This window comes from Magnetospirillum sp. XM-1 (assembly GCF_001511835.1).
In the GTDB taxonomy this organism is placed as follows: Bacteria; Pseudomonadota; Alphaproteobacteria; order Rhodospirillales; family Magnetospirillaceae; genus Phaeospirillum.
The window spans coordinates 4,637,501-4,752,581 of record NZ_LN997848.1 but is presented as its reverse complement, the minus strand read 5'-3'; the positions used below and the strand labels follow the sequence as shown (position 1 = coordinate 4,752,581).

Annotated in this window: 99 protein-coding genes, 4 tRNA genes and 1 pseudogene (2 of these 104 cut by a window edge); 55 read left to right on the top strand and 49 right to left on the bottom strand. The window is 63.6% G+C overall.

Features of this window, described 5'->3' with window-relative positions; translation table 11 throughout:
* Both XM1_RS21675 and XM1_RS21670 read left to right on the top strand, forming a co-directional pair.
* A protein-coding gene (locus XM1_RS21675; RefSeq protein ID WP_068437139.1) for a hypothetical protein crosses the window boundary here: on the top strand, positions 1-910 show its 3' portion. Its footprint begins 188 nt before the window's first position; the window shows 910 of its 1,098 coding nt (coding positions 189-1,098); the start codon falls outside the window, past its left edge; the stop codon is at positions 908-910.
* On the top strand, positions 910-1,659 hold the full coding sequence (locus XM1_RS21670) for a tetratricopeptide repeat protein (protein WP_082700756.1): 750 nt from the start codon (positions 910-912) through the stop codon (positions 1,657-1,659). Before XM1_RS21675 ends, XM1_RS21670 begins: the two co-directional genes overlap by 1 nt.
* A 116-nt stretch (positions 1,660-1,775) precedes the next feature.
* Here the strand turns inward: XM1_RS21670 and XM1_RS21665 are convergent.
* Both XM1_RS21665 and XM1_RS21660 read right to left on the bottom strand, forming a co-directional pair.
* A tRNA-His gene (locus XM1_RS21665) sits at positions 1,776-1,852 on the bottom strand.
* Positions 1,853-1,895: 43 nt separating this feature from the next.
* A complete protein-coding gene (locus XM1_RS21660; RefSeq protein WP_068437138.1) occupies positions 1,896-3,065 on the bottom strand; it encodes an aminotransferase in 1,170 nt (389 codons plus the stop codon).
* Positions 3,066-3,302: 237 nt separating this feature from the next.
* Between XM1_RS21660 and XM1_RS21655 the strand changes: the two genes are divergently transcribed.
* Both XM1_RS21655 and glnA read left to right on the top strand, forming a co-directional pair.
* The gene (locus XM1_RS21655) at positions 3,303-3,641 is read left to right on the top strand and encodes a P-II family nitrogen regulator (RefSeq protein WP_008616616.1); all 339 of its coding nucleotides are present in this window, start codon (positions 3,303-3,305) and stop codon (positions 3,639-3,641) included.
* An 80-nt stretch (positions 3,642-3,721) separates the two neighbouring features.
* Positions 3,722-5,134 carry a type I glutamate--ammonia ligase gene (glnA, locus tag XM1_RS21650; RefSeq protein ID WP_068437136.1) on the top strand — a complete coding sequence of 471 codons (1,413 nt, stop codon included), beginning with the start codon at positions 3,722-3,724 and terminating at the stop codon, positions 5,132-5,134.
* A 101-nt stretch (positions 5,135-5,235) separates the two neighbouring features.
* Here the strand turns inward: glnA and XM1_RS21645 are convergent, their stop codons facing one another.
* From XM1_RS21645 to XM1_RS21635, 3 genes are read right to left on the bottom strand one after another with little or no spacing between them, the layout of a single operon-like run.
* Positions 5,236-6,177 carry a DmsC/YnfH family molybdoenzyme membrane anchor subunit gene (locus tag XM1_RS21645; RefSeq protein ID WP_068437135.1) on the bottom strand — a complete coding sequence of 314 codons (942 nt, stop codon included), beginning with the start codon at positions 6,175-6,177 and terminating at the stop codon, positions 5,236-5,238.
* Between the two features lie 16 nt (positions 6,178-6,193).
* Positions 6,194-6,931: a 4Fe-4S dicluster domain-containing protein gene (locus XM1_RS21640; RefSeq protein ID WP_068437133.1), complete on the bottom strand. Its 738-nt coding sequence runs from the start codon at positions 6,929-6,931 to the stop codon at positions 6,194-6,196.
* Between the two features lies 1 nt (position 6,932).
* Positions 6,933-9,827 carry a molybdopterin oxidoreductase family protein gene (locus XM1_RS21635; RefSeq protein WP_068437131.1) on the bottom strand — a complete coding sequence of 965 codons (2,895 nt, stop codon included), beginning with the start codon at positions 9,825-9,827 and terminating at the stop codon, positions 6,933-6,935.
* 185 nt (positions 9,828-10,012) lie between these two features.
* On the opposite strand from XM1_RS21635, the gene XM1_RS21630 reads away from it, so the two are divergent.
* The gene (locus XM1_RS21630; RefSeq protein WP_068437128.1) at positions 10,013-11,131 is read left to right on the top strand and encodes a radical SAM protein; all 1,119 of its coding nucleotides are present in this window, start codon (positions 10,013-10,015) and stop codon (positions 11,129-11,131) included.
* Positions 11,112-11,615: an OmpA family protein gene (locus tag XM1_RS21625; protein ID WP_068437127.1), complete on the top strand. Its 504-nt coding sequence runs from the start codon at positions 11,112-11,114 to the stop codon at positions 11,613-11,615. The genes XM1_RS21630 and XM1_RS21625 overlap by 20 nt, the downstream gene beginning before the upstream one ends.
* Here the strand turns inward: XM1_RS21625 and XM1_RS21620 are convergent.
* From XM1_RS21620 to XM1_RS21590, 7 genes are all read right to left on the bottom strand, one after another.
* On the bottom strand, positions 11,609-12,085 hold the full coding sequence (locus tag XM1_RS21620) for a hypothetical protein (protein WP_068437125.1): 477 nt from the start codon (positions 12,083-12,085) through the stop codon (positions 11,609-11,611). The genes XM1_RS21625 and XM1_RS21620 overlap by 7 nt on opposite strands.
* A gap of 2 nt (positions 12,086-12,087) precedes the next feature.
* Positions 12,088-14,298 carry a methyl-accepting chemotaxis protein gene (locus tag XM1_RS21615; protein WP_231920619.1) on the bottom strand — a complete coding sequence of 737 codons (2,211 nt, stop codon included), beginning with the start codon at positions 14,296-14,298 and terminating at the stop codon, positions 12,088-12,090.
* 202 nt (positions 14,299-14,500) lie between these two features.
* Positions 14,501-14,576, bottom strand: a tRNA-Ile gene (locus XM1_RS21610).
* Positions 14,577-14,667: 91 nt separating this feature from the next.
* Entirely contained in the window at positions 14,668-15,225 is a 558-nt protein-coding gene (locus XM1_RS21605; RefSeq protein ID WP_068437123.1) for a transglutaminase-like domain-containing protein, read from the bottom strand.
* A 169-nt stretch (positions 15,226-15,394) separates the two neighbouring features.
* Positions 15,395-17,443 (bottom strand): RNA polymerase sigma factor RpoD, encoded by a 2,049-nt coding sequence (gene rpoD / locus XM1_RS21600; protein WP_068437121.1) that lies wholly within the window; start codon positions 17,441-17,443, stop codon positions 15,395-15,397.
* Between the two features lie 78 nt (positions 17,444-17,521).
* Positions 17,522-19,396, bottom strand: coding sequence for a DNA primase (gene dnaG / locus XM1_RS21595; RefSeq protein ID WP_068437119.1), 1,875 nt, complete (start codon positions 19,394-19,396; stop codon positions 17,522-17,524).
* Between the two features lie 57 nt (positions 19,397-19,453).
* Positions 19,454-19,912, bottom strand: coding sequence for a GatB/YqeY domain-containing protein (locus XM1_RS21590; protein ID WP_068437117.1), 459 nt, complete (start codon positions 19,910-19,912; stop codon positions 19,454-19,456).
* Positions 19,913-20,317: 405 nt separating this feature from the next.
* Between XM1_RS21590 and carA the strand changes: the two genes are divergently transcribed.
* From carA to XM1_RS21560, 6 genes are all read left to right on the top strand, one after another.
* Positions 20,318-21,466: a glutamine-hydrolyzing carbamoyl-phosphate synthase small subunit gene (gene carA / locus XM1_RS21585; RefSeq protein ID WP_068437116.1), complete on the top strand. Its 1,149-nt coding sequence runs from the start codon at positions 20,318-20,320 to the stop codon at positions 21,464-21,466.
* 58 nt (positions 21,467-21,524) lie between these two features.
* The gene (gene carB, locus XM1_RS21580) at positions 21,525-24,782 is read left to right on the top strand and encodes a carbamoyl-phosphate synthase large subunit (protein ID WP_068437114.1); all 3,258 of its coding nucleotides are present in this window, start codon (positions 21,525-21,527) and stop codon (positions 24,780-24,782) included.
* A gap of 17 nt (positions 24,783-24,799) precedes the next feature.
* Positions 24,800-25,273 (top strand): transcription elongation factor GreA, encoded by a 474-nt coding sequence (gene greA, locus XM1_RS21575; RefSeq protein ID WP_068437112.1) that lies wholly within the window; start codon positions 24,800-24,802, stop codon positions 25,271-25,273.
* A gap of 79 nt (positions 25,274-25,352) precedes the next feature.
* Positions 25,353-26,261, top strand: coding sequence for a Dyp-type peroxidase (locus XM1_RS21570; protein ID WP_068437110.1), 909 nt, complete (start codon positions 25,353-25,355; stop codon positions 26,259-26,261).
* Positions 26,262-26,274: 13 nt separating this feature from the next.
* On the top strand, positions 26,275-27,294 hold the full coding sequence (locus XM1_RS21565) for a PHB depolymerase family esterase (RefSeq protein WP_068437108.1): 1,020 nt from the start codon (positions 26,275-26,277) through the stop codon (positions 27,292-27,294).
* 75 nt (positions 27,295-27,369) lie between these two features.
* A complete protein-coding gene (locus tag XM1_RS21560; RefSeq protein WP_068437106.1) occupies positions 27,370-28,713 on the top strand; it encodes a hypothetical protein in 1,344 nt (447 codons plus the stop codon).
* A gap of 11 nt (positions 28,714-28,724) precedes the next feature.
* Here XM1_RS21560 and XM1_RS21555 read toward each other — a convergent pair whose 3' ends face one another.
* Entirely contained in the window at positions 28,725-30,395 is a 1,671-nt protein-coding gene (locus tag XM1_RS21555; protein ID WP_172821959.1) for a cache domain-containing protein, read from the bottom strand.
* A 187-nt stretch (positions 30,396-30,582) separates the two neighbouring features.
* On the opposite strand from XM1_RS21555, the gene XM1_RS21550 reads away from it, so the two are divergent.
* A complete protein-coding gene (locus XM1_RS21550; protein WP_068437102.1) occupies positions 30,583-32,763 on the top strand; it encodes a tetratricopeptide repeat protein in 2,181 nt (726 codons plus the stop codon).
* A 58-nt stretch (positions 32,764-32,821) separates the two neighbouring features.
* Here the strand turns inward: XM1_RS21550 and XM1_RS21545 are convergent, their stop codons facing one another.
* Positions 32,822-33,928 carry a CaiB/BaiF CoA-transferase family protein gene (locus tag XM1_RS21545; RefSeq protein ID WP_068437100.1) on the bottom strand — a complete coding sequence of 369 codons (1,107 nt, stop codon included), beginning with the start codon at positions 33,926-33,928 and terminating at the stop codon, positions 32,822-32,824.
* Positions 33,929-34,023: 95 nt separating this feature from the next.
* Complete coding sequence (locus tag XM1_RS21540; RefSeq protein ID WP_068437098.1) at positions 34,024-34,806, bottom strand: enoyl-CoA hydratase-related protein; 783 nt, start codon at positions 34,804-34,806, stop codon at positions 34,024-34,026.
* A 189-nt stretch (positions 34,807-34,995) separates the two neighbouring features.
* Here XM1_RS21540 and XM1_RS21535 point away from each other — a divergent pair, with 189 nt between their 5' ends.
* Both XM1_RS21535 and XM1_RS21530 read left to right on the top strand, forming a co-directional pair.
* On the top strand, positions 34,996-37,023 hold the full coding sequence (locus XM1_RS21535) for an elongation factor G (RefSeq protein WP_068437097.1): 2,028 nt from the start codon (positions 34,996-34,998) through the stop codon (positions 37,021-37,023).
* Between the two features lie 66 nt (positions 37,024-37,089).
* Positions 37,090-37,365: a hypothetical protein gene (locus XM1_RS21530; RefSeq protein ID WP_068437095.1), complete on the top strand. Its 276-nt coding sequence runs from the start codon at positions 37,090-37,092 to the stop codon at positions 37,363-37,365.
* A gap of 150 nt (positions 37,366-37,515) precedes the next feature.
* Here XM1_RS21530 and pseI read toward each other — a convergent pair whose 3' ends face one another.
* Both pseI and pseG read right to left on the bottom strand, forming a co-directional pair.
* On the bottom strand, positions 37,516-38,562 hold the full coding sequence (gene pseI, locus XM1_RS21525; RefSeq protein ID WP_068437093.1) for a pseudaminic acid synthase: 1,047 nt from the start codon (positions 38,560-38,562) through the stop codon (positions 37,516-37,518).
* Positions 38,559-39,548 (bottom strand): UDP-2,4-diacetamido-2,4,6-trideoxy-beta-L-altropyranose hydrolase, encoded by a 990-nt coding sequence (gene pseG / locus XM1_RS21520; protein WP_082700660.1) that lies wholly within the window; start codon positions 39,546-39,548, stop codon positions 38,559-38,561. Before pseG ends, pseI begins: the two co-directional genes overlap by 4 nt.
* A gap of 145 nt (positions 39,549-39,693) precedes the next feature.
* Between pseG and pseB the strand changes: the two genes are divergently transcribed.
* Genes pseB through XM1_RS21505 form a run of 3 tightly spaced genes read left to right on the top strand, consistent with a single transcriptional unit; the run spans position 39,694 to position 42,652 of the window.
* On the top strand, positions 39,694-40,722 hold the full coding sequence (gene pseB / locus XM1_RS21515; RefSeq protein WP_068437092.1) for a UDP-N-acetylglucosamine 4,6-dehydratase (inverting): 1,029 nt from the start codon (positions 39,694-39,696) through the stop codon (positions 40,720-40,722).
* Complete coding sequence (gene pseC, locus XM1_RS21510; RefSeq protein ID WP_068437090.1) at positions 40,719-41,915, top strand: UDP-4-amino-4,6-dideoxy-N-acetyl-beta-L-altrosamine transaminase; 1,197 nt, start codon at positions 40,719-40,721, stop codon at positions 41,913-41,915. The genes pseB and pseC overlap by 4 nt, the downstream gene beginning before the upstream one ends.
* A complete protein-coding gene (locus tag XM1_RS21505) occupies positions 41,912-42,652 on the top strand; it encodes a cytidylyltransferase domain-containing protein (protein ID WP_068437088.1) in 741 nt (246 codons plus the stop codon). Before pseC ends, XM1_RS21505 begins: the two co-directional genes overlap by 4 nt.
* A 4-nt stretch (positions 42,653-42,656) precedes the next feature.
* Here the strand turns inward: XM1_RS21505 and XM1_RS21500 are convergent, their stop codons facing one another.
* Both XM1_RS21500 and XM1_RS21495 read right to left on the bottom strand, forming a co-directional pair.
* A complete protein-coding gene (locus XM1_RS21500; RefSeq protein WP_068437086.1) occupies positions 42,657-43,424 on the bottom strand; it encodes an alpha/beta hydrolase in 768 nt (255 codons plus the stop codon).
* A 91-nt stretch (positions 43,425-43,515) separates the two neighbouring features.
* On the bottom strand, positions 43,516-45,798 hold the full coding sequence (locus tag XM1_RS21495; RefSeq protein WP_068438171.1) for an NADP-dependent malic enzyme: 2,283 nt from the start codon (positions 45,796-45,798) through the stop codon (positions 43,516-43,518).
* Between the two features lie 406 nt (positions 45,799-46,204).
* Between XM1_RS21495 and XM1_RS21490 the strand changes: the two genes are divergently transcribed.
* From XM1_RS21490 to XM1_RS21485, 3 genes are all read left to right on the top strand, one after another.
* Positions 46,205-47,428, top strand: coding sequence for a site-specific integrase (locus XM1_RS21490; RefSeq protein WP_068437084.1), 1,224 nt, complete (start codon positions 46,205-46,207; stop codon positions 47,426-47,428).
* 21 nt (positions 47,429-47,449) lie between these two features.
* Positions 47,450-47,947, top strand: coding sequence for a hypothetical protein (locus XM1_RS24375; RefSeq protein ID WP_156428831.1), 498 nt, complete (start codon positions 47,450-47,452; stop codon positions 47,945-47,947).
* A 158-nt stretch (positions 47,948-48,105) separates the two neighbouring features.
* Positions 48,106-48,816 (top strand): response regulator transcription factor, encoded by a 711-nt coding sequence (locus tag XM1_RS21485; protein ID WP_172821958.1) that lies wholly within the window; start codon positions 48,106-48,108, stop codon positions 48,814-48,816.
* Here XM1_RS21485 and XM1_RS21480 read toward each other — a convergent pair.
* Together XM1_RS21480 and XM1_RS21475 are read right to left on the bottom strand one after the other, a co-directional pair.
* On the bottom strand, positions 48,768-52,019 hold the full coding sequence (locus tag XM1_RS21480; RefSeq protein WP_082700658.1) for a PAS domain S-box protein: 3,252 nt from the start codon (positions 52,017-52,019) through the stop codon (positions 48,768-48,770). The two genes, XM1_RS21485 and XM1_RS21480, sit on opposite strands and share 49 nt — an antisense overlap.
* A 3-nt stretch (positions 52,020-52,022) precedes the next feature.
* Positions 52,023-52,994 (bottom strand): HD-GYP domain-containing protein, encoded by a 972-nt coding sequence (locus XM1_RS21475; protein WP_068437078.1) that lies wholly within the window; start codon positions 52,992-52,994, stop codon positions 52,023-52,025.
* A 155-nt stretch (positions 52,995-53,149) separates the two neighbouring features.
* On the opposite strand from XM1_RS21475, the gene XM1_RS21470 reads away from it, so the two are divergent.
* Together XM1_RS21470 and XM1_RS21465 are read left to right on the top strand one after the other, a co-directional pair.
* Positions 53,150-55,585: a bacteriohemerythrin gene (locus XM1_RS21470; protein ID WP_068437076.1), complete on the top strand. Its 2,436-nt coding sequence runs from the start codon at positions 53,150-53,152 to the stop codon at positions 55,583-55,585.
* Positions 55,586-55,664: 79 nt separating this feature from the next.
* Positions 55,665-55,910, top strand: coding sequence for an STAS domain-containing protein (locus XM1_RS21465; protein WP_231920618.1), 246 nt, complete (start codon positions 55,665-55,667; stop codon positions 55,908-55,910).
* Positions 55,911-55,994: 84 nt separating this feature from the next.
* On the opposite strand, the pseudogene XM1_RS23695 reads toward XM1_RS21465, so the two are convergent.
* Positions 55,995-56,246: pseudogene (locus XM1_RS23695) on the bottom strand (transposase); the annotation flags it as partial.
* A gap of 30 nt (positions 56,247-56,276) precedes the next feature.
* Between XM1_RS23695 and XM1_RS21460 the strand changes: the two are divergent.
* Positions 56,277-56,696 carry a bacteriohemerythrin gene (locus XM1_RS21460; protein ID WP_068437072.1) on the top strand — a complete coding sequence of 140 codons (420 nt, stop codon included), beginning with the start codon at positions 56,277-56,279 and terminating at the stop codon, positions 56,694-56,696.
* A gap of 142 nt (positions 56,697-56,838) precedes the next feature.
* Here XM1_RS21460 and XM1_RS21455 read toward each other — a convergent pair whose 3' ends face one another.
* Positions 56,839-57,240, bottom strand: coding sequence for a hypothetical protein (locus tag XM1_RS21455; RefSeq protein ID WP_156428830.1), 402 nt, complete (start codon positions 57,238-57,240; stop codon positions 56,839-56,841).
* A 38-nt stretch (positions 57,241-57,278) separates the two neighbouring features.
* Here XM1_RS21455 and XM1_RS21450 point away from each other — a divergent pair, with 38 nt between their 5' ends.
* Positions 57,279-57,506 carry a hypothetical protein gene (locus XM1_RS21450; protein WP_068437068.1) on the top strand — a complete coding sequence of 76 codons (228 nt, stop codon included), beginning with the start codon at positions 57,279-57,281 and terminating at the stop codon, positions 57,504-57,506.
* Positions 57,507-57,837: 331 nt separating this feature from the next.
* Complete coding sequence (locus XM1_RS21445; RefSeq protein ID WP_068437067.1) at positions 57,838-58,584, top strand: hypothetical protein; 747 nt, start codon at positions 57,838-57,840, stop codon at positions 58,582-58,584.
* A 155-nt stretch (positions 58,585-58,739) separates the two neighbouring features.
* On the opposite strand, the gene XM1_RS24370 is transcribed toward XM1_RS21445, so the two are convergent.
* Positions 58,740-58,916 (bottom strand): hypothetical protein, encoded by a 177-nt coding sequence (locus XM1_RS24370; protein ID WP_156428829.1) that lies wholly within the window; start codon positions 58,914-58,916, stop codon positions 58,740-58,742.
* 372 nt (positions 58,917-59,288) lie between these two features.
* Here XM1_RS24370 and XM1_RS21435 point away from each other — a divergent pair, with 372 nt between their 5' ends.
* The 8 genes from XM1_RS21435 (at position 59,289) to XM1_RS21415 (ending at position 70,111) form a co-directional block, all read left to right on the top strand.
* Positions 59,289-59,876 carry a recombinase family protein gene (locus XM1_RS21435; RefSeq protein WP_068437062.1) on the top strand — a complete coding sequence of 196 codons (588 nt, stop codon included), beginning with the start codon at positions 59,289-59,291 and terminating at the stop codon, positions 59,874-59,876.
* Positions 59,877-60,513: 637 nt separating this feature from the next.
* Positions 60,514-62,196 (top strand): methyl-accepting chemotaxis protein, encoded by a 1,683-nt coding sequence (locus XM1_RS23690; protein ID WP_082700655.1) that lies wholly within the window; start codon positions 60,514-60,516, stop codon positions 62,194-62,196.
* A gap of 316 nt (positions 62,197-62,512) precedes the next feature.
* Positions 62,513-65,941 carry an ATP-binding protein gene (locus tag XM1_RS21425; RefSeq protein ID WP_172821956.1) on the top strand — a complete coding sequence of 1,143 codons (3,429 nt, stop codon included), beginning with the start codon at positions 62,513-62,515 and terminating at the stop codon, positions 65,939-65,941.
* A gap of 5 nt (positions 65,942-65,946) precedes the next feature.
* A complete protein-coding gene (locus XM1_RS23685) occupies positions 65,947-67,098 on the top strand; it encodes an ATP-binding protein (protein ID WP_082700653.1) in 1,152 nt (383 codons plus the stop codon).
* A 10-nt stretch (positions 67,099-67,108) separates the two neighbouring features.
* The gene (locus XM1_RS21420; protein WP_172821944.1) at positions 67,109-67,504 is read left to right on the top strand and encodes a response regulator; all 396 of its coding nucleotides are present in this window, start codon (positions 67,109-67,111) and stop codon (positions 67,502-67,504) included.
* Positions 67,505-68,476: 972 nt separating this feature from the next.
* Positions 68,477-68,806 carry a hypothetical protein gene (locus XM1_RS24365; protein ID WP_156428827.1) on the top strand — a complete coding sequence of 110 codons (330 nt, stop codon included), beginning with the start codon at positions 68,477-68,479 and terminating at the stop codon, positions 68,804-68,806.
* A gap of 9 nt (positions 68,807-68,815) precedes the next feature.
* Complete coding sequence (locus XM1_RS24360) at positions 68,816-69,646, top strand: hypothetical protein (protein WP_156428826.1); 831 nt, start codon at positions 68,816-68,818, stop codon at positions 69,644-69,646.
* Positions 69,647-69,682: 36 nt separating this feature from the next.
* A complete protein-coding gene (locus tag XM1_RS21415; RefSeq protein ID WP_068437058.1) occupies positions 69,683-70,111 on the top strand; it encodes a MucR family transcriptional regulator in 429 nt (142 codons plus the stop codon).
* Positions 70,112-70,221: 110 nt separating this feature from the next.
* On the opposite strand, the gene XM1_RS24355 is transcribed toward XM1_RS21415, so the two are convergent.
* On the bottom strand, positions 70,222-70,842 hold the full coding sequence (locus XM1_RS24355) for a hypothetical protein (protein WP_156428825.1): 621 nt from the start codon (positions 70,840-70,842) through the stop codon (positions 70,222-70,224).
* Positions 70,843-71,485: 643 nt separating this feature from the next.
* Here XM1_RS24355 and XM1_RS21410 point away from each other — a divergent pair.
* Together XM1_RS21410 and XM1_RS25330 are read left to right on the top strand one after the other, a co-directional pair.
* Entirely contained in the window at positions 71,486-71,719 is a 234-nt protein-coding gene (locus XM1_RS21410; RefSeq protein WP_068437056.1) for a hypothetical protein, read from the top strand.
* Positions 71,720-71,964: 245 nt separating this feature from the next.
* A complete protein-coding gene (locus XM1_RS25330) occupies positions 71,965-72,147 on the top strand; it encodes a helix-turn-helix domain-containing protein (protein ID WP_082700652.1) in 183 nt (60 codons plus the stop codon).
* A 144-nt stretch (positions 72,148-72,291) separates the two neighbouring features.
* On the opposite strand, the gene XM1_RS21405 is transcribed toward XM1_RS25330, so the two are convergent.
* Positions 72,292-72,378 (bottom strand) — tRNA-Leu (locus XM1_RS21405).
* 93 nt (positions 72,379-72,471) lie between these two features.
* Here XM1_RS21405 and lipB point away from each other — a divergent pair.
* Both lipB and XM1_RS21395 read left to right on the top strand, forming a co-directional pair.
* Entirely contained in the window at positions 72,472-73,134 is a 663-nt protein-coding gene (lipB, locus tag XM1_RS21400) for a lipoyl(octanoyl) transferase LipB (RefSeq protein ID WP_068438168.1), read from the top strand.
* A 102-nt stretch (positions 73,135-73,236) separates the two neighbouring features.
* Positions 73,237-73,428 carry a cytochrome c gene (locus XM1_RS21395; protein WP_068437054.1) on the top strand — a complete coding sequence of 64 codons (192 nt, stop codon included), beginning with the start codon at positions 73,237-73,239 and terminating at the stop codon, positions 73,426-73,428.
* Between the two features lie 3 nt (positions 73,429-73,431).
* On the opposite strand, the gene XM1_RS21390 is transcribed toward XM1_RS21395, so the two are convergent.
* Both XM1_RS21390 and XM1_RS21385 read right to left on the bottom strand, forming a co-directional pair.
* On the bottom strand, positions 73,432-74,916 hold the full coding sequence (locus tag XM1_RS21390; protein ID WP_068437052.1) for a CoA transferase: 1,485 nt from the start codon (positions 74,914-74,916) through the stop codon (positions 73,432-73,434).
* Positions 74,917-75,131: 215 nt separating this feature from the next.
* On the bottom strand, positions 75,132-75,689 hold the full coding sequence (locus tag XM1_RS21385; RefSeq protein ID WP_231920617.1) for a hypothetical protein: 558 nt from the start codon (positions 75,687-75,689) through the stop codon (positions 75,132-75,134).
* Between the two features lie 154 nt (positions 75,690-75,843).
* Between XM1_RS21385 and XM1_RS21380 the strand changes: the two genes are divergently transcribed.
* The 6 genes from XM1_RS21380 to XM1_RS21355 all read left to right on the top strand — a co-directional run bounded on the left by XM1_RS21380 (position 75,844) and on the right by XM1_RS21355 (position 84,642).
* Entirely contained in the window at positions 75,844-78,126 is a 2,283-nt protein-coding gene (locus tag XM1_RS21380; RefSeq protein WP_068437050.1) for an ATP-dependent helicase, read from the top strand.
* 19 nt (positions 78,127-78,145) lie between these two features.
* Positions 78,146-79,045, top strand: a complete 900-nt coding sequence (locus XM1_RS21375) for a 50S ribosomal protein L11 methyltransferase (protein ID WP_068437047.1) — start codon at positions 78,146-78,148, stop codon at positions 79,043-79,045.
* Between the two features lie 106 nt (positions 79,046-79,151).
* Positions 79,152-81,158: a methyl-accepting chemotaxis protein gene (locus tag XM1_RS21370; RefSeq protein WP_068437045.1), complete on the top strand. Its 2,007-nt coding sequence runs from the start codon at positions 79,152-79,154 to the stop codon at positions 81,156-81,158.
* Positions 81,159-81,301: 143 nt separating this feature from the next.
* On the top strand, positions 81,302-83,341 hold the full coding sequence (locus tag XM1_RS21365) for a bifunctional diguanylate cyclase/phosphodiesterase (protein ID WP_068437043.1): 2,040 nt from the start codon (positions 81,302-81,304) through the stop codon (positions 83,339-83,341).
* A gap of 80 nt (positions 83,342-83,421) precedes the next feature.
* Positions 83,422-83,913 carry a prolyl-tRNA synthetase associated domain-containing protein gene (locus tag XM1_RS21360; RefSeq protein ID WP_068438161.1) on the top strand — a complete coding sequence of 164 codons (492 nt, stop codon included), beginning with the start codon at positions 83,422-83,424 and terminating at the stop codon, positions 83,911-83,913.
* 78 nt (positions 83,914-83,991) lie between these two features.
* Positions 83,992-84,642 (top strand): phospholipid-binding protein MlaC, encoded by a 651-nt coding sequence (locus XM1_RS21355; RefSeq protein ID WP_231920616.1) that lies wholly within the window; start codon positions 83,992-83,994, stop codon positions 84,640-84,642.
* A 12-nt stretch (positions 84,643-84,654) separates the two neighbouring features.
* On the opposite strand, the gene XM1_RS21350 is transcribed toward XM1_RS21355, so the two are convergent.
* Complete coding sequence (locus tag XM1_RS21350) at positions 84,655-84,897, bottom strand: hypothetical protein (protein WP_068437039.1); 243 nt, start codon at positions 84,895-84,897, stop codon at positions 84,655-84,657.
* A 50-nt stretch (positions 84,898-84,947) separates the two neighbouring features.
* Positions 84,948-85,436 carry a hypothetical protein gene (locus XM1_RS21345; protein WP_068437037.1) on the bottom strand — a complete coding sequence of 163 codons (489 nt, stop codon included), beginning with the start codon at positions 85,434-85,436 and terminating at the stop codon, positions 84,948-84,950.
* Positions 85,437-85,572: 136 nt separating this feature from the next.
* Between XM1_RS21345 and guaA the strand changes: the two genes are divergently transcribed.
* On the top strand, positions 85,573-87,129 hold the full coding sequence (gene guaA / locus XM1_RS21340) for a glutamine-hydrolyzing GMP synthase (RefSeq protein WP_068437036.1): 1,557 nt from the start codon (positions 85,573-85,575) through the stop codon (positions 87,127-87,129).
* A 33-nt stretch (positions 87,130-87,162) separates the two neighbouring features.
* Here guaA and XM1_RS21335 read toward each other — a convergent pair whose 3' ends face one another.
* On the bottom strand, positions 87,163-88,101 hold the full coding sequence (locus XM1_RS21335) for a ChaN family lipoprotein (RefSeq protein WP_231920615.1): 939 nt from the start codon (positions 88,099-88,101) through the stop codon (positions 87,163-87,165).
* A 98-nt stretch (positions 88,102-88,199) separates the two neighbouring features.
* Between XM1_RS21335 and XM1_RS21330 the strand changes: the two genes are divergently transcribed.
* The 3 genes from XM1_RS21330 to XM1_RS21320 are packed head-to-tail and all read left to right on the top strand — an operon-like array spanning position 88,200 to position 91,571.
* The gene (locus XM1_RS21330; protein ID WP_068437032.1) at positions 88,200-89,138 is read left to right on the top strand and encodes a TAXI family TRAP transporter solute-binding subunit; all 939 of its coding nucleotides are present in this window, start codon (positions 88,200-88,202) and stop codon (positions 89,136-89,138) included.
* Between the two features lie 22 nt (positions 89,139-89,160).
* On the top strand, positions 89,161-91,218 hold the full coding sequence (locus XM1_RS21325; protein WP_082700650.1) for a TRAP transporter permease: 2,058 nt from the start codon (positions 89,161-89,163) through the stop codon (positions 91,216-91,218).
* Entirely contained in the window at positions 91,215-91,571 is a 357-nt protein-coding gene (locus XM1_RS21320) for a DUF1850 domain-containing protein (protein ID WP_082700649.1), read from the top strand. The genes XM1_RS21325 and XM1_RS21320 overlap by 4 nt, the downstream gene beginning before the upstream one ends.
* Before the next feature lie 18 nt (positions 91,572-91,589).
* On the opposite strand, the gene XM1_RS21315 is transcribed toward XM1_RS21320, so the two are convergent.
* The 3 genes from XM1_RS21315 to XM1_RS21305 form a co-directional block, all read right to left on the bottom strand.
* Positions 91,590-92,873: a TRAP transporter large permease gene (locus XM1_RS21315; RefSeq protein ID WP_068437031.1), complete on the bottom strand. Its 1,284-nt coding sequence runs from the start codon at positions 92,871-92,873 to the stop codon at positions 91,590-91,592.
* Entirely contained in the window at positions 92,870-93,571 is a 702-nt protein-coding gene (locus tag XM1_RS21310) for a TRAP transporter small permease (RefSeq protein ID WP_068437029.1), read from the bottom strand. The genes XM1_RS21315 and XM1_RS21310 overlap by 4 nt, the downstream gene beginning before the upstream one ends.
* Positions 93,572-93,649: 78 nt before the next feature.
* Positions 93,650-94,663, bottom strand: coding sequence for a TRAP transporter substrate-binding protein (locus XM1_RS21305; RefSeq protein WP_068437027.1), 1,014 nt, complete (start codon positions 94,661-94,663; stop codon positions 93,650-93,652).
* Positions 94,664-94,765: 102 nt separating this feature from the next.
* Here XM1_RS21305 and XM1_RS21300 point away from each other — a divergent pair, with 102 nt between their 5' ends.
* The 5 genes from XM1_RS21300 to XM1_RS21280 all read left to right on the top strand — a co-directional run bounded on the left by XM1_RS21300 (position 94,766) and on the right by XM1_RS21280 (position 99,175).
* Positions 94,766-96,721, top strand: a complete 1,956-nt coding sequence (locus XM1_RS21300; protein ID WP_068437026.1) for a sensor histidine kinase — start codon at positions 94,766-94,768, stop codon at positions 96,719-96,721.
* Positions 96,718-97,320, top strand: a complete 603-nt coding sequence (locus XM1_RS21295; protein ID WP_068437024.1) for a response regulator transcription factor — start codon at positions 96,718-96,720, stop codon at positions 97,318-97,320. Before XM1_RS21300 ends, XM1_RS21295 begins: the two co-directional genes overlap by 4 nt.
* A gap of 101 nt (positions 97,321-97,421) precedes the next feature.
* The gene (locus XM1_RS21290) at positions 97,422-98,078 is read left to right on the top strand and encodes a response regulator transcription factor (protein ID WP_068437021.1); all 657 of its coding nucleotides are present in this window, start codon (positions 97,422-97,424) and stop codon (positions 98,076-98,078) included.
* A gap of 518 nt (positions 98,079-98,596) precedes the next feature.
* Positions 98,597-99,055, top strand: coding sequence for a DUF192 domain-containing protein (locus XM1_RS21285; RefSeq protein WP_172821955.1), 459 nt, complete (start codon positions 98,597-98,599; stop codon positions 99,053-99,055).
* A gap of 43 nt (positions 99,056-99,098) precedes the next feature.
* Positions 99,099-99,175: transfer RNA gene (locus XM1_RS21280), tRNA-Pro, on the top strand.
* 106 nt (positions 99,176-99,281) lie between these two features.
* Here the strand turns inward: XM1_RS21280 and XM1_RS21275 are convergent.
* The 13 genes from XM1_RS21275 to XM1_RS21220 all read right to left on the bottom strand — a co-directional run bounded on the left by XM1_RS21275 (position 99,282) and on the right by XM1_RS21220 (position 109,181).
* Positions 99,282-100,379, bottom strand: coding sequence for a tyrosine-type recombinase/integrase (locus XM1_RS21275; RefSeq protein ID WP_082700648.1), 1,098 nt, complete (start codon positions 100,377-100,379; stop codon positions 99,282-99,284).
* A complete protein-coding gene (locus XM1_RS24730) occupies positions 100,376-100,618 on the bottom strand; it encodes an AlpA family transcriptional regulator (protein WP_068437019.1) in 243 nt (80 codons plus the stop codon). Before XM1_RS24730 ends, XM1_RS21275 begins: the two co-directional genes overlap by 4 nt.
* Positions 100,619-100,946: 328 nt before the next feature.
* Positions 100,947-102,200 carry a phosphoadenosine phosphosulfate reductase family protein gene (locus XM1_RS21265; protein WP_197603095.1) on the bottom strand — a complete coding sequence of 418 codons (1,254 nt, stop codon included), beginning with the start codon at positions 102,198-102,200 and terminating at the stop codon, positions 100,947-100,949.
* Positions 102,190-102,675 (bottom strand): ASCH domain-containing protein, encoded by a 486-nt coding sequence (locus tag XM1_RS21260; RefSeq protein WP_068437016.1) that lies wholly within the window; start codon positions 102,673-102,675, stop codon positions 102,190-102,192. The genes XM1_RS21265 and XM1_RS21260 overlap by 11 nt, the downstream gene beginning before the upstream one ends.
* A gap of 17 nt (positions 102,676-102,692) precedes the next feature.
* Positions 102,693-102,911: a hypothetical protein gene (locus XM1_RS24615; protein WP_172821954.1), complete on the bottom strand. Its 219-nt coding sequence runs from the start codon at positions 102,909-102,911 to the stop codon at positions 102,693-102,695.
* A gap of 13 nt (positions 102,912-102,924) precedes the next feature.
* Positions 102,925-103,122, bottom strand: a complete 198-nt coding sequence (locus XM1_RS21255) for a Lar family restriction alleviation protein (RefSeq protein ID WP_068437014.1) — start codon at positions 103,120-103,122, stop codon at positions 102,925-102,927.
* Between the two features lie 162 nt (positions 103,123-103,284).
* Entirely contained in the window at positions 103,285-104,412 is a 1,128-nt protein-coding gene (locus XM1_RS21250; RefSeq protein ID WP_068437012.1) for an RNA-directed DNA polymerase, read from the bottom strand.
* Between the two features lie 284 nt (positions 104,413-104,696).
* A complete protein-coding gene (locus XM1_RS21245) occupies positions 104,697-105,050 on the bottom strand; it encodes a four helix bundle protein (RefSeq protein WP_068437010.1) in 354 nt (117 codons plus the stop codon).
* 59 nt (positions 105,051-105,109) lie between these two features.
* Positions 105,110-105,655 carry a DUF1566 domain-containing protein gene (locus tag XM1_RS21240; protein WP_172821953.1) on the bottom strand — a complete coding sequence of 182 codons (546 nt, stop codon included), beginning with the start codon at positions 105,653-105,655 and terminating at the stop codon, positions 105,110-105,112.
* Positions 105,656-105,712: 57 nt separating this feature from the next.
* Positions 105,713-106,264, bottom strand: coding sequence for a DUF1566 domain-containing protein (locus tag XM1_RS21235; RefSeq protein ID WP_068437007.1), 552 nt, complete (start codon positions 106,262-106,264; stop codon positions 105,713-105,715).
* The gene (locus XM1_RS21230) at positions 106,257-108,425 is read right to left on the bottom strand and encodes a DNA cytosine methyltransferase (protein ID WP_082700645.1); all 2,169 of its coding nucleotides are present in this window, start codon (positions 108,423-108,425) and stop codon (positions 106,257-106,259) included. The genes XM1_RS21235 and XM1_RS21230 overlap by 8 nt, the downstream gene beginning before the upstream one ends.
* The gene (locus XM1_RS21225) at positions 108,422-108,937 is read right to left on the bottom strand and encodes a VVA0879 family protein (protein WP_068437005.1); all 516 of its coding nucleotides are present in this window, start codon (positions 108,935-108,937) and stop codon (positions 108,422-108,424) included. The genes XM1_RS21230 and XM1_RS21225 overlap by 4 nt, the downstream gene beginning before the upstream one ends.
* A gap of 1 nt (position 108,938) precedes the next feature.
* On the bottom strand, positions 108,939-109,181 hold the full coding sequence (locus XM1_RS21220) for a TraR/DksA C4-type zinc finger protein (protein ID WP_172821952.1): 243 nt from the start codon (positions 109,179-109,181) through the stop codon (positions 108,939-108,941).
* Here XM1_RS21220 and XM1_RS24345 point away from each other — a divergent pair.
* Positions 109,174-110,685, top strand: coding sequence for a hypothetical protein (locus XM1_RS24345; protein WP_068437001.1), 1,512 nt, complete (start codon positions 109,174-109,176; stop codon positions 110,683-110,685). The two genes, XM1_RS21220 and XM1_RS24345, sit on opposite strands and share 8 nt — an antisense overlap.
* A gap of 893 nt (positions 110,686-111,578) precedes the next feature.
* On the opposite strand, the gene XM1_RS21210 is transcribed toward XM1_RS24345, so the two are convergent.
* Complete coding sequence (locus XM1_RS21210; protein WP_068436999.1) at positions 111,579-112,733, bottom strand: hypothetical protein; 1,155 nt, start codon at positions 112,731-112,733, stop codon at positions 111,579-111,581.
* A 223-nt stretch (positions 112,734-112,956) separates the two neighbouring features.
* Between XM1_RS21210 and XM1_RS21205 the strand changes: the two genes are divergently transcribed.
* The gene (locus XM1_RS21205) at positions 112,957-113,694 is read left to right on the top strand and encodes a proteasome-type protease (RefSeq protein WP_068436998.1); all 738 of its coding nucleotides are present in this window, start codon (positions 112,957-112,959) and stop codon (positions 113,692-113,694) included.
* Positions 113,695-113,816: 122 nt separating this feature from the next.
* Here the strand turns inward: XM1_RS21205 and XM1_RS21200 are convergent, their stop codons facing one another.
* A protein-coding gene (locus XM1_RS21200) for a peptidoglycan DD-metalloendopeptidase family protein (RefSeq protein ID WP_068436996.1) crosses the window boundary here: on the bottom strand, positions 113,817-115,081 show its 3' portion. It continues 124 nt past the right edge of the window; only the last 1,265 of its 1,389 coding nucleotides appear in the window; the start codon falls outside the window, past its right edge; the stop codon is at positions 113,817-113,819.

Genomic DNA, 115,081 nt, shown 5'->3' with positions numbered 1-115,081 from the left:
GGGGGCCTGGATGGAGGCGTCCGGGGTGGGCGGTCTGTGCTTCGGAACCTCGCTGGCCGACCATCTGCCCCTTGCCCTGGCCCGTGCCGCGAGGGAGCGGGGGATGCCGGTGCTGTGCGTGCTGGACAACTGGATGAATTACCGCGCCCGTCTGGGCATGGATGGCGGCGCGGCGCTGATTCCCGATATTTACGCCGTCATGGACGACAAGGCGCATAACGAGGCCCTGGCCGAGGGCGTGCCGGCCGGCTGCCTGCGGGTGACCGGCCATCCTGGCCTTGCCGGACTGGCCGCGGATGCCGCCGCCGCCGCCGATAGCGGCTGGCGGCGGCAACTGCGCGGCCGTCTGGGCCTTGGCCTCGAGGGCAAGGGACTGGTCGCCTTCATCGGCGAGCCGGTTTCCAAGGATCAGGGCACCGGGCCCGAATCCGCCAGCTGGCGCGGCTATACCGAACGCGACGTCCTGCGGTTGCTGTGCCGGGAATTGCAGCCTTGGGCCGGTCGCCTGGAGGTGGCCATCGTTCCCCACCCGCGCGACGACGTGGTGGAGTTGACGGATTTGTGGCAAACCAGCCGGGGCGCCCTGGGGGGCGGTCTGGTCGAAGGCGTCTCGGGACGCCAGGTGATGCTGGCCGCCGACCGGGTGGCGGGCATGGCCTCGATCCTTCTCTACGAGGCGTGGCTGGTGGGCAAGCCGGCCATCAGCCTGCAGCCCGGACTGGTCCGTTCCGACCTGGGGGGCGCCGTCCGCCGGCCCGGCATCGCCGTGGTGAGCGAAGGCGGACAGGCCGGGGCGGCCATCGCCGCGTGGCTGGCGGAGGAACCGCGAGACATGCGGCCGGATTGCCTGCTGCACGGCGCGGCGCCGGCGCGGCTGGCGGAAGTGATGCGAAACCTGATGGGGACATGATGGCGAAGTCTGATCGGATCGAAGAAGCGCTGGCCAAGGCCCGGCAGGGCGACCTGTCCAAGGCCCGCACCGTCTCCCGCGAGTTGGGCAAGGTGCCGCCCGGCCATCCCGGCCTGATGGAACTGGCCGTTGCCGCCCATGGCATGGGCGACCTGCTCCTGGCGCTGAAATTCCTCGACCGCGCGGCGGTGTCGGGCTCCATCGACGCTCTGTACGGGCGGGGCGTGCTGCTGGGGGCGCTCGACCGGCTGGACGAGGCGCGGGCCGCGTTGCGCAAATGCCTGGAGCGGGCCCCGGACCATGAGGCCGCGCTCACCAATCTGGGGGGGCTGGAACAGATGGCCGGCGACCCGGAGGCGGCGGAGCGCTGCTATCGCGAGGTTCTGAGGCTTTCCCCCGATGCCGCCCTGGCGCTGCACAATCTGGCCGGGCTGTGCCTGGCCCAGGGGCGGCAGGAGGAGGCCGAGGAATTCGCCCGCCGTGCCCATGGCTTGCGGCCCGGCCCGGACACCGCCCTGCGCCTCGCCGCTATCCTGGGCGAGACCGGCCGTCATGCCGAGGCGGCCGACATGCTGCGGCCGGTGATCGATTCCTATCCCGGCGACGGCCGGCTGTGGCGGGCGGCGGGCCATGCCGCCAACACGCTGGGGCGCAAGTCGGAGGCCCTGGCGGCATTCCGGAACGCCCAGGGACTCGATCCCGAGGATTACGAGGCCAGCCGCATGGTGGCGATCCTCAGCGAGGGGTGATGAGGGGTGATGTCTATCCGGGGCAACGCCCCGGATCTTCCCTTGCCGTTCAGGCACGCGGCCGGACGCAGGCAAAAGCCGGCGGCTGCGGAACGGAACGAAATCAAAGGGGGGAATGGGGCGAGTGATCGGAATCGAACCGACGACATCCAGTACCACAAACTGGCGCTCTAACCAACTGAGCTACACCCGCCACCGGGGGAGGCCGCATGTTTAGCCAAATCCGGGGGCGCCCGTCAAGGGCCTATCCTCGCAAAAAACCGTTCCAGCCGCATTACCGCCTCGTCGATGGCGCCTTCCGTCTTGGCGAAGCAGAAGCGGGCGAAGTGGTTGACGTCGCCGCCCTGGTAGAAGGCGCTGACCGGAATGGCCGTCACGCCGGCCTGTTCGGTGATGTGGCGGCAAAATTCCCCATCGTCGCCGGCAAAGCCCAGGGGGCGGAAATCGGCGGTGATGAAATAGCTGCCCCCGGTGGCCATCACCTGGAAGCCGACCCGCTCCAGACCGGCGGTGAGGCGGTCGCGGCGCTCGGCCAGCATGGCGGCCAGCCCGTCATAGTACGAATCCTCCTTGCCCAGGCCCCAGGCCACGGCGGCCTGCAGGTTGGGCGGCGTGGTGAAGGTCAGGTATTGGTGGGCCTTGGCCACCGGGCCCAGGACGTGCGGTTCGGCGATGACCCAGCCCACCTTCCAGCCCGTCAGCGAGAAGATCTTGCCCGCCGAGCCGATCTTCAGGCAGCGGCTCCGCATGCCCGGCAGGGTCATCAGCGGCACGTGCCGGCGGCCGTCATAGACCAGATGCTCGTAGACCTCGTCGCAGACGCAATAGGCGTCGAAGCGCTCTAAGAGGCCGGCGACGAACTCCAACTCGTCCTGCCCCCACACCTTGCCGGCCGGATTCATCGGCGTGTTGAGCAGCATCAGCTTGGTCCTGGGCGAGAAGGCGGCGGCCAGCGCCTCTCTCGGCAGATCCCAATGGGGCGGCTCGACGCGGACCAGCTTAGGCGTGCCGCCCGCCCGGCGGATGATGGGCAGATAGGAATCGTAAAGCGGCTCGATGAGGACCACCTCGTCGCCCGGCTCGATCAGGCCGAACAGGCAGGCGGCCAGGGCCTCGGTGGCGCCGGACGTCACCATCACCTCGGCCATGGGGTCCAGCTCCAGGCCGTAGAACCGCCGGTCATGGGCGGCGACGGCGGTTCGCAGGTCGGGGGTTCCCATCATGGAGGGATACTGGTTGGGCCCCGCCGTTACCGCCTCGGCCGCCTTGGCGATTACGTCGGCGGGTTCGAGGCCTTCGGGGAAGCCCTGGCCCAGGTTGACGGCGCCATGGGCCTGGGCCAGGCGCGACATGGTCTCGAAGATGGTGGTGCCGAACGACGACAGAATGGAGTTGGCGGGCTTCAACGGGGCTGCTCCGGCAAGGAATCTGGACGCTTAAGCCTAGCCTGGAAGGCGGGTCCGGGTGAAGGGGAAGCGAATTGCCCGAGAAATAGGCGCAAATGCCTGAAAATAGGGCATCTTTGTCTGGAGATTCCTGGAATTCGGGCGCTTTTCCGGGTGGCCGAAGTGGCACGATGCGTGCTAAATGAGTCGCGCGTTTTGACGCGGGTTCGCAACGCCAATCCGAAAGACGGCGGGTTCATGAAGAAGATCGAAGCCATCATCAAGCCCTTCAAGCTCGACGAGGTGAAGGAAGCCCTTCACGAGGTCGGCCTCCAGGGCCTTACCGTGACCGAGGCCAAGGGTTTCGGCCGGCAGAAGGGGCATACCGAGCTCTATCGCGGCGCCGAGTACGTGGTGGATTTCCTGCCTAAGGTCAAGATCGAGCTGGTCATCGAGGACAACCTGGTGGAGCGCGCCGTCGAGGCCATCCAGCAGGCCGCCCATACGGGCCGCATCGGTGACGGCAAGATCTTCATCTCCACGGTGGAAGAGGCCATCCGCATCCGCACCGGCGAGCGCGGCAGCGACGCCATCTGAGTTTTCATCCCTCCCGCGGCTCTTGGTAGGGCGGCGGGGCGGGAACGCGTGTTCAACTCTCAACTCTCAGGAATGTGACCATGTCCGACGACATCAAGAAGGTCCTCGAACTGATCAAGGAAAACGACGTGAAGTACGTCGATTTCCGCTTCACCGACCCGCGCGGCAAGTGGCAGCACACCGCCCAGCATGTGTGCACCGTTGACGCCGACATGCTGAACGAAGGCATCATGTTCGACGGCTCGTCGATCGCCGGCTGGAAGAGCATCAACGAGTCCGACATGATCCTGAAGCCCGACGCCTCGTCGGCCGTCATGGATCCCTTCGCCGCCCAGTCGCAGCTGATCATCAACTGCGACATCGTCGAGCCCGCCACCGGCCAGCTCTATGACCGCGACCCGCGCTCCATCGCCAAGCGCGCCGAGGCTTATGTGAAGTCCTCGGGCGTGGGCGACGCCACCTATTTCGGCCCCGAGGCCGAGTTCTTCGTGTTCGACGACGTCAAGTACGAACTCGGCATGAACAAGGGCTACTACGAGCTGCGCTCGGAAGACGGCGTCGAGGCCCAGGGCCGCGACTTCGCCGAGGGCAACCTGGGCCACCGCCCGGGCGTCAAGGGCGGCTACTTCCCGGTTCCGCCGGTGGACGGCCACGTCGACATGCGCGCCGAGATGCTGACCGTGATGGGTGAGATGGGCCTGCCCATCGAGAAGCACCACCACGAAGTGGCCTCGTCGCAGCACGAGCTGGGCATCAAGTTCGGCGGCCTGGTCGAGGCTGCGGACTGGATCCAGATCTACAAGTACGTGGTCCACAACGTCGCCGCCTCCTACGGCAAGACCGCGACCTTCATGCCGAAGCCGATCTATGGCGACAACGGCTCGGGCATGCACGTCCACCAGTCCATCTGGAAGGCCGGCAAGCCCCTGTTCGCCGGTTCGGGCTATGCCGACCTGTCGGATACCGCTCTGTACTACATCGGCGGCATCATCAAGCACGCCAAGGCCATCAACGCCTTCACCAACCCGCTGACCAACAGCTACAAGCGCCTGATCCCCGGCTTCGAAGCCCCGGTTCTGCTGGCCTACTCGGCCCGCAACCGTTCGGCCTCCTGCCGCATCCCCTACTCGGCCTCGCCGAAGGGCAAGCGCGTGGAAGTTCGTTTCCCCGACCCCGGCGCGAACCCCTACCTGGCCTTCTCGGCCATGCTGATGGCCGGCCTGGACGGTATCGCCAACAAGATCCACCCCGGCGATCCCATGGACAAGAACCTGTACGACCTGCCGCCCGAGGAGCTGTCCCAGGTTCCGACCGTGTGCGGCTCGCTGCGTGAGGCCCTCGAGGCCCTGCGTGCCAACAACGACTTCCTGTGCAAGGGCGACGTGTTCTCGAAGGAATTCATCGAGAGCTACATCGAGCTCAAGTACGAGGAAGTGTATCGTTTCGAGCACACCCCGCACCCGGTCGAATTCCAGATGTACTACTCGGTCTAAGTCCCGAGTTTTCATCCGGTTCGATGAAGAAGCCCCCGCCAGGAAACTGGCGGGGGTTTTTCGTTCGGGGAAGCGCGGTGTTCGTCGGTGCGCGGCTCAGCTCAGCCCTTGGCCTGGTAGTACAGGCTTTGGACGTGGGTTCCGGCCGCGAAGAACGCCCAGCGTTCGGCCAGCAGGCCCACATACTGGCAGAGGAAGGCCAGCACCGGCTGGCCCGCCAGCAGCAGCGCCGCCGGCACCACGAAGGCGGCGGCCAGGAAGAATACGGACACGCCCTTCACCGTCTCGGCCCCGCCGGGGGCGGCGAACTCGATGGTGTTGAACGAGCTGCCCATGAAGCCCTGGGTCACCTGACGGATCTGGGAGTGATGGATGCCGATGGCGCTTTTCATGGTGGAAAGCGGCTCGGCCGTGGCGTTCAGCCACAGCTGGAAGGCCCGCGCCGCCAGGGCCAGCAGGGTCAGCCACAGGGCGGACGCCCCCATGAAGCCGGCCAGCGCATTGCCGCCGAGCTGGGCGTAGGCGGCGGCCAGGGTGAAGCCCGAGGCCAGGCCCATCAGCAGGTAGTTGACCACAGTCCAGCCTGAGGCCCACTGGCGGATGAAGCGCACGCAGGCATAGATCATGCCGGTGCAGACGAACAGGGCCAGCGAGGCCAGGGTGGCGAGCAGCCCCAGCACCAGGGGCAGGTCCAGGGCCGCGCCATTGCCCAGCCGGGCCAGCACCGGCGCCCAGCCGAAGGCGTTGACCACGGCGTAGAGGAAAGCCAGCCCCGCGACAACGGGGATGAGGATCACTTCCCGGGACAGCCACGAGGTGCGCCAGCGCGTCGCCGCCCGCCAGCCCCGCTGGGGATTGGCCAGATGGAACACCGAGGCCACCAGTCCCAGGCACAGCAGCGCCAGCGCCACGGCGCCGCCCAGGGCGTAGAAACCGCCGCTTTCGCCCCCGGCATAGATCTGTCCGATGGTCAGCGCGATCAGCAGGCCTTGGGCCGCGCCGATCAGGGTGGTGAGGAAGATCACTGAGAATGCGGGCTTCATGATGTGCTCCTCCCCCTTACCAGCTGGAAACGCCGTCGATGGTGGGCGTGGTGAAGGCGGGACGGGGCTTCTCGCCCTCGGCCTTCAGCGGGTTGTCGACGCGCACCAGTTCATCCGGATGAAGGGTGGTGGTGGTCTTGCGCCGGGGCAGGTAGTGGTTGGCAGGCCGGGTGCCCCATTCCGGCATCAGCTGGAAGCCGCCATTGTCGCGGATGGCCTGGGCCGCCTCGGAATTGGGGTCGTTGACGTCGCCGAAGATGCGGGCACCCGCCGGGCAGGCCAGAACGCAGGCGGGCTTTCTGCGCGCCTCCTCGATGGTCTGGTCGTAGATGCGGTCGACGCACAGCGTGCACTTCTTCATGACGCCCTGGACGGGGTCGAACTCACGCGCGCCGTAGGGGCACGACCACGAGCAGTACTTGCAGCCGATGCACTTGTCGTAATCCACCAGGACGATGCCGTCCTCTTCGCGCTTATAGGACGCCCCGGTGGGGCAGACCGGCACGCAGGGCGGCTCCTCGCAATGGAGGCAGGATTTGGGGAAGTGGATGGTCTCGGTATTGGGGAAGGTGCCGCATTCATAGGTCTGGACGCGGTTGAAGAACACCCCCGTCGGATCGGCGCCGTAGGGGTTCTGGTCGGTCAGCGGACCAGCCCAGCCCGAGGTGTTCCATTCCTTGCACGACGTCACGCAGGCATGGCAGCCGACGCAGACGTTGAGGTCGATGACCAGGGCGAGTTGCTTCTTGCTCATGTCACTTCCTCCCGGCCAGGAAGGCGCGGACCTTCGACTTGAAGTCGATGGTCTGGCCGGGCAGCGGTCGCATGGGCTTGAACTGGGGCCAGCTTTCCCCTTCCTCGCCCGGCTTGCACTTGGTGACGCGGACCTTGAGGTCGTACCACGCCGCCTGACCGGTGACCGGATCGGAATTGGAGACGTGGCTGTCGCCCACCATGCGGGGCAGCTCCTCGGAAATCAGGTGATTGAGCAGGAAGCCCTTTTTCGACTCGTCGGCGTCGGGGTCAAGTCCCCAGGCGCCCGAGGCCTTGCCGATGGCGTTCCAGGTCCACACCGTGCCCGGTTCCACCGCCTCGGTGAAGCGGGCCTGGCACTTGATCTTGCCCCACGGGCTTTCCACCCACACCCAGTCGGCATCGCCGAAATTGCCCAGCGCGCCCACCTTGGGGTGCATGAACAAGACGTTGCTGGTGTGGATCTGGCGCAGCCAGGCGTTCTGGGAATCCCAGGAATGGTACATGGCCATGGGCCGCTGGGTCAGCGCCGACAGCGGGAAGGAATGCCCGTCCGAGCACCGCCATTCCAGGGGCGTGTAGTAGAAGGGCAGGGGATCGAAGAAGGTCTTCACCCGGTCGCGCAGGCGGTCGGGGGGCTGCTTGCCCTTCCACTTGCCCTCGGCGGCGAGGCGGAACTTCTGCAGCACCTCGGAATAGAGGTGCGGCATGATCGGGTCGGTAAAGCGCACCAGACGGTGGCGGTAGGCCCAGTCCAGGTAGCCCTTGTTCCAGTTGCGCATGTATTGGAAGCTGGGCGGCAGTTCGTAATGGAAGTGGTTGTTGTTGCGCGCGTACTGGTCCCACTGGTTGGGATTGGGTTCGCCCACCAGGAACTTCTCGCCCGCTCTTCCGCGCCAGCCCGACAGAAAGCCGATGCCGGACCCCGGTTCGGTCTCGAAATTGACGATGAAGTCGGGATAGTCGCGGAACTTGCGGCTTCCGTCCTTGTTGGTGAAGGCCGGCAGCTTGAGGCGCGTCGCCAACTCGATGATCACTTCCTGGAACGGCTTGCTGTCCCCCATGGGCGGCAGAATCGGCACGCGCACCGAATCGACGGGGCCGTCGAATTCCGAGATGGGCCGGTCCAGGATGCTCATCACGTCGTGGCGTTCGAGATAGGTGGTGTCGGGCAGCACCAGATCGGCGAAGGCCACCGTCTCGGACTGGAAGGCGTCGCACACCACCAGGAAGGGGATCTTGTAGTTCCCCTGTTCGTCCTTGTCGGTGAGCATCTCCCTCACCCCGGACGTGTTCATGGTGGAGTTCCAGGCCATGTTGGCCATGAACAGCAGCAGCGTGTCGATGGGGTAGGGATCGCCCTTCCAGGCATTGGTGATGGCGTTGTGCATCATGCCGTGGACGGACAGCGGGTATTCCCAGGAAAAGCCCTTGTCCAGGCGGATGGGCTCGCCGTTCGCATCCACCGACAGGTCGTCGGGGTCGGCGGGCCAGCCCAAGGGCGTGCCCACCAGCGCCTCGCCGGCCTTGACCGCCTGCGGGCCCTTGGGCGGCTTGGGGCAGGGCGGGATGGGACGCGGGAAGGGGGCGCGGTGCCGGAACCCGCCCGGCCGGTCGATGGTGCCCAACAGCGTCATCAGGATGGCCAGGGCGCGGGTGGTGTGAAAGCCGTTGGAATGGGCCGCAAGGCCGCGCATGGCGTGGAAGGCCACCGGGTTGCCGGTGATCTTGTCGTGCTCGGTGCCCCAGCAATCGGTCCAGGCGATGGGCAGCTCGATGGTCTGGTCGCGCGCCGTGACGCCCATCTCGTGGGCCAGGCGGCGGATGGTGGCGGCGGGAATGCCGGTGATGCCCTCGGCCCATTCCGGGGTGTAGTCCTTCACCCGCTCCTTGAGAAGCTGCAGCGAGGGCTTGACCGGGGTGCCGTCGTCGAGGGCGTAGGAGCCGAACAGGCGGCCCTCGGTCCCCTTGGTGCGGGCGATGACCGGCTTGTTGGACTCGCGGTCCCACCACATCTTGTCGGGCGTCTCGAAGGTGTCGGGCCGCACCGGCACGCTGCCCTCGCGCACAAACAGGCCGAAGGAATCGCTGTCGGCGTTCTGGTTCACCAGTTCGGCGGCGTTGGTGTAGCGGATCAGGAAGTCGCGGTCGAAAAGGCCCAGCTCCATGATCTCACGCACCAGGGCCAGCAGCAGGGCGCCGTCGGTGCCGGGGCGGATGGGCACCCACTCGTCGGCGATGGCGGCATAGCCGGTGCGTACCGGATTGATGGCGATGAAGCGCCCGCCGCCGCGCTTGAAGGCGGCGAGGTCGCGCTTCATGGGATTGGAGTGGTGGTCCTCGGCGGTGCCGATCATCACGAACAGCTTGGCCCGCTCGAGATCGGGGCCGCCGAATTCCCAGAAGCTGCCGCCGATGGTGTAGATCATGCCGGCCGCCATGTTGACCGAGCAGAAGCCGCCATGGGCGGCGTAATTGGGAGTGCCGAACTTGGCGGCGAACAGGCCGGTCAGGGCCTGCATCTGGTCGCGCCCCGTGAACAGCGCGAACTTCTTCGGGTCGGTGGCCCGCAGATGGCCCAGGCGCTCGGCCAGCGTCGAGAAGGCCTCTTCCCAGCTGATGGGCTCGAAGGCGCCTTCGCCCCGCTCGGCGCCGTCCTTGCGCTTCAATGGCTTGGTCAGGCGGGCGGGCGAGTACTGCTTCATGATGCCCGAGGCACCCTTGGCGCACATGATGCCCTTGTTCAAGGGATGGTCGGGGTTGCCCTCGATGTAACGGACCTCGCCGTCGCGCAGGTGCACGCGGATGCCGCAGCGGCAGGCGCACATGTAGCACGTGGTGGTCTTCACTTCCGATCGTCCGAGATCGGAATCCGGAATGGATGCGGGATCCCTCATGCCGGCTTGCTCCCCCCTGGCATTATTTTAGCCCTCGTTTCGGGGCTGCTTTTAGAGCACTCTACTTTAGAGCGCTCTAATAAGGCAATCGCGAAAGACCCCAATTCCGCAAGGTCATTGCACCCTACCGAAGGGTGAAATTTCATGCTTGAATATGTGCGGGAAAAGCCGGTTTCGAGAGTGGGATGGATCGCCAGGACGCCGTGGCCGATACGCTGGAGCGCTTTATCGCCGCCAAGGACAGGCTGGCCGACCAGCATCCGCTGCGCTACCTGTTCTGGGAATCGACGCTGCGCTGCAATCTCGCCTGCCGCCATTGTGGCAGCGACTGCCTGCGCGACAATTCCACCCGCCACCGGGAATTGCCGCCCGAAACCGTCAAGCGGGAACTGGCCGCCATCGCCCGGGCCTTCGACCCTCACGCCATCACCTTCGCCATCATCGGCGGCGAGCCCCTGATCCGCAGCGACATCGAGGAGGTGGGGGCGTTTGCCGCCCATCTCGGCTTCGCCTGGGGGATCACCACCAACGGCATGCTGCTGGACGCCGCTCGGCTGGCCTCGCTCAAGGCGGCGGGGCTTTCCACTATTTCGGTCAGCCTGGACGGGCTGGAAGCGGACCATGATTCGCTGCGCCAGTTCAGGGGTGCCTTCCGCAAGGTGTCGGGCGCGCTGGAACGGCTGGTGGCCGATCCCTTCTACACCGCCTTCGACGTCATCTGCTGTGTCAGTTCGCTGAACATCGACCGGCTGGAGCTCTTCGTCGACCACCTCGCCGCGCTCGGCGTGCCGCAGGTGCGTTTCACCCCGGTGTTCTCGCGCGGGCGGGCGGGGCGGGGATCGGGGCTGATGCTGTCGGGGCCGCAATACCGGCAATTGCTGGCCTTTGTCGCCGGGGCCCGCCAGCGGCGGAGCGACATCGCGGTCACGCTGAGCGAGGAAGGCTATTGGGGCCCCAACTGGGAATGCCGGGTGCGCGAAGGCATGCATTATTGCGGTTCGGGCACGGTGATCGCCTCGATCCTGCATGACGGCGGCGTCACCGGCTGTCCCGCCGTGTCGCGCCGCTTTTCCGAGGGCAGTATCCGCGAGACCCCGTTCCTGGATCTGTGGCAAGGCGGGTTCGGACGTTTCCGCCGGGGCCGCCGCCACATGGCGCCCGCCGCCTGCGGGTCCTGCGACCACTGGGACCTGTGCGAGGGCGGCGGCTTTCATCTGTTCGACCCCGAGGATTCCCGGGCCCTCCATTGCGGCCTGGAGAAGATCGGCGAAATGGGAGGGTGTGATGACCGACAGCCGACGTGACTTCCTGCTGCGCTTTGCCGCCACCGCCCTGGCCGCCGCCGGGGCGGGATGCGATTCTCCGGTCGAGGCGCTGGACGAGCCCCTGGCCCGGCGCGAGCAGCCGCTGGCCGTCTACGGCCCGCCGGCCCGCCGGGACCGCCGGACTTCGCTGCTCGAGATCGAGGTCAATTTCACGGATGGTGGCCTGGACCTCGACGCCCAGGCCAGGACGATCCTGGACGGGGTGGCGGAGACGTTGAAGCGCGACCCGGAGCAGCCGGTCATCCTGGAGGGCCACGCCGACCAGCGGGGCAGCCGGGAATACAACCTGGCAGTGGGCGACCGCCGCGCCCAGGTGGTCCGCCAGTACCTGATCGAGCGGGGGATTCACCAAAACCGCATCACCGCCATTTCCTTCGGCCAGGAGCGGCCCAAGGATGCCGGCCGCACCAAGGCGGCCATGGCCGCCAACCGGCGGGTGGTGATCCGGCTCGAGCCCTATTGAGCGGAGGAACGATAGCTCCACCAGCCGTCCCGGAGATCCGGCGGCGCCGATCCGGTCAGGGCCGTCCACAGGGTGGCCAGGGTGGTGCCCGGGGGAAAGAGGCAGCGTCCGGCCTGGCGGTTGCCGAGTTGAACGGCCGCGCCGGTCAGGCAATGGCGCTGGGCGGCGGGGGCGTCGGCCGGGCCGCAGGCGGTGACGCCGCCGGAAATCCAGGCCTGTTCCCCGCTGTCCCGGTCGGCCAGGGTCAGGCGCAAGGCGGGCATGCCGGCGCAGGAAAAGCAGATTCCCCATTCCCGCAATTCCAGCCGCCGAGTCCCCGTGGCGGCGGCAAGGTCGAGGGCGTTGACGCTGGAGGGATCGGCGGTCAGCAACGCCTCTTCTCCCGACCGGCAGGCGAGCTCGCTTCCGGCCGCCGCCGCCGAGGACAGGCCCCCGGCCAGGATCGCGGCGAAAAGGGCGAGACGCCGCACGGCTAGACCGCGTAGCCCAGGCGCAAGGCTCCCCAGTGGCGCCCCCGGATCATGATGGGCGACGACACGTCGATCATCAGCACGCTCTTGTCGCCCATCTGGCGGCGATAGGTCTGGACCAGCGACGGCTTGGCGGTGTTGCGGGCGGCGGCCAGGCCGGTGGGGTCGGTGAACATGCGGCGGTTGCGGCAATTGGCGTCGTTCCACACCGGGTCCTTGCCCTGGGGCTGGGAGAACTTGGCGTTGTGGGTGGGAAGATAGCCGTTGCGGTCCACGCCGACGCAGAACACCGCCTTGGGGAACTGGGTCAGGGCCTTTTCCTGGATATCGGGGAACAGGCGGTCGGCCAGCTCGGTGAAGCGGGTGGTCACCTGCTGCGGCGCGGTGCCGGAGATGGGCTGATAGGTCTCGTCGAACAGCTGGTAGTACTCGATCTCGCCCTTGCGCACCGCCTCTTCCAGGCGCTGGGCCATCATGGCGGCGCCGTCGCGCACGTAATCGGCGTAGACCAAATCGTCGGAATGGGAGTACTGCTCCTCGTCCTTGATGGCGGCCAGGAAGGAATCCACCTCGTGGTGGAGCGAATCGGCCTTGGCCGCCAGTTGCCGGGCGGATTCGAGCACGTCGGTGGCGATCTGGCCGCTGGACGAGGTGGCGGCGCTCACCGACTGGATGGAATCGGTGACGGTCAGCGCGCCGACGGCGGCCTGTTGGACGTTGCGGGCGATTTCCTGGGTGGCGGCGTCCTGCTGGTCCACCGCCTGGGCGATCTCGGCGGCGATGGCGTCGATCTCGGTGATGGTGCCGCTGATATGGGCGATGGCTTCCACCGCCGAATTGGTGCGGGCCTGGACCACGGCGATCTGGCTGGCGATCTCGTCGGTGGCCTTGGCGGTCTGGCTGGCCAGGGTCTTGACCTCGCCCGCCACGACGGCGAAGCCCTTGCCCGCCTCGCCGGCGCGGGCCGCCTCGATGGTGGCGTTCAAGGCCAGGAGGTTGGTCTGGGCGGCGATGTCGTTGATCAGGGTCACCACCTCGCCGATGCGGCCGGCAGCCTCGGCCAGGCCGCGCACGATGTCGTTGGCCTCCTCGGATTCCTGGGCGGCGGTGCGCGCCATGGAGCTGGAATGGCTGACCCGGCGGCCGATCTCCTTGATGGAGGCCGACAGCTCCTCGGCCCCGGCCGCCACCGAATTGACGTTGTCCGAGGCCTGGGCGGCGGCGCTGGACACCGCTTCGGACTGATGCTTCACCGTCTCGGAGGTGTTGGCCATCTCGCCGGCGGTCTTTTGCATGTGGCCGCTGGCGGCGACCACCGCCTCCAGGGTGCCGGTGACGCTGGCCTCGAAGCGGGCGGCGTGCTGTTCCAGCGAGATGCGCCGCTGCTCCTTGGCCTCCTGGTCGGCCCGCTGGGCCTGCTCCAGTTCTTGGGCGCGGCGCTTGTTGGCCTTGAACACCTCGACGGCGGCGGCCATCTCGGCGATCTCGTCGCCGCGGTCGAGGAAGGGGACGGGCACGTCCAGGTCGTCGCCGGCCAGCCGGCCCATCACGTGGGTGATCTCGGCCACCGGGCCGGCGATCATGCGGCCCATGGCGAAGGTGGCCAGCGCCCCGACCAGCAGGAAGATGCCCAGCACCAGGGCGTAATCCATCTCGGTGGCGGCGGCCAGCGCCAGGGTGTCGCGATAGTCCTCGGCGGCGCGGGCGGCGGTCTTGTCGCTTAGGCCCTGCAACTCGGCGCGCAGGCCGTCATACTCGATCTCGGTGGCGCCCATCATGGACAGCGCGGTGATGTGGTCGCTGTCGTACATGCCCAGCACGTCGCCGGCCGCCAGGACGTAGTCCTTGACCCGCTTGGCCATGGTCGGATCCGCCGACATGGCCTTGAGCAGGGCGTTGGCCTTTTCGTTGAAGTCCTTGACGTCGGCGTTCAGCTGCTTGTCCAGCTGGACGATCTTGTCCTTGTCCTCCTTGGCCGCCTTCCATCCCAGGATGCGGTAGAGGTTGGATTCGATGGTGGCCGCCATGCCGTCCAGCTCGGCGGCGGCGCGGCTGTTGGCGAACGAGGTGTTGACCATGCTGTCCATGGCCGCGTTCTGCCGCGCCATGGCGAAGTGGAAGACCACTCCCAGAACCAGCATGGATGTGATCAGGATGGCCGGGGCGACGAACACCTTGATGAGAATCCGGGTGTTGGCGATCATCGCAAGCATACGTGTCCCTCCCAGGGCAATGACTGTGTTGCCCCTTCTCTTATGGAAGGCCACGTTCTGACGCGTTCGGGCAACCAGGATGATTTACGGCGAGCCTACATCTTTCACCCGATCATCGCCATAGCGCCGAACGGCGATCGGGCGCGGATGCCCCGTGCCCGGTGAGCCGGGCGGTCGTACAAGGGTTTCATGATGAAAGGATTGGTGGGCCCGGCAGGACTCGAACCTGCAACCAGACCGTTATGAGCGGCCGGCTCTAACCATTGAGCTACAGGCCCCACCGGGGGCGACCATAGCCGAGGCGTGGATGAATGCAAGAGGGGAGACGATGGAGCGTCGTCTCCCCTCTGCAGTTCTTACGCGTATCGCCTAGTCGATTTCGCCCGGGAAATTTTTCCAGCTCACCTCGGCCGGGCTGAAATTGCGCAGCGACAGGGCGGACAGGAAGGTCTGGTATTCGTCCAGGGAGTCGTAGGGGCCATGGACGCCGCGCATCTGCTTCCATTCCGATGACGGGCCGTAATCCATGACGTAGATCTTGCCGTCCACATGGAAGCCGGCGACCCAATGGTGGGTGCTGCCGCTGCCGTTGCGGATGAAGACGTAGCCGGCCTTGTAGTCGGGATTGATGCGATTGAGCGATGTGATGGCGAAACCGGCGGCGTCGGTGCAATAGCCGCTCCTGATCTCGAAGGTCTTGGCCGGCTCTCGGGTCCGAAGCGCAGCGGCGCCGCCCTGGCCGCGCTGTTTGAGCATCTGGCTGAGGCGGGAGTGGTCGAAGGTGTAGTAGGTGTTCAGCCAGTCCGCCACCTCGCGGTAGGACTTCCAGGACTGGACGGCGGAATCATAGGCGCTGGCCTGCGCCCAGGCATTCGAACCGGCAAACGCGGTCAGGACCATGGCCAGGACAAGGAGGAGTCTGTTCATGCCGAATTCCCCAAATTGGCGGCGGTCCCGGTGACGGCACCGCGTTGAACGTCGATGGGATTTACGGTAGCGAGAATCCGGATTGAGAGGAAGGTTATTTGGAATGACTAAAAGTAACGGGGAGGCGCCAGAGCGTCTCCCCGTTCGTCGTCGCGATAAAATCGGTGGTCTAGGTATCCAGGAACGAGCGCAGCTTGCGCGAGCGCGACGGGTGCTTGAGCTTCCTGAGCGCCTTGGCCTCGATCTGACGGATGCGTTCGCGCGTCACGCTGAACTGCTGGCCGACTTCCTCCAGGGTGTGGTCGGTGTTCATGCCGATGCCGAAACGCATGCGCAGCACGCGCTCCTCGCGCGGCGTGAGCGAGGCCAGGACGCGGGTGGTGGTCTCGCGCAGGTTGGCCTGGATGGCGGCGTCCAGCGGCAGGACGGCGTTCTTGTCCTCGATGAAGTCGCCGAGATGGCTGTCTTCCTCGTCGCCGATGGGGGTCTCGAGGCTGATGGGCTCCTTGGCGATCTTCAGGACCTTGCGGACCTTCTCCAGCGGCATGGACAGCTTTTCCGCCAGCTCTTCCGGGGTCGGCTCGCGGCCGATCTCGTGCAGCATCTGGCGGCTCGTGCGGACCAGCTTGTTGATGGTCTCGATCATGTGGACCGGGATGCGGATGGTGCGGGCCTGGTCGGCGATGGAGCGCGTGATGGCCTGCCGGATCCACCAGGTGGCATAGGTGGAGAACTTGTAGCCGCGCCGGTACTCGAACTTGTCCACCGCCTTCATCAGGCCGATGTTGCCCTCCTGGATCAGGTCCAGGAACTGCAGGCCGCGGTTGGTGTACTTCTTGGCGATGGAGATCACCAGGCGCAGGTTGGCCTCGATCATCTCCTTCTTGGCCTTGCTGGCCTCGCGCTCGCCCCTCTGCACCGTCTGGACGATGCGGCGGTATTCGCTGATGGGCAGGCCGGCCTCGGTGGAGATGTCGGCAATGGTGGCGCGGATGTCGGCGGCTTCCTTGCCGTGACGGGTGGCGAAGTCCTTCCACTGCTTGGAGCGCTGGGTGACCTGCTCGATCCAGTTGGGGTCCAGCTCCGAGCCGTAATAGGCGTCGAGGAAGTCCTGGCGCTTGACGCGGCAGCTTTCGGCCAGGCGCAGCAGGCGGCCTTCCTGCATCATCAGGCGGCGGTTCAGGCCGTTCAACTGCTCGACCAGCTGCTCGATGCGGGCATTGTTGAGGTGGATGCCGTCCATCAGGCGGACCAGTTCCGCCTTCAGCTTGTCGTACTTCTTCTCCATGGCGGCGGTGACCGCCTCGCCCTTGTTGAGGGCGGCCAGGCGCTGGTCCTGGACCTTCTCCAGCTTGTGGTGGGTGGCGGCGATGACCTCGAAGGTCTCGAGCACGATGGGCAGCAACTCGGTTTCCATGGCGGCCAGCGAGATGGAGTTCTCCTCGCCTTCCTCGGCCTCGCCCTCGGCCTCGCCTTCGCCCTCACCCTCGGTTTCGCCCTCGGCGCCCTCTTCCTTCTCCTCGCTGCCGGCCTCGCCCTTGGCCTCGGCCGGAGCTTCGGCCTTGCCTTCGGCGGGCTCCTCGACGGGGGCGGCCTCGGCGGCGGCCTCCATCTCCACCTCGGCCAGTTCGTCGGCCTCGGGGTCGGCGCCGTAGGTGGCGTCCAGGTCGATGATGTCGCGCAGAAGCATCTTGCCCTCGACCAGGGCGTCATGCCACTCGACCACGGCGCGCAGCGTCAGCGGGCTTTCGCAGATGCCGCCGATCATCATCTCGCGGCCGGCCTCGATGCGCTTGGCGATGGCGATCTCGCCCTCGCGGCTCAACAGCTCGACCGAGCCCATCTCGCGCAGGTACATGCGGACCGGGTCGTCGGTGCGGCCCAGGTCTTCCTCGTCGACGTTGCCGGCGCCGGAATAGCCCTCGGTCTCGGTGGTCTCTTCCTCGGCGGCCTCGGCGGCGTTGTCCTCGCCTTCCTCGCTTTCCACCACGTTGATGCCCAGCTCGGACAGCATGGCCATGGTGTCTTCGATCTGCTCGGACGACACCTCGTCGGGGGGCATGGCGGCGTTCAGCTCGTCATAGGTGACGTAGCCGCGCTCCTTGCCCTTGGCCACCATCTTCTTGACGGCGACGCCCAGGGTGTCGAGCAGCGGGCCATCCATCGCCTCGTCCTGGTTCTCGGAAACTTCGGCCGTATTCGTCGATTTGGTCGCCATGAAAAATGCTGCTCCTCAAGGGTCCGACCCCGAGCCGGGCCGGCTTCTCCGGTCCCGCCCCACATTCCATTAAAATCGTCAACCGTTCCCGGACGCTTCGTCGTCCAGGACGCTGGCCGTCTGCTGCTGCTTCTTCACCGCCTCGAAGCGGCTCCACGACGCTGCCGTGGGGCCTTGGGCGAGTTCGGCGTTGGCTTCGCTCACGTCGGCCAGCAGGTCCTTCCTGGTATAAAGATTGTAGACGTGTTCCCAGTGATGCCGGGCTTCCTCGGCGGAAAGGTCGCTGCGCAGGGCGCGAATCCGCCTTTCGCTGGCGTCGAGCAGGAAGTCCAGAATCTCGGAATATCCGTCCGTCCTCAAATGGGTGACGAGACCGTCCGCGTCAAGGTCGCGGGCAGCCCCGAGGTGCTTTAGAATCCCGCGTCGAAGATTGTCAAGGGTCTTGTCCGCGAAAGTGGTCTCGCCCAGCCTTTCGCCGATGGAATCCATCAGGCGGGGATGGTCGAGAACCAGGGCCAGCATCATCCATTCCTGGGCGCTGGAATTGGGCCGGGGCGGACGCGGGCGGCCCACGCCGGGCAGCAATCCGTCGGGGCCTTTCAGCGGCGCCAGGGGATCGGGGCGGAAGCGGCCGAAGCCCTTGCCCCCCATCCGGCCGCCGGCGGAATTGTTCCATTGGCGCGGCGGCGGGCGGAACGAGTCCTTCACCTTCTGGCGGAAGGTGGCCAGGTACTGATAGCGCACCGTTTCGTCGGCGATGGAAAAGGCCTTGTCCGACAATTCCTTTTCCAGCAGGGCGCGGCGTTCGGGCGTGTCCAGCGGCCGGTCCTCGGTGGCGATGCGCCAGGCCACCTCGACCATGGGTTGGGCGGCGTCCAGCACGGCGGACATGGCGGCCGGGCCCCTGGCCTTGATCAGGGAATCCGGGTCCTCGGGCGAGGGCAGGGTGGCGAAGCGCAAGCTGTGGCCGGGCTTGAGGATGGGAAAGGCCCGCTCCAAGGCGCGCGCCATGGCCCGCTGCCCGGCCTTGTCGCCGTCCAGGCACAGGATGGGCTCTGGCGCCAGGCGCCACAGCTCCTCGACCTGGGCTTCGGTCACCGCCGTGCCCAGCGGGGCTACTGCATAGGCGAAACCCGCCTGATGCAGCGCGATGACGTCCATGTAGCCCTCGACCACCACCACCCGGTTCAACTCGCGGGCCTGTTCGCGGGCATGGGCCAGGCCGTAGAGGGTCTGGCCCTTGTGGAACAGCGGCGTGTCGGGGGAGTTGAGGTATTTGGGCTGGCCGTCGCCCAAGGTTCGGGCGCCGAAGCCGATCACCCGGCCGCGCCTGTCGGTGATGGGAAACATCACCCGGCCACGGAAATAGTCGAATGAGGCGCCGCCATTGTCGGGCTTCTTCAACAGCCCCGCCTCGATCAGCAGGCTTTCCGGGCATTCCTTGCTCATCAGCGCGCTTTTCAGCGCCTCGCGGGAATCGGGGGCGAAGCCTAGGCGGAAGCGGGCGATGGTGTCGTCGGACAGACCCCGGTTCTTGAGATAGGCGAAGCCTTCGCGCCCCGATGGCCCGCGCAGGTGCTTCTCGAAGAACGACGCGGCGGATTCCAGGGCGTCATGCAGCGAGGCGCGCCGCGCCTCCTTGACCCGTTCCTCCGGCGTGGCCTTGGGCACTTCGATTCCGGCTTCGGCGGCCAGCTTCTCCACCGCCTCGGTGAAGGACAGGTGCCCGGCCCGCATCTCGAAGCCGATGGCGTCGCCGTGGGCGCCGCAGCCGAAGCAGTGGAAGAAGCCCTTGTCCTCGTTGACGGTGAACGACGGGGTCTTCTCGTTGTGGAAGGGGCACAGGCCCTGGTGCTCGCGCCCCTTGCGCACCAGCTTGACCCGCCGGGCCACCACCGAGGTGACCGGGACGCGGGCGCGCAGCTCGTCGAGAAATTGGGGAGGGAAAGCCATGCCGGGGTCTTTCCGTTCACGTCACGCGTTGGATATGGTGACGCCGCGGGGGCTGCGTCAGCCCCCCAGTTCCTTCTTCACCACCGCGCCGGCCTTGGCGAAGTCCATGGTGCCGGAATGCTTGGCCTTCAGTTCGGCCATGACCTTGCCCATGTCCTTGATCCCGCCGGCGCCGCAGGCCGCGATGGCGGCCTTGACCGCCTCGGTGATCGCCGCCTCGTCCATCTGACGCGGCAGGAACTTCTCGATGATGGTGATTTCCTCGGCTTCCTGCTTCGCCAGCTCGGGACGGCCGCCCTGCTCGTACATGGAGATGCTCTCGCGGCGCTGCTTGATCATGGACTGCAGCATCTGCTGGATCTCGCCGTCGGGGATGCCGTCGGTCACGCCCTTGGGCCGCGCCGCGATGTCGCGGTCCTTCAGCGCCGCCAGGATCAGGCGGACCGTGGAGACCGTACGGGCATCCTTGCCCAGCATCGCGGCCTTGAGCGCGTCATTCAACTGCTGGCGCAGCATGGCAACCCCTCGTTTGGGAAAGCGCACAGGCTACTCCAAATCCCCACGGAAAGGAAGCTTATCCATGGGGCGTCATGACCTTGAAAAAGAAGGGTTTTTTTTGGCCTGTCGCAAGGCTTGACTCTGCCCGCGCCCGTCATTATAAGGCGCGGAATTTACCTGATGCCGACTGGGCCTCGACGAGGACCCCGCAGCCCCGAAGGTCTTGCCCGTATGCGAGATGCTCCGGCGGCCTTCTGCGGCCCAAAATCGGCGAGGGGAGCCTTGGGCTCTCTATGATAATGTACCTGCGGCCGGAGCCCTTCCGGCCCGCGAACGCGACAAAGGACCGACATGCCGAACCAACACGGGACCGCACCGAAGCCCAGCAGCCAGGTGCCGACCTTTGATGCGCCCAGCTTCGACATGCCGAGACCCCCGGGCGCGACCGGGGCCCTGGTCCTGGCCGACGGCACCGTGCTGTGGGGCAAGGGGATCGGCGCCGCCGGCTCCAACGTGGGCGAGGTGGTGTTCACCACCGGCATGACCGGTTATCAGGAGACGCTCACCGATCCGTCCTTCGCCGGCCAGGTCATCACCTTCACCTTCCCCCATGTGGGCAATGTGGGCACCAATGCCGAGGACCTGGAGACCACCACTCCGGCGGCCCGCGGCCTGATCCTGCGCGCCGACATCACCGATCCCGCCAACTGGCGCTCGGCCAAGCACCTGGATTCCTGGCTGAAGGCCAGCAACATCACCGGCATCTGCGGCATCGACACCCGCGCGCTGACCCGGCGCATCCGCGAGAAGGGCGCGCCCAACGGCGTCATCGTCAACGCCCCCGACGGCAATTTCGATCTGCCCGCCCTGTGGGCCAAGGCCAATGACTGGCCGGGCCTGGAAGGCATGGACCTGGCTAAGGACGTCACCTGCGCCCAGACCTATTCCTGGGACGAGACCGAGTGGTCCTTGCGCGGCGGCTACGGCAAGCAGGACAAGCCCCGCTTCCACGTGGTGGCCATCGATTTCGGCGCCAAGCGCAACATCCTGCGCTGCCTCGCCAATACCGGCTGCAAGGTCACCGTGCTGTCCGCCGAGGCCACCGCCGAGCAGGTTCTGGCCTTGAACCCCGACGGCGTGTTCCTGTCCAACGGCCCCGGCGACCCGGCGGCGACGGGCAAGTACGCCGTGCCCATGATCCAGGGCGTGATCAAGGCGGGCAAGCCGCTGTTCGGCATCTGCCTCGGCCATCAGATGCTGGGTCTGGCGCTGGGCGCCAAGACCTTCAAGATGGACACCGGGCATCGCGGCGCCAACCATCCGGTCAAGGACCTGGAGACCGGCAAGGTGGAGATCACCAGCCAGAACCACGGCTTCGTGGTGGACGAGAAGTCCCTGCCCGCCGGCGTCAAGGTCACCCACCGCTCGCTGTTCGACGGTTCGGTGGAAGGGCTCAAAGTGGAGGGCAAGCCGGTGTTCTCGGTGCAGTACCACCCCGAGGCCAGCCCCGGTCCCCAGGACGCCCATTACCTGTTCGAGCGCTTCGTGGGCTTGATGGAGAAGCGGGGCTAACAGCCCCGTTTTTCTCAAGGTCCCGCATCAAAGATTATTTCAGAAAAGAAACCCCGCCATGCCCAAACGTACAGATATCAAATCGATCCTCATCATCGGTGCCGGTCCGATCGTCATCGGACAGGCCTGCGAGTTCGACTATTCCGGCGTGCAGGCGTGCAAGGCGCTGAAGGACGAGGGCTACCGGGTCATCCTGGTCAACTCCAACCCGGCGACCATCATGACCGATCCCGGTCTGGCCGACGCCACCTATATCGAGCCCATCACGCCCGAGATCGTCGCCAAGATCATCGAGAAGGAGCGGCCCGACGCCCTGCTGCCCACCATGGGCGGCCAGACGGCGCTGAACACCGCCATGAAGCTGGCGGATATGGGCATCCTCGAGAAGTTCGGCGTCGAGATGATCGCCGCCAAGCGCGACGTGATCGCCAAGGCCGAAGACCGGCTGCTGTTCCGCGACGCCATGGACAAGATCGGCCTGGAAAGCCCGAAGTCGCGCATGGTCAAGACCCTGCAGGAGGCGCGCGACGCGCTGGACTTCGTCGGCCTGCCCGCCATCATCCGTCCCAGCTTCACCCTGGCCGGCACCGGCGGCGGCATCGCCTACAACGTGGCGGAGTACGAGCACATCGTCTCGGGCGGCCTGGCGGCTTCGCCGGTGCACGAGGTCCTGGTCGAGGAATCGGTCCTCGGCTGGAAGGAATACGAGATGGAGGTTGTCCGCGACAAGAAGGACAACTGCATCATCATCTGCTCCATCGAGAACGTCGATCCCATGGGCGTGCATACGGGCGACTCCATCACCGTCGCTCCGGCCCTGACGCTCACCGACAAGGAATACCAGATCATGCGCAACGCCAGCCTGGCGGTGCTGCGCGAGATCGGGGTGGATACCGGCGGCTCCAACGTGCAGTTCGCGGTCAACCCCAAGGACGGCCGCATGACCGTCATCGAGATGAACCCGCGCGTGTCGCGCTCCTCGGCGCTGGCGTCCAAGGCTACCGGCTTCCCCATCGCCAAGGTGGCGGCCAAGCTGGCGGTGGGCTACACGCTCGACGAACTGACCAACGACATCACCGGCTGCACGCCCGCGTCGTTCGAGCCGACCATCGATTACGTGGTCACCAAGATTCCGCGCTTCACCTTCGAGAAGTTCCCCGGCGCCGATCCCAACCTCACCACCTCCATGAAGTCGGTGGGCGAGGCCATGGCCATCGGCCGCACCTTCCAGGAGAGCTTGCAGAAGGGCCTCAGGTCCATGGAAACCGGCCTGACCGGCCTGGACGAGGTGGAGATCCCCGGTGCGGGCGCCTGCGACATGAAGGACGCGGTGAAGTCCGCCCTGGCCCAGCCGCGTCATGACCGCCTGCTGGTCATCGGCCAGGCCTTCCGCTTAGGCCTGACCATCGACGAGGTCCACGCCGCCTGCTTCTACGACAAGTGGTTCCTGGCCCAGTTGAAGGGCATCGTCGACGCCGAGGCCGAGGTGAAGGCCAAGGGTCTGCCCATCGACGCGCCCGGCCTGCTGCGCCTGAAGAAGATGGGCTTCTCGGACCAGCGCCTCTCCAAGCTGTCGGGCAAGACCCCGACCGAGACCGCGTTCCGCCGCGAGGTGCTGAACGTCAAGCCGGTGTTCAAGCGCATCGACACCTGCGCCGCCGAGTTCCCGTCTTCGACCGCCTACATGTACTCGTGCTACGAGGGCGACGGGGTCAACGCGCCCGATTGCGAGGCGGCGCCGTCCGACCGCCACAAGGTGATCATCCTGGGCGGCGGTCCCAACCGCATCGGCCAGGGCATCGAGTTCGACTATTGCTGCGTCCATGCCGCCTACGCCCTCGACGAGGCCGGCAAGGAGACCATCATGGTCAACTGCAACCCGGAAACCGTGTCCACCGATTACGACACCTCGGACCGCCTCTATTTCGAGCCGCTGACCGCCGAGACGGTGATCGACCTGGTCCGCAAGGAGCAGTCCAACGGCAAGGTTCTGGGCTGCATCGTCCAGTTCGGCGGCCAGACGCCCCTGAAGCTGGCCCATGCGCTGGAGCAGGCCGGCATCCCAATTCTCGGCACCAGCCCGGATTCCATCGATCTGGCCGAGGACCGCGAGCGCTTCCAGAAGCTGCTCCACGACCTGGGCCTGAAGCAGCCGGCCAACGGCACGGCGCGCTCGCTGGACGAGGCCATCAAGGTGGCCGAGAAGATCGGCTATCCCGTGGTGATCCGTCCCAGCTTCGTGCTGGGCGGCCGCGCCATGCAGATCGTCTACGACCACGAGGCTCTCGAGCGCTACATGCACGAGGCGGTCAAGGTCTCGGGCGACGATCCGGTGCTGATCGACTACTACCTCAAGGACGCCATCGAGGTGGACGTGGACGCCCTGTGCGACGGCAGCCAGGTCTACGTCGCCGGCATCATGCAGCACATCGAGGAAGCGGGCATCCATTCGGGCGATTCCGCCTGCTCGCTGCCGCCCTATTCCCTGGACAAGGCCACCATCGCCGAACTGGAGCGCCAGACGGCGGCCCTGGCCAAGGCCTTGAACGTGGTTGGCCTGATGAACTGCCAGTACGCCATCAAGGACGGCACCATCTACATCCTGGAGGTCAATCCGCGCGCTTCCCGCACGGTGCCCTTCGTCGCCAAGGCCACTGGCGTGCCCATCGCCAAGATCGCGGCCCGCGTCATGGCCGGCGAGACCCTGGCCTCGTTCGGCCTGACCACCCGTCCCGAGCTGAAGCACGTGGCGGTGAAGGAAGCGGTGTTCCCCTTCGCCCGCTTCCCCGGCGTCGACATCCTGCTGGGCCCGGAAATGAAGTCCACCGGCGAGGTGATGGGCATCGATTCCGACTTCGCCCGGGCCTTCGCCAAGAGCCAGCTGGGCGCCGGCACCAACCTGCCGACCGAGGGCGGGGCCTTCATCTCGGTGCGCGACGGCGACAAGCCGGCCATGGTCGAGATCGCCCGGCGCCTGCTGGAGATGGGCTTCAAGGTGATGGCCACCGACGGCACCGCCTTCTACCTGAAGGATCGGGGCGTCACCGGCGTCACCATCGTCAACAAGGTGCTGGAAGGCCGCCCCCACTGCGTCGACGCCATGATGAACGGCCAGGTGCAGCTGGTGGTCAACACCACCGAGGGCAGCCAGGCGGTGAAGGACAGCTTCTCCATCCGCCGCACCGCTCTGACCAACAACATTCCCCACTACACCACGGTGGCCGGGGCGCGCGCCGCCGTCGAGGCCATCGAGGCCATGCGTTGCGGCACGCTTGATGTAGCGCCGCTGCAATCGTACTTTAAGGGGTCGTTCTAGGGGCGTAGGGGCGTTTGATGGAAAAAATCCCGATGACTCCGGCTGGCCTGGCCCAGCTGGAGGAAGAGCTGAGGACCCTGAAATCGGTGGAGCGTCCGGCGGTGATCCGGGCCATCGCCGAGGCGCGCGAGCACGGTGACCTGTCGGAAAACGCTGAATACCACGCGGCGCGCGAGCGCCAGAGCTTCATCGAGGGCCGGGTCTCCGAGCTGGAGGACATCATCTCCCGCGCCCAGGTGATCGACATCGCCAGCATGAGCGGCGATCAGGTGCGCTTCGGCGCCACGGTCACCCTGGCCGACGAGGATTCCGACGACGAGGTGGTCTACACCATCGTCGGCGCGCACGAGGCCGACATCAAGTCCGGCCGCATGAGTGTGCATTCGCCGCTGGCCCGCGCCCTGATCGGCAAGCATCTGGGCGACACCGTCGAGGTCACCGCGCCGGGCGGCTCGAAGTCGTACGAGATCGTCGACGTCCGCTTCGGCTGACGGCGAGAGATGTCCCCCATTCCCTCTTCCGCAAGCGGGAGAGGGGGCGCGGTCACGTCGAGACCAAAGAGGTTCCATCATGACTAAGCCCCAATCGGCCATCTGCGCGGAAGGTGGGGATTTCGGCCTGTTCATCACCCTGGTGCTGGCCGATGGCGACACCTGCGCCGTGCGCCGCGTGCTGGCCGCCCTGCCCGACATGACCGAGGCCGTGGCCGAGCAGGCGGGCGAGCCCGCTTTGGTCAGTTCCGTGGGCATCGGCGCCGCCTGCTGGCCCCGGCTTACGGGCCGGGACGCGCCCGACGGGCTGGTGCCCTTCGCGCCTTTGGCCGAGGGCGGCCGCAAGGCGCCGGCCACGCCCGCCGACCTGTTCCTGCACATCCATTCGCCGCGCCACGACGCCAACCTGATGCTGGCCCGCCGGGTGATGGGGGCGCTGGGCGCCCATGTGCGGCTGGCCGAGGAGGTGATGGGCTTTCGCCACATGGGCAAGCGCGACCTGACCGGCTTCGTCGACGGCACCGAGAATCCGGAAGGCGACGAGCGGGCCGAGGTGGCGCTGGTGGCCGACGGTCCCTTCGCCGGCGGCAGCTTCGTCTCGTTGCAGCGCTACGTTCACGACCTCGTCCGCTGGGAGGCGCTGTCCACCCCCGACCAGGAGGCCGCCATCGGCCGCACCAAGGAAGGCGACGAGGAACTGGACGACGCGGTGAAGCCGCCCTTCGCCCACATCGCCCGCGTGGTGATCGAGGAGGACGGCGAGGAGTTGGAAGTGCTGCGCCATTCCATGCCCTACGGTACCACGTCGGAGAACGGCCTGTACTTCGTCGCCTACTGCGCCGATCCTGCGCCGTTCCGCAAGATGCTGGAGCGCATGGTGCTGTCGGCCGGCGACGGTTTGCACGACCGTCTGCTGGACTTCACCCGGGCGGTGACCGGCGCTTCCTTCTTCGCGCCGTCTGCCGACTTCCTGGAATCCCTCGCCTGAGGAGTATCGGAGCATGATGTCCCGTCTGGGCGCCCTTCTGGCGGCCCTGGTCCTGTGGGCCGCCCCCGCCGCCGCCACCGAGTTCCAGCCGGTTTCCGGCCTGTTCGCCGGCGGTGGCCAATTGTGGTGGTGGAACTTGGCAGTCAAGGCCTATGTCCCCGACGCGGCGCGGGGCAAGCCGGGGCCGGTGGTCCTGCTGCTGCACGGCTGCAAGCAGGAGGGAATCCCCTTCGCCACCGACAGCGGCTGGCGCGATCTGGCCGAGAAGAAGGGGTTCGCCCTGCTGGTGGCCGAGTTCGCCGATTCCGTCTCCGGCGCGCCGGGCAACAACTGCCTGTGGTGGTTCGACGAGAACGAGCGTCTGCCCACCGAAAAGAATATCACCGGCCGTTTGCGCCAGGAGATCCTGGCGGCCCGCGAGGCCTTCGGCATCAAGGGCGGCGACAATTTCGTGGTCGGCCTGTCGGCGGGCGGCGCCATGGCCCAGGTTCTGCTGGCCGCACTGCCCGACGAATTCGCCGCCGGAGCCTCCATGGGCGGCGTGCCGGTGGGCTGCGCGCGCATCGGCAACGTCACCGGCGGTTCCTATTTCGCCACGCCCGAGGTGCGGCGCGCCTTCGGCTGCATGGAAGGCCCGGCCGAGGTTAGACCCGAGCACTGGGCCGGCGAGATCGCCCGTCTGCATGGCGCGCGGCACAAATGGCCTCGCCTCGCCATCTGGCACGGCGACGCCGACAAGACGGTGGCCTGCGTCAACGCGGTGGAGAGCGCCGCGCAATGGGCCGGGCTGCATGGCGCGGAATTGCCGCCCTTCACCACCTGCGAGCAGGCCCCCATCAACCCCCTGGTGGCTGGCCCCACCTGGACGGCGCCCGGCGGGGCGGGCGGACCGGCGGTGGAATTGTGGCTGCTGCGGGGCTTCGGCCATGCGGCGCCGGTGGCGCCCGCGTCGGGCTGCGGCCGCGAGGGCGTCTATGTGAGCGACGCGGGCAAGTGCGCCGCCGCCGAGATCGCCGGCTTCTTCGGCCTGTGATCCACATGACGCAAGTCAAGCCGCCGGGCGGGCGTCTGGGCTAGTCTGCCCGCCGTGATTGCCTGGGGAGAGGTCATGAAGCGCACGGTTCCGCTGGTCCTGCTGCTGTTGTCGTCCACGTCGGCCCTGGCGGCCGACGGGGCAATGGAGGCCCGCAACTGGGTCGCCCGCCGCCTGGCGGCCGAAAGCCACGTGCAGGTGGAGGTGTCGGGGGTCGACGCCAAGGACGCGGCCTGCCGCGTCTCCGGCACGGTGCGCAAGAGCTTCTCCGGCAAGGCCCGGGTGGGCGAGGCGCTGTCCTTCCGTCTGCCTTGCGGGCCCGAAGCCTTCTGGCCGGCCGACAAGCTGAAATCGGCCAAGGTGGCGGAAGCCTTCGTCAAGCCCGGCTTGGACGGCCTCGAGGCCGCCGATGATGGCCAGGGCCTGCGCCTTCTGGCCGCCGTGACCGACGCCCCCCAATCGGTGGACGATCCCGCCTTGGTGCGCGAGATGACCGATTCCATCGCCCGCTACCGCATCGACGCCGAGGTCAAGCGGCGCGATCCGGCCGCCGCCCTGGCCCTGGCGCGGGTGGCCGATCCGGTGCTGCGGGCGCGTTTTCTCGCCCATGCCGCCGGTCTGATGGCCGCGCGGCGCCTGCCCGAGGCCGAGGCGGCCGCCGACGAGGCCGTTGCCGCGGTCAAGGCGCTGCCCGATGCCGAAGCCCGTCTGGACTCCGGACTGGTGGCGCTGGAATCGCTGGCCATGGGGCAGGCAAGGAAGGGGGCGCTGGCCCTGGCCGCCCTGCTGGAACCCCAGGTGGACGCGCTGACCGTGCCCTCGAAGCGCGACGCCGCCACCCTGGTGCTGTACGGCGCCCGCGTGCGCTCGGACGATCCGGCCGCCGGCTTCGTCTCGCTGTCCAAGGTGACCGACCCGGCGACGCGCCGCGACCGTCTCGCCAACATGCCCTTCGCGCAAAAGGATTTCAGCCCGGTCAACCCGGACTCGCTGGGCTGGATGGACCGGCTGCTGGCCGGGGCCCAGGCCCTGCCCGACGGCGAATTCCGCACCGAGGCGATGACCCAGCTGTGCCGCACCGTCCAGCGCGCGGCCATGGAAATGACCAAGATGCCCGACCTGCTGGCCAAGGCCGCCGCCATGGCCGAATTAGCGGCCAAGCGGCGTCATGCGCCATCGGCGCAGTTGCTGGCCCTGATCCGCGAGGCCGAGGGGGGCGCGGCGGCCCGCGCCGAGGCGGCCCGCTGGCACGCGGTGTCGGCAACAGGCTTCGACGGCACCATGACATCCAGGTCCGAGGCGCTGAAGACGCTGGGCACCTTCTCGGCGGCCGAACGCGCCGCCGCCGCCCGCCTGCTTCAGCCCACGGCCGGTGGCGATGTCTCGCCGTCCCGCCTGGTGGAACTGGCGGCGAAATAGCCGAAGGGTCTCTATTCCGCCGGCAGCATGACGTGAAGGCGGCTTTCGCCGTCGCCGGTGGTTTCCGCCCACAGGCGGCCGCCATGCATCTGGGCGATCTTGCGGCACAGCGCCAGACTCAGCGTCGGACCGCGCCCCCCGTCGCCTGAACTGCCGGCGCCCAGCAGCGGGAACGAGGTTTCGCCTTCGCCGAAATCGGCATCGGTATTGTCGGCGCTGACGACCAGATGCCACATGTCCGCCTCCCGCGTCGCGCTGACCGCGATGGTCTGGCGCCGCTCGGGACGGCGCCGCTCCAGGATGGCGGAAACCATGTGGTGGAACAGGCCGGCCAGATGCTGGCGGTCGCCCATGATCTCGGGCAGGGGGCCCGACGTGATGGCGGCGCCGGTGGACTCCAGGCGGGGGGCGAGCAATTCGACGGTCTCGGCCAGAAGGCGCGGCAGCGAGACCGGCTGATGGGGCCGACACTGCTCCACCCCCAGATAGCGCTGCAAGGCGTCCAGCTGCGCCTTCATGCGTTCGGTTCCCGAGCGGATGAAGCCCAGGTATTCCTCCAGCCCCCCGGTCTCGCCCGCGCCGGCCTTGCGGACCAGCAATTGGGCGTAGGACAGGATGGTGCGCAGCGGTTCCTGCAGGTGGTGGGCGGAGATTTCCGCCATGTGGCGCAATTCCTCGTTGGCCAGTTCCAGGTCGGAGGTGCGCCGGGCGAGCAGGCGCTCGAAGCGCTCGCGCTCCACCAATTGCCGGTGCAGCGCCCAGGTGATGGCGGCGGTGGCCAGGATCAGCGGCAGCGCGATGACTGCCAGGGTGGTGGCGTAGGACCTCCACTCCGCCATGGTATCGTCGTAGAGGGTCGAGACGGAGACCACGGCCGGATAGTCCGCCAGACGCCGGTAGCTGGCTTGGCGCAGCTTGCCGTCGGTGGCGACCACCTTGGTGTAGCTGCCCGTCGCCGCCTTGGAGAGATGGTCCCGGAACAGCGGTCCTTGCGAGAAATCCTTGCCGACCAGGCCTTCGTCCACCGGGCCGCGGGCCAGCAGGGTGCCGTCGGTTCCGAACAGGGCGATGGTGCCGTTGGGCTTCTGGCGGATGGATTCGAACAGGGCGTTGATGTCGTCCAGCTGGATCATCACCGCCAGGACCGCCATGAGTCGGCCGTCGGAATCCCGGTGCGCCATGCTCACCGGCAGCACCAGCCGCCCGTTGACGCGGCTGACGATCGGTTTGCCGGGGAACAGGCCGGTCCCGCCTTGCCGGTGGGCCAGGACGTAGTCCCGGTCGCCGACGCTGACCCCCTGGGGCGGTAGTTCGGGATGGCTGTGGAGATAGGCGCCGTCGGGGGTGATGACCCGGGCCGCCGCCACCATGGGCGCCTGCTTCAGCAGGGCGGCCATGAACGTCCGGAAGGCCGGGTCGTGGGCCGGGAGGGGTTTGGCGCTTTGTTCGCGCTCCAGCCGTTCGCCCATCATGGACAGCACCAGGGCCGACTGGCGGAACACGCCGGCGGCGTGCTCGGCCAAGGTGTCGGCCAGCCGTTCGTTGCTGGCCTCGCGCTCGCGCAGCAGGTCCTGCTGCCTTTGCCAGGCCATGGCGCTGAAGGTCGCGACGATGAACAGCACGACGAGCAGGCCCATCGCCACGACAGCGGCGCTGGCACGCAAGCTGATAGGTCTGCCCATGTCGTTTGGCATAGTCATCTCTGCCGTTTGGCCGGGTGCATCATAGCAGTGGCTTGATGGGGATCAATAATCGATGGTTTGCCCATGACGAATCGTGATAATTCGGCCGTTTCTCCCCCTGTTGCCTTGCCTCCGCACTCTGCGGCATGCCATCGTTTCCGCCAGGGACAACCTCGGGGAAACCACATTGGTCGACGATTTCGCCAAGGCCGTCGAGCTCCATCAGGCGGGCAGGCTGCTTGATGCGGTCGACATCTACCAGCGGATTTTGTCGGCCGACCCGTATCACGAGGGCGCCAACCATCTGCTGGGCGTGGCCTGTTCCCAGATGGGGCAGTTCGATCTGGCCATCCACCTGATCGGCGAGGCCATCCGCTCCAACAACCGGGTCCCCGATTACCACGTCAACCTGGGCAACGCCCTGTTCAGCGCTCGCCGCCTGCCCGAGGCGGAGGCGGCCTACCGCCGTGCCCTGGCGCTCAATCCCGACATCCCCGAAGCGCTGTTCGGCCTGGGCAACACGCTTGCCCAGACCGGCCGCCTGGACGAGGCGCTGACCTCGCAGGAACGGGCGCTCGCCTTACGGCCGGGCTTCGTCGAGGCCCTGGCCAACATGGCCGGCGTGCTGAACCGTCTGGGCCGTCCCGTCGAGGCGGTGGACAAGCTGCGCCGCGCCGTGGCCGAGCGTCCGGGCGAGGCCAATCTTCACGCCGACCTGGGCCGCGCCCTGCTGGCCTCGGACCGGGGGCTCGAGGCCGACGTCTCCGTTTGCCGCGCCCTGCGGCTGGCCCCCGATTCCGTTCCGGTGCTGGTCGCCGCCTCGGACGTCATCCGGGCGCGGGGCCGGATCGAGGAGGCGCTGGAGCATGCCGCGCGCGCCGCCGAGCTTGCCCCCAACTATCCCCCCGCCGTGCTGATCCTGGCCCGCCAGCTGCGGGCCATGGGACGCGACGAACTGGCCGCCGAGACCTATCTGCGGCTGGCCGGGATCGAGGGGTCCGGGGTGGCCCATCTGTTCGAGGCCGCCAACGCCATGAACGAGATGAGCCGGCTGCCCGAGGCGGTGGCGCTTTACCAGACCCTGCTGGCCCGCGAGCATGATCATTCCGAGGTGTGGAACAATCTCGGCAACGCCCTGCGCGAACAGGGCGAGCTGGAACGGGCCGCCGAATGCTATGAGACGGCGGAAAAGCTCAGCCCCGACGACCCCATCGTCATGGCCAACCGGGCCGCCCTGCTGGGCAGCCTGGGCCGGGTCGAGGAGGCCGAAATCCTGAGCCGCCGGGTGGTGGACCTGTCGCCCGGTGCTGCCATACCGCTTAGCAATCTGGGCCAGGCCCTTTACGCCCAGGGCCGCCTGGCCGAGGCCCAGGAGCAGTTCGACGCCGCCGGCGCCGCCGATCCGGCCAATGACGACATCCGCTTTCATCGCGGCATCGTGCGCCTGAAGCAAGGCGACTTCGCCGAGGGCTGGGCGCTCTACGAGGCGCGCTGGGGCAACCGCAAGCGCCGGGAACCCCTCCGGCACGCCGCCATTCCCCAATGGAAAGGCGAGGAGGTCGAGGGACGCACCCTGCTGCTGTGGTCGGAACAGGGCTTCGGCGACACCTTGCAATTCGTCCGCTACGCGCCGCTGGCGGCGGCCAGGGGCGCCAGGGTCGTCCTGGAGGTGCAGCCCGCTTTGGTGTCGCTGCTGGCCCCCATGCCCGGAATCGCCAAGGTGGTGGCGGTGGGCGAGGACACCGGGCCGGTGGATATGCAGGCCCCGCTGATGAGCTTGCCGCTGGCCTTCGGCACCACTCTCGAGACCATCCCCGCCGTCCTTCCCTATCTGTCGCCGCCCCCCGACCGCCTGGAGCCCTGGACGCGGCGGCTGAACGCCGGCGTGGCTCCCGGCCCGCGCATCGGTCTGGTCTGGGCGGGCGATTCGCGGGAACACGACATCGAATGCACGCTGATCGACAAGCGCCGCTCGCTGGCGCTGAAACAGCTGGAGCCGGTCCTGGCCGTGGACGGCGCCCGCTTCGTCAGCCTGCAGGTGGGCAAGCAGGGGCTGCAGGCGAGGGACGAGGGCCGCGTCGCCGACCTTACCGCGGGCATTACCGATTTCGCCGACACGGCCGCCCTGATCAATGGGCTCGATCTGGTGATCAGCGTCGATACCTCCACCGCCCATCTGGCCGCCGCCATGGGCAAGCAGGTCTGGCTGCTGTCGCGCTTCGACGGCTGCTGGCGCTGGCTGACCGACCGCGACGACAGTCCGTGGTATCCCGGCATGCGCCTCTACCGCCAGCCCAAGGCCGGCGACTGGGAGACGCCGCTGGCCCGGCTGGCGGCGGACCTGGCGGCCTGGCTGAGGGGGAAGTAGCGGGCAGGACGCCCGCGCTTCGTAAAGCTTGGAGCGCGGGCGTCCCGCCCGCCCGTCCTCAGGACCATGCGGCGATGACCGTTTCCGCCGGCTTTTCGGCCAGCGGCCGGCGGCGGCGGGGGCGTTCGCCTTCCATCAGCACGGGCAGCAGCACCTCGACCAGACCCTGCTCGCTCACATGGGTGAAGCCGCGCTCCACGTGGTGGGGATGGGTGGCGACCTCGTGGGGCTCCAGCACCGGCTCGAAGGTGCAGTCGGCGGGCTCCAGCAGCGCGGCCCATTCGGCCAGGGTCTTGGAGGCGAACAGTTCCGTCATCTCCCCGATCATGGCGGTCTGGGGCAGGGGCTCGTTCTGGCGGGCCACCCAGTCGGGCTTGCCCACGGCGGCGCAGAAGGACTGCCAGAACTTCTCCTCCAGCGCGGCGATGGCGGCGAAGCGGCCGTCCTTGGTCTTGTAGATGCGGTAATGGGCGGCGCCGCCGTTGATCAGATCGTGCTCGCGCGCCGGATCGCCCCAGCGGTGCGCCATGGTCAGCACGCCGCCCATCCACGACAGCGCCGCCTCGGCGAGGCTGATGTCGATGGTGGTGCCCTTGCCCGAGGCGGCGCGCTTCAACAGCGCGGCCAGGATGGAGTTGACCGCCAGCATGGCCCCGGCATGGTCGGCCAGCGGCGGGAAGGTCATGACGGGCCGCTCGGCCGGCCCGCTCGCCGCCAGCAATCCGGTCACCGCCAGATAGGTGACGTCGTGGCCCGCCCGTGTGGCGAAGGGGCCGGTGCCGCCATAGCCCGAGAGCGCGCAATGGACCAGCCGGGGATTGATCTCGTGCAGGCGCTTGATGCCGAAGCCCAGGCGCTCCATCACCCCGGGGCGAAAGCCCTCCAGCAGCACGTCGGCCCCGGCCACCAGTTCGGCGAAGCGGGCCTTGCCGTCCGCCGACTTCAGGTCCAGCGTGACGATGGTCTTGTTGGCGTTGGCCAGCTTGTAGAAGGCGGTGGTGCCGTCCGCGTCCACCGGGCCCATGGTGCGCATGGGATCGCCGGCCGGGCTTTCCACCTTGATGACTTCGGCGCCCAGGTCGGACAGCCACAGGGTGGCCAGCGGGCCGGGAATGTACATGGAGAGGTCGAGGACCTTCAGCCCGGCAAGGCAATCGGCGATCATGCTTTCAGCTCCTTGAGAAACACATCGTCATCGCCGGGCCTGACCCGGCGATCCATGGATGCCCGGGTCAGGCCCGCGCATGACGGATAAGGGGATTACCCCGACCAGTCGGGCTTTCTTTTTTCGGTGAGCGCGGTGACGCCTTCGCGGCATTCGGCCGAGGCGCGGGCGTCGACGAACTGGGCCACGGTGTAGCGCATCAGGTCGGGGCCGGCGGGGCTGTCGTCGACCACGCGCAGCATGTCCTTGGCGGCTCCCTGCGCCTTGGGCGCGCCCTTGAGAACGGCGTCCACCATCAGGTCGCGGGCCGCATCCAGCTTGTCAGGCGTCACCATGGCGTGGATCAGCCCCAGGCGCAGGGCCTCGCGGGCGTCGAAGCGCTCGCCCGACAGCACGTAGCGGCGCATGGCCCGCGTGCCGATGGCGGCCGCCATGCAGGGCATGATCAGGGTGGGGGAAAAGCCGGCGCGGACCTCGGGCAGGGAGAAGCTGGCCTCTTCCGACGCCACCACCATGTCGGCGCAGGCGACGATGCCGGCCCCCATGCCCAGCGCCGCGCCCTGCACCCGGGCGATGACCGGCTTGGCGCAGCGGTCGATGGCGTCGAGCATCACCGCCATCTGCATGGCACTGCGGCTCACCTCCTCGGCATCCTGGTCGAGCAGGGCCCGCGTCCAGCCGATGTCGCCGCCGGCGCAGAAGCTCTTGCCCTGGCCCTCGATCACCACCACGCGCACCACGTCGGCGACCGACAGCTTCTGGAAGGTCTGGGCCAGGTTGCCCACCATCTGCTCGTCGAGCGCATTGTGCAGATCGGGACGGCAGAGCGTCACCGTGGCGACGGCGCCGCTGATCTTGACGTGGATGTGGTCGGTCATGAGAACCCCTCCCCGGAACGGTTGGTTCAGTAAACCACGCCGGCTCCCCTGCACCAAGATGCAAGCAGTGCTGCCCTGTCTCGGCTGCGCGCCATTTCCTGTTGCCACGGGGCGGTTTGACTGAAACCATGGCGGGGCTGGGCGCGGGGGTTCCGGCGTCCAGACAGAACAAGAAATTCCGGAGGGTCCATGACGTCCAAGTCTCCTTCCCTGCCGCGCGCCTGTGCCCTTGTCGGGCCGTTCGCCGCCGGCAAGACCAGCCTGCTCGAAGCCATGCTGTTCGCCTGCGGCGCCATAGGGCGCCAGGGCCGCATCAAGGACGGCACCACCACCGGCGATTCCAGTCCAGAGGCCCGCGCCCGCCTGATGAGCGTCGAACCCAACATCGCCAGCGCCGAATATCTGGGCGAGAAGTGGACCTTCATCGACTGCCCCGGCTCGGTGGAGTTCCAGCAGGATTCCTACAACGCCCTGATGGCCGTCGACGTGGCGGTGGTGGTGTGCGAACCCGACCCCGCCCGCGCCGTGATGGTCGCCCCCGTGCTGAAGTTCCTGGACGAGCACAAGGTTCCCCACCTGCTGTTCGTCAACAAGATCGACACCGCCGGGACGCGCCTCAAGGAGACGCTGGAGGCGCTCCAGGCCGTGTCCGACCGTCCGCTGGTCATGCGCGAGATTCCCATCCGCGAGGGCGATTCCGTCACCGGCTACATCGATCTGGTCAGCGAGCGGGCCTACAAGTACCGCCCCGGCCAGGCTTCCGCCGTGATCAAGATCCCCGATGCCCTGAAGGGCGAGGAAAGCGCGGCGCGCCAGGAGATGCTGGAGCATCTGGCTGATTTCGACGACCACCTGATGGAAGAGCTGCTGGAAGACATCCAGCCGCCCGCCGACGAGGTCTACGCCGATCTGGGCAAGGATCTGGCGGAAGACCTGATCGTGCCGGTGTTCTTCGGCTCGGCCGAGAATGACGGCGGCATCCATCGCCTGTTGAAGGCGCTGCGCCACGACGCCCCCGGCCCGGCCGCCACCGCCGCACGCCTGGGTGTCAAGGCCGAGGGCGGTGCCCTGGCCACCGTGTTCAAGACGGTGCACGCCGCCCATACCGGCAAGCTGAGCTTCGCCCGCGTGTGGCGGGGTGAGTTCGCCGACAACCAGTCGCTGGAAATGGGCCGCATCGGCGGCCTTTACCTCATGACCGGCGGCACGCCTACCAAGGTGGCCAAGGCGGGCGCGGGCGACGTCTGCGCCTTCGGCCGTCTGGAAACCGTCACCACCGGCCAGGCGATCGGCGCGGCCGATGCCGGCATGGCGTCCTGGCCGGCTCCGTTGCCGCCGCTGTTCGCCTTCGCGCTGGCGGCCGAGAAGAAGGGCGACGACGTCAAGCTGACCGGGGCCATCGCCAAGCTGGCCGAGGAGGACCCCTCGCTGTCGCTGGATCATGGCGAGTTCGGCGAGCAGGTGCTGCGCGGCCAGGGCGAGATCCACCTTCAGGTGGCCATCGACCGCCTGAAGAGCCGCTTCAACATGTCCGTGGTGACGGCCAAGCCGACGGTCCCCTACAAGGAGACCATCAGGAAGTCCACCTCGGTCCACGGCCGCCACAAGAAGCAGTCGGGCGGCCACGGCCAGTTCGGCGACATCCATATCGACATCGCGCCGCTGCCGCGCGGCTCGGGCTTCAAGTTCGTCGACAAGATCGTCGGCGGCGTGGTGCCCCGCCAGTACATCCCCTCGGTGGAGGAGGGCGTCGCCGACTTCCTGCGCCAGGGGCCCTTCGGCTTCCCGGTGGTGGATCTGCAGGTGACGCTGACGTCTGGCAGCTACCACGCGGTGGACAGCTCGGACATGGCCTTCAAGACGGCGGCCCGCATCGCCATGAGCGAGGGCATGCCCCAATGCGATCCGGTGCTGCTGGAACCCATCCTGGCGGTGGAGATCTCGGTGCCCGCCGATTTCACCGCCAAGGCCCAGCGCATCGTCTCGGGGCGGCGCGGCCAAATTCTCGGCTATGACGCCAAGGAGGGCTGGCAGGGCTGGGACACCGTCTCGGCCTATCTGCCCCAGGCCGAGATGGACGACCTGATCGTCGAGTTGCGCTCGCTGACCATGGGGGTGGGGACTTTCTCGTGGAAGTTCGACCACCTGCAGGAAATATCTGGCCGCGTCGCCGACAAGGTGGTGGAAGCCAGGAAGGAGGCGCTGGCTAACGCCTGACGCTGGCGTTTCCCGCCAGTGGGATGCTATAGAGCGGGCTCCAGCCTGACCTTAAGGAGCCCGCTCATGGAAGATAACCGCGAGATGTTCGAGGAGATCGCCGCGCTGATCGGCTCCATCGCCAAGGCGTTCGATCTCTCCGATACCGACGTGGTGGCCGCCATCGAGCAGGGTGGCCTCGGCATGGGCATGATCGTCGATGACGAGGGACGCAATTGCGTCGAGGTCACCCACGAAGGCCGCACCGCCCGCATCTATCCCGGGGCCATCTTCCGCGTCGGCGACCAGGCCCCGGTCCAGGACGACGATTGCGGCGGCGGCGGCTGTTCCTGCGGGCACTGAGCCGTTCTTCGTCATGCCCGGACTTGATCCGGGCATCCACGCGTTTCCGCGGGTGCATTGTTCTCCGCGACGTTCCGGTGGCCCCACGTGGATGGCCGCGTCAAGCGCGGCCATGACGGTAAGGGGGAAGGGGCGGTTCGGCGCCCGTTTCTACTCGATCATCGACCAGTCGAAGGCGGTACCGCGGGCGACCGCCTTTCGCGCCTTGCGCCCCAGGATCTCGGGCAGGAATTTCGGTTCCAGCCCATAGCCCGGGCGGATGGAGCGCACCTTGTCCTCGGTGATGATCTCGCCGGGATGCAGGTCTTCCACCACGTAGAGCGAGCGGCGGAACACCTTGGAGCCCTGCTCGCAATCGGCCAGGGCGTAGGAGATGCGCCCGCGTGCCACCCAGGCGGCGCGGCAATCCCTGACCAGCTGAGCCAATTCCTCGGGCTCCAGCGAGAAGTGGGAGTCCAGGCCGCCGTCGGCGCGTCTGAGCGTAAAGTGCTTCTCGATGACGCAGGCGCCCAGCGCCACCGCCGCCACCGCCACCGCCGTGCCCTGGGTGTGGTCCGACAGGCCCACCGGCACGCCGAAGGCCTGGGCCATATGGGGAATGGTGGCGAGGTTGGCGTCCTCGGTGGGGGCGGGGTACGAGCTGATGCAGTGGAGCAGCACCAGTTCGCCGTTTCCCGCCCGGCGCACCGTCTCCACCGTGGCGGCGATGTCGCCCAGTCCCGCCATGCCGGTGGACACGATGATCGGCTTACCCTTGGACGCCGCGTGGGAGACCAGGCCGGGATCGGCCATCTCGAAGCTGGCGATCTTGAAGGCGGGCGCGTCGAGATCGGCCAGGAAGTCCACCGCCGCCTTGTCGAAGGGCGAGGAAAAGACGATCAGCCCCAGTTCTTTGCCGCGCTCGAACAATTTGGGGTGCCAGTCCCAGGGGGTCTGGGCCTCGGCGTAGAGGTCATAAAGCTTGCGTCCGCCCCAGGGGCCGCCCTCGATGACGAAATCGGGGCGGTCGCAATCGATGGTGATGGCGTCGGGTTTCAAGGTCTGCAGCTTGACCGCGTCGGCTCCGGCTTTGGCGGCGGCCTCCAGCAGTTCCAGGGCGCGGCCCAAATCGCCGTTATGGTTGGCGCTCATCTCGGCGATGATGAAGGGCGGATGGTCGGGGCCGATGGCCCGGCCGGCGATGGAAATGTCGGTCATGAGCGCAGCTCTTTCAGCGAGGGAAGGCGGAGCAGGGCGTCGGCGATGCGCGCCGCGCCCCGGCCGTCGCACAGGGCGGCGGCACAATGGGAGAGGGATTGCAGGGCCTTGGGATCGGCGGCCAGATCGCGCAATTGCCCGGTGATGGTGTCGGGGGTGGCCGACAGGGCGGCCCCCGACTGGATCACCAGCCGGGCGATGTCCTTCTGGTTGTCGGCGATGACCAGCATCAGGGTGGGCAGGCCCAGGCAGCAGCGCTCCCAGGTGGTGGTGCCGGCGGCGCCGATGGCCAGGTCGGCCTGGGTCATCAGCCCGGCCATGTCGCTCACCCCCACCAGGACCCGGGTGTTGGCCATGGCCGTCGCCCGGGCGCGCACCAAATCCAGGTGAGGGGCCTTGGCCCCCATCACCACGTCCACCGCCAGATCCAGGCCGGCGGCGGCGACGGAATCCAGCACCCGGCCGGTCATGTCGTCGGGGTCGGTGCCGCCCAGGGTGACCAGCAGGCGTTTCAGTTCGCCGTCGCGGCGCGCCAGCGAGTCCTCGCGGGCACTGGCGAATTGCGGACGCAGCAGGGCGTAGCCGGCCCCGGCCAGGGTGATGCAGGTGACGGGCACCAGCCCCCGATACTCCTCAGGCACACGGCCATGGGTCTGGTCCAGCAGCAGGTCGCAGTGGTGACGGCGGTTGGGCAGGTCGTCGATGGCCATCACCGCGCTGGTCTGGCTGCGCACCAGCGCCTCGTAGGCGGCGTCCAGGCCGTAATGGTCGATGACGGCCAGCGCCGCGCCATAGGGCAGCTTGTCCGGCGGCAATACGGGATAGGGCAGGGCGGGGACCAGCTTCTCGGTTCCGGCGGCAGAGACGAAGACGCATTCGGCGCCCCGTCCGCTCAGTTCGTCGGCCAGGGTCAGGCAGCGCATGACGTGACCGGTGCCGATGGTCACCGACGCGTCGCAGCGGAACAGGATCTTGGGCTTGGTCACGGGCCGGGCGTCCTGGGAAAGGGTCGGTGAAAGTATAGGCGGGGTGGGGCGGGGGAGCAAACGAAGGTCGCGCCCCTCCCTTGTCCCGGGCAAGGCCGCATGCGATGATCCGGCAAGCCTTCATCGCCGCCTTAAGGAGCATCCCTTGACCGCGTCCAAGTACTACGACATCGATCTCGACCTGGACGGCAAGTCCATCCTGGTGACCGGGGGCACCGGCTCGTTCGGCAAGAAGTTCGTGAAGACGGTGCTGGAGCGCTACAACCCGCACCGCCTGATCATCTTCTCGCGCGACGAGCTGAAGCAGTTCGAGATGGCCCAGACCTTCGATCCGGCCCAGCATCGCTGCCTGCGCTACTTTCTGGGCGACGTGCGCGACGCCGAGCGCCTGCGCATGGCCATGCGCGAGGTGGACGTGGTGGTCCACGCCGCCGCGCTGAAGCAGGTGCCGGCGGCCGAGTACAACCCGTTCGAATTCGTGCGCACCAACATCCTGGGCGCCGAGAACGTGGTGCAGGCGGCGCTGGCCAACAAGGTCGGCCACGTCATCGCGCTCTCCACCGACAAGGCCATGAGCCCCATCAATCTCTACGGCGCCACCAAGCTGGCGTCGGACAAGATCTTCGTCGCCGCCAACAACCTGTCGGGTTCGGTGGGAACCAAGTTTGCGGTGGTGCGCTACGGCAACGTGGTGGGGTCGCGCGGCTCCGTCGTGCCGTTCTTTCACAAGCTGATCCAGGGGGGCGCCACCGAGCTGCCCATCACCGATTCCCGCATGACCCGCTTCTGGATCACCCTGGAGCAGGGCGTGGATTTCGTGCTGTCGTGCCTGGACAAGATGCAGGGCGGCGAGACCTACATCCCCAAGATCCCCTCCATGCGCATGACCGACCTGGCCGAGGCCATGGGGCCGGGCCTGCCGCACAAGATCATCGGCATCCGTCCGGGCGAGAAGATCCACGAGGTGATGATCACCGAGGATTACGCCCGCAACACGGTGGAACTGCCCGACCGCTACATCATCCAGCCGGTCTTCGCCTTCTGGACCACCGAGCACCTGATCGACGCCGGCGCCAAGGTGGTGCCCGACGATTTCCGCTACGGCTCGGACAACAACACCGACTGGATGGACGGGCCCCGGCTCCATTCCATGCTGTCGGGGCTGGAACTGTGACCCCGGGACCGTTCCTTCCCTATTGCCGCCACGTGGTGGACGACGACGACATCGCCGCCGTGGCGGCGGTGATGAAGGGCGACATCCTGACCACCGGCCCGGCGGTCGCCGCCTTCGAGGATTCCCTGGCCAGCACCGTCGGGGCGAAGCACGCCGTGGTCTGCGCCAACGGCACCGCCGCCCTGCATCTGGCGGTGATGGCGTTGGGGATCGGTCCGGGCGACGCGGTGCTGGTGCCCGCCCAGACCTTTGCCGCCACCGGCAATTGCGCCCGCTATGTGGGGGCCGAGGTGGTGCTGACCGACGTGGACCCCGACAGCGGCCTGATGCGGGTTCAGGACCTGGAGGCGGCCATCGCAGCCCGTCCGGGCAAGCGCTTCCGGTCGGTGCATCCGGTCCATCTCAACGGCCAGTCGGCGGACATGCCGGGCCTGGCCGAAGTGGCGCGTAAGCATGGCCTCGCCATCATCGAGGATTGCTGCCACGCGCTGGGCACCATCGCCGCCGACGGCACGGTGATCGGCGATTGCCGCTGGGGCGGGCTGAACGTCTTTTCCTTCCACCCGGCCAAGACCATCGCCATGGGCGAGGGCGGCGCCGTCACCACCAACGACGACGGGCTGGCGACGCGGCTGCGGCTGCTGCGCAGCCACGGCATTACGCGGGATTCCTCCATCTTCGTGGACGCGGAAGGCGGCTTCGACGCCGAGGGCGGGCCCAATCCCTGGTATTACGAGATGCAGGAATTGGGCTTCAACTACCGGGCCTGCGACATCCAGTGCGCGCTGGGCACCAGCCAGCTGGCCAAGCTGCCCCGCTTCGCCGAGGCGCGCCGCCGGCTGGTGCGCCATTACCGCCAGCGTCTGGCCGCGCTTGCCCCCAAGGTGAAGCCCATCACGCTGTCGGGCGGTGACGCGGTCTGGCACCTGTCGGTGGCGCTGATCGATTACCAGGCCTGCGGCACCACGCGGGCGGCGGTGATGAATGCGCTGAAGGCCAGGGGCATCGGCACCCAGGTCAATTACATCCCCATGCACAAGCTGCCCTATTACCGCCAGCTGCTGGGCGAGATCAGCCTGCCCGGCGCGGAGGAATACTACCGCCGCTGCCTGTCCCTGCCGCTGTCCGCCGCCATGACCGAGGCCGACGTGGACCGGGTGGTCGAGGCCCTGGGCGAGGTTCTGGGGCTGTGACCGCGGCGGTCATCGTCCAGGCCCGCATGGGCTCCACCCGGCTGCCGGGCAAGATCCTGATGCCGTTGGGCGGCATGACCGCCCTGGCCCAATGCCTGCGCCGCTGCGCCGCCATTCCCGGCATCGACCGGGTGGTCTGCGCCATTCCCGAGGGCGAGGACGAAGCGCCGGTGGTGGCCGAGGCCGAACGCTGCGGCGCCCTGGTGGTGCGCGGCCCGTCCGCCGACGTGCTGAAGCGGTACGCCATCGCGGCCCGGGCGGCGGGCGCCGACATCGTCATGCGGGTGACCAGCGACTGCCCGCTGGTCGATCCGGCATTGTGCGGGCGGCTGCTGGGCAAGCTTAGGGCCGAGGGGCTGGATTACTGCAGCAACAACCTGCCGCCCTCCTGGCCCCACGGGCTGGACGCCGAGGTGTTCCGCGCCGCCGCCCTGTTCGAGGCCGAGGACAAGGCGACCGAGCCCTTCGACCGCGAGCACGTCACCCCCTGGCTGCGCCGCGCCCCGCACCTCAAGCGCGGCAACGTCGCCCGCCAGGGCGAAGACCTGTCCCATCAATGCCGCTGGACGCTCGACTATCCCGAGGATTACGCCTTCCTGGCGGCTTTGTTCGCGCGCCTGCCCGAAGCCATCGTGTCCATGGACGAGGTTCTGGCGACCCTGGCCGCCCACCCCGAACTGGCGGCGATCAACGCCATGCACCACGGTGTGCGGGCGACGCCCGCTCCCGCCAAGTGAGGCATCAGCGGCCGGCGATGAACCGGTCCACGGCGCGGTAGGCGTCTTCCTCGCTGCCCAGGAACATGTGGTAGCCCGCGTGGCAGGCGTCGCCCCGCCCCGCCGTGCCGCCCTCCACCCAGGCGAAGTCCACATCCGTCTTGCCGGCGGAGCGCAGGGATTCGTAAATCTCGACGTCGGCGGCGGGATTGGCCTTCGAGCAGCTGTCGCGGCGATGGTGCAGGAACAGGATGGGCAGTCCCACGTCGGCGCTTACCTTCGCTCCCACCCGCGACGAACTGAGGATGGCGCCCGCCACCATGTCGCGGTGGGTGCGGATGAACTCGGCGACGCTGATCGCTCCGTTGCTGTGGCCCTGCAGCCAGACCGGCAAGCCGAAGCGCTGGCGGTAGAATTGCACGACGCTTTCGATGCGCCGCTGGTGGTCGCTGGAGATGCGCGAGGTGGGAAAGACAGGATCAGAGGGCAGGGCGTAGGGGCTGTCGAAGATCACCACATGCAGGTTGCCCGAACTCAGCGTCGGTTCGGACAGGGGCTTGAAAACCCGGCCGTAGATGCCGCCCAGGTCGGCCTTGTCCGGCTGCAGGCCGATATGGCCCTCGCCGCCCGGAATCATGATCAGCACCGCCTTGGGGTGCGGCGATTCCCACAGGAAGGTCTGGGTCGGATCATCCGCGCCATCCGCAATCGGGACGGAGACCACCTCGGCTTTGGCGGGGCCGAGAGGGGCGAAGACCAGGGAAAGGGCGAGCAGGAATAGGGAAGGCCGCATGGTGCCCCTCCGTCCGAAAGAGAATGGCCCCGGACGCTTGGGCGAAAGCGTCCGGGGCCATCATCTCACGATTGCCTGATGGAATGCTGACCTAGCGGGTGCGGCCCGCATACATCTGGGCGTCCACCGCCGCCAGGGCGGTGATGTTGACGATGTTGCGCACCGTGGCCGACGGGGTGAGGATGTGGGCCGGCTGGGCGATGCCCATCAGGATCGGTCCCACCGAGAGCGCATCGCCCGCCACCTTCAGCAGGTTGAACGAGATGTTGGCGGCGTCCAGCGTCGGCATGACCAGCAGGTTGGCCGCGCCCTTCAGCTTGGAATTGGGGAAGATGCGGGTGCGGATTTCCTCGGACAGGGCCGCGTCGCCGTGCATCTCGCCCTCGGCCTCCAGATAGGGGGCCTTTTCGCGCAGCAGGGCCAGGGCGTCGCGCTGACGCTGGGCCGAGGCGGTGGAGCGGTTGCCGAAATTGGCGTGGGACAGGAAGGCGACCTTGGGCTCGATGCCGAAGCGCCGCACCTCTTCCGAGGCCAGCAGCGTCATGTCGCAGATCTGCTCAGGGGTAGGCTCGGGCGTCACGTAGGTGTCGCAGATGAAGAAGGTGCCGGCCGGCATGATCAAGAGGTTCATGGCCGCCGGAACCTTGACGCCGTCCCTGGTGCCGATGACGTTCATGATGTGCGACAGGTGCTTGTCGTAGCGGCCGATGGTGCCGCAGATCATGGCGTCCACTTCCCGGCGCTTCAGCATCAGGGTGCCGATCACCGTGTTGCGGGTGCGCACCACGGTCCGCGCGTATTCGGGGCTGACGCCCTGGCGCTCCATGATGGAGTGGTACAGGCGCCAGTACTCGTTGAAGCGCGGATCGTCCTCGGGGTCGCACAGGTCGAAATCGGTGTCGATGCGCAGGCGCAGGTCCAGGTCCTGGATGCGCTTCTCCACCACCTCGCGCCGCCCGATCAGGACGGGCCGCGCCAGTCCCTCGTCCACCACGGTCTGCACGGCGTGCAGCACGCGCCGACCCTCGCCCTCGGTGTAGACGACGCGGCGCATGTCCTGGCGCGCCCGGTCGAACACCGGCTTCATCACCAGCCCGGAGCGGAAGACGAACTGGTTCAGCCGGTCCATGTAGACGTCGAAATCGATGATCGGACGCCGCGCCACGCCGGATTCCATGGCCGCCTTGGCCACCGCCGGGGCGATCTTCAGGATCAGGCGGGAATCGAACGGCTTGGGGATCAGGTATTCAGGCCCGAAGGTGAGCGGCGCGGTGCCGTAGGCGGCGCGCACCCGCTCGTCCGATTCGGCCATGGCCAGGTTGGCCAGCGCGTAGACGCAGGCCAGCTTCATGGAATCGTTGATCTCGGTGGCGCCCACGTCCAGCGCGCCGCGGAAGATGTAGGGGAACACCAGGACGTTGTTGACCTGATTGGGATAGTCCGAGCGGCCGGTGGCGATGATGGCGTCGGGACGCACCGCCTTGACCTCGTCGGGCAGGATTTCCGGGGTGGGATTGGCCAGGGCGAAGACGATGGGCTTGGGGCCCATCTTGTCGACCATCTCGCCGGTCAGAACGCGCGGCGCCGACAGGCCGAGGAAGATGTCGGCGCCCTCGATCACCTCGGCCAGGGTGCGCATGTCGGTCTTCTTGGCGTAGATCGACTTGTACTCGTCCATCAGTTCGGTGCGGCCCTCGTAGACCAGCCCCTTGATGTCGGTGACCCAGACGTTCTCGCGCTTGACGCCCAGCTTGCAAAGCAGGTTGAGACAGGCCAGCGCCGCCGCCCCGGCGCCCGAGGCCACCAGCTTGACGTCGCCGATATTCTTGCCCACCACGCGCAGCGCGTTGACCATGGCCGCGCCCACCACGATGGCGGTGCCGTGCTGGTCGTCGTGCATCACCGGGATCTTGACCCGTTCCTGCAGCTTGCGCTCCACCTCGAAGCACTCGGGCGCCTTGATGTCTTCAAGGTTGATGGCGCCGAAGGTGGGCTCCATGGCGGCGATGATGTCGACCAGCTTGTCGGGGTCCAGCTCGGCCAGCTCCATGTCGAACACGTCGATGCCGGCGAATTTCTTGAACAGGACGCCCTTGCCCTCCATCACCGGCTTGGCGGCCAGCGGGCCGATGGGGCCCAAGCCCAGCACGGCGGTGCCGTTGGTCACCACCGCCACCAGATTGCCCCTGGCCGTCACGTCGGCGGCGCTGTCCTCGTCGGCGACGATCAGTTCGCAGGCGGCGGCCACGCCGGGGGAATAGGCCAGCGCCAGGTCGCGCTGGGTGGCCAGCGGCTTGGTGGGGGTGACGCTGATCTTACCGGGGGTGGGCAGGCGGTGGTATTCCAGCGCCGCGTCGCGCAACTCGTCGGACATGCTCATGGAACGGAGACCTTTGGCGTAACGTTATTTCACTACGGGGGCGATACCATACCCGCTCGGGAGCGCCGCGCAAAGCCTCCGATGGGGTAAATTTCGGAAAACCACAGGAAATGCAATGGTATGGCGGTATGACCACTGCGTCTCGGCCGGGTTATAAAATTGCGCGATCGGCCTGAAACGACCAAGCCCGCCGGGATCGCCGGCGGGCTTGATGGTAGCAGATGGTGCGGCCAAGTTTACCATAGAAACCCTGAAATCCAATAGATTCGCGACCTCGAACGAGATTGTTCACTGGGGCAAAAGCGCAACAAACCGACAACAATTCTCAAACACCGCCACTCTGCCTCTGACTCCTTGCTGTCCGAAGGGTGGCCCCTATATCGGCAACGGAGAAACCGATATGCCGACCATCAAATTAACCGCCACCGCCGTCAAGAGTCTTGTTTCCTCGGGCGCAACGTCCATTCGCGTATGGGATGCCAACCTTCCCGGCTTCGGGGTTCGTGTCTGGCCGTCCGGCAAGAAGACCTACATGGTCCAGTTCCGAGATAAGTACCGCCGTACGCGGTTCATGACCCTGGGGGATTCGCGTGTCGTCCACTTCGAACAGGCGAAAGAGAAGGCGCGGGAAATCCTGTGCCGCAACGTGTTGGGCGAGGAGATCGATACGCGACGGAAGGTCGCACTTCTGACAATCGACCAACTCATGGACAAATACATCGCCGGACGGATCGAGGCGCGGGAAACCAGCACTCTGGCGAACCTGAGATCACTCCATCGGCGATATATCAAGCCCCGGTTCGGCAACTCGCCGTATCAGGAGTTGACGCACAAGGACATCAGGGATTACCACGCCAAACTCACGAAAGAGGGAAAGCCAGCTCAGGCAGATAACGTGGTGAAGTACCTCACCGCCATGTGGCGCTGGTGCATCCCCGACATTATTGATGATCTACCGTGTCCATCGTTGAAGATCGAGTTCAATGGCTCGGAAGAGCGGCAGCGCATCCTGTCCATCGATGAATACCGGGCACTTTGGGCCGCGATTGACGGACATTTCCGCCGCCCAAGGGTCTACAAATACAGCGTGTGGGCCATCGAATTCATCGTCCTGACGGGCATCCGAAAAAGCGAAGCCCTCGGGATCATGAAATCAGCCATCGACATGGAAGCCGGAGTGATTCGCGTCAAGGACAAAGGTCATTCACGAAGCGGCAAGTCGCGATTAAAAGAAGTAGACATAACAGAGCCCGTGAAAAATTTGTTGGAACGAATTACAGATTCGGAAAGTGATTACCTGTTCCCGTCATATCGGGACAAGGGTAAGCCGCTGACATCTATCGATGTGGTATGGGCCGAAATCAGGAAGGCAGCCAGTCTTCATTCCCAGAATAAGGATCAGACCGTCTGGATACATGATCTTCGCCGGTCATATATCTCATTTGGCACGGATGAAATGAACCTATCGGTCAATGACGTGTCGAAGGCAGTTGGGCACAGCACCGTGGCCTTAACGGACAAATATTATAACAGACAGAAGAAAGAAAATAAGCAAAAGACAAATCAAAAAATCTCAGAAGGGATTGCCGGTATCAGAGATTCTTCCCAAGGTGTATCTGGATAAATACCTCCTTAAGGAGGCCCCATGGATTCCAATCAACCAATTATGCCGCTTACCGGGCGGCTTCCAGCCGATGTGACCATCGAAGATATTCTTGGCCAGATCACGCTGCCTTTACCGTCCCAGATGCCCCCCATACCCTCTGGGTTTTCTGGAGTGGTGGCTTCGATAATCAGAACCCCTTGTCAGGAACCGTGCCTGCATGACGCGGTTTACCTCGGCTACCACCTCATCCCAGCATCCCTGAGATCAAGAGTTCGTCCGGGTTGCGACATCCACGAACTGCTCTATCTGCTCGAGGCCGCTACATCCCATGTGCCGGTTGGGCGGTGTTCGTGCTGTCACGCACCTGGCCGGGAAACCACAGGGGTGGATTTCCAAGATCTTGCCTGCCGCCTGGAGATTGATCGCCAATCACCCGATGAAAGCTATGAGCACCTTGGGGTCTGGTCGTTCTTTATGGGTGATCAGCGTTGGACCACGCTCGGCCTTCATTGGAGCGTATCGATCAGCCGTTATTGATGTCGCTAGAGTGTGCCCGGGGTTGTACAGAGACGGCATCAAACTCTGCCCCCCCCCCTCTCCCACCCAGGTGACAGCCTCTTGATCGGGCTGTCAATCTTGTTCTTTTCCAGAAGATGTATCCGGTATACAACTTCAGTGGGGCAGGGGAGGCAAAATTGCCTATTCTCATAGTAGAAGACGATGCGCAGGTCCGTAGTCTAATTTCCAAGATTCTGCGGCGTGACGAATATGAGGTGATTGCGGTGGGGTCCGCGGTCGAGGCGCGTGCAGCCATCAAGGCTGCCATGCCTCGTTTGGTTTTGCTCGATCGCGGACTGCCAGGCGGGGATGGGTTGGAATTGGGCCAGTGGATTCGTTCCCATTGCCCTGGGGTTGGGATCATCATCGTCACCGGTAGGGCCGAGGTCAGCGATCGTATCGCGGGATTGGACAGCGGCGCAGACGACTACATCCCGAAGCCGTTCGACATGGACGAGCTAAGTTCCCGCGTCCGCAGTCTGCTGCGGCGTCTTGACGGCATTGCCGCTGTACCGAGAAAGGTAATTCAGATGATTGGCCCCTGGGAGATCGATCCGGATCTCTGCGCCCTGGTCAATGGCGATGTCACGGTGAAATTGACCAAGTCGGAACTGCTCCTCCTCATCGCTCTCGTGGAGCGGCCGAAGCGGGCCGCGACGCGCGAATGGCTCCTGGATCGCTTGGAGGCAGGGGAGAACACGACCGAACGAACCATCGACTATCATGTCCATTGTCTGCGCGCCAAGTTGCGCGAATGTGGCTTGAATGAAGGAATGATCTCTTCGGTTCGCAGCATCGGCTACGTCTTCACGCCGCCCAACGAACGCCATGGCTCCGAAAAGGATTGATGCGTCCGACCCGCTAGCAACCGGTCCAATGTGTCGATCAGTTCGATCATGTTCAATGGCTTGACGAGGAAGGCGGCGATAGCGGCAGCTTGGCACATCTCAGGAGTAACCTGATCATCACGACCACTGCAGAGAATTACGGATGTCTCCGGGCTATGGACACGAACTGCATTGGCAATGTCAACGCCGGTTACTGCCGGCATCATCTGGTCGGTAATGACCACGTCGTATTTTTCGCCGCCCTGGATAATATCCATAGCTATCTGCCCTACCGACAGCGCCCGCACTGTATGACCTTGCCGCTGCAGGAAGCGCTCCAACATTTCGGCGATGGCTATTTCATCATCCACGACGAGAATCGAGCCCAGGCATCCAGCGGGAGGGATTTCATCCGCCAGATGGTCGGTTGAGACTGACAACTTCTGGTCAGTTTCAGGAAAATCAATAATGAAGCGGGTCCCACCTTCGGCAATCGCCTCCACGGAGATCCGACCACCATAATCCTCGACAATGCCATGGACGACCGACAGGCCCAATCCTGTCCCTTTGCCCGTGGGCTTGGTGGTAAAGAATGGATCGAATATCCTGGATCGAATTGAATCGGGTATTCCATTTCCATTATCGGATACGGATAGGCGGACCCAGCCCGGTCGAATTCTTTCCAGCTTAATATCAACAACGCCCCTGCTGGCGATCAGAGCGTCAACCGCGTTGCCGCAGAGATTCAGCAGAATTTGGTGAATCTGTACTATAGTACCAAGGATGACGGCATCCCGCGGTATCAGACTTACTTTAATCTCTGCAGTTTTAGGCGTCGCGGCGCGGATCAGCGGTAATGTTTCTTCAATGGCAGCGCAGAGGTTGATCGAGTCCTTGGTGCCCTGGGTTGTCCGGCTGAACGTGAGAATTTGGCGGACAAGATCCTTGGCGCGGGTTGCCGCCGTATGAATTTGCCTTACATCGTCGGCCAAGGCCTCTCTGTCGTCAACGTCGCCAAAGATCAAATTATTATAACCAAGTATGCTGGTCAGGATATTGTTGAAGTCATGAGCAATTCCCCCGGCCAGGGTACCGATGGCTTCCAGTTTCTGGCCTTGGCGTAAACGTTCCTCGGCGGCATGGCGCTTAGTGATGTCGCGGCCATAGACATTGACATAGTCTGCAGAATGAATGGGAACGAATAGAAAGCTGTATGTCCGCTCCCCCAGAGATAGTTCCAATTCTTTGCTGAGTTGCCCATAAAGGCAGGAGATCAGCGTAACCCGCCATTCCGTAGAGATGCCGGGATGGTGGGAGAGCAACTCCTGCCCCGCCGGATTCGCGTAAAGAATCACCCCGTCGCGAGCAATCCGCAGGATGGGATCAGGACTCTGGCCCGGCAGCTTTGCTTGTTCCTGCAGTTCCTGCTTAAGGCGTTTGCGTTCGGTAACATCCTCCTTGACCGCGACATAGAACGTGACGCCTTCCCGATTCATGACCGGGGTGATCGTCGTATCCTCCCAGTATAGGTCTCCATCTTTCTTGCGGTTCAAGAGTTCACCTCGCCACTCCCGTCCTGATTCGATGGCGGACCACAGAGCCTTATAGACTTCCGGAGGAGTGAGTCCCGATTTGATCAGGGCAGGGGTTTGCCCTAGAACCTCGTCACTGGTGTACCCGGTCAAGGATACGAAGTGATGATTGACGTACTCGATTCGTCCTGCGGCATCGGTTATCACAACAGCGAAAGGACTCTGCTCGACAACTGTTGACAGCAGCTGCAGAAAGTCCTCAGCCTGGCGACGGGTGCTGATGTCAGTAACGGTCCCTACCATGCGGGTGACGCGTCCACCTGATCTTTCAACAATAGCGGCGGTTTCGCGGAACCACCGCCATGTGCCATTCTTCAATTTGAGCCGATACTCATGATCAATGCGGTTGCCTCCGGATTTGAGCAGGCCAATAAAGCGCTTTCGGACCTCTGCCAAGTCACTAGGATGCATCAGCTGTCTCAATCCTTCGGAATTCGACGAAATTTTTTCGTCGGAATATCCCAACATTTTGTGGATATGGTTTGCGTAGAATGCCGTATCACTCTCCACGTCCCAATCCCAAAAAGCATCATTGCTGTATTCTAGAACTAGGCGTAGCCGCTCTTCCTTTTGCTTCAGCGAATTGGCCAACTCCGTAGCTTGACGTGCCATGAACATGTAACGGGATGTAAGAAACTGGCTGATCCCCCACAGCACCAATGCGACGACTGATCCAGCAGCCAGAACGATCCCGGAGCGCCCAAATACAGGTCGGGATGGCGTCGTATTGGCGATGTAGAGGCGCCATGTTTGCCCTCCAACTCGCAAGTTTGACCAAATGGCGTCAGGATACTGGGCTATCGCTGAGATCCCCGCTGGGTTCTGATCAGAATCCAGCAGTAATGTGTTCAATGACGGTTCGCCATCGAACAGTTCCACATCAAGATTTTCATTTGATCTGACGATGCCGGCCAGCAGATCGGCAACCACCAAGGATGCCACAGCCCATCCCTGTATGGCGGCACGACGCGCCTCTACCGTGTGGACGGATGCATCGTGCCGGTATATGGGAAGGTATAGGAGAACGTTTCCGGCGGTGAGCAGATCAAGCTTGGGACTTATGGCCAGCCGCCCTTCATCGCGGGCCCGCTCCAAGGTCTGTCGCCGAGCCGGTTCACTGCCCACGTCGTAGCCGATAGCTTTGGCCAGGGGAGCTGATGGCTCAAGATATGTATTTATCATATGATCTTCTATGTCATCAGAAGGATATACATTGAAGTCATGGCTTTCCATTCTCCGCTCTTCCATAAACAGTGATAACTCTCCTCGTCTTACGTAGGCAACATATCCTATGCCAATGATGCCGGTATAATTCCTATCAACTTCTATTTTTTTTACGAAATGCTCCCAGCGTATTCTCGATATTCCCTGTGGGGCGCTGAATTCTGCCATTGCTGCACGTAAAAGATCTTCAACACGCTTGATCTGCACCTCAATCATTGATTGAATTCGTTCCGACTGATGGGAGAATGCCTTCTTCTCGCGCAGGCGCTCGGCATCTCTTTCCTGAGACCAGAGAAGCACCGCCCCGATAATGCTCCATACCAGAACCGCCATCGGAATAAGGCTGTAAACCGCCCATCGACGGCGACCTTCGCCGACGCGCTGTTCCGGTCGGGGGGGAAGATGCATGGCTCACTCTCCTGTCAGAAGGGTGAATGTGTCGTCAAATTTCTTCTGTATCTGTCGGAATGCCGCCAATACATGGGGGTCGAAGTGATCTGGCGATGTCCGCTCGTCCCCTTCCAGCAGAACTCTTGCCGCGTCTTGGTGTGAGAGGCCGGCTTTATAGGGGCGTTCCGAACGAAGTGCGTCATAGACATCGCAGAGACTGACGATCCGGGCCTCCAGCGGAATGGCGGCGCCGTGCAGTCCGAAGGGATAGCCGCCACCGCTCCAGCGCTCATGATGATGGCGGGCAATATTCGCTGCACAGGCAAGGACCGGCGATGTGGCCGCCGATAGAATCTGATGCCCGGCAATGGTGTGGTGTTCCATCTGGGCTCGTTCCTCGATCGTCAGGGGGGACGGCTTAAATAGGATGCTGTCCGGAATACCGATTTTTCCAATGTCGTGCAGTGACGCCGCCAGTTCAATGATACGGCAACGTTGATGCGACCACCCTATGGTCCGGGCAAGCAAGCCGGCATAGCGCCCCAGTCGCCGATTATGCTGACCTGTTTCGTTGTCCTTGTGTTCGGCAGCTACAGCCAGACACTCGAACAGACTGTCCAACTCCGTGGAGGGTGGAGGTTGTCTGGTCATCGACATTCTTGGCAGAAGCGACGCCAAGGTGCCCGACGGGTCTTCATGGGCGGAACCGGCGGAGGGCATTACAACCACGTCTATTTTTCTTCCCAAGGCGGCGGTGGCCATGGCGGCCAGACGTTCACCGCCTCCTCCCGGCAAGGATCTGGCGGAAATAACAGCGGTGATGATGGGGTCGGCCCACAGGGCGGCCATGGCCTCCTGCACGGTGGACACCTCGATGACCGTCAGTCCGTGCCCCCGGATGACTTCGGCTGCAAGCGGGCTGCCCGCGACGAGAACGGTGGACCTCAACGACGGGCCGATATCATCGGTCGCAGGGATTTTCACAGCTCCCATCACATCCTCCTGAGCCCGGCGCACCCTATCCGTTCGCATTAGAACAGACCATTGTTAGGGGAATGTTAGGCTTAGGCATGGATAGCAAATATTACCCAAACATATCGTCGGTATGGTGTGGGGAGGACGATCTTCACGTTTTCCCGGAGGTTCCCATGCTGATCCAGTGGAAAGCCATCTACGAAACAGGCGTCGATTTCGTGGACAGCGATCACCGCAAGCTCGCCGACATGATCAATGGACTGGAAGGAGCCTTAGCCGATGGTCGGCTGACTGAGGTTCCCGAGACCATGGGCCAGTTGGGCCACTACTTTGACCAGCATTGCGCCCGCGAGGAAGCGGCGATGCGCAAGATCCACTTCGCCGGCCTGGAGGAGCACGCCCAGGAACACCGCAAGGTCAAGGAGCGTATCGCCCAACTGACCGAACGGGTGCGAAAGGACACATCCGGTCCGGTGGTCGAGGCGGTGGTGGCTTTCCTGGCCCGCTGGTTCTTCGACCATGTGGTTGGCCAGGATCTCCAGCTCAAGGGAGCCTACCATACTGGCGGACTGGCCAAGTCACAGACAAAACTCGGATTTGTCGCGCGGCTGGACCTGTTTCTTGCCCGGTTCAAGGTACGGACCCGTATCCTGACCGCCGCCCTGATCCCCACCGTGCTGGCCATCGCCGTTACTGGTCTTCTGATCAGCGAAAAATATGGTCTCTTGAAAGAGATGGAGAAGGTTCAGGCGCTGGCGGCGCACGCTATCAATGTCGGCAATCTGATCCACGACATCCAGAGCGAACGCGGCATTACGGCCCTGACTCTTTCGGGCGACAACGCGGCCAGGGCTGAACTTCCCGCCCAGCGTGACAAGGTCGATCGTCAACGCCAGATGATCTCCGCGTCTCCCATGGGAGTTGCCACAGCCGCCGGAATGGCCGATATAGAGCGTCTGCGTGCCGCCGCCGGCAACCATTCCATGACCACGCCGGAAATCGTGGACGGCTACACATCCATTATTGTCAAGCAATTGAACGGCCTAGGCGAGATCGCCCTCGGCCTTGACAGCGCGCGGGTCACCAACCGCCTGACCGCCTATCTCAGCCTAGCCCAGGGTAAGGAGCGGGCCGGACAGGAGAGGGCCGTCGGGGCCGCCGGTTTCGCCGAGAGCTTCTCTGACTGGCGCTATGTCCGCTTCATCCAGCGGGCCGCCCAGGAGAGAGCCTATTTCAACACCTACCTTTCCTTCACCTCTCCGGATCGTCAGAAGGCGTTCCGTGACGTGATCGAAGGACCCGCCATGAAGGAATTCGAGGATATTCGCACCACCGCCCGGCTAGAACTGCCGGCCGGTGTGGTTGATCCCAAGAAGTGGTTCATCGCGGCGTCCAAGCGCCTTGACGCGCTGAAGGCATTGGAAGACGAAGCTGCAGGTGACCTGAAGGGCGCGGCCGATCAGATCGGTGATGCCGCCAAGCGGGCCCTGGTCGCCATCTCCACCTTAATGGGGATTTTGATTATCCTGGCGCTACTGCTCACCGCCGTGATCGTGCGTAGCGTCGTAAACCCCTTCCTCTCCCTGGCCGAGACAATCCGCCGCATCGGCGACGGGGAGAAGGATACCCTGGTCCTGGGGACCGACCGCAAGGATGAGATCGGCGATATGGCGCGGACTGTCATGGCGTTCCGCTCGGCCCTGCTTACCAATGATTCCATGCAGGCTGAACAGGCACTGGAGCGGGCCTTCAACGAAACCCGCATCCGCCGCCGTGAGGACCTGACAAGGAATTTTGATCAGAAGGTATCCCAGTTCGTCGGGGTACTGGCTTCATCTTCGACCGAATTGGTGGCCACCGCCCACGAAATGACCCGCGTGGCCGGCGATACCACTGAGCGGTCCTCCACCGTGGCCGCAGCTTCCGAGCAGACCAGTGCCAACATCCAGACTGTGGCGGCTGCCGTTGAGGAACTGGCGGCGTCGGTGGGCGAGATCACTCGTCAGGTTAGCCACTCCGCCCACATGTCGGCTGACGCGGTGAGCGAGGCCGATAAAACCGATATGACCGTTGCCGGCTTGGCCGAAGCCGCCCAGAAGATCGGCGAGATCGTCAACCTGATCAACGATATCGCCAGCCAGACCAATCTTCTGGCGCTCAACGCTACCATCGAGGCGGCAAGGGCGGGCGAGGCAGGCAAGGGCTTCGCCGTCGTCGCCAACGAAGTCAAGCATCTGGCCACCCAGACCGCCAAGGCCACTAGCGAAATCGGCGACCAGATCAAGGCGATCCAGGAAGCCACGCGGGAATCGGTTGAGGCCATCCGCCATATCGGCGGCACCATACGCGACATCAATGGCATCTCCACCGCCATCGCCAGCGCGGTCGAGCAGCAAAGCGCCGCGACCTCGGAAATCAGTCGCAACGTCCAGCAGGCGGCTAAGGCGGTGGATGACGTCAATGACAACATCGTCACCGTCTCGGAAGGCGCCAATCAGACGGGTGCTGCCGCCACCCAGGTTCTCCAGGCTGCCGGTGACGTGTCCCAGCGTTCCGAGATGATCCGGGCCGAGGTGGAAGGGTTCCTGTCGGAAATCCGCGCCGCCTGATGATCTGGCAATTGAGCCATGGCAGGACGTTTCCGCCATGGCTCGTCCTTTGATAGGGGTTAATTCTATGAGGGTTTCGATGAGGCACGCCGATTGCTCGTTGATCGTCGCCCTGGACGGGAGACTGGACTATACCGCCTGGAATCTGATGTCAGGGCTGATCGATGACCTGCGGCAGATCGCTTCCGACCGTGTTGTCTTCGATGTCAGCAAGGTATCAACGGTGGATTGCGTTGGGCTGGGCATGCTGTGCCTGGCCCGCGACGCACTCGGAACGACTCTGGCGCTTCGGGGGGCAAGTGGCCCCTTTCTCCTTGCGGCCTAATCACGCCAAATGGTGCAGATGGTGGCAACGGACGTCAGATTGAGTTGTATCGACGGGCATGGTGAATTGAGGGCCAGTGGCGGCGTATTCGAAGTCGGGATCGTCAGACATGGCCTCGAATATCCGCCACCAGACCCGTTTCTGGCTCCATCGGCTGAAGCGTCAGAAAACGCTGTTCCACTCGCCAAAGGCTTCGGGCAAATCCCGCCAGGGCGACCCAGTCCGCACGATCCACAGCGCACCTTCGACAAACATCCGGTTGTCGCGCCCGGTCGAGCTCTTCTGATCCGGCCGACCAATAATCAGGCCGGCTAAAGACAGCCAAGCCTGATCCAGCTTGATCTCTTTTAGCTTGAGGTTGTTACCATGCCGATCACATGGCGAGAGCAGATGAGTGTTGGCATAGAGGAGGTGGACAACGACCACCGCCGACTGATCGATATTATTAACGATTTTGAGAATTCAGCCCAACGAGGCGGTGGGCAAGTGCCGGATGAGAATATGCGCTCGACCTTGCGGCGATTGCAGCAATACGCCCGAGATCACTTTGCCCGCGAAGAGAAAATGCAGGGTAAGGCTCAATATGCCGGGATGGCAGAAAATCGAATTCAGCACGTCTTGCTGCTGGACAGCCTCAATGACTTCATCGTGAGATTTGGCGAAGGAAAGCTGGGGCCCGGCAAGGTGGCTACCGACAAGATGACCGAATTTCTTCGTCGCTGGTTGGTTGATCATATCTTGAAGGTCGATCTAAAAATGAAGGGCCAGATCAAACTCTCAGGATAAGGGGCCGATCTCTGGATTCCAAAATGGCCTAAACCTCCTCTTTGGAACCCAAAAATACGCACCCACAACAAAATATAGTAAAAAAGTGCTGACTAAAACGTGGAGCGGGTGACCAGACTGGATACCAATTTCAATTGGCCCGTCAATAGGCTGTTGAAGTTGGAACCGTGAAATCCCCTATGGCCGTCCGACCGGAGATCGGATCCACCATCACCACCCGTTTAATCTCGACGTTCCGTTGGCGTAGGCGGCCAAGCAGATGGCCCGCCTGGACGACGATTTCTGAATTGATGAATTTCGCGCAGACTGGCCCGAAGCCGTCGCGAAGCGGGAGATAGATAACCGCGCTTCCGCGGAACTTTACTCCCTGGAACTTCCCGTCACCGTCGCCGGTCAACTGAAACACTGCGTCCTCAATCTTCTTTCCGCCGACGGTAATGATTGGATCCGTGTCCGGACCGTCGATCTTTTTGACGCATCCGGAGGCGTGGAAATAGATGACGAACGCTCCATATGTGTGTGGATGTAAATCTTTTGCTCTCATGATAAATATTTATACAAAACATAAACGCAGGAGACACAATGAGACTTAATGACTTTGATGGTTCTTATGATGACTTCATCCCTCCTTCGGAGGGTATAGATGTTGGCAATGCCAATGATCAGCACCCAACTTTGATGTACGACGTCAACAAGGCATTTGACGCGATGCGCCAGTGCCTGGCGCGGGTCGAACGATTGATCGACCAAACGGAGCAGAAGCTGGCCGATTCGCAACTTTCCGTCGGAATCAGGGTTGTCGAGCGGTAGATGGCATATCGCCAGCCCGGCTGGAAAGACCCAGGCGGGTTATTTCTAGTTGTTGTCGATGCTGCTCAGAGATGTATGTGCCAAAGATCACGTATTATCCACCGCAGTCATGTATATCACTCCCAGAGTGCGACCAGGAATGGAGATATGCATTATGGAATTATCGCATCATGCCCCCCATCAACCACAGAAACAACATGTTTCTTACCCATACTAATCTTTGATAACCGAAGATTGTTACTACAATTACTGTGATTTTGGAAAATTGACGCGTTTGTGGTGGCGGCGTTATCACCGATACAGGCTTCAAAATCTGGATCGGGATACGGCTATGGCCAAGAGCACCAAGAAAGAGACATCAGAAAAGATCTTCGGACTGATGTTTTCCGCCAATGAATATGAACATGCCGAAGCATCACGTAAATTGGTTGAACACTTTCAGCGGAATAACGTGCATCCGGACGACGTCCACCTGAACGTCTATGGCGACGAAGACGATTTTGTCGCCAGCATGATGAATATGAAGGACCAGGAGATCGACGGGTACCTGGCGGATATAGAGGCGTATCTCGAGGAGATCGCCTGCCTCCGAGATGAGGTTAAAGACCTCAAGGCGGCGGCGGCAGCCACGGATCGTCAGATCGCCAAGCAGCAGGCCGAGATGGTCAAGCAAAAGGCCGAAATCACTGGGTTGCGGAGCGAAGTCGATAGCCTATCTGCAAAGCGGCCGACGCCAATGGGCTCCGCCATGGACGCCAATGAAAGGGCAGAGTTGGAGGCCTATAGAAGCGAAGACGGCGTCAACACGGCTGCCGTCAAACGGGAATTGCGGGGATGTATGAAGATCTGTTCCGGTTGGAAAGCTTCTCTGTGGAATCTGTTGAACCATCGAGGCTTGCCGCGATCAAAGGGAACGGTTTATGGATGGTTGGCGGGCCGCACCAAGATGCCGCCGCTGGTTCTCGACATCATTCGGGCTGAAGCCCGACGTCTGGCTGGGTTGGGGATTGTCCTCGGGTCGGCCGAATGGTGGCAGGGGGAGCTAACCGATTCGGAGCCCAATCTGAAGGCGGCCTGATTGGTCACATTTTCACAACGGCGATCACGAAGGCGATTCCCACGAACAGAACCATCAGTGCCAGCCGATTTCGGCGGGCGCGCTGCTGCTGAATGCGGGATGGCCTGGGTCGCAAGATCGTCATGGGTCCATGTTCGAGCAGCCATAGCTCGGCGTCAATCCGAGTGGCCAAGGCCATCGGATTTTGATTGTTCCTGGATCTCGATCCAGATTTCCGATCGCATTCTGGTGATCTCGTCGAGCCCACCTCGGAGGGCATCGATTTCCTCCTGGTCCATGGTCGCTACAATTTCCTCCTCGGTCGCCTTGGCTATCTTTTCCAGCTGCAACATGAATGTGACCAGGGCTGCGGGCGTAGGCTGACGACCCCTGGACAGAGTCGAGCTGCACCATGACGCCTGTCGGCTAAATAGTCGGCTAAACGACCTCTGGTCAGAGACAACCCCCAGGTCGCGGCATTCGTTGTAAAGGCTTCGTAAATCCCGCATCACATTCCTCCTTGGCTGTGTGTGCAGGTATTTATCTATTGACGCCACTGACGAATGCCGCAGAACAGCGGCATCGCAAAAACGTTCGTTTGTGAGAAAATATTTGTGTCGTGGTCTTTTGCGTGATTAACGGAGGTGTTATTATATCAAAACTGTCTCTCAAAACATGCATCTCAATTCGTCGGTAATTGAATGAGTATTGAGAAGGAGGGGGGGATGTTTGTCGGTTACGCCAGAGTTTCGACCCAGGACCAGTCGCCGCAACTGCAACTCGACGCCCTTGGTGGTGCCGGTTGTGAGCGGATTTTTTCCGAACATGCCTCCGGCGCCCGCGCCGATCGCCCCGAGTTGAAGGCCGCCTTGGACTTCGCTCGCAACGGCGACACGGTGGTGGTGTGGAAGCTGGATCGGTTGGCTCGATCGACCCGGCAGTTGATCGAGACTGTCGATATGCTCGACGGGCGTGGGATCGGTTTACGGTCTTTGACCGAAGCGATCGACACCACCACCGCCGGGGGGAAATTGATCTTCCACGTTTTTGCGGCGCTCGGGGAGTTCGAGAGAAGTTTGATCATCGAGCGGACCAAGGCCGGATTGGAGGCGGCCCGCAAGATAGGCAGAGTTGGTGGTCGGCCTCGCTCCCTGTCTGATCAGGATGTGGTGGCGGCGCGAGCCATGTTGGCTTCCCCGGTGATTACTGTTGAGGAGGTGGCCCGGCGCCTCAATGTTTCGACGGCCACTTTGTATCGCCACCTGCCTGGTGGGCGTGGTGGTGGTGGCCTGGATCTTCGACCTGCGGGCTGATGTGGTGGTGGCTGTGCTCGCGGATTAGGCTGGTGCCCAGGGAGCCGGTTAAGGCCACACTAAGTAAATGGCCAATCCATTTACTTAGTGATTACTAAGTGCAAGCTGTTGATTTATAATGATAATTTCGAATTTAGTAACTAAGTAAACTAAGTAAGAGAAAAACCATTTATAGAAATGAAAAATATTATTTTCTGTTTTATGCGGAGCTCTTGAATCTACCTACTTAGTTTACTTAGTAGCCATGGAGTTCCGCGAAAATGGCGGAATTGCTGGGGTTTGCGGAGCATCCAACTAAGTAAGAGCTCCGCCACCACGTCAGTTATACCGAGGCGGGTCATCTGGGGTGGCGATTCGTGGTCGTCGCATCCTGAGGCGTTCGCCTTAACCGCCTGATGGCCAAGAGCTTCGCATCTGCTGGCTGTGACCGGCGCATGATTGCATCGTTTAGGGGATTGCCTTTTAACAAGGCTCCTGACCAGCAAGTCTGCTGAACCGACCAATTTGTCACATTTTGTATATCTCTAATGTATTAACCTCATCTCAATTGAGGTGTACGGTATTGCCTGATCCGTAATCGCGTTGCGACACGATCTTGTTGGTCGCAGCCGATCTGGCGTTCGCCTTGAGGTGTGGGATGCTGACCAATATAAAAATTCTAAACAAGATTCTTCTGGCGGTTGGTCTTCTGGCATTGGTAGCGGCTGGTGCTGCTCTTTTCGCTGGAATGGAGATCAGGGTCGTAGGTAAGGGATATAACGACTTAATAGATAATGACTCGAAGGGCTCCATAGCTCTTGCCCGAGCCAATCAGCGCACTGTTGCCCTTGGTTTTTATACATTTAAACTTGTTACTGAAAAAGACATGTCGAAGAAGGAGTCAATAACTAAAGAAATAGAAAAGGTAAGGGAAGAATTTTTTAAGTTCTCAAATACTGGGATTGAGAGCCTTCCTGCCCATAAGGATGCCTTGTTAGCGATACAAAGCCAGTATAGCTCTGCTTATGAAATATATAAAGGTATTGCCAAAATAAGCATGGCTGGAAGTACGGATGCGTCAATTGATATGACAGTCAATAAACTCGAGCCAGCCCTAACAGCATTGAGATCGTCTTTTTTTAGTATCAATAACAAAATTATTGATTCAACAGAGAGGCAGGCTGATAGACTGGAAGATGAGACGAAGACTATCATATTAACTGTTTATGCATCGATAGCAGCTGGCATAATTTTTGCCTTAATTGCTGCATATTTTATTGCACAGCGGGGAATTGTTTCACCGATTCTCAGCCTTTCTGGATCGATGGATCAACTGGCTGCCGACAACCTGACCGTAGATATTCCCGGAGTCGGACGAGGTGACGAGCTTGGTCGGATGGCTGCTGCCGTTCAGGTCTTCAAGCAGGCAGGGCTCGACAATAAGCGGCTTCGAGCGGAGCAGGAAGAAAGCAAGAAGCGAGCTGAGCTTGAGCAGAAAGCTGCCATGAGAGCCATGGCTGACAGCTTTGAAGCCAAGGTTGGGGGGGTGATCAACGCCGTCACTGCTGCCATCGTTCAACTCCAGGCGTCCTCGAAGCAGCTTGCCGCCACTGCGACCGAAACCAGTTCACAGGCAACCACGGTCGCTGGAGCTGCGGAAGAAGCCTCTAGCAACGTGGCAACGGTAGCCTCTGCTACTGAGGAACTCACTGCATCCAGCAACGAAATAGCCGGTCAGATGGAGCGTAGCCAAGTGGTTGCCTCCCAAGCTGATTCCGAAGCTCGACAAACCTCTCAACTTATCAACAATCTGGCTGAGAGCGTTGCCAGCATCGGTGCCATTGTAGGCTTGATCACCGACATCGCTTCGCAAACCAACCTGCTGGCGCTTAACGCCACTATCGAAGCTGCCCGTGCTGGAGATGCTGGTAAGGGCTTTGCCGTTGTTGCCAATGAGGTCAAGACCCTGGCAAATCAGACTGGCAAGGCAACGGATGAGATCACCGCCAAAATTTCCCAGATCCAATCCGGCACCCAAGAAGCGGTGAAGGCAATTGCTTCAATCACTCATGTGATCACCGAGATCAATTCCATTGGATCGACGGTTGCAGCTGCCGTCCAGGAACAGACTGCTGCCACGGGAGAAATCGCCCGAAACGTTGATCAAGCCTCGCTTGGTACTCAGGAGGTGTCTCGCAACATTGGCATGGTCGAGGGAGCGGCTCGGGAAACTGGCGGAGCTGCCGAGCAGATCAATGAGTCCGCATCCGAACTGGCTCTTCAAGCTAATAACCTTCAGAAAGAGGTTCAGACGTTCCTGAGAAGTGTCCGTACTGGGTGAGGCATGTTCGCAAGCGTCTCGGAAAAGCCGCCATTTGGCGGTTTTTTGTCAGCATCCGGTGAGCCCGATGAGCTCCGCAGGTGAAGGATACTTTGATCAGGCTGCCTGACTATCGGCGGCGTGTAGCCGGGGTCCCATGACCCAATGAGGCCAGATAATATCCATGAATTTGCCCCATCCCATTTGGGGGTAGTGGCACTGCGTGCTGGCACATTATAAGGAGCAGACGCCCTACATGTTAAGTGTCGAGCGATCCTCCTTATTTTCAGGCTACAGGCCAAAGCTTGGGCCAATACTAATTTATGGGAACGATGACGTGCTGTCCGGCCTTAAGATAAAACAACAAATTGCACTGATTCTGATTCTTCCAATCTTTGGCATTGCTGTCTATGCGATTCATGATTCGTTGCATCGGATTAGTTCAATACGATCTACTTTGAACTTTGAAAAATTTATCGACATCTCTAATCTCGTCACTGACACCATTCACGAGCTTCAACTAGAGCGTGGCCTCACTGTCGCTAAGGGATCACAAGATTTTCAGAATGCTAAGGTGCGGTTAGAGGATCAGCGGGAGAAGACTTCCTCTACAATCAAGGCGCTGCAATCGGCTGTCGATCGCAGCAAGCAAAGTCTTCTGTTCACAGACGATCTGAGCTCAAATTATGCCTTCATCGACGGTTTGTCCGCCGCCGTGGGCACCCTCCGAGACTTGTCGGAGGATACCCGCATCGACCACACCACGGCATTTGCCAATTATACCAACATCATTTCAGGACTCATGTCGTTGTCATCGATCGGCAGGATCTACGCGGCGGATGCGCAGTCTGCATTGGATTTGTCTGCTCTGTTCCTGATAGCCGATGTAACCGAGACACTTGGAAGGTCTCGGGGTACGGGGGTTAATGCCTTTTGGGGCAAGGGTAGTTCGGAAGAAAGGAGAAGAGATGCGCTGACACTGGCGCGCAAAGGGGAAGATGCCATTTCTGTGCTGGAGACATTCGCCAGACATCAGGGCATCAAGCCGCTCGCATCTCAGATGAAAAGCAGCGAGTTCAAGAGCCTGTCGGCCACCATAAATCAGATGACCGATCGTCTGAATAAAGACACAGGCTCTGTCAATGCAGATGAATGGATCAAGGCGACCTCCGAACGGATAGCCCTTCTGCGTGACGTCGAGACTATCCTTGAGAACGATCTGCGGTCGCATGCCGGGACGTTGATCAGGGACAACTTGATCTCCATCATACTTGACCTCACGGTCATGGGCATTTTAATCACCACTGCCGTCGTGATTGCGTTACGGCAATCCCTCTCTTTATCCAAGTCTCTTGCCACCATCAGCAGAGACATGCAGGCTTTAGCAAGTGGGAAACTTGATCAGAATATCACTGTTTCCAGTCACCCAAATGAGATCGGAGAAATTACGCGCAACATCGAGAAGTTCAGAGAAACACTGATACTCAACGCCGAGCTTTTTCAAGTTAATGAATATGTCGCCGAGAGGCATAAGAATGCGACCGAGATCCTGAACGCGGCAATCGATGCGATTGGTGAAGGGTTCGTAATCTATGATGATCAAGACAGATTGCTGATGTGCAACGAGAAGTACCGTGAGATTTATGCTGAATCAGCCGATCTGTTTCAGGCCGGGACGACGTTCGAGGAGATTATCCGGACCGGGGCCGAACGCGGCCAGTACGCTGAAGCGGAAGGACGCATCGATGAATGGGTGCAAGAGCGTCTTGATGCCCATCGACGTGGTGGAAAGCGCATCATCCAGAAACTTGGCAACGGAAGATACATTCGAATTGAAGAACGGATCACGCCGCAAAATTATATCGTCGGCGTTCGGGTGGACGTCACCGACCTTCAACTAGCGCGCCTTGATGCCGAAAAAGCAAACCAGTTCAAATCACATTTTCTCGCCAATATGAGCCACGAGTTACGAACTCCAATGAACGGGATATTGGGCATGGCACATCTCGCACTCAGCCAAGATCTGCCAAAGGATGTGCATAACCATATAGAGACCATAGAGCAGTCCACCAAGCGCCTGCTGGGCGTCGTAAACGACATTCTTGATTTCTCCAAAATCCAGGCGGGAGGACTTTCGATTGAGACGGAACCGTTCGATATCCGCACACTGATCCAAGATCAACTCGCACTGGTTAATCACGCTGCCGACGCCAAGGGGATCAATCTTGCCGTCGAAATTGACAATGACATCCCGCCGATTCTGATCGGCGACCCGTTCAGAATTGGCCAGATCGTCATGAACTATCTCGGCAACGCCATCAAGTTCACCGATACGGGCTCCGTCGTGGTCAAGGTTTCGCAGGCATCCGCCGGAGATGACGATCTGGCTCTAACTGTCTCGGTATCGGATACCGGCATCGGGTTGAGTGACGAACAGAAGGCCATGCTGTTTTCGCCGTTCGTCCAAGCGGAATCCTCTATATCCCGACGATATGGCGGCACTGGGCTAGGATTATCGATCTGCAAGGAATTGGCTGAGTTGATGGGAGGGTATGTCAGCGTTGAGAGCGCACTCGGCAAAGGCAGCACATTCCATTTCACTGTGAATCTCAGGCGTTCCGCCACTGGAGGTGGAAAACATGAGGAAAACCGCCCCAAGCGTTCTGGCGCCAAAAGTGCCCAGAACTACGAGATTCTGAGAGGGACGCGCCTGCTACTGGTGGAGGACAACGACGTTAATCAAAAGGTTGCGTTGGGCATCCTAGGTGCCGGCGGAATATCCGTCGACATCGCAGGCAATGGCGCTGAGGCCATTTCAAAAATTGAAGTGAACGATTACGAAATCATCCTGATGGATTTGCAGATGCCAGTCATGGATGGGCTGACTGCCACCAGGAAAATTCGCGAACACGAAAAGTATGCCGATCTTCCGATTATCGCCATGACCGCAAACGCCATGGCTGAGCATCGGGCTCAATGCATCGACGCGGGGATGAACGATTTCATCAGCAAGCCATTCAACCCAGCCGATTTATTCCGGACCATATGGAAGTGGGTAACGGGGGAGAGCGACGCCGAGATGTTTGGTGCGCTTAACTTCGATGACGGCGACATTCAGTTGCCGGGCCAGATTCCTGGCTTAGACATCCGTGCAGGTTTACGCCGGGTTGCAGGGATGAAGGGGCTTTACCTCAATACCCTTCGGAGCTTCGCTGAACAGCAAGGCGATTCAGTCTCTCGAATCCGCGTAGCCCTTAGTGAAGGCGACGTCAAAAGGGCTGAACGGGATGCCCATACCCTGAAGGGGCTCGCCGGGATCATTGATGCTTACGATGTGCAGAAACATGCCGAATACGTTGAAGCCGCTTTTTCCAACAGTGATGTAGAGGCTGGCTTGGCGCTACTGGACAAGTTAGATGCTGCACTTGCACCACTAATTGGGTCCATATTAGTGCACACAAGCAAAAATGTCAGAGCTAAAAATAACGAGCCTATTGATACTGATTGTTGCAGTGAAAACACTGCATTTCATACGGACATAAACCTCGACTCCGCCTTAGAAAAGGCATCAAAGCTGAAGCAGCTGATTTGTCAAGCTGACACCGGCGCCCTCGAAGCGATAGATGATCTGACAAGCATATTGGATGAATCTGATTTATTAGGCATGTGCGAAGAGCTTGACCGTTCTATTAAATGCTTTGATTTCAAGAAAGCAGAAAAAATAATTGATAACATTCTTGATAAAATTTTGCACACCAAGGATTGATCGATATGACCTTGGAAAAGCCGACGATACTCATTGTTGATGATGAGATTCAAAATATCAGAGTTCTATCTGAATTCCTCAAAAATGAATTTCGTATCATTGCAGCCACCAATGGAGAGGGGTCGCTTTTCCGAGCAAACGCGATACCGCAGCCTGATGCAATATTGCTCGATATTATGATGCCTGACATGGACGGCTATGAGGTTTGCCGGAGACTAAAGGCAGATAAAGCTACTACGAATATTCCTATTATTTTTATGTCCGCAATGGTCCAGTTAACTGATGAGATTAAGGGCCTGGAGCTTGGGGCTGTTGATTATATCACAAAGCCCTATTCACTCCCCATAGTTCGAAGTCGGCTACAGACCCATGTCCGACTCAAGCAAGCGCGGTTTGATGCGATACGGGCAGCCCGATTTGCAGCTGCGGGCCAGTTGGCAGCAGGCATTGCACACGAAATCAATACGCCCCTTCAATATATTGCTTCAAATATTATATATATTCAAAATGAGGTAAGTGAATTAATTAATGCGATTAAGGAAGGCAAATTAATAGACTTGCAAGCCGCCTGCGCGGAATCGGAGCTGCAAGAGGCAATCATTGATTTAAGGCGCGGTGTTTCCCGGATATCTGACATTGTTTTGGCAACAAAAGATTTTTGTTCGCAGAATGATGCTGAGATGCAATACGTAGACATAAACAATTTAATCAATAATGTTCTGTTGATTGGCGTCAGATTAATTGGAAATAATCATCACCTAGACGTGTGCCTTGATTCAGATCTGCCGCCAATTTCCTGCCACCCTGGTAGGATGAGTGAAGTTATTATGAGTTTGATTCAGAACGCCGTTCAGGCTGTTCTCCCGGAGCGTAATGGCGATATTCGTATCTTGACCAAGCGCCACGGAGACTGGGCAGAAATCCATGTCATGGACAACGGCGCAGGTATACCGCCAGAGATTCGAGACCATATTTTTGATCCATTTTTCACAACCCGCGATGTTGGATTCGGGCAGGGATTGGGTTTGGCTATTGTGTACGACACCATCACCAAACTGGGAGGGACCATCTCAGTGAAAGATGGCCCAGCAGAAGGTTCCGTTTTTACAATTAGGCTTCCAGTCGATGGCAGCCAGACAGAAACTCCAAATCCGTAAGGGATGGATTATGAGCAGCAACAAGAAATATGGCGTAGTGGTGGAAGATTCGCAGCCGATGCGACATCTGATCAAACTGGCATTAGAATCCCTTGGAATTAGTCACTGTATTGAGGCTGAGAATGGGGCAGAGGCTATTTCAGCGTTGAAGGCACATGGCGCAAACATTGTCATCATGGATTGGCAAATGGACGTAATGGACGGCATGGAGTGCACTCGCCAAATCCGTGCGGGCATTGATGGGGTCGATCCCAAGCTTCCTATCATTCTGCTCACAGCGATGGTCAGTGAGGAGGCGAAAGAGGCTGCTTACGCAGCAGGAGCGAATTTGTTCATGGGCAAGCCGTTCTCGCTTAAGCAGTTGAACATTGGCATCGCCAAGGTCATGGCAGAAGCATCTCGATAGGCTGGTCACCGACGGGATCCGGGCGTGGCCATGTGTGGTGTCATCTCCCTGATGCAGCTGCATTCTGTAGGCAAAGCTTCCCCTTCCGCTTGCCCGGTAAGACGATGCTTTAGTTATTGGAATCTAAAATCTGATCCCAAAAAACACGTCTTGCAACTTGCCTATATCGGATTCTGACAAGTCCCAGTTTACCTATTAAGTCCGCGTATAGCTTAGGTGCCTTTGATCTGCTATCTCTTTAAAAGATAACCCTGAGTGCCAATCTCAGTCCCGGTTCCACACTATGGCAGTGGAGGCCACTATTTCTCACCGTACACTTTGCCTAAGTTTTCCCTCAGATCGATAAAAACCATTCGGGGGATCGGAAGCTCTGTTTTTCACAGGTGAAGTTCTCCCGCAGACCATTCTGTTTATTATAAACGTCCAGAATCACGACGCCTTGTTATTGATTTGCCATCGCAGGCTAGGTGAGAATAAACAACATGCCACCTTATTTTGCTTTATCGATTCGGGCGACCATAACGTCATTAACCCTTCGACTTGCTGCGAACTCAACAAATCCGTCATCACGGATCGACATGGAACAGTTCGCAAACCCACCGTGTCTTTTGTATTTATACAAAATACCAAATACCCTCGCAAATGACAATTTATGTGATAGCCAGACCAGACGAATTGCTCATATTCATGTGTCTTTGTAGTGCTGTGTATTTGTTGATAGCCGACAGCATGATTAACGTCCAAGAGCAATACCTAAACTTCCATGGCGGACTGCGCCACCAGTAATCAATCTCAGGCGCGGCTGTTTTAGGTCATATTTGGCACCGCTGAATTGATAAATACTGAAAGGTGCCGCCCAATGGAATGGTGAGGCATCGCGATTACTTTTGTATACATGATGAAATGAATTAATGAAAAAAGTGCGGGGCGGGCATATCGTCAGTTCATGCCCAATCGCACAAGGAGATAATCATGAGTGTTACAAATGTAGTTGGAAACTATATGGCAAAGCTGTGCTCTGCTAATTACGCAATGGCGACGCTTGATTCAGAGCTATTTTCATTGGCCTCTCCGCCAATCTTTGAGGGGCTTGATGTTATTATTTTGCGACTTAGCAATGATGCTGCGGCCGAATTGCTTCGGTCGGTCCGTCGCCGCGGAGATGTCATCCGGCGGGCGTGCACCGGTCAGCGGTGGATGGGCGCCGTTGAGGATGTCTGTCTGATCACCGCTAATCCAGGGCGTAGAAGTGAATTGGCTGCGATTGGGAAGACAATTTCTGACAATATAATAAAGCTATAGGGTGATAAAATGAATGACTATGTGAGTTGGCGAAATATAAGTCATGATGTAGTGGGGCGTGTGCAGGAGAATTGCGGGTGTTTTATTAAAGATCTTGGTCGCATATTTATGCATGACGTGATTAATATGCAAGCTAGTGGAAGAGTGCTTCTGGCAATCCCACTGTATGAGGATGGGGGCGATAACTATCATCTTGTTTGCAATTTAATTACAAAGTTAAAAATATACGTCGGAATTGCACACGTTGAAAAATGGGAAATATTACGCCATTTATCAGGTCGCTTTGGCGTCGCGCCTACTTATTGCAAAGTATGGTGTGATTATTGGCTTTTGTCGTTTGAATCGAAACGTGATGCTGTACGATTCCGCCTAAAATACCCCGAGAGCGACTTAGAGCCATTCAAGCCGCATGGCATAATAGACCGCGCTAAGATGCGCAGCCGCGTTCAAAGTGCCGGAAGGGTCCGGCGTGGCCCAATTTATTCCGAGGAGGAGCAGGCGAGGCGGGACGCCGCGGATGGTGGACTTCGATTGGTTATGCTGAAAATATGGGGTGAAGTTAAAAAGTGGGCGACCGTGAATCGGCGCCATCATGCGTTAGACTTACGGCAGGCAGTAAGGAGTTACATTGAGACAAAAAATGCAGAGTTAATCGTGGCGGAGTTATCATGTTTTGCTAAGTCAGGGCATTATATCGATAATGTACTTCAAATATTGAGTGATGTTGGCATCAATGTTGCAGATCATGTTCGGGGGAAGATAGACGATGACAAGGTTAGTGCAAAGAAATCTCAGATGCTTATGGATATGATAAGGCAGGCGGTCGCAACGTCGTTATGACGCGGTAATTTGCTTGGCATCTCAAGGAGGAATGTAGTGGTTGATCAAAAGGTATCTTTTGCTGCTCGCATCGTGGCGGCCTATTTGCGAAATCACGAGATCCCCATCACCGATCTCCCTGAGCTCATCAAGGCTACCTACGCAGCTTTGGTCGGAGCCGAAGCGTCATCCCCGCTCGAAGCGGATCGTCCTATCCCGGCAGTACCTATCAAAAAGTCCATAACGCGCGATTTTGTCAGCTGCCTTGAGTGTGCCAAGAAGCAGAAGATGCTTAGGCGCCATTTGGCGACCGCGCATGGCCTCTCTGTCGAGGAATATCGGGCCAAATGGTCTTTACCAGCCGATTACCCCATGGCCGCCCCAAGCTACGCCAAAAAGCGCTCGGAGATGGCCATTAAGATTGGCCTTGGGCGGAAACCCAAGACGACTGTTGCGAAAAATGCTGCCGCCGACGCGGAGGAGTGAGAAGGCACCCCACACTTATCCTGCTTCAAGATGGGCCAAGCCAAATGGGTGACGGGCCGAGAGCATATCGGCGAAGGTGTTGGGTTCTGTCTAGATTTGGATAATGGACGCTACGAAGTCACATTACCCCCAGGATCCACCCCTCTATTTGAGCCGCTTGCGGACTTTTCGCGAGTAGTTCGAGTTGGTGAACCGAATTTACCTCGTGCATTTTCCCAGACCTGCCGTTTGCCGGTATCGCGCAGCAATTTGCTGATGGTGGGTGCGTCGAACGCGGCAAGGCCATCACTGGTGCCAACGCCGCGATCTTTCACGATCTGTTTCAGCGATTGCCAACGTCGTGGATCAGCGCGACGACGGCTGATCAGATCACCCACAGGGTCGTAGGCGGCCCCGACCAATTCTATTGCCTGATCTAATGTTGGTGTAATGGGCGGAATGTTAAATCCGGCGTGTTCCCGGTAAGTTAAGTCGATTTCATCGCAGTCAGCCTTATCCCGGCTGTTCCAAAGGATGCACTCTGATGTGATGTCAAGTACCAGGGCGGGCTTGTACCCCTTCTTATCCAGCGCGTTTGCAATCTGTTCGTTGGACAGCCACTCCCGGCGGGAATTAACTATTTCAACCATCGTTAGGACAACATGCTGCTTGAATAGCATTGCATGTGGGCGCTCTGCTTTTGCACCTTTTATTAAGCGAGCATGCAGTTCGAGATAGGATTGCATGAGCATGCGGCGATTCTGTGCCAACAAAACTGGATGTCCCGCCAAATCTATTGGGGGGATAAAGTCGTCAAGGCAACGTGTTGTGCAGAATATAATCTGCTCGTTCATAAGCAAAGGTCTAAGCGGAGCGATTTGTCTCAGCCGCTCAGCTATGTCAAGATCAGTGTCAATGATTAGCACAAATGGAAGCCAAATTACCCCCACGTAATTGCGATCATTTAGGGCGTTCATGACGAAGTTTATGATTGCATCATCGTCTGTGGAATTGAAAGACCGCCCCAGATGCAATCCGCAGCAATTTGTGATGTATCGGGCGCGGTCAAATTCAGCGTATTGCCAATCAGGGTCACGGATCGCAATCGCGGAATCTGGAAACATATGGCCTCTGTTGCAAAAGCTGCTCTCACATAGGATCGCTCGCTCCATCATTTAAGATGCTGACATCGCGGATCGGACAAATGAACCGCTGACATCTGGACCTGGAGCGACAATGACCACCAGCAGCATGGTAGCCGATCTTACCCTTCTCGTCCTGCGGAGCAATGTCAAGGCGTAGGGCGCTCACGGCTCAAGCTCACAACTCAATCAGAACTTAGTATTACAACCGCGTCGGGTGATTGCTGGCGCTAACAGAGGAGGCTTGTCTGCAATGGACTCCAATGACTTCGATAACGATTTTGGCCGCCAGTTTGCCCTGGTCGCCAATCACACCCCAGAACAGGTGTGTAATGTCGCCGCTGATCTAATGGTGTGGCCCCTTGCGATATACCGGGAAAGGCCATCCCAGGTTCGGTTTCGGCTCTACACATCAACGATTCTTGCCGATGGCGGCGAGGTCGATGACGGAGGTTTCGTCGTTGGCTCGTGGCCCCCCATCCCCTGATGCTCTCCCCGAACATAGCCAACGGATTTACATTGGCGACGGGATAACCCCAATTTCCCTGGAGGCTAAAGGGCAGTGATCGGTGGCAGCGCTATCACCACGATCTCGATGATAATGAACAGGGTCGTTCCTGTCGCTGTTGTCGCCCTGTTGCAGTGCGGTACGTGTGCGAAAAGTTCTCTTGGAATCTGATGGAAGCCCCGAATGGGGCTGCCACCTATTAGGACAGACAGTGGAGATGCAGAATGAAGCGATATCTGACGACCAAGGAAGTTGCCACCTTGGCTCGGTTGTCCACCAGGACCATTGAACGGCTCCGTGCCCTTGGGCGTGGACCGAAGTTTTTTCGGGTGGGTGGAAAGGGGGTGCGCTACGCGGAAATTGACGTTCACGCTTGGATCGAAAAGCATCCGGTTGAGCAGGGATGACGGTCCGCTCAAACAAAAGCCCCGCCATCCCGGCGGGGCTTTTTCGTTTCGGCCTGCAGCAGCTTAACTGACTCTTTGATGACTTCTGCTGCTTTCCTATCCGATCAACACGTTGAAAAAAAACAAGAAAAATACCTTGAAAATTGGTGCGGCCAAGAAGACTCGAACTTCCACGGGTGTTACCCCACAAGCACCTCAAGCTTGCGCGTCTACCAGTTCCGCCATGGCCGCGTTCTCCGGTAGCCTCGAAGGGCTTGCCAACGAGGAGAGAGGGGAATACCAAATCACCTCGGACGAATCAAGCGCGGTCTCCCGGTGTCCATGATGAATTCTCCCGTCGAGTGGCGGATTTCCGATTCTCCCGTCGATTATCCCCAGGCGGTCGCCGCCATGGAGGAGCGCGTCGCCGCCATCCGGGCCGGCACGGCGCCGGAACTGGTGTGGCTTTTGGAGCATCCGCCGCTCTATACGGCGGGCACCAGCGCCGACCCTCGGGATCTGGTCGATCCCGACCGTTTTCCAGTCTATGAGGCGGGGCGCGGCGGGCAGTACACCTATCACGGCCCGGGACAGCGGGTGGCCTATGTGCTGCTCGACCTGAAGAAGCGCGGCGCCGACATCCGGGCCTATGTCTGCAATCTCGAGGAGTGGATCATCCGCACCCTGGCGCGCTTCGTGGTCAAGGGCGAGCGCCGGCCGGGCCGCGTCGGCATCTGGGTGGACAGGGGAGGCGGGCGCGAAGACAAGATCGCCGCCATCGGCGTGCGGGTGCGCCACTGGGTGACCTTCCACGGCATCGCGCTCAACGTCGACCCCGATCTTACCCACTTCGAGGGCATCGTGCCCTGCGGCATCCGCGAGCATGGCGTCACCTCGCTGTGGGACCTGGGCCTCACCCCCACCCTGGACGACGTGGATTGCGCCCTGATGGCCACCTTCCCCGAGGTGTTCGGCGCGGCGACCTCGAACGGTTGCAATTCGTCATAAAGGTGCTTCGCCGTTGTTGCCGTGTTCAATGGCGAACGGAAATTCTGACATCATCGGGCCCTATACTCCCCGCCCAGGATGGGTGATTTGGAAGGGTGTGCGATGATCGTTCCCGGCACTTGCGGCGCCTGCCGCCACTACCAGGATTGCCAATGCCAGCGGAGCGGATCGCCCTTTGCCGGCCGTTCGCTGTGGGCCCTGGCCTGTCTCGGCTGTCACGGCTACGAGCGCAGCGGCGTTGCCGCCACGCCGGTGCCGCCCGAGGCCTTGGCCGCCGTTCTCCGCAATACGTAGGCTTCAGCGCGGGACGGAGAAATCCACCGGGCAGGCCGGTCCATCGGGTTCGGCGGGCCGCTCGGGCCAGACCGGGTCGTGGGCGGCCATGGGCGGGCTGGGCAATTCCCAATAGGCGCGGGTTTCCTCGAAGCGGGCCACCGCTCCCAGAAAACGCAGCGGCCCGTCGGCGGTGTCGCGGGTCAGTTCCATGGCGCGGATGGTTTCCGGCGGCACGCTGATACCCTCCGGCTTGGGATTGATGCGGCCCAGGAACTGAATCCACATGGCGGTGCGCGACAGCGAGACCCGGACGTGGTAGCTGCCGCCTTCGGTCGCCCGGCGCAGCAGCGCCACCGCCATGCCGTAGGCGGCCAGGTATCCGGTGATGTAGTCGTTGGGAATCACCGGGCTGACCTTGGGCTCGGCGACCGAGCCGTCGGCCACCGCCATGCCGGAGACCGCCTGGGCCAGCTGTTCCCAGCCACGGCGGCCGCTCCACGGCCCGCCCTCGCCATAGCAGCTGAGCGACATGCAGATGATGCCGGGCCGCAGCCGCGCCGCTTCCTCCACCGAGAAGCCCAGGCCGGCGACGGCGCCGGGACGGAAGTTCTGGGCGAAGATGTCTGCCTCGGCCAGCAGGGCGCGCATGCGCCGGGCTTCGGGCTCGCGCTTCAGGTCCATCACGGTGGACCGCTTGCCGTGGCCGGTATCGAGGATGAAGGCGGGAATGATCGGCCGTTCCGGGGCGCGGATGCGCAGCACCGAGGCGCCCTGCTCGGCCAGGGTGCGGGTGGCGGTCGGCCCGGCCAGCACGTCGGTCAGGTCGATGACGCGGATGCCCGACAGCGGCCGCGTGGCGGGACGCAGCGGCTCGGGCGGGCTGTCGCCGATGCGCTCGACGCTGATCAGCGGCTGGGTGGCCAGCCAGACGCCCTGGGGATGGGCCTGCCATTCCTCGCGGCTGCGGCCCACCGCCCCGCACAGGCCGCGTTCGGCGATGGCGTCTTCCAGCGCGAAGGAATCCCACTCGGCCACCCGGGTGCGGATACTCTCGATGGAGTTGGGACAGTCCAGCAGTTCCAGCAGGCCGTTGCGCAGATGGGGATAGCCGGCATGAAGGTGAATGGCCCGGCCGTCGCGGCAAGGGTGAAAGTTGGTCAGGGGATAGGCGATGTCGGTATAGGGCACGGGATAGCCGCGCCGGGTCATCAGCAGAACGGATTCCAGGGAGATGGCGGCGGCTCCGGCATCGACCGTGACCCGTTGCCGGCGGCCGCTGCGGCGGCGCCAGATTTCGGCGATGGCCGCGCTATGGGCGGCCAGGACCGCCGCCGCCGCCTCGCCCACCCGATGGGTGGTGGGGAAATACGGGTCGCTGCCGGTGATCTCGATGGCGCCGCCGGGCCGTTCCTCCAACCCACCCAGGGTCAGAAGCTCATCGAGGGCGCCGGCGCTGGATGAAGGGCTGATCCTGGATATCTGGGCTGATGAAAAACAACCTTTCATAGCTCTATTCTCATAGTTGAAATTGTTGAGCGCATGACAAAAGATACACCTCCTTAGAAGGGTGTGGAAGCGCGTTGAGGTCATACTCTGTCGAGAAACGTCATACAGGGATACAATGTGTACCCGCATGGCTGCCGGGATGATTGATGGCAGGAACCATCTTCCACCGGAGCGGCATGAACCGCTCCGGTGATGCTCACGCCGTCACGACATGGTCAGTAGGCGTAGCCGATCTTCAGCATGGTCAGCCAGTTGTCGGCGCTCGACGCGCCGCCCACCCGTTCGTCGCCGGCCCACTGATAGCGGCTTTCCAGGCCGATCATCAGCTGGCCCGCCGTGTAATAGGCGCTGGCGCCCAGTTGGGCCGTCAGCATGTCGGGGCTGGGACCCGTATCGCTGTGGGTGAAGGCCCAGCCGATTCCCGGTCCACCGCCGATCCACATGTTGTCGATGATGGGGATCATGTAGTGGGGGTTGAATTCCAGGGTCTGGAGCTCAAGTCCGCCATGATCGAAGCGGTTGTAGCTGAACTGGTCGCGGATCTTGCCATAGGGCAGCTGGATCAGCGGATCGTCGATGGCGATCTCGAAGCCGCCGGCCAGGCCGCTGCCCACGGAGGAATCGGGAACCAGAACCCCCATCTTGAGGGCCACGGTGGTGTTGGGGGACCAGCCGGGCTGCGAAGCTGCCGGAATGGCCCATTCGCCGCCCCAGGCGGGCAAGGCGATGGCCGTCAGGGCGAGGGTGGCGGCGAGGAGAAGACGTTTGCGCATGGCGGACCTCCCTGACTTGGGTGGAACGCGCTCTTAATGGATCGAGTCTGGGCCTTGGCCGCCCACGCTTCAATGAACCGCCTCACACAGCCGCATTGCAGGAATAGCGGGACAGGCGTTGCGTCGCCCGGTGGGTTCGGCCACACTCCGCCCCATGTCCGATCCCTTCGCCCTTGACGACGAGGCGCCCTCCGCGCTGTCTTTCCCCCGTGCATCCGGTCCCCGGCCGGTGCCGCTGGACGCCCCTTGGCTGAAGGGGCTGAACCCCGAGCAGTTCCAGGCGGTGACCACCACCGACGGGCCGGTGCTGGTGCTGTCGGGGGCCGGCACCGGCAAGACCAAGGTGCTGACGTCGCGTCTGGCCCACATCCTGGCGTCGGGCCTGGCCCAGCCCTGGCAATGCCTGGCGGTGACCTTCACCAACCGCGCGGCGCGCGAGATGAAGGAGCGCGTCGGCCAGCTGGTCGGCCCGGTGGCCGACGGCATCTGGCTGGGCACCTTCCATTCGCTGTGCCTGCGCATCCTGCGCTCCCATGCCGAGGCGGTCGGGCTTTCCGGCGATTTCACCGTGCTGGACGCCGACGACCAGATGCGGGTCTTAAAGCAGGTGATGGCCGACGCCCATGTGGATGCCAAGGCCACGCCACCCCAGGGACTGATGGCCACCATCCAGCGCTGGAAGGACCGCGCGGTCACCCCCGACAAGGCGGCGGCCGACGGGGGCGCCGAGGGCCAGGCCAAGGCGCTGTACCGCGCCTACCAGGAGCGGCTCAAGGCTCTCAACGCCTGCGATTTCGGCGACCTGCTGCTGCATGTGCTGACCGTGTTCCTGTCCGACGCGGAAGCCCTGGCCCGCTGGCAGGGCCGTTTCCGCTACCTGCTGGTGGACGAATACCAGGACACCAACGTGGCCCAGTATCTGTGGCTGCGCCTGTTGGCCCAGACCCATCGCAACATCTGCTGCGTCGGCGACGACGACCAGTCCATCTATTCCTGGCGCGGCGCCGAGGTGGGCAACATCCTGCGCTTCGAGAAGGACTTCCCCGGGGCCAAGGTGGTGCGCCTCGAAAGCAATTACCGCTCGACCCCCCACATCCTGGCGGCGGCCTCGGCCCTGATCGCCAACAATGCCGGGCGGCTGGGCAAGACGCTGCGCCCCGGTCTGGCCCATGACGATTCCGCCATCGAGAAGATCCGCACCATGGCGGTGTGGGACGGCGAGGCCGAGGCGCGCCTCGTGGTCGAGGAGATCGAGGCGCTGCAGCGCAAGGGCGAGAAGCTGTCCTCCATGGCCATCTTAGTGCGCGCCGGCTTCCAGACCCGCGAGTTCGAGGAACGGCTGATCACCACCGGCATTCCCTATCGCGTCATCGGCGGACCGCGCTTCTACGAGCGGCTCGAGATCCGTGACGCCATGGCCTATCTGCGCCTGGTGGTCTCGGCCTCGGACGGGCTGGCCTTCGAGCGGATCGTCAACACGCCCAAGCGCGGTCTGGGCGAGGCCGCCATCCAGACCATCCACCTTGCCGCCCGCGCCGAGCAGGTGCCGCTGCTGGAGGCCGCCCGCCGGCTGACCGGCACCGACGAGTTGAAGCCCAAGCCGCGTCAGGCCCTGGCCAAGTTCGTCGAGGATGTGGACCGCTGGCGCTCGCTGCTCGATTCCATGCCCCACGCCGAGCTGGCCGCCACGATCTTGGACGAATCCGGCTATGTGGACATGTGGAAGGCCGACAAGTCGGCCGACGCGCCGGGCCGGGTGGAGAACCTGAAGGAACTGGTGGCGGCGCTGGAGGAATACGATTCGCTGCCCAGCTTCCTCGAACACGTGGCCCTGGTCATGGAAAACGATTCCAAGGCCGAAGCCGACAGCGTGGTGATCATGACGCTGCACGGGGCCAAGGGGCTGGAATTCGATTCGGTGTTCCTGCCCGGCTGGGAGGAGGAGGTCTTCCCCCATATCCGCGCTCTGTCCGAATCCGGCACCTCCGGGCTGGAGGAGGAGCGTCGCCTGGCCTATGTGGGGCTGACGCGGGCCCGCAAGCGGGTGCTGGTCACCTTCGCCGCCAACCGCCGCATCTACAACCAGTGGAAATCCCAGCTGCCGTCCCGCTTCGTCGAGGAACTGCCCGAGTCCCATGTGGAACGCTCGGGCGAGCGCGGGCTGTACGGCGGCGGGCTGGCGGAATCCAAGGCGGCCTGGAACGATCCCGCCTGGAGCCGTGCCCGCTTCGGCCAGCCCCGTGCGGCCGCCGCGCCCACCGCCTGGAGCCAGCCCAAGGCCCGTCAGAGCGAAGGCGGCTTCAAACCGGGCCAGCGGGTCTTCCACGACAAGTTCGGCAACGGCACCGTGCTGTCGCTGGACGGCAACAAGCTGGAGATCGCCTTCGACAAGGCGGGAACCAAGAAGGTGCTCGACAGTTTCGTTTCGGCGATTTGATCCTTTCGGAGTGATTTTGATGCCCCCCGTTTTCCCCGACATCTGGCGCCTGCGCCTCACCGTTTCCATGGAGACCCTTCCGGTGTTCGAGGAGGTGTTCGAGCGCCACGCCGAGGCGGTGACCATGTTCATGGAGGACCGCTCGGGCATCTCGGACGGCGAGTGCGACTGGTTCCTGGAGGGCTTCTCGCGCACGCCGCCCGACCGGACCGCCATCGTCGCAGGCCTGTCCGCCGTGGCCGCCGCCAACGGCATCGACGTCCCGCCGTTGGGCATCGAGATGCTGCCCAACGTGGATTGGGTGCTGGAGAACCTGCGTGATTTCCCCCCCATCGCCGCCGGCCGCTTCTTCGTCCACGGCTCCCACTGGGACGGCAAGCCGCCGGTGGGCTCCATCGGCATCGAGATCGACGCCGGCACCGCCTTCGGCTCGGGCGAGCACGCCACCACGCGGGGCTGCCTGCTGGCCCTGGATTCCCTGGTCAAGAAGCACCGCCGCCGGGCCGTGCTTGATCTGGGCTCCGGCTCGGGCATTCTCGGCATCGCGGCGGCCAAGTGCTGGGCCTCCATGGTGGTCTGCACCGATATCGACCCCTCGGCGGTCAAGGTCCTGGCCGGCAATGCCGCCAATAACGGTGTGGCCCGCTTCGTCACCGCCGTGGTCAGCGACGGCTACCGCAATCCGGTGGTGGGGCGCGGCAAGCCCTACGACCTGATCTTCTCCAACATCCTGGCGCGACCGCTGTGCCGCTTCGCCCCCGATCTCGCCACCCATCTGGCGCCCGGCGGGCTGGCGATCCTGTCGGGCTTGCTGGAGCGCCAGGAGCGCATGGTCATGGCCAATCACGAGCGCCAGGGCCTGACCCTGAAGCAGCGGATCGTCATCGACGGTTGGGCAACCCTGGTGATCGGACGCTGATCTCCGGTTCATACCTTAGACCGTAAGACATAGTGTCTATGACCTGAGATTCAGCCATAGGGCGACTTACCTGTCCTCAGTGATTTCCCGATTCGGGGAGGGGGACATGCCCATGTTTCGCCTGTCGCTGAAGATCCGGATTTTCGCCGCCGTCGGGCTGGTCGGGCTCGCCGCCATCGCCATGGCCCTGGTGGGCATCCGCTCCATGGCCACCTATCACCAGCATGTGATGGAGATGCAAGGCGCATCCCAGCGCGCGGTGATCGGCGAGAGGGTCAACGGGCTGATCAACGCCGTGGTGATGGATTCACGCGGCATCTACATGAGCCGGGACGCCAAGGAAGTGGAGAAATACGCTCCGCCTCTCCTCAAGAACGTCGCCGAGATCAACCGGCTGATGGCCGAGTGGACCGCCCTGGTCCCCGAGGCGGAGCGAAGCGCCTTCAAGCCGGCGATCGAGCATGCCGCCCAGTTCGCCGCCTTCCGCACCGAACTGGTGCGCCTGGGGCGCGAGGTCGGCGCGCCCCAGGCCCGGGTCTTCGGCGACAACGACGCCAACCGCGCCAACCGCCAGGAGCTGAACAAGCAGATCGAGATCCTGGCCTCCGCCAACGCCGCCCGGGTGGTCGAAGTGGTCAAGGGCCTGGACGATTTCTACGAAAGCCGCCTGCAGGCCATGGTGTGGCTGGCGGTGCTGGGACTGGCCGCCGGCATCGGCTGGGCGGCGTGGACCGCCTTCCGCCGGGTGTCGCAGCCCATCAACCGCCTGACTGAAACCATGCGGGACCTGGCCGGAGGGAATCTTTCGGTCAACATCCCCTCGGTCGAGGCCCATGACGAACTGGGCGAGATGGCGCGCGCGGTCCGGGTGTTCCGCGACGCCATGCGCGAGGCGGAAGCCTTGCGCGCCGCCCAGGAGCAGGAGCGGGACGCCGCCTTCGCCGAGCGCGTCGCGGCGCTGCAGAACATGGCCGAGACGGTGGAACTGGAGACCCGCGCCGCCGTCGAGCAGGTGGCCAGCCAGACCTCGCTGATGGCCGACAACGCCGGCCAGATGGCGCAATCGGCCGGCGCGGTGGGCGGCAGCAGCCAAAGCGTCGCCGCCGCCGCCACCCAGGCGCTGTCCAACGCCCAGACGGTCTCGGCCGCCGCCGAGCAATTGTCGGCCTCCATCCATGGCATCGGCGAGCAGATCGCCACCGCCAACCGCGTCACCGGCGGGGCGGTGGCCGCCGCCGACAAGGCCCAGGACACCATCGTCCGCCTGTCGGCGGCGGTGAACCGCATCGGCGAGGTCGCCAACCTGATCCAGAGCATCGCGTCGCAGACCAACCTGCTGGCCTTGAACGCCACCATCGAGGCGGCCCGGGCCGGCGAGGCGGGCAAGGGCTTCGCCGTCGTCGCCAACGAGGTCAAGAACCTCGCCAACCAGACCGCCAAGGCCACCGAGGAGATCTCGGCCCAGATCGGCGAGGTCCAGGCCAGCACCGCCGAGGCCGTCGCCTCGGTGGGCGAGATCACCGGGGCCATCCAGGAGGTGGAGGGAGTCTCGGTCAGCGTGGCCGAAGCCATCCGCCAGCAGAACGCCGCCACCCAGGAAATCGCCCGCAACATCACCGAGACCACCCGCGCCGCCCAGGAGGTGGCCCAGCGTATCGCCGAAGTCTCGGAGGAAGCGGGCGCCACCGGCGAACGCGCTGCCCGGGTCAACGCCATCTCGCTGGACGTGGCCCATTCCATCGAGGCGCTGAAAAGCGTCATCGTCCGGGTGGTGCGCACCGCCACCAAGGAGGTCGACCGCCGCAATTCCCCGCGCTACGCCCTGGGCGTCAAGGGGTCGGTGGATATGGACGGCCAGGAGGTGCCGGTGGTGTTCGACGAGGTGTCCGAACAGGGCCTGACCATTCAGGGCGACGTCTGTCCGGTGGGCAAGGGCATGCGGGTCAAGGTGCGCATCGAGGGCTGCTCGGTGGCGCTGTCCATGGTCGGTCGCGAATGCGAGAACGGACGTCTGCACGGCAATCTCGAACTCAGCCCCGATGTGGAAGGCCGCTGGCAGGAGGAGTTCCAGCGCCTGATCGCCGGACGCCGGCCCATTCGGGACGCGGCCTGATCGGGCCGGAGCGGAAAAGCGTCAGTTTCCGCTCCAATCAGGCACGTTTCGTCGCGAATTGTGGAAAGGTTGGACATGCGCGGTCTTGATGAGTATCAAGAGCGCGGGGGATAGGGCGTCGACCTGATGTGTTCTGGGGGGAAATGGACGACGTGACAATCAAGGCCAGGATCAGCATCACCCGCGTGGTGTTTCTGCTGTCTCTGACGGCCACCGTGCTGGCGCTGGGGGTGGTCGTCCTCATATCGGGACACGTGCGCGAAAAGTCGGTGCACGACCTTGCCCGCGACGAGGCGCGCCAGACCTCGACCCTGGTGTTCGAGACCCTTTACGCCGCCATGCGCAAGGGGTGGAGCAAGGACGAGATCAACGAGGTGATCACCCGTCTGCAGGACGCGCTGCCGGACCTGTCGATTCACGTGATCCGCGGCAAGCCGGTGATCGAGCAGTTCGGCGAGATCGGCAACGACGCCAGGCTGGTCAGCATCGATCCCATGCTGCGCGAGGTGTTCTCCACCGGCAAGGAGACGCTGCTGCCCAGTCCCACCGGCATCCGCTACCTCTATCCCCTGATCGTCAAGGAAGAGTGCCTGGCCTGTCACACCATGGCCAAGGTGGGCGACATCAACGGCGTCATCGACATCGTCTATCCGGTGCATGCCCTGAAGGTGTCGCTCGACTACGTGCTGAACACCGTGCTGGCCTATTTCTTCGCCATCCTGCTGCTGCTGTCGGTGGCGCTGTATTTCAAGCTGAAGATCTTCGTCGCCAAGCCCATCACCAACATGGTCTCGCTGATGCAGGAGATCATCTTGCACACCGACCTGTCGCGCCGGGTGGAGACCAACGGCATCATCTCCGAAGTGGCCGACCTGTCCGACTACTTCAACAGGCTGCTGCGCACGGTGGAGGACTACCAGCACCGGCTGGAAGACCTGTCCATCCGCGATCCGCTGACCCGGCTGTACAACCGCCGCAAGTTCGACGAATTCCTGGACCACGAGATCGACCGCACCCAGCGGCACGGCCATCCCTTCTGCCTGGCCCAGATCGATCTGGACGACTTCAAGAACATCAACGACACCTTCGGCCATCCCATCGGCGACCTGGTGCTGAAGGAACTGGCCAGCGTTCTGTACCGCGAGGTGCGGCGCACCGACGTGGTGGCCCGCGTGGGCGCCGACGAGTTCGCCGTGCTGCTGCCTGAAACCACCATGGAGGAAGGCATCGCGGCGGCCGAGAAGCTGCGCCAGGCGGTGGCCGATTGCCAACTGGGCCTGCCGGTGGGCGGCGTGCGCATCACCGCCTCCATCGGCCTGGTGAGCTATCCCGAAAACGCCGACGACGCCCAGAAGCTGGCCATCGCCGCCGACGTGGCCATCTACAAGGCCAAGCGTTCGGGCAAGAATCAGGTGTCGGTGATCGGCGAGGGCGAGGACGCCACCGTCGCCATCTTCAGCCAGGGCGAGATGGTGCGTTCGGCCCTGGCCGAGGGGCGGCTGGTGCCGTTCTTCCAGCCCATCGTCGCCGCCGAGGATGGCTCGGTCGCCGCATACGAGGTGCTGGCCCGCGTGGTGGACGGCGATCAGGCGGTGTGCGCCGGCGACTTCATCGAATCCGCCGAGGAGCTGGGTCTGGCCGGCGAGATCGACGCCGCCGTGTTCGACGGCGCTCTGGCCGCCATGGCGGCGGGCCGCTTGGGCGACGCCAAGATCTTCGTCAACCTGTCGGCCAAGAGCCTGACCGACCGCGAGCGGATGATGGCCATTCCGCGGCGCCTGGCCGAGGCCGGGGTCGCCGCCGAGCGGGTGGTGCTGGAAATCACCGAGCGCGAGGCGCTGCCCCATTTCGGCGACATCGTGGCCATGATCAACGAGCTGCGCTCGACCGGGCTGGGCTTCGCGCTGGACGATTTCGGCTCGGGCTTCTCGTCGTTCCTGTACCTCAAATACATCACCGTCGATTACGTCAAGATCGAGGGCAGCTTCATCCGCCACGTGGTCACCGACGAGCGCGACCGCATCATGGTGGAGCATATCCACTCCATGGCCCGGCGCTTCGGCATGACCACCATCGCCGAGTTCGTCGAGGACGAGGCCACCATGGCGCTGCTGCGCAAGATGGGGATCAACCTGTGCCAGGGCTTCCACATCGCGGTGCCCAAGCCTATTCATAAGCTGTGACGGGGGCGGGCGGGACGCCCGCGCTCCGAAATGCCTGGAGCGCGGCCGTCCCGGCCGCATCGCAGCGGAGTGATATGCCCATGCCGCCCGCCACGCCCGACGATCTGTTCGCCCTGTTCGACCGCCTGGACATCCGGGCGGTCACCCACCGGCACGAGCCCGCCTTCACGGTGGAGCAGGGCCATCGGGTCTGGGGCTCCATCCCGGGGATTCACTGCAAGAACCTGTTCCTCAAGGACGGCAAGGGGCGGTTATGGCTGGTGGTGGCGCCTGCTGACCGCCGCGTCGACTTGAAGGCCCTGCCGGCCAGGATCGGCGCGGCGCGGCTGTCCTTCGGCTCGGCGGAATTGCTGGTCGAGGTCCTGGGGATCGAGCCGGGGTCGGTGACCCCCTTCGCGGTGATCAACGATCCCGGCCAACGGGTGTCGGTGGTCCTGGATTCGTGGATGATGACCCAGGAACTGGTCAACTATCACCCATTGCGCAACGACATGACCACCACGCTCACTCCGGCCGAGCTGGTGCGATTCTTCGAACACACCGGGCATCATCCCCTGTTGGTCGATCTATAGCCTGGGTATTGCCCTGCCTGCCTGCTTTGCGCTATTTCCTCATCGGCATATGGTCTTTTGACAGGGGGGCGTCCGGACATGGCTATGACCTACATGCGGCGGATCGCTGCGGCCGTGACGTTTGCCCTTGGCGTTTGCCTGTCTTGCGGCCCCGTGCTGGCCGCCGACGTGGAGCAGGGCCGCCAGATCGTGCAGAGCGCGGTGGACGAGGGGATTTCGACCTTCGTCGGCAAGACGCATCCGTTGCCGGAACGGACCCGCCTGCTGGACGGCGTGCTGCGCCGCTATGTCGACCCGTCCATGCTGTCGGCCAGCATCCTCGGCCGCTATTGGGGCAAGATCAGCCCGGCGGAGCAAAACGCCTTCTCCGAGCTGTTCGTGCGCTATCTGGTGACGTCCTATGTGAGCATCCTGGGCCGCGCCGAGCCTGGCACCACGGTCAGGATCACTCAGGCGATGGATTTGGGGACCCGCGTCCGGGTGCTGTCCTCCGCCTCGCTGCCGTCTCAGCCGGGCGAGCCCATTCCGGTGGAGTGGGAGGTGGCCACCACCGCCGAGGGCAAGCCGGTGATCATGGACCTGACCGCCCAGGGGGTCAGCCTGATCCGCGCCATGAAGGACGATTTCGCCTCGGTGCTGCGCTCGTCGGGCGGCAAGATCGAACCGCTGATGGAGGCCCTGCAGCGCAAGATCGAGGCCAACGACAAGGAAAACGCCGCCCGGGGCTGACGGGGATATTCGTCAGGCGGCGGGCACTGCCCTCGGCTTGCCGCGGATCAGGCGGCCCACGCCGACGATCAGCAAGCCAACCGCCACGTACATGGCCCCTTCCATCAGGACAAGCGGGGCGAAGGCCCGAACCGACACGTCGGAATAGATGGTCACGAAGCCGTAGGCCATGTAGACGCCGTTGATGGCGACGATGGCCCACCCCAAATAGCGCACTGCATTTCCGAAGACGGTCCGGCGATTATTTTCCGGCATGGCGGATCCCCCTGGCGGCGCGAGGGGGAACGTCCTTACGAGCCCCCGGGCTAGGAACCCAAATATACCAGCTTCTCGCCTTCCTTGAACTCGCCCGAGACGGCGAGGTCCTTGAAGAAATCCGCCACGCCCCGGGCCGGACCGGTGAGCGCGTTGATGGGGCCGGGCTTCAGTCCCAGGCCGTGGGCCTTCAGCAGCCGGGGCTCGGCCTCCTTGGTGGCGAAGAACAGCACCACGTCGTCGCCCTTGGGCGCCGCCATCAGGGTCAGGCGCGCCGCGTCCACGTATTGCACCAGGAACAGGCCGGGGGCCAGGCGGGCGGCGCGGGCCTTGCCGGTGGGGCCGTCCGGGGTCGCCACGTCGTAATGCTTGTCCGCCGCGTTCCACGTCACCCTGACCTCGACCCCGTCGGGGCGGCGATAGCGGCCGTCCTTGACGCCGTCCACCCGGACGGAGGCGGACGCGGCGACGGTGTCTCCCTCCACCTGATAACAGGCGGGCAGAAGCAGGAGCAGCAGCAGGGCGGCAAAACGGCGCATGGATGGGTCCTTCCGGCTGAATTGGCCCGGACCCTACCATCGTCGGATGGCGTGTGAAATTGACCTCGGCCAAGTACTTGTTCCGTCTCGGACGAATCGCTAAAGTCCGCGCCTTGAACGCCCCCCGGAGGAAGTCATGTCCGAGCGCATCCTGATCGTCGATTTCGGCTCGCAGGTCACCCAGCTGATCGCGCGCCGCGTGCGCGAAGCCGGCGTCTACTGCGAAATCCACCCCTTCAACCGGGTGAGCGTCGACAGCATCCGCGACTTCGGCCCCAAGGGCGTGATCCTGTCGGGCGGTCCGGCCTCGGTGGCTGATTTCGGCAGCCCGCGCGCGCCGCAGGGCCTGTTCGACATGGGCCTGCCCATCCTCGGCATCTGCTACGGCCAGCAGACCATGTGCGAGCAGCTGGGCGGCAAGGTCGAGCCCGGCGACCACCGCGAGTTCGGCCGCGCCATGCTCAAGGTCTCGGGCGAGCCCTGCGCCCTGTTCGACGGCATCGCCCAAAAGGGCGACGAGGTCCAGGTGTGGATGAGCCACGGCGACCGGGTGACCGCCATTCCCGCCGGCTTCAAGGTGGTGGCCACCTCCGAGGGCGCGCCGTTCGCCGCCATCGCCAATGCCGAGAAGCGCTTCTACGGCGTGCAGTTCCATCCCGAGGTGGTCCACACCCCCATCGGCAAGCAGCTTCTGTCCAACTTCGTCCACAAGATCGTCGGCTGCGCCGGCGACTGGACCATGAAGGCCTTCCGCGAGCAGGAAATCGCCAAGGTCCGCGCCCAGGTGGGCAAGGGCCGCGTGATCTGCGGCCTGTCGGGCGGCGTCGATTCTTCCGTGGTCGCGGCCCTGCTGCACGAAGCCATCGGCGACCAGCTGACCTGCGTGTTCGTCGACACCGGCTTCATGCGGGCGGGCGAGTCCGAGCAGGTGGTCAGCGTTTTCCGCGACCGCTTCAACATCAAGCTGGTCCACAAGGACGCCTCGGACCTGTTCCTGGACAAGCTGGCCGGCCTGACCGACCCCGAGAAGAAGCGCAAGATCATCGGCGCCACCTTCATCGACGTGTTCGAGGAAGAGGCCAAGGCGGTGGGCGGCGCCGACTTCCTGGCCCAGGGCACGCTCTATCCTGACGTGATCGAAAGCGTCAGCTTCACCGGTGGCCCGTCCGTCACCATCAAGAGCCACCACAACGTGGGCGGCCTGCCCGAACGCATGAACATGAAGCTGGTGGAGCCGCTGCGCGAGCTGTTCAAGGACGAGGTCCGGGCGCTGGGCCGCGAACTGGGCCTGCCCGCCGACATGGTCGGCCGCCATCCCTTCCCCGGTCCGGGCCTGGCCATCCGCGTTCCCGGCCAGCCCCTGACCCGCGAGAATCTGGATATCCTGCGCAAGGCCGATGCCATCTATCTCGACGAGATCCGCAAGGCCGGCCTCTACGACGAGATCTGGCAGGCCTTCGCCGTGCTGCTGCCCGTCCGCACCGTGGGCGTCATGGGTGATTCCAGGTCCTACGACTACGCCTGCGCGCTGCGCGCCGTGACCTCCACTGACGGCATGACCGCAGATTTCTACCCCTTCGACATGGCCTTCATCGGAAGGGTGGCGAACCGCATCATCAACGAGGTCAAGGGCATCAACCGGGTGACCTATGACATCACCTCGAAGCCGCCGGGGACGATCGAGTGGGAGTAAGCTTCGGAAGGCCCCTTCGGGGGCCTTCTTGCTTTACGGCTTCGCCTTCTTCTGCATGTGCTTTTCCATCATGGCGCACTGGTCGTCGCGCTGGGCGCGGCCGGTGAACCAGATCAGGTCGAAGGGCGGCGTTTTGGCGCCAAAGCCCTCGCCATAGGCGGCGGGCTTGGTCTTGCCGCTTTCCACCTCCATGAAGCCGATGGTCAGCATGGGAATGCCGGGAACCATGGCGCCCAGGCGGACCGGCACGCCCCGGTCGGCGCGGACATGGCCGGCGCCTGCGATCAGCACCGCCGGCCCGGCCTCGGGCCGCGAGGCCTGGTCGGCCAGCACCTCGGCCATGGCGGCGTCGCGGGCCCGTTGCACCCGGACCATGGGCGCCACCGCCTTTTCCGGCAGCAGGTTGCAATGGCCTTCGCGGATGTCGGCGGCAAGGGCCTTCTCGTCGGCCGGGGGCAGGGGCTGGTCCAGCCCGAAGCGTCCGTCCACCTCGGCGCCCTGTTCGCCCTTGGCGATGCGCCGGGTCAGCTCCTGGGGCAAGTTGGCGGCCTTGACCTCGCCCCTTGCGGCCAGGGCGGCCTCGACGATGGGGCGGTAAAGCGCCCAGTCGGGCCAGCCGCGCTTCTCCCAGTCCAGCGCCGCGCCCAATGCGGCGGTGTCGCCGATGTTGCGGTCGATGTCTCCCTGATGATCGGCGTCCACCATTTCCAGCGCCACCACCGGCCGGCGGCCGGCGGCGGCCAGTTCGCGCACCACCCAGGCCTGCAGCGCATGGTGGTCGGCGTTGTCGTGGGTCTCGCCCAGCATGACGATGCCGGCGGCCAGGGTGGCGTCGATCACGTCTTGCGGGCTGCGCCACTTGCCGGTGGCCGGCTCCCAGACCTTGCCGGCCAGTGGGTGGTCGGCGGGCAGTTGGGGTGGTGGCGGCTGTTCCGCCCAGGCGGGGGCGGCCCAGAACAGGGCGATGGTCATGAATCGAACGAGCGTTCGGGTCATCTGGTCAAGGCGGGGGGGTTGCGTTATGGTCATACCAAACCCTTCTAATAGAACACCAATGCTCGGGAGGCATCATGAAGAGGGTTATCGCGGGGGCCGTGCTGGCCTCGTTCTTGGCGTTGCCGGCCTTGGCCGCCGACCAGTTCCTCAACATTCTTACCGGTGGCACCAGCGGCGTCTACTACCCGCTCGGCAACGCCCTTTCGTCCATCTACGGCAAGACCCTGCCCGGCGCCCGGGTCACCGTCCAGGCCACCAAGGCCTCGGTGGAGAACCTCAACCTGCTGCAGGCGGGTCGCGGCGAGCTGGCCTTCACGCTCGGCGATTCGCTCACCCAGGCCTGGGAAGGCGTGGAGGAGGCCGGCTACAAGGCGCCCTTGAAGAAGCTGCGCACCATGGCGGCCATCTATCCCAACTACATCCAGATCGTCGCCACGGCGGATTCAGGGATCAAGACCCTGGCCGACCTCAAGGGCAAGCGGGTCAGCGTCGGCGCGCCCAAATCGGGCACCGAGCTCAACGCGCGCGCCATCTTCAAGGCGGCGGGTCTTTCGTATTCCGACATGAAGGTGCAGTACCTGCCCTTCGGCGAATCGGTCGAGCTGATGAAGAACAAGCAGCTGGACGCCACCTTGCAATCAGCCGGGCTGGGCGTCTCGTCCCTGCGCGACCTGGCCACCGGCGACGACATCGTCGTCGTGCCCGTCTCGGCCGAGGTGATCGCCAAGACCGGCGATTCCGCCTACATCGCCTCGACGGTGCCGGCCAACACCTACCGCGGCCAGACGGTGGACGTGCCCACGGCGGCCGTGCGCAACTTCCTGGTCACCCACGAGGGCGTGCCCGCCGATCTGGTCTACAACATGACCAAATCCATGTTCGCCAACATGCCCGACCTGCTGGCGGCCCATTCGGCGGCGCGCGAGATCGACCCCGCCACCGCGGCCAAGTCGCCCATTCCGCTGCATCCGGGGGCGGAGAAGTATTACCGCGAGGCAGGGCTGTTGAAGTAGACGCCGGAAGGGGGGAAAGGCGATGAGCCAGCATGACGGAAATGGTGTCGATCCGTCCGAGATCGACACCAAGGGCGAGGTGTTCGGCCACGGCATCGAGTCCCGGCCGATCTTCTGGATCGCCATCGCCTTTTCCACCTTCCAGATCGTCACGGCGGCCTATTCGCCGTTGTCGTCGCTGCCGGTGCGCTCCATCCACGTGGGCTTCCTGCTGCTGCTGGTCTTCGCCCTCTACGCGGTCATCGACCGGGAGAATCCGCTCAAGGTGGCGGCCGATTGGGCGCTGGGGGCGGCGTCCTTCGCCCTGTCCCTCTACCACCTCGTCTTCGAAGCCGAACTGATCCAGCGTTCGGGCGATCCGTCCACCGCCGACCTGGCGGTGGGGACCATCGTGGTGGCCCTGGTGTTCGAGGCGTCGCGGCGCCTGATGGGCTGGGAATTGCCGGCGCTCTGCCTGGGCTTCGTCGCCTATGCGGCGTTCGGCCAGTATCTGCCGGCGCCGCTGGACCACCGCGGCTATGGCTTCGACCAGATCGTGAACCAGTACTTCCTGGGGACCGAGGGGATCTACGGCATCCCCTGCTACGTCTCGGCCACCTACATCTTCCTGTTCATCCTGTTCGGCAGCTTTCTCGAACAGGCCGGGATGATCCGCCTGTTCACCGACGTGGCGCTGGGCACCGTCGGCCACACCAAGGGCGGTCCCGCCAAGGTGGCGGTGGTGACCTCGGGCCTGATGGGCACCATCAACGGCTCTGGCATCGCCAACGTGGTGACCACGGGGGCGCTGACCATTCCGCTGATGAAGCGGTTCGGCTACCGCGCCGAATTCGCCGGCGCCGTCGAGGCCACCGCCAGCATGGGCGGCCAGATCATGCCGCCCGTCATGGGCGCGGTGGCCTTCATCATGGCCGAGACGCTCAACATCTCCTATGCCGAGGTGTGCAAGGCGGCGGCCATTCCCGCCCTGCTCTACTACGCCTCGGCGCTGTGGATGGTGCATCTGGAGGCGGGTGTCGCCGGGCTGCACGGCATGTCCAAGGACCAGTGCCCCAGCGCGCTGGGCGCCTTGAAGCGGCAATGGTTCCTGATGGTGCCGCTGGGCGCCCTGGTCTACCTGCTGCTGACCGGCTTCACCCCCATGTATTCGGGCACGGTGGGGCTGGCGCTGACCGCCATCGTCATCCTGGGCTCCTCCATCGCCGCCAATATGGGCGGCATGGCCGGGCGCGTGGTGTTCTGGCTGGTGCTGGGCGTGGCGTCCTCGGCCTTCTTCAAGCTGGGCATCGACGTGGTGGTGGGCATCGTCGCGGCGCTGGCGGCGGTGAACTTCTTCGTGCGCGGCGGGCGCGAGACCCTGCGCATGAGCGTGCGCGGGCTGGTGGAAGGGGCGCGTTCCGCCGTGCCGGTGGGCGTCGCCTGCACCCTGGTGGGCACCCTGATCGGCACCATGACCCTGACCGGCGTGGCGGGAACCTTCACCCAGGGGCTGATCGCCCTGTCGGGGGATTCGCTGTTCCTCGCCCTGCTGCTGACCATGGTGGCCTCGCTCATTCTCGGCATGGGCATCCCCACCATTCCCACCTACATCATCACCGCCTCGCTGGTGGCGCCCATCCTCTACAAGATGGGGGTGCCGCTGATCGTCTCGCACATGTTCGTGTTCTACTTCGGCATCCTGGCCGATTTGACGCCGCCGGTAGCCCTGGCCGCCTTTGCCGCCGCCTCCATCGCCCGGGCCGATCCCTCGGCTACCGGCTGGTGGTCGGTGCGCGTCGCCATGGCCGGCTTCGTGGTGCCGTTCATGGCGGTCTACGATCCGTCGCTGATGCTGGAGGGCGGCACCCTGCTCGACACCGCCTACATGGTGGTCAAGGCGCTGGTGGCCATCGGGCTGTGGGGGGCGGGGACCATCGGCTTCCTGTTCACCCGCCTGGCCTGGTGGGAACGGGCCGTGGCCTTCGCCGCCGCCGCTTTGCTGGTGGCGGCCATTCCCTGGACCGATCAGGTGGGTTTCGTCCTGTCGGCGGCCTTCGTCGCCTGGCATTGGTTCCAGTCGCGCAAGGCGGTGGCGGCTTGAGCGGTCTGTGCGCGGTGCTGGCGGCCGGATTGGCGGTGGTGACGCCGGCGGATCACTTCACCCTGGCCTGGACCCATTCGGTGGAGAAGGTGGAGTGGCGCGAGGACTGGCGGGTGGAAGCCGGCCGCCTGCACCTCGACCAAGCCTCGGTGATGGGCAGCGGCGCCGGCATGGAGCCGCCGCTCGAGGCCGTCCTGCGCAACGGACGCTGGGTGTGGCATCCCGGGATCGTGATGGAGGAGATCGTCCTGGCCCGTTCGGACTTCACCGACGACTGGCGCCTGTGCGTCGGGGGACATTGCCTGGACCTCGCCCAGGAAAAGGGGCAGACCCGGTTGCGGGCCTGCCCCTGAACAAGGAGGACGTGGGGGCTACATCACCCCCAGCGCCTTGGGCAGCCAGATGGACAGCGGCGGCCAGTAGGTCACCACGATCAGGAAGCCCAGCATGGCCAGCAGCCAGGGCCAGACCGCCACGGTCAGGTCCGTGATGCCCATCTTGGTGATGCCCGATGCCACATAGAGATTGAGGCCCACCGGGGGATGGCACATGCCGACCTCCATGTTGACCACGATCAGGATGCCGAAATGCACCGGGTCGATGCCCAGCTTCATGGCCACCGGGAACAGGATGGGAGCCATGATCAGGACGATGGAGGACGGTTCCATGAAGTTGCCGGCCATCAGCAGCAGCACGTTGACCACCAGCAGGAAGGCGATCACCCCCAATTCCTTGCCGACGATCCAGTCGGCGATGGCGTGGGGAATGTTCTCGTTGGCCAGCACGAAGCTGAACAGCACCGCGTTGGTGATGATGTACAGCAGCATGGCCGACATGGAGGCCGACGACAGCAGGATCTTGCCCACCCCCTTCAGCGGCATGTCCTTGTAGACGAATACCGCGATGAAGAAGGCGTAGACCGCGCTCATGGCCGCCGCCTCGGTGGGGGTGAAGATGCCGGTGTAGATGCCGCCGATGACGATGACGATCAGCGCCAGACCCCAGATGGCTTCGCGCAGGGTCTTGAGGCGCTGGCCCCAGGTGGAGGGGGGCAAGCGGGGATAGTCGTTCTTCCAGGCGATGTACCAGGTCACCGCGCCCAGCACGGTGGCCAGTGCCAGGCCGGGAATGACGCCGGCCATGAACAGGGCGCCCACCGAGGTGTTGGTGGCCACCGCGTACATGACCATCACCAGGGACGGTGGGATCAGGATGCCCAGCGCGCCCGAGGTGGTGATGACGCCGGCGCCGAACTTGTTGGGAAAGCCCTGCTTGACCATGGCCGGCAGGATGATGGAGCCGATGGCCACCACGGTGGCGGGGCTGGACCCCGACACGGCGGCGAACAGGGCGCAGGCCATGACGCCGGCCAGGCCCAGGCCGCCGTGCCAGTGGCCGACCATGGCGGTGGCGAAGTTGATCATGCGCCGCGCCACGCCGCCATGGGTGAGGAAGTTGCCGGCCAGGATGAAGAACGGGATCGCCATGATCTCGAACTTCTCGATGCCGGTGAACAGCTTCAGCGCCACGGATTCGATGGGAACCTGGGTGAACATGAACAGGAAGGACAGGACGGTGAGGCCCAGCGAGATGGAGATGGGCATGCCGGTCAGCATCAACGCGATCAGCAGCCCGAAGATGACGGCGGAATTCATGGCCGCTTCTCCTTGTCGCTATCACCCTTGTCGTCTTTGGCGTCCTTGGGGTGAAGGTTGTCGGACATCTCGAACCAGTTGATGTCCTGGGCGGCGCGCTGGGGATCGGTGGTGTCTTCCTCCAATCCCTCCACGTGGCCGTGGTCGTGGTGGGGCAACTCGCCGGTCTTGATGTAGCCGACGCAGACCTGGAGGAAGCGGAAGCACATCAGGGCCGAGCCCAGCGGGATGGCTGAGTAGACGATCCAGGTGGGCATCTCCATGTCCGGCGTGATCGGGCCTTCGTAAAGGTCGCCGGTGGGCAGGCCGAAGGCGTGGAGGAAGGCGTAATGCGCGCCGTTCTCCATGACGAAATGGCCGCCCATGTACGAGATGATGCCGGTGAAGGTGGCGCCGGCCAGCAGGCCGAACACGATGAACTTCGACCGCCAGTCGGGGCTCAGACGGTTGATCACCACGTCGACGCCCACATGGATGCCGGTGCGCACGCCGTAAGCCGCGCCGAACTTGGCCATCCAGACGAACATGATGATGCACAATTCCTGGGCCCAGGAGAAATCCAGGTGCCCGACGACGGGGTACAGCAGGTCGGTGCCCGCCGCGTAGCGTTGCATGACGGCGACGAAGATGATCAGCGTCGCCGTGCCCATGAGAAAGGCAATCAGCCATTCTTCAAGGTGATCGAGGGCTCTCAGCATGGGACCTCCCACGAAAGCCGGATGGATGAACGGGCGGAGATGAAGGGGGCGCCCCAACGCGCCCCCTTAAGGCCGTGATCAGTTCTTGAAGCCGAACTTGGCCGCTTCCTTGTAGAACGACTCGATCAGATCCTTGCCGACGCGGCCTTCCATGTCCTTGTGGACGGGCAGCAGGGCCTTGCGCCAGGCGTCGATCTCGGCCGGGGTCGGATCGTGGAAGGCGGTCTTGCCCGAGGCCTTCATGGCCTTCACCGCGTCATCGTTCTCGGTCTGGGCGATGGCGTTGGCGAAGACGGTGGCTTCGTTCATGGCGCCTTCCAGGGTGGCGCGCACGTCGGCCGGCAGGCCTTCCCAGAACTTCTTGTTCACGATCACCGCATAGCCGAGATAGCCATGGTTGGTCATGGTGGCGTGCTTTTGCACTTCGTGCATCTTCTGGGTGTACATGTTGCTGGGCGGGTTCTCGGTGCCGTCGACCACGCCGGTCTGCAGCGCCTGGTAGACTTCCGAGAAGGCCATGACCTGGGGCAGGGCGCCCAGCGCCCGCATCTCGGCGTCCAGCACCTTGGAGGACTGGATGCGCATCTTGACGCCCTTGAGGTCGGCGGGGGTCATGAGGGGCTTGTTGGCGCTCATGATCTTGAAGCCGTTATCCCAGTAGGCCAGGCCGATGATGCCCTTGCCTTCCAGCTTCTTCAGCAGGCCGGCGCCCACCGGGCCGCCGGTCACGGACCGCAGCACGTCCTTGCTGGGGAAGATGTAGGGCAGGTCGAAGACCTCGAATTCCTTGACGCCCAGCGGGCCGAACTTGGCCAGCGACGGCGCCAGCATCTGGACGGCGCCCAGCTGCAGGGCCTCCATCTCTTCCTTGTCCTTATAGAGCTGGCTGTTGGGGTAGACCTCGACCTTGACGCGGCCCTTGGTGCGTTCCTCGGCCAGCTTCTTGAAGTACTCGGCCCCCTTGCCCTTGGGGGTGTCCGGGGCGACGACGTGGCTGAACTTGATGACGATCGGCTGAGCCTGCTGGGCCATGGCGGTGCCGGCGAGCATGCAGGCGGCGACGGCCCCCGCGATGAGGGTTCCCAACTTCATGATATTTCCTCCCAAGATGCCTGTAGATCAGGCTATTCCAGACTACTATAGGAATCGGGCCAAGGCTCGGCCATTGTGGTGATCCACAAGAGGAAAGGACCCATGAACGCACCCAAGGCCCTCAGGGACCGCCAGGCGATCCAGGCCATGCCCGTCGTGGCCATGGGGCTCGTGGTCATGCTGCTGGGCGTGCTGCTGTGGCTGCTTCACCGCAACGAGGTGGAGGAGGAAAAGCGGGTTCTGATCCAGGACATCCTGTGGGTGGAGCAGAACCTTTATTTCCATCTCTCCTCGGGGGTCGAGCGGCTGGGCCAGCTGGCCGACCTGGCGGGGCGTGACGGCACCCGTGCAGCCGAGTTCACGCTGCAGAGCCGGGTTCTGCTCTCGGCCGATCCCGAGATCGAGCGGATCATCGTCCGCGACGCCGAGGGGACGGTGATCCAGTCCCTGCCGCCGGTGGAAACCGGGGCGTCGCTGGGGGGCGACCCCCAGGCGTCGTCCTCCCTGGCCCTGGCCCGTTCCTCTGGCCGCCCGGTCTATGGCCCGCCCTTCACGGTCGAGGGCAAGGGGGCGCGCTTCGAGGCGCAGGTTCCCTTCTTCCGCAATGGTCATTTCGCCGGCACGGTGGCGGGAGTGTTCTCGCTGGACTCCATGCTGGCCCACCACGTGCCCTGGTGGTTCGCCCAGGCCTACCGGCTGGAGATCCTGGACGGCAACGGCACCTTGCTGGCCGCCAAGTCGCAGTTGTCGCCGTCCGAGCCCGGTGCCAGCTACACGCTGCGCTTCGAGCCGCCCGGGCACGGGCTGGAACTGGTGGCCATCTCGTATCACAGCGACCCGCAATTGCTGCGCAACGTGCTGGCGGCGGCGATCTTCATCCTGTCGCTGCTGTCGGTGTCCAGCCTGTGGGCGCTCCGGCGTCACGTGCGCCGCCGCTTAGCGGCCGAGCAGGCGCTTCGGACCGAGCACGCCTTCAGGAAGGCCATGGAGGATTCGCTGACCGTGGGCATGCGGGCCCGCGACCTGGAAGGCCGCATCACCTACGTCAATCCCGCCTTTTGCCGCATGGTGGGCTGGACCGCCGAGGAACTGGTGGGCACGGTGCCGCCCATGCTGTACTGGCTGCCCGAGGATCTGGAGCATACCTACGAGATTCACCGGGCGGTGCTGCGCGGCGAGGCGCCGGCGGAAGGCTTCGAGCTGGTGTTCCGGCGCAAGAACGGCGAGCGCTTCAACGCCCTGGTCTACGAGGCGCCGCTGATCGAATCCGACGGGCGCCATACCGGCTGGATGGCCTCGGTGCTGGACGTCACCGAGCGCAAGCGGTCCGAGGAGCTGTCGCGCCAGCATCAGGAAAAGCTGCAACACACGGCGCGGCTGATCACCATGGGCGAGATGGCCTCGACGCTCGCCCACGAGCTGAACCAGCCGCTGTCGGCCATTGCGTCTTACGCCACCGGCTGCCTCAACCGGCTGTCGGCCGGCGACACCAGGGCCGAGGAACTGGTGCCGCCCATCACGAAGCTGGGCGCCCAGGCCCAGCGCGCCGGCCAGATCATCCGCCGCATCCATGATTTCGTCCGAAAGAGCGAACCCATGGTGGTGCCCTGCTTCCTCGACGAGATCATCGAGGGCGCCGTCGGCTTCCTGGAGCCCGACGCCCGCAAGCGCGGCATCCGCATCGACCTCGACGTGGAAGGCGCCAAGCCCAGGGTCGAGGCCGACCACATTCTGATCGAGCAGGTGATCCTCAATCTGGTGCGCAACGCCATCGAGGCCATGGGCCACACGCCCCGGCCGCAGCGCACGCTGTCCATCACCCTGGAAAGCCAGGACGGCCAGGCCCGGGTCCGCATCGCCGACCGGGGCACCGGCATCGCGCCCGAGACGGCGGCCAACCTGTTCAGCCCGTTCTTCACCACCAAGGAGGCGGGCATGGGAATGGGCTTGAACATCTGCCGCTCCATCGTGGAAGCTCATCGCGGCCATTTGTGGTTCGAGCCGAACCCGGACGGCGGCAGCATCTTTTTCTTCACCCTGCCGGAGATGACCGGATGACCAAGGGCGTGGTCTATATTGTTGATGACGACGAGGCGATTCGCGACGCCTTGGGCTGGCTGTTCCAGTCGCGCGGCGTCACCGCCGAATGCTTCTCTTCGGCCGAGGGCTTCCTGGCCGCCTGGAGCCCGGGATGCAGCGGCTGTCTGGTGCTGGATATCCGCATGGAAGGCATGACCGGGCTGGAACTGTTCGACCGGCTGTGCGAGATGGGCGCCAAGCTGCCGGTGATCTTCCTGACCGGCCACGGCGACGTGCCCATGGCGGTGTCCGCCCTGAAGAAGGGGGCCCGCGACTTCGTCGAGAAGCCGTTCAACGACAATGAACTGGTGGACAAGGTGATCGAGGCCCTGGCCTGGGAGTCCCAGCGCCTGGCCAGCGACGCCGACGCCGCATCCCTGGCGCAGCGCCTGGAAAACCTGACGCTGCGCGAGCGGCAGGTGATGGACAAGGTCCTGGCCGGCAAGCTCAACAAGGTCATTGCCGACGATCTGGGGATCACCATGCGCACCGTCGAAGTCCATCGCGCTCATCTTTTCGAGAAGATGGGAGTGAAGACCGCCGTGGAACTGGCCCAGCTTCTTTCTTCGCGGCGTTAGGGCGCTGTGGGTTTACAAGCGGCTTGCCGTGGTTCATCTTTTCATCGGGCGAAAATCAGCCCTATCATTGATTGAATTTCTTCTGTGATGAAAGGTCGGTCATGACGGCGGCCCCCGAAATTCACGTGGTGGATGACGATCCCGCGGTGCGCGATTCCCTTCGCATGCTGCTCGAGGCCTCCGGGCACACGGTCAAGGTCTATGCCGATGCGGAGAGCTTCATCGCGGCGGGGCTGAACGGCAACGGCCCCGGCTGCGTGGTCGCCGACGTCCGCATGCCGGGCCTGAGCGGGCTCGACCTGCTGCGGATACTGCAGGACCGCGACATCGACCTGCCGCTGATCGTCATCACCGGCCATGCCGATGTCAGCATGGCCGTCCAGGCCCTCAAGGAGGGGGCTTCCGATTTCATCGAGAAGCCCTTCGACGACGCCATCTTCCTGGCCGCGGTGAACAAGGCCCTGCTCGGCAGCCAGCGCGCCTGGGTCGAGCGCCGCCGCCTCGACGGCATCGAGGCACGGGCCAATTCTCTGACGCCCCGCGAGTACGAGGTGATGATCCTGGTGGCCCAGGGCCTGTCCAACAAGGCCGCCGCCGCCGAATTGGGGATCAGCGTGCGTACCGTCGAGATCCACCGCGCCCGCGTCATGGAGAAGATGGCGGCCGACAGCCTGTCCGTTCTGGTGCGGATGGTGCTGGAGCTGGAGGAATCCGGGCGGCTGGTCCATGACGGCGACGACGAGCCGGAAACCGCCTGACCGGTCCTTCCGGTATCGAATATTTGCTCTGAGCCAAATGAAAGGGGCGCCGGTTTGCACCGGCGCCCCTTCGTGCGACCAGAAAGCGGAAACGTCACACTGTGCGGTCACGCTTCCCTGCCGAGGAGGGTGGGGATGGGCGGGAAGGCCCCCCAGGGCAGTATCTCCGGTTCTGGCCTTCGGAGGCTTTCACCTCTGTCCAGCTCACAAGTCAAACTCTACCAAAGTATTCGCAAGGTGAAAACAGGAAAATCACCCCCTCAATTTGCAACAATGGTTGCGTTAACTATGCCGATATTTAAAAGTACATTTAGATAAAATTTTATACAAATGCCGTGGGGCTGCGGAATCCCTTGTAGTTGCAATGGCCTCAAGCGGGTCTTTGCCAGGTGGCGGCGGGAGGCGGGGTGGGATGGCGGATTGGCCGCCGGAAATGGCGCTAGGTAAATAGTCCTCTATTGCCTCTCCGTGTGCGGAGGCGCACCATAACCGTCATTCAACGAGGGGGGAGAGGCGGCATGATTCGGGTGTTGGCGGCGGTGATTTTCGTCCTGCTCGGCACCGCCGCGTCGGCGGCCCCGGTGACCTTCGGCGCGTCGCGGCTGGAAGTGGTGGCGGAAGGCGGCAAGCGTCATGCCTTCGCCGTGGAACTGGCCGAGACCCCCGAGCAATTGTCCCAAGGCCTGATGTTTCGCCGCGACCTGCCGGCGGGCACGGGAATGCTGTTCGATTTCGGCAGTCCCCGCCAGGTCTCCATGTGGATGAAGAACACCCTGATTCCGCTGGACATGCTGTTCATGGACCGCGGCGGCCGGGTTGTTTACGTGGAGCAATACGCGGTTCCGGGCAGCCTGGAGCCGCGCGGCCCGGCCGAGCCGGTGCTCGGCGTGCTGGAACTGCCCGCCGGCACGGCCCGGCGGCTGGGGCTGAAGCCCGGAGACCGGGTGATCCATCCCATGTTCGAACGGGGGCGCTGACTCGCCTTGCGCTCGGGTCCCAAACCTCTTACAACGCGGCCATCGGGGCGTAGCTCAGCCTGGTAGAGCGCCAGCTTTGGGAGCTGGATGTCGGAGGTTCGAATCCTCTCGCCCCGACCACCGAACGCCGCAGGAATCCTTGGTTTTTTATGAAAGAACGGCGGCGGAACGGGAGGGTTAGCCACTTCCAAGCTGGAGGTTAGCCACTCGTTCGGTGGCCGTCCGTTCACTGATCGGACCCGTTTCTACCATCGGTAGCTTGCGCCGTCGCCTTGGCCAGCCGCTTCTGATCCGCCCGGCGTCCGTAATGGGCGATCATTTCCAGCGTCTTGTGGCCGGTGATCGCCGCGACCTGTTGCGGGTTGTGGCCGTTCTCGACTAGGCGAATGGTGGCGTTCTTGCGCAGGCCATGGAAGGGCAGGCGCGGGCACTCGACGCGGTGCTGCTCGCGGTTCCAGATCGTGCCGAAGCCGTCCTCGGTGTAGGGCTGGCCGTTCTCGCGGGCGACGATGGTCAAGGGGGTGGCCGCCTGCAGCTTGCGCTTGGTCCGCTCGACGACGCGCGCGGCCTGTTCCTTGCGGGTGCGCTCCAGTTCGACGCGAAGGACCGGGGAGATCGGCAGCCACAGCTCGGCGCCGGTCTTGGCCTGCTTGACCATGATGCCGCCGTCCGAGGTCAGCGCGTCCCAGCGCATGGACAGCACGTCGGCACGGCGCTGTCCGGTCTCCAGCGCCAGAAAGAAGGCGATGCGTGCCGCGCCACGGCTCTTGTTGGAGAACTTTTCCAGCGCGGCTTCCGGCCACGGCAGCCAGCCATCGGAGTCGACCTTCAGCGGCTTGATCTTGCTGGCCGGGTTGGCGGCCAGCAACTCGGTATCGACGGCGAAGGCGAGCAGAGTCTTGAGCACCCGAAGGGCGCTATTGGCCTTCACCGGCTGGGCGGCCAGGCTGTCGCGATAGGAGCGAACCACCTTCTTGGTGATCCCGATCAGCGGCACGTTGCGCCACCTCTCGCGCATGGGCTCGATATGGCGCCTGTACTCGGCCTTGGTGGAGGTCCGCAGGTTATGGCTGAACTCGGGCGAGACGTAGTAGGTTTCCACCAGAGCGCCGAAGGTATCGGCGCCGGGCTTCGGGGTGGGCTTGACCTCCGCCGCCTCGTGCAGGCGCTGGTACTCGGCCAGAAACTCGGCCGAACCGGGTTCGCCCTTGATCGGATGGCGCCGGCCGTCGCGCCGATAGTAGTGGCGCATGCGGCCGTGGCGGTCCCGGTAGGCGTGAAGATAGGGCAGGTCGATCCGCCCCATGTCGGTAGTCTCCATCATCGGCTTTGCTGGATAGCGGCCAGCGCCATCGCCTCGGCGGCGGCGATGTCACGTTGTGATTGAGACTCGGCGGAGGCCATGCCGTCAAGATGGTGTACGGCGTCACCGTCAAGCGCCTTGTCCAACTCGCGGAGATCCCAAACCATCCGGCGTCCGTCCTGGTGCGGCTGGGGGAACTGCCCGGCCTTCACCCTGTCGTCGAAGGTGTTGGGCGACAAGCCGCAATAATAGGCGGCCATATCCCGGTCCATTCGACGGGGAAGCGCGGCTACGGGCCAATTGCGAGGCGGCTTGGGCATGGCGATATCGTCAGAGATTTGGCGTTGGAGAGGTGAAGCGGTTACGGGTTAGGACAGTCCGCCGCCTTGTCGAGCATCTTTGCCGTAGCGGGTCGCTGGTGGAGGAGGTCGGCGCCATCGAGCAGAGCTTCGATTTCCCAATCGACTTCTTCGACGGATACCGCTTCCCCTGCTGCCCGGCGGGATTTGATTCGGCGTAGCCGTTCGGCTGGTCCCAGGATGCGATACAGGGGTGGATGTCCCATGATTTCCTCACAATTTCATCTGTCTAAACAAGCAGGTGTTGAATGGTGCCGTCGGCGAAGTACGCCGGCAGCGGGGTGTCGGCGGTCGGTTCGTCGCCATCCCAGCCATCCGGCCAGGTCTTGGCGGCGATCAGCTCGCGGATGCGGGCCTCCTCTTTGGCGTCGAGCAGGTCGAGGCGCGGGCGGCCGAGCCGGACGGCGGCGGCGTTTACCTCGGCCTGGATGGTCAAGACGCGGTCGAGGCCCATCAGGCGGGCCGGAAAGGTCAGCGGACCCATGCGCTGCTGGTTCTTGGCCAGGGTGCCGTCCTGACGGCGCTCGCCGCCCGGCTGGCGCAGGCGATTCCTGGCCATGCGCAGTTCACGGTAGAGCGGCTTCAGGCCCTTCAGCGGCGCCAGATAGGCCCATGACGGATTATGCAGGATGGTATCCAGCGCCATGTCCTTGGCGGCCAGGGGGCAGCCGATGCAGCCGGTGCGGGCGTTGATCTCCTCCGCCTCGTCTCCGCCATAGGCGTCAGCGATCATGGCGGTGGACCAGTCGCCGAACTGCGGCTGGGGTGCCCAGTGCTTCAGCCACTCCCACACATGGCAGACCCTCCAGTGGAGCAGCGGAGCCAGGGTGGCGATGCGGCCCCGTACGCCCTTGGCCTCGGGGAGCGTCTTCTGGTACCAGCCCTGGCCGCACTCGGCGCCGTCCTTGCTGCAGCTCATCTCGATGCGGCGATCACGCATGGCGGACTCGCCCTGGCGGACGCCGGTGATCATCAGGAACGGCTTCGGGGCGGCGGCGCCGTCCAGGTCAGGACCACCGTTATGGTTTCGCTCGATCTCGTCGAGCTTGCACGCCACTGCCTCGCCCATGGGGTCGATCTTGATCTGGCGGGTACACCAGCGCAGCGTGTTGTTATTGGGTGGCGGCACGCCCCGGCCGAGGATGTAGACGAAGAACCGCTTGTCGAGCGGGGCGCGGACCACATGGACCTCGATTCCCCGGTCCCGCAGCTCGTCCATGATCTGCAGGGCGGCGATGGCCAGAGGCGTCAGTTCCATGCGGGTGTCGGCGTAGAACACGGTGAACGACATCGGCGCCGGAATCTTCCCGGTGTCGATCAGCCAGCAGATCAGCGTCACGGTGGCGCTGGAATCCTTGCCGCCCGACCACGCCATGCCCCAGTGGTCATGATCATGGGCATAGGCCAGCAGCGACTGCACCGTCAGTTCGATGCTTTCGGTCATCTGCAGCCGCTGGCTGCCGGCGAAGAGATCAGCCGCCATGGATCTCATCCCACTCCCACCAGCCCTGTTTCCCCTTGGCGGGGATCGGCGTGGCCAAGGGCTGAACATCGGTCAGCAGCCACGCCCAGCGGCCGGGGGTGTAATCTCCAAAGTGGTCGGTCTTGAGGGTCAAGTACTGCGGGCCGGTGCCCCGCCGCTGGACAACCTGCCCGCCATCTCCGAGTTGATACGCCCCGGTCAGCACAGCGGTGGCGACGGCGGCGCCAAGCGGGAGAAGGGACCAGTTCAGGCCATCGAATCCGGCATCGTCGAGAGCGTTGCAGATCGGCTCCCATGCGGGGTCGTTGGCCCGGTACATCTCCATGTAAATCTTGACCGGATCGCGCACCGCCGCGTGGATGGCGATGCGCTGGCCGATCAACTTGGCCGGCGGTGGAAAGCTGCGCGTCTCGAACGTCTTCGCGCCGATGGCGATCAGCGAGGCCCAGGGCTGGTGCAGGGTGATGGCGCGCATGGTCTTGCTCCTCAACTTCAGGTATGGGGCAAGTGTTCGGCAGGAGCGGGCATCGTGTCCCAATCCGGGCGGGCATCCATGTTTCCGTGCCAGTTTTTCCATTCGCTCCAGCAGTTGTTGCACATAGTTGTTTCGGCGAAGTCATCATCGCCCGGATAAACCCTTAGTTCTGTCCGGTTATCGTGGCCGCAGTATTCGGGTTCGCAGAGGTCGCAGACATACAGGATGCGGGTCATGTCTCGGTTTCCTTCAGTTGCCCGTGCGCTGGTTCCACCGCTTCGCGGCAATGGATTTCTGTTCGGCGCGGCGGTCGCTGGTGTGGGCGCCGCATCCGCCGACCTCTTCGTCATCATCGCAATAGACGTAGTAGTCGCCGATCCCATTGGACCGGATAACTGGGGCGGTGTTGCCGCAAAACGGGCAAGGCTTAAGCGTCTGGGTGGTCATGGTCTGATCCTCAGTAAGGCAGTGGTTCGTGGTGCGGGCACGGGGCGGTCTGCGGATGGCCATCCAGGCAGACATGGTCCCGGGCGGTGGAGTTGATACAGTCGCGGCACTGAGGCGGCGGATCGGCCGGCGGAGTGGTGCCGTCGTGCTGTTCGGGCGTGGTCATGGCGCGGTCCTCGGCGTGGAGATGTGGCGGGCGCCCACCTTGGTCAGGTCGGCGGCCACCCAGTGGCGGCGCCGGAGCGCGATCCGGGCGAGCGCGATGATCTGGTTGCGGCTGCCGCCGTGGCGGAACAGGCCGAGATAGCTGTTGCAGGACGGCATGAAGTCCTCGGCCGGGATCTCCATCAGCCGGCGCAGGGCGGCGCGGTGGGTTCTGGGGCGGCCCTGGCGGCGGTGCGGACGGATGACGTGGCCGACGAAATCGACGCCCTTGGCGACCGGCGCCACGAAGGTCTTGTGCTCGGCGAGCCGCAGGCCGATGCCGGACAGGTGGTCCCGGATGGCATCTGCGGCGGCCAGCAGCGCCTTGGGCTCGGGGTGGATCAGGACCATGTCATCGACGTAGCGGACGTAGTGGCGCATGCCGAGGCGTCGCTTGATCATCTGATCCAGGCTGTCCAGGTAGACGTTGGCGAAGAACTGGCTGGACAGGTTGCCGATGGGCAAGCCGATGCCGGGCGGTGCCTGGAACAGGCTTTTGTGCGGCGGAACCAGGGCCAGGGTTCCGGCGCCGTCCTTGACGATGGCGTCCCGGCGCACGTCCTGGAACACCAGCTTGCGGCACAATTCCAGCATGGTGGTGTCCTTGATCCGGAGGGCCAGCATGGCGAACAGGTCGGCGTGGCGGATCGAGCCGAAGAAATTGGCGATGTCGGCTTTCAGATAGAAGGCCGGCTTGCTCCAGTTCTCGGTGGCCGAGCGTAGGTGGCGGTGCAGGCGCTCGGCGCCGTACAGCGTGCCGCGTCCCTTGATGCAGGCGCAGGAATCGGCGATGAACGCCGGCTCGAACAGCGGGTTGACGGCGCGATAGACCAGGTGGTGGACGATGCGGTCGCGGAACTGGGCGGCCCACACCTCGCGCGGCCGGGGGCGGGTGATGGCGAAGACGGTCGCCGGTCCCGGCATCCAGGTGCCGGCCTGCAGCTCGGCCAGCAGGTCCATCAGGTTGTTTTCCAGCGCCATCTCGAAGTCCAGGGCGGAAGCCGTGTTGCGCTTGTGGCGCCGGCAGTCGTAATAGGCCTCGAAAAGCTGGGACACGGTGATGTCTGACGGCTGTTGCGTGATCATGTGCGGACGGCTCGGACCCGGTTTCTGTTGTTCTTGTTGTTGTTGTTCTGGTTGCCGTTGTTGAAGTTCTGCAGCCAGGCGTAGCCGGACCAAGTCCTGTCGGGGGTGTATAGGCCGGGCCGGCGATTGGGCTTCCCCATCGACGCCGGCCGAGCTGCGCCGGGACGCGCGGGGGAGCACCCGCCGTATCCCATTGGCGCCTGGAGCGACCCCGTATGCATCGGGAGGGGCCGCTACCCCGACCAAATGATGCGCACGGGCGCGAAGGCCTTGACCTTCGGGCATCAGGCGCTCCTCGCGTATTTCAGCCATGCCGTCGCCTGCTTGCCGACGCCGGTCGTCAGTTCCACCGTGTCCCCGAATTGCTTGGGGGAGATCAGGTGAAGGTCCTTGGACAGGCGCAGTTGCAAGCGCAGCACCTCCAGGTGTTCGCGCATCCTCTCGATGTGCGGCACCTTGGCCGGGCCGGTGACGCAGTTGGCGCGGAAGATCTCCACCGCCATCTGCTGGCCCTCGGTCAGGATCTCGCGGGCCAGAACCTGCCGGTAGTTGCGGGGATACTGTCCCGTCAGCTTCGCCAGAAGCTGGACCAGGGCGTATGTCTCGCGGTAGATGGGCAGTTCAGTGGCCAGCGCCATGCAAAACCTCCTCCAGGCATCACCCGGCCGCCGAAGCGGCCGGATAAAGGGTTAAAGGGCTAAAGAAGACATTTGCGGACGGCTCGGACCCGGTAACTGATGCCCTTGCCGCTGTCGTGGCTCTGGTCGCCGTTGAAGAAGTCCTGCAGCCAGGCGTAGCCGGAGCTGTACTGGGTGCTGGTCCAGTACCATTCCTGCCGGAAGGCTTCGGGGCTGCCCTCCTGGAACACCTCGGCCAGGCTCTGCGCCGGAGTGATGCCGGCCCGGGGCATGGCGGTGGCGCGCAGCCCGGTCATCTGGTCCAGCGCCGGGATGTGCCAGCCGCCGACGCCGTCGATTTCGAGGTCCAGGATCGTCTGGGCGATCTCCGAGCCGGCTTCCGCCATCGCCCGGGTATTGGCGAGGCCGTCGAGCAGCGAGCAGGCGCCGGGCACGTCCCGGAGCTTCTTCAGCCACGGAACGGGGTCGAAGTCGCCAACCTCAGCACGCGACACGACGAGACCGGCCAGGGCGCCGTTTTCGTCGATATACCGGGCTCCGAGGAATCCCCCTTCCATCGGCGTTCCGATGGCGGGAGTGATGATGGCGGGGGTGATCAGGCTCATTCGGATCTCCATGGTGCGTGTGGGAAGGCCCGGCCGCCGGAGCGGCCGGTAAAAGGATCAGGGGGTGAAGGGGAGGCATTTGCGGACGGCTCGGACCCGGTCTCTGCTGTCCTTGAGGCCGTAGTTGGTCTGGGTGCCGTCGTAGAAGGTCTGCAGCCAGGCGTAGCCGGGGCTGTCCTGGGTGCTGGTCCAGTGCCACGCCGCCTCGAAGGCCTCGGCGCCGCCCTCCTGGAACGCCTCGACCGCCGTCTGTGCGGGATTGCCGCCGGACAGCGGCATCAGGTTGCGCATCAGGGTCTGCATGTCGTCCAGGCTGCCCAGGTGCCAGTCGTCAAACCCGCCAATGCGCAGGGCGGCGCAGAAGGCGGCGGCCGGGTGATCGTCATCGGCGATGTCGCGGGTGTTGGCGAGGCCGTCGACGAACGACAGCGCGCCGGGGCTGGCGGTCATGGTGGTCTTCCAGGCCAGGACGGCTTCGCCCTCGGCCTTGGGCGACACGATGATCCACGCGCCGTCGCGGGACACGCCGCCGAAGAACCCACCGGCCATGGGGGTGCCGATGGCGGGAACGGGGATGATGAGCCCGGAAATGGGCGCGGTATCAGGCATGGTTGCTCTCCTGGTTGTGAACGGGGTTGTTGACGGACAGGGCGATTGACAGCTCGTGCCGAAGGCGTTCGGCCGGGGGCATCACCCAGATGGGAGTGTTGGACAGCACGAAGGTGTGACCGCTCCAGGCCAGCAGCAGGGTGTGGGCCATGGTGCTGGCGATGGCCTGGGCGGCGGCCGAGGGGACGGCGTTGCCGATGCATTCCCGGTGGCGGGAATCGCTGGTGCCGGCCAGCATCCAGGGCTCGGGCTTGCGGCGCTGCCAGATCCTGGCGCCGCCCTCGGTCTCGACCGGCTCAAACTCTTCGTCCGGGTCGAACATGGTCTGCAGCGCGGCCAGTTCCAGGGTGGTGAAGGGCCGGTGCCATGTGTTGTCCTCGGCGAGGATGACGCAGGCCAGGCGCTCGTCCAGCGCCGGCAGGCGGGGGTCGGCCACCGACCACTTGCCGTTGTCGTGGCAGGCATTGGCGTTGACCGACCCGGCCGGGGCCTCGTAGGGCAACACGCCGTACATGCCGGCGGTCAAGTAGGCCTCGCGGCCGTCCTTGAGGTAGGACGGGCGGGGGTCCGCTACGCTCATGGCCCCGGAGGTGAAGCCATGGCCGGCGGATGACGATCCGGTGATGGCGCCGACGTGATCGTCATAGGGCGTCACCCGCAGCTTGCTTCGGTGAGCATTGGGGTTCCAGTCACACCGAGGATCCGCTACGGCAAAGGCGCCCTGGCCGGTAGTGCTGCCGGAAATGACGGTGCGGGCGGCCTCGCCGTAGGGCGTCACCGCGTATTTGGAATGGCCGCTGTCCATGGGCCTGGGGTCGGCGACCGCCAGTCCGCCGGCGGATGGGGACTGCCCGCCGGTGACCGCATTGCTGTGATCATCGAAGCGGACCACGCGATAGACATTGTTATGGGTGGCGGCGCCGATTCCCGCGCGAGGATCGGCCACGGCGTACTTGCCGCCGCCCACCGCCGACTGGCTGCTGACCGCCCCCGACGGTTCATCCCACCGGCGTATGCCGAGCTGCGAGTATTCCGCCATGCCGGTGGGGCGGGGGTCCGCCACGCTGAACGCCCCGTTGAGGGGAAAGCCCCGGCTGGTGACGGTGCAGGCGGTGTCGGCCCAGCGCGACAGGCCGAGGGCGCCCCGCCGCAAGTCCTCTTCGGCCCGGGGATCGGCGACGGCGAAGCGACCGTTGGTGGGGAACGATTCCCCGCACACCGCGCCGGTGGCAGTAGGCCAGCCCATCACGCCGAAGGCGCCATTGCGAAACTCGCGCTCGGGCACGATGCCATAATCCCGCAGCATGCCGTCCTCGACGGCCAGGCGGTTAAGGCTGCGCCAGTCCTTGCCGGCCTGGACGAAGGCGAGGCGGACCCAGGTCTTCCACTGCAGGGACGGAATGCGGTGCATGGGGCCGGCGCACGGATCGCCGGGCATGGGCAGGCGGTCCAACACGTCGCCCACGCCCCTGAGCCGCTTCTTGGGCGGCTCGTACAGGAAGGGCGGCACCTTCGCCATGTGGCGGGCGACCATCAGGAAGCGCTTGCGGCTTTGCGACAGGCCGCCGATCTCGCCGCAATCGTGGGCGGTCTCCTCGACGGCGTAGCCATGGGCGCGGAACAGAGCCTTGATCTGGTCGAGGAGGTGGCGGCCCCTGTTGGCGATGCGCGGGACGTTCTCGAAGATCCACAACTCGGGCGGATCGTCCTTGAAGGCCTCCAGCGTCAGCCAGACGCCGCGCAGGGTCAGGCCGTTCAGCGCCTGATACTTGGCGCTGGCGCTGCGGCTTTCCGCCAGCAGGCCGCTGAAGCCCTTGCAGGGCATGGAGGTGAAGACGATATGCGGGAACTCGCCGCCGGCCGAGCGGCGGATATCGTCCGGGGTGGCCTCTCGCCATCCAGCCGGCGGTTCCTTGCCGTGGAAGGCGCGATATTGCTCGGCGCTGAACAGGTCGAGCAGGGTGCCATTGACCCCGGCCAAGCGGTTGAAATCGGTGATGGCCAGGGGGTCGTGATCGACGCCGCCGATGCAGCGCATGCGGGCCAGCAGGTTGCCGACGCGGGCGGAGCCCATGTTGAAGCCCCGAGCCCCAGGGCCGCCTCCGCAGCAGACGTGGTAGTGGCGGATCTCGACTTGCGTCACGGCGGTGGTGAGGTTCATCGCGCAGCACCCTCCGCCGAAGCATCATCCAGGGTGCGAACCGCGTTCGCCGCCTGCGCCTGGGTCGTTCCCATGGCGCGGGTCTTCTTCATGGTGACGGTGGTGGTCATGGTGACGGTGGTGACGTTCATGCCTTCGACCTCGGCCAGCAGGTCCGCCGCTTCTTCGGGCGAGGCGGGCTCGAAGGCGGGGACGATGCCGTCGCCGGTTTCGACCTCCAGGGCGTGGATTTTGAGCAGCCCTCCCAGGGTCCAGTCGCAGCCTCGCGCGGCGTTGAAGCGGCCCTCGCAGCTGAAGTAGACGTAGCCGTCCACCTTGTCGGTGGGAACTTTCGACAACGCGACCATGCTGGCCATGCTCTGGACATGTCCGCAGCTGGGGCACTTGAAGGCGTAGTGGTTGCTGTTGGGCATGCCCTGGGCGGCCAGTTCACCCTGGAACTGGGCGTAGGAGACGCGGCGGGTCTGGGGGCAGTCCCTGCGGCTGAGGGCGCGTTGAGACGGGGTGTCCATGTCAGTCCTCTCCGTTGATGCGGGATCGCCTGGCCTGCGCGTCCGCCTCGCGGGCGCAGGCGCCGCACAGGCGGGCGGTGGGGATGATCTCCAGGCGTCCGGCCTCGATCCCGAAACCGCATTCGGTGCAGATCCCGGTGCTGGGGATGCCGCTGGCCTCGGACGTCCGCCGAGCCCGTTCAATGGCGTCGGCGAGGCGGTATTCGGCGATCAGGGTGGCGCGGTCGGCGTCGTCCATGATCATGCCGCCTTGGGCATGGCAGGCGGCCAAGGTATTGCTTAACCCGGAGATACTGCCCGAAGCGGCACACGACCTGTTTCGGCAGATTCCGGCCATCGACGACGAAACCAGGAACAACATCAGCAAGGTCGATGTCTGCTTCGATTACGACCGGGAACGTGGCGACCCGATCGTTGCGAATATCCATGCCGTCATTCAAAGACGGGCGTGGTCCCTGGTATCACGCATGCGTTACGTACATCGGGAATTCAAGAAAAGCAAAAATCCGCAGGAAATCGCCAAGACTCTTAAGATTGACCTGAAGACCGTTAAGCAGCTTCTCCGAGGAAGAGAAGCGCTCCACATCGCCATTCATGGAAATGTGTGGGCTGAGGATGAGAAGGCGATACTATACAGTGACGATTACGTCGATCATGAACCGTTCCTCAGAGCCGTGCTTTCACAAAGCGTAGAGCGCCATTTTGGGCAGCCCATGTTCTTTGATGACGGACGACCTAATCGATTTGGCTTTGGCTATCTCGACCAAATGGTCGGTGTCGTCGCCCGACATACCTTGATCGCCCAACGCAGGGAAACCGACGATAAATTCTCCAAGGGAGATTCGATCGAGGACTATCTCAGGCGTACCTGGCCAATTGGCGAGCGAGTGAATGATGTCGGTCCGAGTCCAGGAAAGGATCCGGACCTCTTCGACCTGAACAGGCCGGCCGGTGGCCCATCGCTGTACACGCCGCCTAATAAGGAAGTCGACGGCGGAAAGCGCCACCCGAAGCCGATCCCAAGTGCTGAGCTGCTTGACGGGCAACCGGAGCTTCCGATAACCCCGGCATCGCATAAGGACATCCCACTTGATGGTCCCGAGGATAGCGTGAACGGCAACCACGTGAAGCCAGAAACGCCACCCCCAGCGATATCGGCTCACCCGCCGCCAGCGGATCAAACATCGCTGACGTCGGCTTCTGTGGATATCTCCGACGCGGAAAAGCCGGACACGGCTTTGCCTTCTCAAATGCCACCAGTTCAAAAACCCAAGCCGCTTTTGCTTCTCGAAGATATTCGGTGCCTTCGTGACGACGATCGGCTGGAGCAGCTGACTTATGAATTGGCGCAACTCAGCGCGGGGAAAAACAACCTAACCTCGTTCAGGCTGTCTTTGTTCATGCTCATGCGGGCGTTGCTGGAATGGGCCCTCGTTTACCACTACGATCAGATCAAGCTTCCGTGCCGAGATGACAAGGGCCAGCATTTCCCCATAGGAAAATTGGTTGGTATGGCGAGTACGCGCACCGACGTCTTTCCGGACAACAAAAAGCTCTCCGAACGAGCGGGTACCATCGCGTCGCATTGGCTCAAAGACCTGCACTGGAATTCCCATAACGATATGGGCAACTGGAGTTTTGAGCGTCTGCAGAACATAGCGGGCGATTTACGCCCTATCCTAAGGTTCATTCTCATGGATGCGGTCTATGACGATTCACCTGAGAAAGAAGCAAAAGGTGATTCCTGAGCGTGGCTCAGAGCCACCCGCACGCTCACAACGCAATTGATGGCGCTTGGTGGCTTGTCTTGCCAGGATAGTGCAGAGCGGCTTGCAGGGACTGCACCTCTTTTCGGCGCTACTGCCGAGGCCTCGCCTCAAATTCAAGCAGAAGAGCGCCAACCGTGGGAGCATGGTTCCGCCAGTGACTTGGCACCGCGCTAGGCGAGTCCGGCCGCCAGATGTGGAATTCGGGCGCGAGGCGTTCCCGCAAGGCCAACACTTGGTCGACCACATCGACAAGTCGCTTCGATAGATCATCTGGATAATCTGCGGTAAGGGCTCGAAACGCCCGCCATTGGATCGTGGCGCTGAGCGGCCCGGGCCATGACCCATCGCAGAGACCAGAAATGCCGTCCAGCGCGTCGGTGAGGTGTCGACGACCAGCGCCGAGATTCGGCGATCCGCGGTGTTTGGCTCTTGAAGGATCGAATGCTGAAGCCCCCAGGGGCTTCGCCCCTCTCGGCCCCCCTGGGGCCGTTCACCCCAGCGCTTCCCAGGTTCACCCCGGCCCGCTACAGGCCATTCAGCGCCACCGTGCTCAAACTCCGGGGCATCCACGCCTGTGGCGCGGAGCCTCCCCTCCGTTCTCCGCGCGCCGTCGCCGTCTGTCCTTGCGCGGCTCCGAGGTTCACCAGCGAGCGCAACATCAGAACGAGAAGCCTTCTATTTGCGCTGAGGGCGGGGAAGGGTAAAGCTCCAATCGAGAGGTATGGTGGGTACGCGCTGTCTCACCTCAATCGTTGCTAGCATGCGGGTAGGTTGCTACGTTGGGGATGCTCCCGAGTGTTATATTTATGCTTGGGTCTAAAATGGGAGCTGGATGTCGGAGGTTCGAATCCTCTCGCCCCGACCAATCTTTCCTACAGGAACACCTTGCTGGTCGGCCAGCCGTGCGGCTGGACCATATTCGGCCGGCTGGCGCCGAAGGGGGCGCCGGAAAACAGGCCGAAGCCCAGCGACGCCGCCCGCTTGATGTCCTGGCCCGACGACGTGTTCCACAGGCACAGGTCCAGCCCGACGCCGCGCACCTCGTGGGCCACCACCGACAACAGGGCGTAGAGCGCCGAATGGGTGAAGGCCGCCTGCTTGGCCTGGGCTTCGTTGAAGCACAGATGGCTGACGCCGCATTCCTTGAGGAACTTCGCCATCTCGGGTTCGGGGAAGATGCGCACCCCCACCCTGGCGCCTCCGGCCAGGACGGCGCGAATGGCGTCGCGCAGCCGTGACCGGCTGGCGGAATTCACCGCCCCGCTCAGTTCGACCATCAGCCCTCCGGGGCAGAACGCGGTCAGATGGCGGATCTCGGTGGTCACCACGTGGTAGTCGGCCATGGTGTGGTCGTTCAGCGCCTGGGGCATGATCACCAGGCCCTGGTTGGTGGGCGCGGCCGCCACGGCGTGCCGGAGATTGGCGTTGCGCTCGCGGGCCAGCGGGTCCTGCTCGCCCGCCAGCTGGACCGCGTCGTCCAGCAGTTCGTGGCCCTGGAAGTGGCGCCGGGTCATGGCGCGGTTGCCGATGATCGCCTGGGTCGCGGCGTCCCAGACCGGCTGGAATATCACCTGCAGATTGACTGTGGCATGACGCTCGTGGGTGTCGAGGACCATGTCCATGGCGGGCAGGGCGGCGGCCGCCGGACGATGCTTCAGACGGTCCAGCGGCAGGACCTGGACGGTGACGTTGATATGGTCCGACGACTGGCCGAACAGGCGCTCCTTGATCTCGCGCGAGATGGCCGTGGCCTTGATCATCCCCTCGGTGTCGCTGAGGCCGGGGAACACCAGCATGTATTTGCCCGTTTCCAGCGGAACGCAGGCGTCTTCCGGCGACAGGCGGCGCTGGATGATGTGCTCGGCGATGGACAGGGCCTTGGGCAGCGCCGCGCCCAGGCCGGAACCCTGGGCGTCGGGCAGCACGCTGACCAGATGGATGCGGCCGAAGCTGCCGTGGCCTCCACGGTCCAGCATGGTTCTGATGATGGCCTCGAAGGCTTCCCGATCGGTGAAATGTTCCGTCATGGTGGGGGGCTTTCCATGTCCTTCGCGCAATGATACCGGAATGCTTCGGGCGACAAAATACGGCCCACTACTAATGTATAGGCCCCGGACTGCTTGGGCGGCGGGCACCCTTTGCCCAGGAAATAGGCGTCGCCGCCACCCGGCGCCAGGAGAATCCCTCTTTCCGGGGCTGGCCCGTCTTTTGCGTCGCCCCTGGTCCGATGGATTGCCAGGGGGGGAGACCGTGAGTTATTGCCTGGGCATCCGGCTGAAGGCCGGAATGGTGTTCGTTTCCGATTCAAGGACCAATGCCGGCGTGGACAGCGTCGCCACCTTCCGCAAGTCCTTCGTGTTCGACGGGGCCGAGGACCGGGTGGTCGTCATCCTCACCGCCGGCAATCTGGCCATCACCCAGTCGGTGATCAGCCTGCTGGAGGAGCGCCTGCACGGCCCCGACCGCACCCGCTCGCTCTACGGCGTCAAATCCATGTACGAGGTGGCCCGCCTGGTGGGAGACACCCTGCGCGAAATCCACGCCACCGACGGGGCGCATCTGAAATCCCACGGCGCCGATTTCGTGGCGTCGCTGATCGTCGGCGGACAGATTCAGGGCCGGCGCATGCGGCTGTTCAACGTCTACGCCGCCGGCAACTTCATCGAGGCCTCGGACGAGACCCCCTATTTCCAGATCGGCGAGACCAAGTACGGCAAGCCGATCATCGAACGGGTGATCAACGTCGACACCTCGCTGGAGGAGGCGACCAAATGCGCCCTGGTGTCCTTCGACTCGACCATCAAGAGCAACATCTCGGTGGCGCCGCCCTTGGACGTCACCCTGGTGCCCGCCGACCTCTGCCGCGCCTCGGTGCGCTATCGCGTGCTGGATAACGACCCCTATTTCCTGGGCTTGCGCCGCAGCTGGGGCGAGGGGCTGCGCAAGCTGTTCACCCAGCTGCCCGATCCCGACTGGGCGGGATCCTGAGTCAAGCCGGGGCTTCCGCCCCGCTCCCCGACCGGGAGGCAGGCCTCCCGGACCCTCTTTTCATTTCACGCAATAAAGGGAGGTTCGCCTCCGAGCGGGTTTGGGCGGCAGCCCAAGTGATCCTAATTGGCCTTGGCCTGAATCGGCTTGCCGGGATTGAGCGCGATGTGGGCGCCCGACGGAATCTGCGCCATCAGCAGGTCGGTGGCGCGCTTGTGGGTCTGATAGCGGTCCATGTCGCGCCCCGCCAGCTTGATGCCGGTGGGCACCTTGATGGACAGCGGGTTGACCTGGGCATTGCCCTGCAGCACCTCGTAATGCAGGTGCGGACCGGTGGAGCGGCCGGTGGAGCCGACGAAGCCGATGATCTGGCCCTGCATCACGCGGCGCCCCGTGTGGACGCCCTGGGCGATGCGCTGCATGTGGGCGTAGGCGGTGGCGAAGCCGTTGCCGTGGCGGATGCGCACGTAATTGCCATAGGCGCCATTGGGGCCGGCCATCTCCACCGAGCCGTCGCCGGCCGCCATGATGGGGGTGCCGGGCGGCACGCCGAAATCGACGCCCTTGTGCATCTTGGAGAAGCCCAGGATGGGGTGGTGGCGCAGGCCGAAGCCCGAGGTGATCTTGGCGCCGTCCACCGGCGTCTTCAGCAGGGCCTTCTTGGCGCTTTCGCCCTTGCCGTTGAAGAAGTCCGAGGCCCCCGAGCCGTCCTCGAAGCGGTACAGCGTGATCTCGGCGCCCGACAGGTCCAGACCGGCAAAGAGGATGTCGCCGCTTTTGACCAGCTTGCCCTTGGTGTCGTACCAGCCCTCGAACAGCACCTCGAAGGTGTCGCCCGCCTGGATGTCGCGCTGGAAGTCGACGTCGTAGCTCAGCACCCGGATCATGTTGATGATCACCTGGGCGGGAATGCCGGCGGCGGTGGCGCTTTCGAACAGGCTCGACTTGATCTTGCCCGAGTAGTGGGCCACCTGCCGGCTGACCTGGCGCTTTTCCTCGCGGCCCAGGAAGCCGCCCTTGGGGTTGCGCCGCACCTGGATCTCGCGAATGGGATCGGCGGCCAGCCCCACCTGGGAGAACTCGCCCTGGCCGAAGCCCCAGGGTGCGGGGTCGAAGGTGACGGTCACCTTCTGTCCGGCCTTGAGGTCGCGGGGGTCGAACACCTTGATCAGGGCGTCGACCACCTGGGTGGCCTCGGCCGAGGCGATGCCGGCGCGGCCCAGCAGGCTCATCAGCGTCTCGCCCGATCCCACCTGTAACATATGGTCGATGGGCCGGCGCGAGCGGTCCTCCAGCTCGCCGTCGGTGAGTTCGGGCAGCGGCTGGGCGCTGCCCTCGTTCTCCAGATCAACATAAGTGGCCGGCGACGAGTCCAGGGGGGCGCCGG

Bases quoted from the DNA above. Each gene is read 5' to 3' on its own strand.
- XM1_RS21470 (WP_068437076.1), top strand. From the start codon at position 53,150: ATGCTGATCCAGTGGAAAGCCATCTACGAAACAGGCGTCGATTTCGTG.
- XM1_RS21590 (WP_068437117.1), bottom strand. From the start codon at position 19,912: ATGCTGCGCCAGCAGTTGAATGACGCGCTCAAGGCCGCGATGCTGGGC.
- XM1_RS21465 (WP_231920618.1), top strand. From the start codon at position 55,665: ATGAGGCACGCCGATTGCTCGTTGATCGTCGCCCTGGACGGGAGACTG.
- XM1_RS24365 (WP_156428827.1), top strand. From the start codon at position 68,477: ATGAGTGTTACAAATGTAGTTGGAAACTATATGGCAAAGCTGTGCTCT.
- XM1_RS24345 (WP_068437001.1), top strand. From the start codon at position 109,174: ATGATCATGCCGCCTTGGGCATGGCAGGCGGCCAAGGTATTGCTTAAC.
- XM1_RS21220 (WP_172821952.1), bottom strand. From the start codon at position 109,181: ATGATCATGGACGACGCCGACCGCGCCACCCTGATCGCCGAATACCGC.
- XM1_RS21560 (WP_068437106.1), top strand. From the start codon at position 27,370: ATGAAGCGCACGGTTCCGCTGGTCCTGCTGCTGTTGTCGTCCACGTCG.
- XM1_RS21450 (WP_068437068.1), top strand. From the start codon at position 57,279: ATGAGACTTAATGACTTTGATGGTTCTTATGATGACTTCATCCCTCCT.
- XM1_RS21395 (WP_068437054.1), top strand. From the start codon at position 73,237: ATGATCGTTCCCGGCACTTGCGGCGCCTGCCGCCACTACCAGGATTGC.
- XM1_RS21455 (WP_156428830.1), bottom strand. From the start codon at position 57,240: ATGAGAGCAAAAGATTTACATCCACACACATATGGAGCGTTCGTCATC.
- guaA (WP_068437036.1), top strand. From the start codon at position 85,573: ATGTCCGAGCGCATCCTGATCGTCGATTTCGGCTCGCAGGTCACCCAG.
- XM1_RS21345 (WP_068437037.1), bottom strand. From the start codon at position 85,436: ATGCGCCGTTTTGCCGCCCTGCTGCTGCTCCTGCTTCTGCCCGCCTGT.
- pseI (WP_068437093.1), bottom strand. From the start codon at position 38,562: ATGACCGACATTTCCATCGCCGGCCGGGCCATCGGCCCCGACCATCCG.
- XM1_RS23690 (WP_082700655.1), top strand. From the start codon at position 60,514: ATGCTGACCAATATAAAAATTCTAAACAAGATTCTTCTGGCGGTTGGT.
- XM1_RS24730 (WP_068437019.1), bottom strand. From the start codon at position 100,618: ATGGCCGCCTATTATTGCGGCTTGTCGCCCAACACCTTCGACGACAGG.
- XM1_RS21300 (WP_068437026.1), top strand. From the start codon at position 94,766: ATGAACGCACCCAAGGCCCTCAGGGACCGCCAGGCGATCCAGGCCATG.
- XM1_RS21255 (WP_068437014.1), bottom strand. From the start codon at position 103,122: ATGACCACCCAGACGCTTAAGCCTTGCCCGTTTTGCGGCAACACCGCC.
- XM1_RS21635 (WP_068437131.1), bottom strand. From the start codon at position 9,827: ATGAGGGATCCCGCATCCATTCCGGATTCCGATCTCGGACGATCGGAA.
- XM1_RS21420 (WP_172821944.1), top strand. From the start codon at position 67,109: ATGAGCAGCAACAAGAAATATGGCGTAGTGGTGGAAGATTCGCAGCCG.
- XM1_RS21605 (WP_068437123.1), bottom strand. From the start codon at position 15,225: ATGAACAGACTCCTCCTTGTCCTGGCCATGGTCCTGACCGCGTTTGCC.
- XM1_RS21305 (WP_068437027.1), bottom strand. From the start codon at position 94,663: ATGAAGTTGGGAACCCTCATCGCGGGGGCCGTCGCCGCCTGCATGCTC.
- XM1_RS21625 (WP_068437127.1), top strand. From the start codon at position 11,112: ATGACCGACAGCCGACGTGACTTCCTGCTGCGCTTTGCCGCCACCGCC.
- XM1_RS21225 (WP_068437005.1), bottom strand. From the start codon at position 108,937: ATGGACACCCCGTCTCAACGCGCCCTCAGCCGCAGGGACTGCCCCCAG.
- XM1_RS21655 (WP_008616616.1), top strand. From the start codon at position 3,303: ATGAAGAAGATCGAAGCCATCATCAAGCCCTTCAAGCTCGACGAGGTG.
- XM1_RS21390 (WP_068437052.1), bottom strand. From the start codon at position 74,916: ATGAAAGGTTGTTTTTCATCAGCCCAGATATCCAGGATCAGCCCTTCA.
- XM1_RS21480 (WP_082700658.1), bottom strand. From the start codon at position 52,019: ATGCATCTTCCCCCCCGACCGGAACAGCGCGTCGGCGAAGGTCGCCGT.
- XM1_RS21375 (WP_068437047.1), top strand. From the start codon at position 78,146: ATGCCCCCCGTTTTCCCCGACATCTGGCGCCTGCGCCTCACCGTTTCC.
- XM1_RS21545 (WP_068437100.1), bottom strand. From the start codon at position 33,928: ATGATCGCCGATTGCCTTGCCGGGCTGAAGGTCCTCGACCTCTCCATG.
- XM1_RS21500 (WP_068437086.1), bottom strand. From the start codon at position 43,424: ATGCGGCCTTCCCTATTCCTGCTCGCCCTTTCCCTGGTCTTCGCCCCT.
- rpoD (WP_068437121.1), bottom strand. From the start codon at position 17,443: ATGGCGACCAAATCGACGAATACGGCCGAAGTTTCCGAGAACCAGGAC.
- XM1_RS24360 (WP_156428826.1), top strand. From the start codon at position 68,816: ATGAATGACTATGTGAGTTGGCGAAATATAAGTCATGATGTAGTGGGG.
- XM1_RS21290 (WP_068437021.1), top strand. From the start codon at position 97,422: ATGACGGCGGCCCCCGAAATTCACGTGGTGGATGACGATCCCGCGGTG.
- XM1_RS21295 (WP_068437024.1), top strand. From the start codon at position 96,718: ATGACCAAGGGCGTGGTCTATATTGTTGATGACGACGAGGCGATTCGC.
- XM1_RS21250 (WP_068437012.1), bottom strand. From the start codon at position 104,412: ATGATCACGCAACAGCCGTCAGACATCACCGTGTCCCAGCTTTTCGAG.
- XM1_RS21460 (WP_068437072.1), top strand. From the start codon at position 56,277: ATGCCGATCACATGGCGAGAGCAGATGAGTGTTGGCATAGAGGAGGTG.
- XM1_RS21370 (WP_068437045.1), top strand. From the start codon at position 79,152: ATGCCCATGTTTCGCCTGTCGCTGAAGATCCGGATTTTCGCCGCCGTC.
- XM1_RS21435 (WP_068437062.1), top strand. From the start codon at position 59,289: ATGTTTGTCGGTTACGCCAGAGTTTCGACCCAGGACCAGTCGCCGCAA.
- XM1_RS21385 (WP_231920617.1), bottom strand. From the start codon at position 75,689: ATGCGCAAACGTCTTCTCCTCGCCGCCACCCTCGCCCTGACGGCCATC.
- XM1_RS21330 (WP_068437032.1), top strand. From the start codon at position 88,200: ATGAAGAGGGTTATCGCGGGGGCCGTGCTGGCCTCGTTCTTGGCGTTG.
- XM1_RS21260 (WP_068437016.1), bottom strand. From the start codon at position 102,675: ATGCGCGCCATCACCCTGCACCAGCCCTGGGCCTCGCTGATCGCCATC.
- XM1_RS24375 (WP_156428831.1), top strand. From the start codon at position 47,450: ATGGATTCCAATCAACCAATTATGCCGCTTACCGGGCGGCTTCCAGCC.
- XM1_RS21640 (WP_068437133.1), bottom strand. From the start codon at position 6,931: ATGAGCAAGAAGCAACTCGCCCTGGTCATCGACCTCAACGTCTGCGTC.
- XM1_RS21285 (WP_172821955.1), top strand. From the start codon at position 98,597: ATGATTCGGGTGTTGGCGGCGGTGATTTTCGTCCTGCTCGGCACCGCC.
- XM1_RS21235 (WP_068437007.1), bottom strand. From the start codon at position 106,264: ATGCCTGATACCGCGCCCATTTCCGGGCTCATCATCCCCGTTCCCGCC.
- glnA (WP_068437136.1), top strand. From the start codon at position 3,722: ATGTCCGACGACATCAAGAAGGTCCTCGAACTGATCAAGGAAAACGAC.
- XM1_RS21495 (WP_068438171.1), bottom strand. From the start codon at position 45,798: ATGTCCGACGAGTTGCGCGACGCGGCGCTGGAATACCACCGCCTGCCC.
- carA (WP_068437116.1), top strand. From the start codon at position 20,318: ATGCCGAGACCCCCGGGCGCGACCGGGGCCCTGGTCCTGGCCGACGGC.
- XM1_RS21310 (WP_068437029.1), bottom strand. From the start codon at position 93,571: ATGCTGAGAGCCCTCGATCACCTTGAAGAATGGCTGATTGCCTTTCTC.
- XM1_RS21210 (WP_068436999.1), bottom strand. From the start codon at position 112,733: ATGACGGAACATTTCACCGATCGGGAAGCCTTCGAGGCCATCATCAGA.
- XM1_RS23685 (WP_082700653.1), top strand. From the start codon at position 65,947: ATGACCTTGGAAAAGCCGACGATACTCATTGTTGATGATGAGATTCAA.
- XM1_RS21230 (WP_082700645.1), bottom strand. From the start codon at position 108,425: ATGAACCTCACCACCGCCGTGACGCAAGTCGAGATCCGCCACTACCAC.
- XM1_RS21490 (WP_068437084.1), top strand. From the start codon at position 46,205: ATGCCGACCATCAAATTAACCGCCACCGCCGTCAAGAGTCTTGTTTCC.
- carB (WP_068437114.1), top strand. From the start codon at position 21,525: ATGCCCAAACGTACAGATATCAAATCGATCCTCATCATCGGTGCCGGT.
- lipB (WP_068438168.1), top strand. From the start codon at position 72,472: ATGAATTCTCCCGTCGAGTGGCGGATTTCCGATTCTCCCGTCGATTAT.
- XM1_RS21355 (WP_231920616.1), top strand. From the start codon at position 83,992: ATGGCTATGACCTACATGCGGCGGATCGCTGCGGCCGTGACGTTTGCC.
- XM1_RS21445 (WP_068437067.1), top strand. From the start codon at position 57,838: ATGGCCAAGAGCACCAAGAAAGAGACATCAGAAAAGATCTTCGGACTG.
- XM1_RS21555 (WP_172821959.1), bottom strand. From the start codon at position 30,395: ATGGGCAGACCTATCAGCTTGCGTGCCAGCGCCGCTGTCGTGGCGATG.
- XM1_RS21315 (WP_068437031.1), bottom strand. From the start codon at position 92,873: ATGAATTCCGCCGTCATCTTCGGGCTGCTGATCGCGTTGATGCTGACC.
- XM1_RS21335 (WP_231920615.1), bottom strand. From the start codon at position 88,101: ATGACCATCGCCCTGTTCTGGGCCGCCCCCGCCTGGGCGGAACAGCCG.
- XM1_RS21570 (WP_068437110.1), top strand. From the start codon at position 25,353: ATGACTAAGCCCCAATCGGCCATCTGCGCGGAAGGTGGGGATTTCGGC.
- XM1_RS21530 (WP_068437095.1), top strand. From the start codon at position 37,090: ATGGAAGATAACCGCGAGATGTTCGAGGAGATCGCCGCGCTGATCGGC.
- XM1_RS21365 (WP_068437043.1), top strand. From the start codon at position 81,302: ATGGACGACGTGACAATCAAGGCCAGGATCAGCATCACCCGCGTGGTG.
- XM1_RS21240 (WP_172821953.1), bottom strand. From the start codon at position 105,655: ATGAGCCTGATCACCCCCGCCATCATCACTCCCGCCATCGGAACGCCG.
- XM1_RS21540 (WP_068437098.1), bottom strand. From the start codon at position 34,806: ATGACCGACCACATCCACGTCAAGATCAGCGGCGCCGTCGCCACGGTG.
- XM1_RS21350 (WP_068437039.1), bottom strand. From the start codon at position 84,897: ATGCCGGAAAATAATCGCCGGACCGTCTTCGGAAATGCAGTGCGCTAT.
- XM1_RS21245 (WP_068437010.1), bottom strand. From the start codon at position 105,050: ATGGCGCTGGCCACTGAACTGCCCATCTACCGCGAGACATACGCCCTG.
- XM1_RS21670 (WP_082700756.1), top strand. From the start codon at position 910: ATGGCGAAGTCTGATCGGATCGAAGAAGCGCTGGCCAAGGCCCGGCAG.
- XM1_RS24355 (WP_156428825.1), bottom strand. From the start codon at position 70,842: ATGCTCATGCAATCCTATCTCGAACTGCATGCTCGCTTAATAAAAGGT.
- XM1_RS21265 (WP_197603095.1), bottom strand. From the start codon at position 102,200: ATGGCGGCTGATCTCTTCGCCGGCAGCCAGCGGCTGCAGATGACCGAA.
- XM1_RS21535 (WP_068437097.1), top strand. From the start codon at position 34,996: ATGACGTCCAAGTCTCCTTCCCTGCCGCGCGCCTGTGCCCTTGTCGGG.
- XM1_RS21615 (WP_231920619.1), bottom strand. From the start codon at position 14,298: ATGCTTGCGATGATCGCCAACACCCGGATTCTCATCAAGGTGTTCGTC.
- XM1_RS24370 (WP_156428829.1), bottom strand. From the start codon at position 58,916: ATGTTGCAGCTGGAAAAGATAGCCAAGGCGACCGAGGAGGAAATTGTA.
- XM1_RS24615 (WP_172821954.1), bottom strand. From the start codon at position 102,911: ATGACCCGCATCCTGTATGTCTGCGACCTCTGCGAACCCGAATACTGC.
- XM1_RS21380 (WP_068437050.1), top strand. From the start codon at position 75,844: ATGTCCGATCCCTTCGCCCTTGACGACGAGGCGCCCTCCGCGCTGTCT.
- XM1_RS21410 (WP_068437056.1), top strand. From the start codon at position 71,486: ATGGACTCCAATGACTTCGATAACGATTTTGGCCGCCAGTTTGCCCTG.
- XM1_RS21565 (WP_068437108.1), top strand. From the start codon at position 26,275: ATGATGTCCCGTCTGGGCGCCCTTCTGGCGGCCCTGGTCCTGTGGGCC.
- XM1_RS21275 (WP_082700648.1), bottom strand. From the start codon at position 100,379: ATGATGGAGACTACCGACATGGGGCGGATCGACCTGCCCTATCTTCAC.
- XM1_RS21645 (WP_068437135.1), bottom strand. From the start codon at position 6,177: ATGAAGCCCGCATTCTCAGTGATCTTCCTCACCACCCTGATCGGCGCG.
- XM1_RS21475 (WP_068437078.1), bottom strand. From the start codon at position 52,994: ATGGGAGCTGTGAAAATCCCTGCGACCGATGATATCGGCCCGTCGTTG.
- XM1_RS21325 (WP_082700650.1), top strand. From the start codon at position 89,161: ATGAGCCAGCATGACGGAAATGGTGTCGATCCGTCCGAGATCGACACC.
- dnaG (WP_068437119.1), bottom strand. From the start codon at position 19,396: ATGGCTTTCCCTCCCCAATTTCTCGACGAGCTGCGCGCCCGCGTCCCG.
- greA (WP_068437112.1), top strand. From the start codon at position 24,800: ATGGAAAAAATCCCGATGACTCCGGCTGGCCTGGCCCAGCTGGAGGAA.
- XM1_RS25330 (WP_082700652.1), top strand. From the start codon at position 71,965: ATGAAGCGATATCTGACGACCAAGGAAGTTGCCACCTTGGCTCGGTTG.
- XM1_RS21630 (WP_068437128.1), top strand. From the start codon at position 10,013: ATGGATCGCCAGGACGCCGTGGCCGATACGCTGGAGCGCTTTATCGCC.
- XM1_RS21360 (WP_068438161.1), top strand. From the start codon at position 83,422: ATGCCGCCCGCCACGCCCGACGATCTGTTCGCCCTGTTCGACCGCCTG.